103 protein-coding genes and 2 pseudogenes (2 of these 105 running past the window's edge) are annotated in these 114695 nt (G+C 59.2%); 47 read left to right on the top strand and 58 right to left on the bottom strand.

Features of this window, described 5'->3' with window-relative positions; all coding sequences use genetic code 11:
• The 16 genes from EQV90_RS03940 to EQV90_RS03865 form a co-directional block, all read right to left on the bottom strand.
• Nucleotides 1-177, bottom strand: the 5' end (the start) of a protein-coding gene (locus EQV90_RS03940; RefSeq protein ID WP_134327378.1) for a restriction endonuclease subunit S. Its footprint begins 1101 nt before the window's first position; 177 of the gene's 1278 nt are visible here — the first part of the coding sequence; its start codon is at nt 175-177; the stop codon falls past the left edge of the window.
• Nucleotides 174-1784 carry a class I SAM-dependent DNA methyltransferase gene (locus tag EQV90_RS03935; RefSeq protein ID WP_134327377.1) on the bottom strand — a complete coding sequence of 537 codons (1611 nt, stop codon included), beginning with the start codon at nt 1782-1784 and terminating at the stop codon, nt 174-176. Before EQV90_RS03935 ends, EQV90_RS03940 begins: the two co-directional genes overlap by 4 nt.
• A gap of 248 nt (nt 1785-2032) precedes the next feature.
• Nucleotides 2033-2296, bottom strand: a complete 264-nt coding sequence (locus EQV90_RS03930) for a hypothetical protein (protein ID WP_134327376.1) — start codon at nt 2294-2296, stop codon at nt 2033-2035.
• A complete protein-coding gene (locus EQV90_RS03925) occupies nt 2293-3273 on the bottom strand; it encodes an integrase domain-containing protein (protein ID WP_134327375.1) in 981 nt (326 codons plus the stop codon). Before EQV90_RS03925 ends, EQV90_RS03930 begins: the two co-directional genes overlap by 4 nt.
• Nucleotides 3251-3610, bottom strand: coding sequence for a hypothetical protein (locus EQV90_RS03920; protein ID WP_134327374.1), 360 nt, complete (start codon nt 3608-3610; stop codon nt 3251-3253). The genes EQV90_RS03925 and EQV90_RS03920 overlap by 23 nt, the downstream gene beginning before the upstream one ends.
• Nucleotides 3594-4994 (bottom strand): YfjI family protein, encoded by a 1401-nt coding sequence (locus EQV90_RS03915; RefSeq protein ID WP_134327373.1) that lies wholly within the window; start codon nt 4992-4994, stop codon nt 3594-3596. The genes EQV90_RS03920 and EQV90_RS03915 overlap by 17 nt, the downstream gene beginning before the upstream one ends.
• 1061 nt (nt 4995-6055) lie before the next feature.
• On the bottom strand, nt 6056-6592 hold the full coding sequence (locus EQV90_RS03910; protein WP_134327372.1) for a LasR-specific antiactivator QslA: 537 nt from the start codon (nt 6590-6592) through the stop codon (nt 6056-6058).
• A gap of 467 nt (nt 6593-7059) precedes the next feature.
• Nucleotides 7060-7527, bottom strand: coding sequence for a hypothetical protein (locus EQV90_RS03905; RefSeq protein ID WP_134327371.1), 468 nt, complete (start codon nt 7525-7527; stop codon nt 7060-7062).
• 155 nt (nt 7528-7682) lie between these two features.
• Nucleotides 7683-8912 carry a site-specific integrase gene (locus tag EQV90_RS03900; protein ID WP_134327370.1) on the bottom strand — a complete coding sequence of 410 codons (1230 nt, stop codon included), beginning with the start codon at nt 8910-8912 and terminating at the stop codon, nt 7683-7685.
• Between the two features lie 457 nt (nt 8913-9369).
• Nucleotides 9370-9897, bottom strand: a complete 528-nt coding sequence (ppa, locus tag EQV90_RS03895) for an inorganic diphosphatase (RefSeq protein ID WP_003444254.1) — start codon at nt 9895-9897, stop codon at nt 9370-9372.
• Between the two features lie 113 nt (nt 9898-10010).
• Nucleotides 10011-10832: a M90 family metallopeptidase gene (locus EQV90_RS03890; protein ID WP_160626694.1), complete on the bottom strand. Its 822-nt coding sequence runs from the start codon at nt 10830-10832 to the stop codon at nt 10011-10013.
• A 15-nt stretch (nt 10833-10847) separates the two neighbouring features.
• Nucleotides 10848-11495: a DedA family protein gene (locus EQV90_RS03885; protein WP_003444252.1), complete on the bottom strand. Its 648-nt coding sequence runs from the start codon at nt 11493-11495 to the stop codon at nt 10848-10850.
• Nucleotides 11496-11742: 247 nt separating this feature from the next.
• A complete protein-coding gene (gene eutC, locus EQV90_RS03880; protein WP_010655463.1) occupies nt 11743-12552 on the bottom strand; it encodes an ethanolamine ammonia-lyase subunit EutC in 810 nt (269 codons plus the stop codon).
• Between the two features lie 2 nt (nt 12553-12554).
• Nucleotides 12555-13955, bottom strand: coding sequence for an ethanolamine ammonia-lyase subunit EutB (locus tag EQV90_RS03875; RefSeq protein ID WP_240877763.1), 1401 nt, complete (start codon nt 13953-13955; stop codon nt 12555-12557).
• A 52-nt stretch (nt 13956-14007) separates the two neighbouring features.
• Nucleotides 14008-15456 carry an ethanolamine permease gene (eat, locus tag EQV90_RS03870; protein WP_003444246.1) on the bottom strand — a complete coding sequence of 483 codons (1449 nt, stop codon included), beginning with the start codon at nt 15454-15456 and terminating at the stop codon, nt 14008-14010.
• Between the two features lie 162 nt (nt 15457-15618).
• The gene (locus EQV90_RS03865; protein WP_003444244.1) at nt 15619-17139 is read right to left on the bottom strand and encodes an aldehyde dehydrogenase family protein; all 1521 of its coding nucleotides are present in this window, start codon (nt 17137-17139) and stop codon (nt 15619-15621) included.
• Nucleotides 17140-17486: 347 nt separating this feature from the next.
• Between EQV90_RS03865 and EQV90_RS03860 the strand changes: the two genes are divergently transcribed.
• The 4 genes from EQV90_RS03860 (at nt 17487) to EQV90_RS03845 (ending at nt 21741) form a co-directional block, all read left to right on the top strand.
• Nucleotides 17487-19373, top strand: coding sequence for a sigma-54-dependent Fis family transcriptional regulator (locus tag EQV90_RS03860; protein WP_160626699.1), 1887 nt, complete (start codon nt 17487-17489; stop codon nt 19371-19373).
• A 112-nt stretch (nt 19374-19485) separates the two neighbouring features.
• Nucleotides 19486-20835 (top strand): UDP-N-acetylmuramate:L-alanyl-gamma-D-glutamyl-meso-diaminopimelate ligase, encoded by a 1350-nt coding sequence (gene mpl / locus EQV90_RS03855; protein ID WP_003444238.1) that lies wholly within the window; start codon nt 19486-19488, stop codon nt 20833-20835.
• Nucleotides 20832-21461 carry a flavin prenyltransferase UbiX gene (gene ubiX, locus EQV90_RS03850; protein ID WP_003444235.1) on the top strand — a complete coding sequence of 210 codons (630 nt, stop codon included), beginning with the start codon at nt 20832-20834 and terminating at the stop codon, nt 21459-21461. Before mpl ends, ubiX begins: the two co-directional genes overlap by 4 nt.
• On the top strand, nt 21454-21741 hold the full coding sequence (locus EQV90_RS03845) for a YceK/YidQ family lipoprotein (RefSeq protein ID WP_003444232.1): 288 nt from the start codon (nt 21454-21456) through the stop codon (nt 21739-21741). The genes ubiX and EQV90_RS03845 overlap by 8 nt, the downstream gene beginning before the upstream one ends.
• A gap of 93 nt (nt 21742-21834) precedes the next feature.
• On the opposite strand, the gene EQV90_RS03840 is transcribed toward EQV90_RS03845, so the two are convergent.
• Both EQV90_RS03840 and EQV90_RS03835 read right to left on the bottom strand, forming a co-directional pair.
• Nucleotides 21835-22476, bottom strand: a complete 642-nt coding sequence (locus EQV90_RS03840) for an oxidoreductase (RefSeq protein WP_127196869.1) — start codon at nt 22474-22476, stop codon at nt 21835-21837.
• A gap of 53 nt (nt 22477-22529) precedes the next feature.
• On the bottom strand, nt 22530-24221 hold the full coding sequence (locus tag EQV90_RS03835) for a C13 family peptidase (RefSeq protein ID WP_240877762.1): 1692 nt from the start codon (nt 24219-24221) through the stop codon (nt 22530-22532).
• Nucleotides 24222-24393: 172 nt separating this feature from the next.
• Between EQV90_RS03835 and EQV90_RS03830 the strand changes: the two genes are divergently transcribed.
• From EQV90_RS03830 to EQV90_RS03820, 3 genes are read left to right on the top strand one after another with little or no spacing between them, the layout of a single operon-like run.
• Nucleotides 24394-24756, top strand: coding sequence for a CidA/LrgA family protein (locus EQV90_RS03830; RefSeq protein ID WP_003444223.1), 363 nt, complete (start codon nt 24394-24396; stop codon nt 24754-24756).
• Nucleotides 24753-25469, top strand: a complete 717-nt coding sequence (locus tag EQV90_RS03825; protein ID WP_003444217.1) for an LrgB family protein — start codon at nt 24753-24755, stop codon at nt 25467-25469. The genes EQV90_RS03830 and EQV90_RS03825 overlap by 4 nt, the downstream gene beginning before the upstream one ends.
• A gap of 10 nt (nt 25470-25479) precedes the next feature.
• Nucleotides 25480-26082 carry an LON peptidase substrate-binding domain-containing protein gene (locus EQV90_RS03820; RefSeq protein WP_003444214.1) on the top strand — a complete coding sequence of 201 codons (603 nt, stop codon included), beginning with the start codon at nt 25480-25482 and terminating at the stop codon, nt 26080-26082.
• Between the two features lie 13 nt (nt 26083-26095).
• On the opposite strand, the gene EQV90_RS03815 is transcribed toward EQV90_RS03820, so the two are convergent.
• Both EQV90_RS03815 and EQV90_RS03810 read right to left on the bottom strand, forming a co-directional pair.
• Nucleotides 26096-27412: a bifunctional DedA family/phosphatase PAP2 family protein gene (locus EQV90_RS03815; protein WP_060781719.1), complete on the bottom strand. Its 1317-nt coding sequence runs from the start codon at nt 27410-27412 to the stop codon at nt 26096-26098.
• A 78-nt stretch (nt 27413-27490) separates the two neighbouring features.
• Entirely contained in the window at nt 27491-28168 is a 678-nt protein-coding gene (locus tag EQV90_RS03810) for a DNA-3-methyladenine glycosylase (protein WP_127196873.1), read from the bottom strand.
• 176 nt (nt 28169-28344) lie between these two features.
• Here EQV90_RS03810 and EQV90_RS03805 point away from each other — a divergent pair, with 176 nt between their 5' ends.
• From EQV90_RS03805 to EQV90_RS03745, 13 genes are all read left to right on the top strand, one after another.
• A complete protein-coding gene (locus EQV90_RS03805; protein ID WP_003444207.1) occupies nt 28345-29616 on the top strand; it encodes a glutamate-5-semialdehyde dehydrogenase in 1272 nt (423 codons plus the stop codon).
• 25 nt (nt 29617-29641) lie between these two features.
• Nucleotides 29642-30307, top strand: coding sequence for a nicotinate-nucleotide adenylyltransferase (gene nadD / locus EQV90_RS03800; protein WP_165878380.1), 666 nt, complete (start codon nt 29642-29644; stop codon nt 30305-30307).
• Between the two features lie 71 nt (nt 30308-30378).
• Nucleotides 30379-30873 (top strand): ribosome silencing factor, encoded by a 495-nt coding sequence (gene rsfS, locus EQV90_RS03795; RefSeq protein WP_003444202.1) that lies wholly within the window; start codon nt 30379-30381, stop codon nt 30871-30873.
• 9 nt (nt 30874-30882) lie between these two features.
• Complete coding sequence (gene rlmH / locus EQV90_RS03790) at nt 30883-31350, top strand: 23S rRNA (pseudouridine(1915)-N(3))-methyltransferase RlmH (protein WP_003444191.1); 468 nt, start codon at nt 30883-30885, stop codon at nt 31348-31350.
• 12 nt (nt 31351-31362) lie between these two features.
• Nucleotides 31363-33255 carry a penicillin-binding protein 2 gene (gene mrdA, locus EQV90_RS03785; RefSeq protein ID WP_003444190.1) on the top strand — a complete coding sequence of 631 codons (1893 nt, stop codon included), beginning with the start codon at nt 31363-31365 and terminating at the stop codon, nt 33253-33255.
• 34 nt (nt 33256-33289) lie between these two features.
• Complete coding sequence (rodA, locus tag EQV90_RS03780) at nt 33290-34393, top strand: rod shape-determining protein RodA (protein ID WP_165439601.1); 1104 nt, start codon at nt 33290-33292, stop codon at nt 34391-34393.
• Between the two features lie 5 nt (nt 34394-34398).
• Nucleotides 34399-35421 carry a lytic murein transglycosylase B gene (gene mltB, locus EQV90_RS03775; RefSeq protein ID WP_177413000.1) on the top strand — a complete coding sequence of 341 codons (1023 nt, stop codon included), beginning with the start codon at nt 34399-34401 and terminating at the stop codon, nt 35419-35421.
• A complete protein-coding gene (locus tag EQV90_RS03770; protein WP_160626705.1) occupies nt 35421-36407 on the top strand; it encodes a septal ring lytic transglycosylase RlpA family protein in 987 nt (328 codons plus the stop codon). The genes mltB and EQV90_RS03770 overlap by 1 nt, the downstream gene beginning before the upstream one ends.
• Before the next feature lie 175 nt (nt 36408-36582).
• Nucleotides 36583-37740 (top strand): D-alanyl-D-alanine carboxypeptidase family protein, encoded by a 1158-nt coding sequence (locus EQV90_RS03765; protein WP_003444180.1) that lies wholly within the window; start codon nt 36583-36585, stop codon nt 37738-37740.
• Between the two features lie 78 nt (nt 37741-37818).
• A complete protein-coding gene (locus tag EQV90_RS03760) occupies nt 37819-38094 on the top strand; it encodes a DUF493 domain-containing protein (protein ID WP_003444178.1) in 276 nt (91 codons plus the stop codon).
• Entirely contained in the window at nt 38094-38741 is a 648-nt protein-coding gene (gene lipB, locus EQV90_RS03755) for a lipoyl(octanoyl) transferase LipB (protein ID WP_003444175.1), read from the top strand. The genes EQV90_RS03760 and lipB overlap by 1 nt, the downstream gene beginning before the upstream one ends.
• Nucleotides 38742-38790: 49 nt before the next feature.
• Nucleotides 38791-39783, top strand: coding sequence for a lipoyl synthase (lipA, locus tag EQV90_RS03750; RefSeq protein ID WP_162232807.1), 993 nt, complete (start codon nt 38791-38793; stop codon nt 39781-39783).
• 4 nt (nt 39784-39787) lie between these two features.
• A complete protein-coding gene (locus EQV90_RS03745) occupies nt 39788-40732 on the top strand; it encodes an LD-carboxypeptidase (RefSeq protein WP_010655475.1) in 945 nt (314 codons plus the stop codon).
• A gap of 17 nt (nt 40733-40749) precedes the next feature.
• On the opposite strand, the gene EQV90_RS03740 is transcribed toward EQV90_RS03745, so the two are convergent.
• From EQV90_RS03740 to leuS, 5 genes are all read right to left on the bottom strand, one after another.
• Nucleotides 40750-42060, bottom strand: coding sequence for a lytic murein transglycosylase (locus tag EQV90_RS03740; RefSeq protein ID WP_003444168.1), 1311 nt, complete (start codon nt 42058-42060; stop codon nt 40750-40752).
• A gap of 50 nt (nt 42061-42110) precedes the next feature.
• Nucleotides 42111-42260 carry an alternative ribosome rescue factor ArfA gene (gene arfA, locus EQV90_RS03735; RefSeq protein ID WP_003444166.1) on the bottom strand — a complete coding sequence of 50 codons (150 nt, stop codon included), beginning with the start codon at nt 42258-42260 and terminating at the stop codon, nt 42111-42113.
• 90 nt (nt 42261-42350) lie between these two features.
• Complete coding sequence (gene holA, locus EQV90_RS03730) at nt 42351-43388, bottom strand: DNA polymerase III subunit delta (RefSeq protein ID WP_003444164.1); 1038 nt, start codon at nt 43386-43388, stop codon at nt 42351-42353.
• A 43-nt stretch (nt 43389-43431) separates the two neighbouring features.
• Nucleotides 43432-44037, bottom strand: coding sequence for an LPS assembly lipoprotein LptE (gene lptE, locus EQV90_RS03725; protein ID WP_240877761.1), 606 nt, complete (start codon nt 44035-44037; stop codon nt 43432-43434).
• A gap of 90 nt (nt 44038-44127) precedes the next feature.
• Nucleotides 44128-46734 (bottom strand): leucine--tRNA ligase, encoded by a 2607-nt coding sequence (gene leuS / locus EQV90_RS03720; RefSeq protein WP_240877760.1) that lies wholly within the window; start codon nt 46732-46734, stop codon nt 44128-44130.
• 233 nt (nt 46735-46967) lie between these two features.
• On the opposite strand from leuS, the gene EQV90_RS03715 reads away from it, so the two are divergent.
• Together EQV90_RS03715 and EQV90_RS03710 are read left to right on the top strand one after the other, a co-directional pair.
• Nucleotides 46968-47255: a hypothetical protein gene (locus EQV90_RS03715; RefSeq protein ID WP_003444155.1), complete on the top strand. Its 288-nt coding sequence runs from the start codon at nt 46968-46970 to the stop codon at nt 47253-47255.
• Nucleotides 47256-47406: 151 nt separating this feature from the next.
• On the top strand, nt 47407-48168 hold the full coding sequence (locus EQV90_RS03710) for a YdcF family protein (RefSeq protein ID WP_240877759.1): 762 nt from the start codon (nt 47407-47409) through the stop codon (nt 48166-48168).
• Between the two features lie 128 nt (nt 48169-48296).
• Here EQV90_RS03710 and lnt read toward each other — a convergent pair whose 3' ends face one another.
• The 5 genes from lnt to miaB form a co-directional block, all read right to left on the bottom strand.
• Complete coding sequence (lnt, locus tag EQV90_RS03705) at nt 48297-49820, bottom strand: apolipoprotein N-acyltransferase (RefSeq protein ID WP_003444151.1); 1524 nt, start codon at nt 49818-49820, stop codon at nt 48297-48299.
• Nucleotides 49821-49841: 21 nt separating this feature from the next.
• Nucleotides 49842-50681 (bottom strand): HlyC/CorC family transporter, encoded by an 840-nt coding sequence (locus tag EQV90_RS03700; RefSeq protein ID WP_003444149.1) that lies wholly within the window; start codon nt 50679-50681, stop codon nt 49842-49844.
• A 38-nt stretch (nt 50682-50719) separates the two neighbouring features.
• Complete coding sequence (gene ybeY, locus EQV90_RS03695; protein ID WP_240877758.1) at nt 50720-51181, bottom strand: rRNA maturation RNase YbeY; 462 nt, start codon at nt 51179-51181, stop codon at nt 50720-50722.
• A complete protein-coding gene (locus tag EQV90_RS03690) occupies nt 51174-52193 on the bottom strand; it encodes a PhoH family protein (protein ID WP_003444145.1) in 1020 nt (339 codons plus the stop codon). Before EQV90_RS03690 ends, ybeY begins: the two co-directional genes overlap by 8 nt.
• A 164-nt stretch (nt 52194-52357) precedes the next feature.
• Nucleotides 52358-53686 carry a tRNA (N6-isopentenyl adenosine(37)-C2)-methylthiotransferase MiaB gene (gene miaB, locus EQV90_RS03685; protein ID WP_003444143.1) on the bottom strand — a complete coding sequence of 443 codons (1329 nt, stop codon included), beginning with the start codon at nt 53684-53686 and terminating at the stop codon, nt 52358-52360.
• Nucleotides 53687-53806: 120 nt separating this feature from the next.
• Between miaB and EQV90_RS03680 the strand changes: the two genes are divergently transcribed.
• Nucleotides 53807-54133 (top strand): DUF1820 family protein, encoded by a 327-nt coding sequence (locus tag EQV90_RS03680; protein ID WP_003444141.1) that lies wholly within the window; start codon nt 53807-53809, stop codon nt 54131-54133.
• A 41-nt stretch (nt 54134-54174) separates the two neighbouring features.
• Here EQV90_RS03680 and EQV90_RS03675 read toward each other — a convergent pair whose 3' ends face one another.
• The 4 genes from EQV90_RS03675 to EQV90_RS03660 all read right to left on the bottom strand — a co-directional run bounded on the left by EQV90_RS03675 (nt 54175) and on the right by EQV90_RS03660 (nt 57699).
• Nucleotides 54175-54723, bottom strand: a complete 549-nt coding sequence (locus EQV90_RS03675) for a tetratricopeptide repeat protein (protein ID WP_003444140.1) — start codon at nt 54721-54723, stop codon at nt 54175-54177.
• 223 nt (nt 54724-54946) lie between these two features.
• Nucleotides 54947-56230, bottom strand: coding sequence for a glutamate-1-semialdehyde 2,1-aminomutase (gene hemL, locus EQV90_RS03670; RefSeq protein ID WP_003444137.1), 1284 nt, complete (start codon nt 56228-56230; stop codon nt 54947-54949).
• 31 nt (nt 56231-56261) lie between these two features.
• Entirely contained in the window at nt 56262-56885 is a 624-nt protein-coding gene (gene thiE, locus EQV90_RS03665; protein ID WP_160626709.1) for a thiamine phosphate synthase, read from the bottom strand.
• A 16-nt stretch (nt 56886-56901) separates the two neighbouring features.
• On the bottom strand, nt 56902-57699 hold the full coding sequence (locus tag EQV90_RS03660) for a hydroxymethylpyrimidine/phosphomethylpyrimidine kinase (RefSeq protein ID WP_240877757.1): 798 nt from the start codon (nt 57697-57699) through the stop codon (nt 56902-56904).
• Nucleotides 57700-57983: 284 nt separating this feature from the next.
• Here EQV90_RS03660 and EQV90_RS03655 point away from each other — a divergent pair, with 284 nt between their 5' ends.
• The 4 genes from EQV90_RS03655 to EQV90_RS03640 all read left to right on the top strand — a co-directional run bounded on the left by EQV90_RS03655 (nt 57984) and on the right by EQV90_RS03640 (nt 64435).
• Complete coding sequence (locus EQV90_RS03655) at nt 57984-60356, top strand: hybrid sensor histidine kinase/response regulator (protein ID WP_240877756.1); 2373 nt, start codon at nt 57984-57986, stop codon at nt 60354-60356.
• Between the two features lie 74 nt (nt 60357-60430).
• Complete coding sequence (locus EQV90_RS03650) at nt 60431-62077, top strand: acyl-CoA dehydrogenase family protein (protein ID WP_240877755.1); 1647 nt, start codon at nt 60431-60433, stop codon at nt 62075-62077.
• A 143-nt stretch (nt 62078-62220) separates the two neighbouring features.
• Nucleotides 62221-63693, top strand: a complete 1473-nt coding sequence (gene amn, locus EQV90_RS03645) for an AMP nucleosidase (protein ID WP_165439584.1) — start codon at nt 62221-62223, stop codon at nt 63691-63693.
• Between the two features lie 175 nt (nt 63694-63868).
• The gene (locus EQV90_RS03640; protein WP_003444118.1) at nt 63869-64435 is read left to right on the top strand and encodes a pseudouridine synthase; all 567 of its coding nucleotides are present in this window, start codon (nt 63869-63871) and stop codon (nt 64433-64435) included.
• Here the strand turns inward: EQV90_RS03640 and EQV90_RS03635 are convergent.
• Nucleotides 64430-64639, bottom strand: a complete 210-nt coding sequence (locus EQV90_RS03635) for a DUF2788 domain-containing protein (protein ID WP_003444116.1) — start codon at nt 64637-64639, stop codon at nt 64430-64432. The genes EQV90_RS03640 and EQV90_RS03635 overlap by 6 nt on opposite strands.
• 128 nt (nt 64640-64767) lie before the next feature.
• On the bottom strand, nt 64768-65265 hold the full coding sequence (locus EQV90_RS03630) for an Lrp/AsnC family transcriptional regulator (RefSeq protein WP_165439585.1): 498 nt from the start codon (nt 65263-65265) through the stop codon (nt 64768-64770).
• Between the two features lie 396 nt (nt 65266-65661).
• On the opposite strand from EQV90_RS03630, the gene EQV90_RS03625 reads away from it, so the two are divergent.
• Nucleotides 65662-66690 carry a DUF6515 family protein gene (locus tag EQV90_RS03625; protein ID WP_003444113.1) on the top strand — a complete coding sequence of 343 codons (1029 nt, stop codon included), beginning with the start codon at nt 65662-65664 and terminating at the stop codon, nt 66688-66690.
• On the opposite strand, the gene EQV90_RS03620 is transcribed toward EQV90_RS03625, so the two are convergent.
• Both EQV90_RS03620 and EQV90_RS03615 read right to left on the bottom strand, forming a co-directional pair.
• Nucleotides 66684-67583 (bottom strand): cation diffusion facilitator family transporter, encoded by a 900-nt coding sequence (locus EQV90_RS03620; protein WP_003444111.1) that lies wholly within the window; start codon nt 67581-67583, stop codon nt 66684-66686. The genes EQV90_RS03625 and EQV90_RS03620 overlap by 7 nt on opposite strands.
• A 22-nt stretch (nt 67584-67605) precedes the next feature.
• The gene (locus EQV90_RS03615; protein ID WP_003444109.1) at nt 67606-68025 is read right to left on the bottom strand and encodes a hypothetical protein; all 420 of its coding nucleotides are present in this window, start codon (nt 68023-68025) and stop codon (nt 67606-67608) included.
• A 103-nt stretch (nt 68026-68128) separates the two neighbouring features.
• Here EQV90_RS03615 and hrpB point away from each other — a divergent pair, with 103 nt between their 5' ends.
• On the top strand, nt 68129-70648 hold the full coding sequence (gene hrpB / locus EQV90_RS03610; RefSeq protein ID WP_240877754.1) for an ATP-dependent helicase HrpB: 2520 nt from the start codon (nt 68129-68131) through the stop codon (nt 70646-70648).
• A gap of 76 nt (nt 70649-70724) precedes the next feature.
• Here the strand turns inward: hrpB and EQV90_RS03605 are convergent, their stop codons facing one another.
• Together EQV90_RS03605 and EQV90_RS03600 are read right to left on the bottom strand one after the other, a co-directional pair.
• Complete coding sequence (locus tag EQV90_RS03605) at nt 70725-71807, bottom strand: endonuclease/exonuclease/phosphatase family protein (RefSeq protein ID WP_003444041.1); 1083 nt, start codon at nt 71805-71807, stop codon at nt 70725-70727.
• Nucleotides 71808-71895: 88 nt separating this feature from the next.
• On the bottom strand, nt 71896-72555 hold the full coding sequence (locus tag EQV90_RS03600) for a YciC family protein (RefSeq protein ID WP_003444039.1): 660 nt from the start codon (nt 72553-72555) through the stop codon (nt 71896-71898).
• Nucleotides 72556-72759: 204 nt separating this feature from the next.
• On the opposite strand from EQV90_RS03600, the gene EQV90_RS03595 reads away from it, so the two are divergent.
• From EQV90_RS03595 to EQV90_RS03580, 4 genes are all read left to right on the top strand, one after another.
• Nucleotides 72760-73236 (top strand): NYN domain-containing protein, encoded by a 477-nt coding sequence (locus tag EQV90_RS03595; RefSeq protein WP_160626717.1) that lies wholly within the window; start codon nt 72760-72762, stop codon nt 73234-73236.
• A 28-nt stretch (nt 73237-73264) separates the two neighbouring features.
• Nucleotides 73265-73876: a 3'-5' exonuclease gene (locus EQV90_RS03590; RefSeq protein WP_003444033.1), complete on the top strand. Its 612-nt coding sequence runs from the start codon at nt 73265-73267 to the stop codon at nt 73874-73876.
• 162 nt (nt 73877-74038) lie between these two features.
• Nucleotides 74039-74929, top strand: a complete 891-nt coding sequence (yedA, locus tag EQV90_RS03585) for a drug/metabolite exporter YedA (RefSeq protein WP_003444031.1) — start codon at nt 74039-74041, stop codon at nt 74927-74929.
• Nucleotides 74930-74996: 67 nt separating this feature from the next.
• A complete protein-coding gene (locus EQV90_RS03580) occupies nt 74997-76334 on the top strand; it encodes a DEAD/DEAH box helicase (protein ID WP_240877753.1) in 1338 nt (445 codons plus the stop codon).
• Nucleotides 76335-76393: 59 nt separating this feature from the next.
• On the opposite strand, the gene EQV90_RS03575 is transcribed toward EQV90_RS03580, so the two are convergent.
• Nucleotides 76394-77629 carry a TIGR03862 family flavoprotein gene (locus EQV90_RS03575; RefSeq protein ID WP_240877752.1) on the bottom strand — a complete coding sequence of 412 codons (1236 nt, stop codon included), beginning with the start codon at nt 77627-77629 and terminating at the stop codon, nt 76394-76396.
• Nucleotides 77630-77930: 301 nt separating this feature from the next.
• Nucleotides 77931-78464: pseudogene (locus EQV90_RS03570) on the bottom strand (histone deacetylase); the annotation flags it as partial.
• Between the two features lie 132 nt (nt 78465-78596).
• Between EQV90_RS03570 and EQV90_RS03565 the strand changes: the two are divergent.
• Genes EQV90_RS03565 through EQV90_RS03550 form a run of 4 tightly spaced genes read left to right on the top strand, consistent with a single transcriptional unit; the run spans nt 78597 to nt 83880 of the window.
• Nucleotides 78597-79850, top strand: a complete 1254-nt coding sequence (locus tag EQV90_RS03565) for a site-specific integrase (RefSeq protein WP_050593414.1) — start codon at nt 78597-78599, stop codon at nt 79848-79850.
• Complete coding sequence (locus EQV90_RS03560; protein WP_143513825.1) at nt 79843-81384, top strand: site-specific integrase; 1542 nt, start codon at nt 79843-79845, stop codon at nt 81382-81384. The genes EQV90_RS03565 and EQV90_RS03560 overlap by 8 nt, the downstream gene beginning before the upstream one ends.
• Nucleotides 81374-83467 (top strand): hypothetical protein, encoded by a 2094-nt coding sequence (locus EQV90_RS03555; RefSeq protein ID WP_050593416.1) that lies wholly within the window; start codon nt 81374-81376, stop codon nt 83465-83467. Before EQV90_RS03560 ends, EQV90_RS03555 begins: the two co-directional genes overlap by 11 nt.
• On the top strand, nt 83467-83880 hold the full coding sequence (locus tag EQV90_RS03550) for a hypothetical protein (RefSeq protein WP_082422834.1): 414 nt from the start codon (nt 83467-83469) through the stop codon (nt 83878-83880). Before EQV90_RS03555 ends, EQV90_RS03550 begins: the two co-directional genes overlap by 1 nt.
• 203 nt (nt 83881-84083) lie before the next feature.
• Here the strand turns inward: EQV90_RS03550 and EQV90_RS03545 are convergent, their stop codons facing one another.
• From EQV90_RS03545 to EQV90_RS03505, 9 genes and pseudogenes are all read right to left on the bottom strand, one after another.
• Nucleotides 84084-86207 carry a TonB-dependent siderophore receptor gene (locus EQV90_RS03545; RefSeq protein WP_032861799.1) on the bottom strand — a complete coding sequence of 708 codons (2124 nt, stop codon included), beginning with the start codon at nt 86205-86207 and terminating at the stop codon, nt 84084-84086.
• Nucleotides 86208-86537: 330 nt separating this feature from the next.
• Nucleotides 86538-87722: a type III PLP-dependent enzyme gene (locus EQV90_RS03540; protein ID WP_032861800.1), complete on the bottom strand. Its 1185-nt coding sequence runs from the start codon at nt 87720-87722 to the stop codon at nt 86538-86540.
• Nucleotides 87719-89494 (bottom strand): IucA/IucC family protein, encoded by a 1776-nt coding sequence (locus tag EQV90_RS03535; RefSeq protein WP_050593417.1) that lies wholly within the window; start codon nt 89492-89494, stop codon nt 87719-87721. Before EQV90_RS03535 ends, EQV90_RS03540 begins: the two co-directional genes overlap by 4 nt.
• Complete coding sequence (locus EQV90_RS03530) at nt 89491-90633, bottom strand: MFS transporter (RefSeq protein ID WP_032861801.1); 1143 nt, start codon at nt 90631-90633, stop codon at nt 89491-89493. Before EQV90_RS03530 ends, EQV90_RS03535 begins: the two co-directional genes overlap by 4 nt.
• A complete protein-coding gene (locus EQV90_RS03525) occupies nt 90618-92399 on the bottom strand; it encodes an IucA/IucC family protein (protein ID WP_032861967.1) in 1782 nt (593 codons plus the stop codon). The genes EQV90_RS03530 and EQV90_RS03525 overlap by 16 nt, the downstream gene beginning before the upstream one ends.
• On the bottom strand, nt 92396-93595 hold the full coding sequence (locus EQV90_RS03520) for a siderophore biosynthesis protein PvsA (RefSeq protein WP_240877751.1): 1200 nt from the start codon (nt 93593-93595) through the stop codon (nt 92396-92398). Before EQV90_RS03520 ends, EQV90_RS03525 begins: the two co-directional genes overlap by 4 nt.
• A gap of 74 nt (nt 93596-93669) precedes the next feature.
• The gene (locus tag EQV90_RS03515; protein ID WP_032861803.1) at nt 93670-95778 is read right to left on the bottom strand and encodes a TonB-dependent siderophore receptor; all 2109 of its coding nucleotides are present in this window, start codon (nt 95776-95778) and stop codon (nt 93670-93672) included.
• A 21-nt stretch (nt 95779-95799) separates the two neighbouring features.
• Nucleotides 95800-96564, bottom strand: a complete 765-nt coding sequence (locus EQV90_RS03510; RefSeq protein WP_032861804.1) for an aldolase/citrate lyase family protein — start codon at nt 96562-96564, stop codon at nt 95800-95802.
• A 316-nt stretch (nt 96565-96880) separates the two neighbouring features.
• Nucleotides 96881-97279 (bottom strand): annotated as a pseudogene (locus EQV90_RS03505) (histone deacetylase); the annotation flags it as partial.
• A gap of 89 nt (nt 97280-97368) precedes the next feature.
• Between EQV90_RS03505 and EQV90_RS03500 the strand changes: the two are divergent.
• The 3 genes from EQV90_RS03500 to EQV90_RS03490 all read left to right on the top strand — a co-directional run bounded on the left by EQV90_RS03500 (nt 97369) and on the right by EQV90_RS03490 (nt 99481).
• Entirely contained in the window at nt 97369-97938 is a 570-nt protein-coding gene (locus EQV90_RS03500; protein WP_003444023.1) for a GNAT family N-acetyltransferase, read from the top strand.
• Nucleotides 97939-98024: 86 nt separating this feature from the next.
• Nucleotides 98025-98894, top strand: coding sequence for an acyl-CoA thioesterase II (gene tesB, locus EQV90_RS03495; RefSeq protein ID WP_003444021.1), 870 nt, complete (start codon nt 98025-98027; stop codon nt 98892-98894).
• Nucleotides 98891-99481, top strand: a complete 591-nt coding sequence (locus EQV90_RS03490; protein ID WP_003444020.1) for an HAD family hydrolase — start codon at nt 98891-98893, stop codon at nt 99479-99481. Before tesB ends, EQV90_RS03490 begins: the two co-directional genes overlap by 4 nt.
• A gap of 483 nt (nt 99482-99964) precedes the next feature.
• Here EQV90_RS03490 and EQV90_RS03485 read toward each other — a convergent pair whose 3' ends face one another.
• Both EQV90_RS03485 and EQV90_RS03480 read right to left on the bottom strand, forming a co-directional pair.
• Complete coding sequence (locus EQV90_RS03485; RefSeq protein ID WP_240877750.1) at nt 99965-100966, bottom strand: alpha/beta hydrolase; 1002 nt, start codon at nt 100964-100966, stop codon at nt 99965-99967.
• Complete coding sequence (locus EQV90_RS03480) at nt 100967-101857, bottom strand: neutral zinc metallopeptidase (RefSeq protein ID WP_003444013.1); 891 nt, start codon at nt 101855-101857, stop codon at nt 100967-100969.
• A gap of 253 nt (nt 101858-102110) precedes the next feature.
• Between EQV90_RS03480 and pcaQ the strand changes: the two genes are divergently transcribed.
• From pcaQ to pcaG, 3 genes are all read left to right on the top strand, one after another.
• Nucleotides 102111-103040: a pca operon transcription factor PcaQ gene (gene pcaQ / locus EQV90_RS03475; RefSeq protein ID WP_003444011.1), complete on the top strand. Its 930-nt coding sequence runs from the start codon at nt 102111-102113 to the stop codon at nt 103038-103040.
• A 146-nt stretch (nt 103041-103186) separates the two neighbouring features.
• On the top strand, nt 103187-103906 hold the full coding sequence (gene pcaH, locus EQV90_RS03470; protein ID WP_003444009.1) for a protocatechuate 3,4-dioxygenase subunit beta: 720 nt from the start codon (nt 103187-103189) through the stop codon (nt 103904-103906).
• A gap of 10 nt (nt 103907-103916) precedes the next feature.
• Complete coding sequence (gene pcaG / locus EQV90_RS03465) at nt 103917-104522, top strand: protocatechuate 3,4-dioxygenase subunit alpha (RefSeq protein ID WP_003444007.1); 606 nt, start codon at nt 103917-103919, stop codon at nt 104520-104522.
• Nucleotides 104523-104588: 66 nt separating this feature from the next.
• On the opposite strand, the gene EQV90_RS03460 is transcribed toward pcaG, so the two are convergent.
• Both EQV90_RS03460 and EQV90_RS03455 read right to left on the bottom strand, forming a co-directional pair.
• Entirely contained in the window at nt 104589-105473 is an 885-nt protein-coding gene (locus EQV90_RS03460; protein WP_240877749.1) for a DMT family transporter, read from the bottom strand.
• A gap of 45 nt (nt 105474-105518) precedes the next feature.
• On the bottom strand, nt 105519-106847 hold the full coding sequence (locus tag EQV90_RS03455) for an MFS transporter (RefSeq protein WP_003444003.1): 1329 nt from the start codon (nt 106845-106847) through the stop codon (nt 105519-105521).
• Nucleotides 106848-107076: 229 nt separating this feature from the next.
• On the opposite strand from EQV90_RS03455, the gene quiC reads away from it, so the two are divergent.
• Both quiC and EQV90_RS03445 read left to right on the top strand, forming a co-directional pair.
• Nucleotides 107077-108987, top strand: coding sequence for a 3-dehydroshikimate dehydratase QuiC (quiC, locus tag EQV90_RS03450; protein ID WP_203009265.1), 1911 nt, complete (start codon nt 107077-107079; stop codon nt 108985-108987).
• Nucleotides 108988-109058: 71 nt separating this feature from the next.
• Nucleotides 109059-109736 (top strand): TetR/AcrR family transcriptional regulator, encoded by a 678-nt coding sequence (locus EQV90_RS03445; protein WP_003443999.1) that lies wholly within the window; start codon nt 109059-109061, stop codon nt 109734-109736.
• A gap of 75 nt (nt 109737-109811) precedes the next feature.
• Here the strand turns inward: EQV90_RS03445 and trmA are convergent, their stop codons facing one another.
• Both trmA and EQV90_RS03435 read right to left on the bottom strand, forming a co-directional pair.
• Nucleotides 109812-110900, bottom strand: a complete 1089-nt coding sequence (gene trmA / locus EQV90_RS03440) for a tRNA (uridine(54)-C5)-methyltransferase TrmA (protein WP_003443997.1) — start codon at nt 110898-110900, stop codon at nt 109812-109814.
• Entirely contained in the window at nt 110897-112192 is a 1296-nt protein-coding gene (locus EQV90_RS03435; RefSeq protein WP_003443995.1) for an NCS2 family permease, read from the bottom strand. The genes trmA and EQV90_RS03435 overlap by 4 nt, the downstream gene beginning before the upstream one ends.
• Before the next feature lie 276 nt (nt 112193-112468).
• Here EQV90_RS03435 and EQV90_RS03430 point away from each other — a divergent pair, with 276 nt between their 5' ends.
• Nucleotides 112469-112906 (top strand): DUF4879 domain-containing protein, encoded by a 438-nt coding sequence (locus tag EQV90_RS03430; RefSeq protein ID WP_037001613.1) that lies wholly within the window; start codon nt 112469-112471, stop codon nt 112904-112906.
• 58 nt (nt 112907-112964) lie between these two features.
• Nucleotides 112965-113510 (top strand): DJ-1 family glyoxalase III, encoded by a 546-nt coding sequence (locus tag EQV90_RS03425; RefSeq protein WP_010655537.1) that lies wholly within the window; start codon nt 112965-112967, stop codon nt 113508-113510.
• 17 nt (nt 113511-113527) lie between these two features.
• On the opposite strand, the gene EQV90_RS03420 is transcribed toward EQV90_RS03425, so the two are convergent.
• Nucleotides 113528-114695: the 3' portion of an MFS transporter gene (locus EQV90_RS03420; protein ID WP_240877748.1), read on the bottom strand. Its footprint extends 68 nt past the window's final position; the window shows 1168 of its 1236 coding nt (coding positions 69-1236); the start codon falls outside the window, past its right edge — the gene reads right to left on this strand; its stop codon occupies nt 113528-113530.

The following is a 114695-nucleotide window of genomic DNA, read 5'->3' as shown; positions in this document are numbered from 1 at the left end:
ATACCCAGAGACACCACCTGTACCAAAGATAGGGATGCCGTGATCCAACTTTTCTATATCCGCCGGGGACTTTCCATAAACTATATCGACCAAGGTTGAAAGCTTGGTGGCCACCCAACTATTTGGAATCCAACCACATGGCGTCGATATGAATCCCGGTTTATCAGCCAAACTCATACCCCCGCCTCCAGCAACCCCAACTCCATCAGATAGCCATTCAGGCGAGCATCGATCTGTATTTCCTCTTCAGTCAGCGTTGCTAGCTGCACCAAGGTAGCGGCTAAATCTACCGTATCTTCGATCTCACCATTGTCGATATAGCGACCGATGTTGAGGTTGCCATCATTGGTGCGGATTTCGTCCAGCGTCACCACACGGCAGTAGTTTTTCACCTCAATCTGCCTGGCAAACGCCGCCTTGTGAGTGCTCAGAATGTGGGTGATATCTTGCGGCCGCAAATAGTTCTGAACTTTATCGTCACCATAATCTGCGCTAGCGTTGATGATGATGACCTTGTTCTTTAAGCCTATAGGCTTCTGCTTATTGAGGATCAGGACACATGCAGGAATGGGGGTGTTATAGAACAGCGCTGGAGGCAAGCCAACAATGGCCTCGATCAGGTCGCCAGGTTGGTTGCCGCTCGCCGCATCAGTGCCAAACAGCAATCCTTCACGAATCTTGCCTTCTTCACCACTGCGGAACAGGACACCATGAGGCAGGATGATACCCATGCGGCCATCGGCTTTGAGACTAGCCAGCATGTGCTGAGCAAAGGCGAGATCGGCATAACTCCGTGGAGGGGTGCCATATATCAATCGACCGTACGGGTCGCTAACCTGCTTATAGTTAGGTGCTTTAGGCTTCTTACCGCTGTCCTGTTCGTTCTCGTTGCTCAACTCCAGCGGCGTCCACCAAGACTTGGCTGAGAACGGCGGATTGGCGATCACCCGGTCAAATGTTTTCAGGAAATCGCCATCAAGATGCCTTGGCTCTACCAGAGTATCACCACGCTCAATGGCGGCGTGCATGTTGTGCAAATAGAGATTGAGTTTGGCGATGGCCCAAGTGCCCAGGTTCTTTTCTTGCCCATACAACAGCACATTCGGTTTACCCATCAACGTGCCATTGGGCAGCCGGGATATATGGTGTGCACTCTCCACTAACATACCGCCACTGCCGCAGGTAGGGTCATACACGCTGTGACCCGGCTGCGGATCAATCAGCTCGACCACCAGTTGTACCACGGCCTTGGGCGTATAGAACTCGCCCCCTTTTTTACCGGCATCATCAGCAAACTGCTTGATCAAGTATTCATAGGCATCACCGAGCATGTCCGCCTTGTACAGATCGGCATTTCCCAGTTTGTACTGGTTGAAGTGACGCAACAGGCGCTGCAAGGTGCCATCCGACAGCACGCGTTTGTCGCCATATTGGGTGGCTGTCAGCACATGTTGCAGCTCGGGATTGTTTGCCTCGATTGTGGCGAAGGCCTTATCCAGCGCTTCACCAATATTTTCTGTGCGCGAAATCAGCTCAAACCAGCGGGCACTGATGGGGAGCTTGCCCCATTTGTCCTCAATCTCGTCTTGAGCGTCTGCATAACTGAGCTTGTCCGTGTTCATCAGATGACGGATTCGCTCTTCGAAGACGTCGTTATAGCGCTTGAGAAAAAGCAGGCCAAAGATGTAGTTTTTGAAGTCGGAAGAGTCGATAGACCCGCGCAGGATGTTCGCCGACTCCCAGAGCCAGGACTCCAGGGTTTCGAGTGACAGCTTGTCAGCCATGAGTAAATTGGTCCTTGAGGAATACGTGAACCCTTCAGCGCTTTGCGTTTTCTGCTGCCTGGACGCTTGAGCGAACCTTAAAGGGTAGGTTGATGCAATTGTACAAGCTCGCGGTTACAGAAGGCCCGAAATCGACCTCCATCAAAAGATAAATCCCTGCGAGGGGTTCCAGGCATGTGACATTCAAAAATGTTTTCAGCTGCCCCTTGCCGGCCCCAAGATGATGCACTCGTAGCCTAAGGAAGCGCTTATGCTGGTCGTCCACGTCGCTTGGCTATTAATTGGATGGTAAGCCGATAGTAGTAGCGGGTCGCCTCTGAGTGGTTTGCCAGGTGGATGGCCATAAACCACTGAAAGTGCTTCTGCTTCCAAGTCCATGGATTGTCTCGCTGCCAACGTTTTCCAATGGCCGCTTGCATGGCTCGGGCTTGCCGGAGATGCCGTTGCCGCGTGACCTTCGAGCCGGTCAGTACGCCACTCAGGAACAGCGCCATATCGAAAGGCTTGGTCACGCTCGGCCTCCAATGTAGGCCGAAACCACATCGATCCGGTTATGTCCGAGCTCAAGGCTGATCTGTTGTCGCGCTCGCTGATCAAGGCCACGGTCAATACGATAGCAGTGGCCACCATTGATTGGGGCAGCATGGCCCGTGAGTTGCTCGTATCGCTCGCAAGCGTAGGCTGCTCGCAGTTCATGAAAGCCTTTCCACCCTTGTTCATGCAGTATTTCGCGGGTAGAGCGCACGGTTTGTTGCAAGAACGTGGCGTAGCTTTCATCTCGGGCCAGCAAATTGTGGCTGCCAGCCGGTGATGCGCTACGAGCAAACTGCAACGCCGCCTTTACCTCTTCATTTGCAGTGATCCATCTCGGCGCTGAAGCACCTGAACGGCCACCTTTAGTACCGTCCTGGATGTTTATGCGGCCTACGCATTTAGCTTCGCGTTGCAATCGTGGCAGGTCAGCGAGGATCGCTTCTCGCAGACGCATACCTGTTTCTCGGGCCAAAAGGACAATCGCGGCCACCCGGTCGTGTTGTTGTTCGCGAAGAACCTCAATCACTTGCCGCACCTGTTGGCGGTCTTGGCCATCCGGCGAGCGGGTACGTACGGTTGAGCGCTGCTGTCCTAGCGCCTGGCTCGGGCTCGGGACTTTCACATACTGATCACCGCGCAGCGCCGCCAGCGTTCGGTTGACGCTGGACAACCGGTTTTGCGCGGTGGCGATGCTGAGGTCGCCATGGTCGATTTGCTGGCGAAGGTACTGGGCATAGTTGAGTAGCGTCTGCCGATCGATCTGCCGCGCATCGTTGTAGCCAGGGCCTTGCTCGGACCGGTACCACTTAACGAACGCCAGCCAACGATCACTGTGGGCTTTGACCGTGGCGAAATGGCCGCCGCCGAACAGATCCTTAAGCGCCTGCGGACCGGCATAGCTCAGTTGGCGACCATAACCAAAGTTGCGACCGTCACGCCTGCCGACCAGAGCCATCCTGGAGTTCCTTCGCCTGTTGGCACAGGTAAGCCAATAGCTCGCGCCACTGGCCGTTCACGGGGGGGAGTTGGCCCCAGTCACTGGGACGAAAACACAGCCGGTTTTCCAGGCAGAACAACTCGGCACCTTCCTGGTGTAGGCGCTCAATCAGATCGCTGATGTGTGAGCTGCCCCCTTGGTTTTTGGCGACAGCGGCGACAGTGGCGACAAGCCCCGTGGTACCGGGCTTGGAGCGTGGCGACAAAGTGGCGACAGTGGTGGCGACAAGTTGTAAATGATGAGCGTTTTTCGCCTGGGCGCGCCGGTTGCGTAGGGCTTCATTGAGTCGAAACATGGCGCACCTCGAAGGAGTGTCCGTCTGTGCTCAGCCATTGATGAGTGATCAACTCGACCAGCAGGGCTAACGTGTGATGGCTGCTTTTGCGCGCGAAGCGCGGGCCGTTGCGCAACAGATCTCGAACCGTGAAACGGCACCACTGTTTTTCCTGTAGCCAACGCAGCAGCCGATCGGCTTCTACCCGCTGGGTGTTGATCGGTTCCTGCTCAGTAAGCCGTTGGATCTCGGTCAGGTAGTAATCCATCAGCGAGGAAGCGCGCTGGATGTGGGTGACCTCGATCAGTTCGTGGTCTTCCAGTACCGCAAAGAGGCCGGCGATCCGTAGCAGATTGTCTGCGGCCTTGGAGGCGCTGGGTCGCACGTTGGCCAGTTCGTCGAACTCGCCGAGTTGGGCTTCGATGGTGTCGTGCAGGTTGATCCAGGTTTGTCGGGCCAGGCTTCTGAGGGGCAGGGCTTTGGGTTGTAACGCGCCATCGCTGCCGATCGCCCAGGGACGTTGCAGCAGATCGGTGATTCGTTGGGTGTAGCGTTTGAGGCTGATGTCTTGGGTGAGATCCACCGGCTGATAAAAACGCTGTCCGGCCAAGCTCTGTGGCCAGGTGATCAGGCAACGGGCGAAGATGCCTTGGCCGTTGAGTAGCGGATCCTTGAGCAGTTGTCCCGCCAAATAAGGTTGCAGCATCAAATGCAGACTCAAGCGCCGGTCATAGGCGCGCAGGCTTTCTCCTGCCATGGAACGAGAGCGATCGATGGGGTTGCCGTCCCACAGCGAGGACAGAGTGGTCACGGCCTTGAGGCGGTTGTCCCTGCTCATGGTGCTGCTACCGAGGAATTGGCCGCCCTCATCGCTGAACAGCCCCATGCTGGGCAGACCCAAGCACAGGCTTTTGGTCAGGGCTTCGATGGTCGGTTCGCTGCTGATCAGTCGTGGTGCTACGGGCTCTGGCTCTATATGGATTGGCGTGTCGGTGTGGCTATCGATCGTTGCCATCTGCTTCTGAGATTGCACAAGGGTAGCGCGATAGCGATTGAGTTTTTCGCGGTAGGCCTGCCATTGCAGGCGTTCCCATTCGCGGGCTGGCTGCAAGGCCAGCTTATCCACCGCCGTCTTGCGATCCCCGGAAGCCGCAATAGTGAGTAGGTACAACGACAGCGGATAGACCCGGCCATCCAAATGCACATTGGCATGCCCCTGAGTGGCCAAGGCCGAGGTCGCGAGCACCGATTGCGCGGCCATGGCCTGCGGCACACCCATCACCTCGGCCATGCGCTCGACGGCCGGCCCCAGCAGATCACCCAGGGCGTCCACCGGATACTCCAAGGGCGTCTGGCTGGCCTCCAGCAAGGGTTGCGGCGGCAAGCTCCAGGTTGATTGCAGCATCACCTTTCTCCTGTTTTTCCAGTGTTTCCTCACGCTCCCGCCACGGATGTTGAGTGTTATCAGGGATGAAGGCCCCTGCGGCCTGTGAGGGTGTTCACTGACGCGGAACGGACGGCTCGTTACGACCAAGAGCTTGGGCAACTCCCATGAGTCTGACCTCCTAAACGTATCCGAGGATGCGGGCGGGTGGAGGTTGCACCGGCTGACGAATCCGATACCGCGAGACCATGGGAGAGTGAAGGCATTAACGTCGCGACTGGGGCATGCCTGACTGTCAGTCAGGTGCAGCCTGTCCTGGGCTGCGGCACCGTCGCTAGCGGTAATGCGAGACGTGTCGAATCGGTTTTGTCACGCCGATTGTCACGCGGTGAGTTGCCGCAGAGCCCGATCAGACGTGGGCTGCAGCAGTGTGATGAGCGCCCGTCTCTTTCCCGGAGAAAGAGACGGGCGCGGATTGGCGCAGCGAAGTGTGCTGAAAGGTGAGGTAGCTGCAGCGCAGCGAGGTAGGTCCATCGTCTGACGCAGTGGGCAGATAAGTCGAGTAGGCATCCATCACTCTTGGGGAGTGACCGTGCGAGCCGCCGGACGCTAATCGCACTTTGGGAGAACCACCACGCAAGTGGCGTAGCCTCAAAGGTTCTGGCTACCTGGGCTGGTGCTGTCAACGACAGCGATCCGTGCGCCAATTTTTATACCCACCCGAAAAGACGGTCAAGCGTCATGGCCAAAGCGTACAAAAGTGGCGACTGTCGCCACTTTTGTCGCCATGTTCCAGGCCAGGCAGGACAAGGGTTGTCGCCGCTGTCGCCGCTGTCGCCACTTCTCTAGCTATGGCCCACGACAGGTTCACTCTGACACTGGGAACTTCACTGCGCTCGATAGAGACCATGGGCAATCACTGACGGGTAAACGACGGCGTGACTCTAATCAAATTTGAAATGGAATGGTGGAACGAGGTGGCTTCAAAAAAGAGCAAGTGAACCCTCCGACCGGCGCGATCAGAGATCGCTGAATCGGAGGGTTTGGCGGGAAAAGCAAAGTCTCAAACGTCAAATACAGCCTCAAGCATCAAAGCTGGTTGATTGGGAAGTGGCGGCCTCACGCCGCATGATCAGCGTCTGCTGCAACCGCAGCAGAAAACCGGCCTCGAAAGCCTCTTGGGGATCACCTGGGCGATGACGTTTTCGGTTCTGCGCCAGTGCCCACCATAATGGTAGTGATGAGCCATCAAGCCAGGTCTCAGCACAACGAACGCCGTCCTCAATCATTGGACCGAATTCGTTGCCCCATGGTGTTCGGATCCCGGGGCAACCTTCCGCGGACGGGACTGAGTAGTACTCACCGATCTGTTGATGAACGCGTTGAGCAGGGATGCCGGTCAAGTACCGAAACGCTTTGTCGAACAACACTGCTGCATCATCCAGCAGCTCTACAGCCAGCTCAACGTCCTGCGGAAAATGAAGCAGGATGCTCTGTGCTCCATTAAGCCGAAGAGTGGCAGCCTGCCGTAGTTTAATAGCGGCATCTTCAGGGGTAAGCGATGCAGTATCGATGGTGTTGGGTTTGGGAAGGCTGATTAGAAGCGAGAGATCAAACATCGCGGAACCCTCCGAGATAGTTTGCAGCTTGAACCAAATGGCCAGGGTGGCGCACGAGCTTAAAAGGTGGGCATGCCATTTTCCTTATCTCCTTGGTTTGATTAAGGAATGCCATCCACCGTTCTGACTCGGCATAGGGTGGCAAACCGTACGGGGGTCAGAAACCGGAAACCAAGGAACCGGCCAGGCCGAAGCCTGCCCCGCACGGTTCGCCATAGAAAAGCAGCAGCTAGCACTCGAAGTGCTAACTGTGCGGAATGGAAGAAACCGCGCCTTGGTTTTGATTCGGGTTCTGACGCCCGGTCGCGGGATTGACCGCGACGAGGCAAAGCGTAAATGTGAAGCCCTGACAACACAAGCAGGCAGTGTCAATAAGATCTGCATCCGAATGAAAGCTGCCGGTCAAACGCTAACGCTCGCTGGTATCTGATGGCTACGGTGTCGCTAAAAACAGGATCGATGAGTAGTTAACGTTTGCCACTGCCATAGCTTCCCGGAAGCCGAGCCCATGAGTCGAGCATGTCTACTCGCTTTGGGGCTTTTTTTACCTTTGGTGCGGGTGGTTTGGGAGCAACCCTCTCAGGGACTCTTGTCTTGAATTTGTTCACCGCGAATTCAGCCAAGCTGACCTTGAAACTGATTTTCTCGTTTATAGGATTACCCGACTTTACGAATTTGACACCTCCGTTCTCCATCTTGGATTTCAATCCAAGGCGTTCACAAATCCAGCTTGAAACGAAAAGTTTGTAGTCACGATTCTCGAATACGTTTACTACCGGACCCAATTGGCTGTAGTCAAAATGCTGGGAACTGTGTGCTATGCAGTACGCTAAGGCCTCGCTATACAGCGTCGACATGAGCAGCTTTTTCTCATCAATCAGCGGCCGCAAAGCGTTTTTGTTGATGGATGCCACAAGTTTGTATGATTCCTTCACGTTGGCTCCTGCCCTTTCGGATCATGGTGTGCAGCCAATTAGAGACGATAAATAGGCGGGTTGGGACTGGTCTGAATCAGTTTCCTTCGAGATGCCCTGTGCGTGAGCTTTTTCATCTCGTAGATACTCCAGTCTCCTTAATCACTTTCAAGCACCTAAATATCCTGTTTGGCCCGCTTTTTCTCTGGCGTTGATGTGGCGTACTTCGCCCACGCGTTCATCAGCTCTTTTCGCTTATCAAAGAAATCTGATCGGGAATAAGCGCCTTCAGTTTCCCCGCGCTCGTCATGAGCGAGGGCAAGCTCACAGATCTCCCGTGGAAAGGCAGTAGTCTCTCCGGCCCAGTCTCGGAATGTCGAGCGGAAACCATGGCGAGTGATGTGCTCATAGCCTAATTCGTGCAGCAGACTACGAATGCCATTAGCATGCATCACGCCGCTACGACCGTTACCAGGGAAGAGATAAGGGCTGCGTACTTGAATTCGTGGCAGGTTTTTCACCAGCTCGACGACCTCAGGAGAGAGCGGGATGGCGAATGGCTCGCGTGTTTTCATCCGTTCTGCGGGTAAAGACCATCGGCCTGATTCCAGATCTAGCTCGTCCCATTGAGCAAATCTAACCATGTGGCTACGGGCGCCGGTAAGAATCAAGAATTGAGCTGCTACCGATACGGCGTTGGGAATCCTGCGTAATATCTGCATGAGCTCAGGCAGTTCCTGCCATGGGAGGGCCGGGTGATGAACACGCTTGCGAGCTTTCTTCTTTTCATGGCGGCTCAGCAGATTTTCCAGATGTCCTCGCCAGCGGGCCGGATTTTCTCCGACCCGCAGCCCTCTCGATCTGGCGGCATCTAGAACCTGTTCGATCTGCCCGCGCACTTCATCTGCCGTACGTGTTTTCGTCGACCAGATCGGTTGCAAAGTTTTGAGGACTAGCTTGGTATCGATTTTTTCTGCTGAAAGTTTCCCTAAATAGGGGAAAGCATAGAGTTCCAGCTTGCGAAGCCAGCCTTTGCGCCACTTCTCCGACCAACTGGAGCCGTGAGCATCACGATAGTCGTTGGCGAGTGTTTCGAAGGTAATCTGCTTCGCTTGTTCACGGCGTTCAGCTTCTTTCTGAGCGGCCTGCTCAGCTTGTCGCTTGGCGAGTGGGTCATCGCCTTTCAGGACCTGGATGCGATTTTCGAATGCTGCAGCACGTGCTTTTTTCAGATCGAGACTAGGATACCCGCCAAGGCCCATCTCCCTCCGTTTACCGTGGAGCTGAAACCGCAACACCCAGTTTTTCCGGCCAGTGGCGGTCACGACTAGGCGCAGTCCATCACCGTCTTCATAGGTGCCTGGCTCGGTCAGATTTTCGACTAGTTTTGCAGTCAGCTTTCCCATGATTACCGCTCTCCAATCCCCCATTTGATCCCCCACTTTTTCGTGGAAGCTGATGGATGAAAAAAGAAGTCACAAGAACAAAAGTAAGCTGAAACCCTTGATCTAGCAAGGCCATCGCGATTTTCACTAGATGGGAGTGGCTTTCAAAAAGGTATTAAAAAGCCGGCTTGTGGCCGGCTTCTCGGGGGCGGGTTTGGCTTATTTTTGGTAAGCCGTACTCGCCTTCAATTTAGACATCCAGGCCCTGAGTGTCAGGGGTGGGGCGTGGCGGCTTATTGCTGCCTTGCCTGCAATCCGGCCTGCTCGATGCAGGGCGCGGTGCTTATGTGGCGCGAATCATACTGGGATTCAATGTCGTTTCCCAGCGAAAACAGCTCAATTTTCAGGCATAAAAAAACCTCGGCGAACCGAGGTTTTGGTGTGAGCCAAGCCTGCTGCAACGCAGGCCGGGGTTCACTTAGCCTTTGTAGGCCGCTACCGACTTCATGATCTCGGTACGGGCTGCTTCTGCATCGCCCCAACCTTCGATCTTCACCCATTTGCCTTTCTCGAGATCTTTGTAGTTCTCGAAGAAGTGCTGGATTTGCTGAATCAGCAAAGGTGGCAGGTCGGTGTACTCTTTCACGTCAACGTACAGCTGGGACAGCTTGTCGTGAGGGACTGCAACGACTTTGGCATCGCCACCGCCGTCGTCGGTCATGTGCAGGATGCCAACCGGACGGGCACGGATTACCGAACCTGGCGCTACCGGATAAGGGGTAACAACCAGCACGTCGAGGGGATCACCGTCGTCAGCCAGGGTGTTAGGGATGAAACCGTAGTTGGCTGGGTAGAACATCGGGGTTGCCATGAAGCGGTCAACGAACAGGCAGTCGCTGTCTTTGTCGATTTCATATTTGATCGGCGCGTGGTTCGCCGGAATCTCGATGGCGACGTAGATGTCATTCGGCAGGTCTTTGCCAGCCGGAATCTTGCTGTAGCTCATTGGGCGGTGCCCCCGTGTATAGGCCAGTTTACTTGGCCGATTTGGCCAAAAAGTGGCGGCGATTATAGGCGTATTCCGCTAACGCCGTCACGTCTGGCCGGTTTAGTGGTGCGTCACGACCGGTTAACGGACCCTCGGTACTCGGGGTGCCCGCTTTGTAGCGTTTGCAGCCGGGTCAGCGGGTCTTGCCGGTAGAACAGGCTGAGCTGCTGGTACACCTTGGGGTAGGCGTGGGTCAGCAGGTCCGGTGCGCTGAAGAAGTATTCGCTGGTGACCGCGAAGAACTCTGCCGGGTTTTCGGCCGCATACGGATCAATGGGCGCGTGAGCCGGGTCGTGGTGATCGAGGTAGTGATTGAGATGGTCGTAGGCTTGTTGCATGGCCTCGGTCCAGTCGCCCAGGTGCATGCTGCTGTGCAAGGGCGGCATGCCATTGGCGGCACCATTGAGCATGTCGAGTTTGTGCGCCAGTTCGTGAATCACCAGGTTGTAGCCTTCCCAGCCGCCACTGGACAACACGCCAGGCCAGGCCAGCACCACCGGGCCATGTTGCCAGGCCTCACCGCTGTGGGTGCCTTGCCATTCGTGCTCGACTCCACTGGAGTCGCGATGACGCTGGGGGCTGATGAAATCATCGGGGTAGAGCACTATTTCGTGGAAACCCTGATACCAGTCCAGTTCGCCCAGGTTGAGCAGCGGCAGCTGTGCCTGGGCGGCCAGCAACAGGCGGCCTGCATCGGTGAGTTCAACCCCGGGCATGGGGGTCAGGTGTTTTTCTTGCAGAAATAACACGCTGTGCTCACGCAGCCATTTGTCCTGGGCGTCGTCCAGCCCGTCGAGAATACTCAGGTGCTGGCGCACGTCATGCCATACGTTTGCCGCGACCGGGTGTTGCGCCAGAATCCGCTGGCGCCGCCATTCACTCAGAGACCACATGCGGGCGGCCCCCTATCAGGCTTTGGATGGGCTGCGGCCCATGCGGCTGCGGATCACACCAATGATCATCGGTACCAGAGACAGCAGGATGATGCCCACTACCAGCAACGACAGATTGGACTTGATGAAGGGCACGTTGCCGAAGAAGTAGCCCAGGGTTACCAGGCCGCCGACCCAGAGGATGGTGCCGAAGACACTGAACATCAGGAAGCGCGGGTAGAACATGTGTGCCACGCCGGCAACAAAAGGCGCAAAGGTGCGGAAGATTGGCAGGAAGCGCGCCATGGTCACGGTTTTACCGCCATGACGTTCGTAAAAATCGTGGGTCTTTTCCAGGTAATCGCGGCGGAATATTTTCGAGTTCGGATTACTGAACAATCGCTCGCCGGCGGTTCGTCCTATGACGTAGTTGGTGCTGTCGCCCAGAATTGCCGCCACCATCAGCAGGCCGCCCAGCAATACCGGGTCCATGCCACCGCCCGCAGCCACTGCGCCGGCAATGAACAGCAGGGAATCACCCGGCAGGAACGGCATGACCACCAGGCCGGTTTCACAGAAGATCACCAAAAACAGGATGGCGTAGATCCACACCCCGTAATCTCTTACCAGCATGTCCAGGTACACATCGAGATGCAGGATAATGTCGATCGGGTTGAAATCCATGTAAAGCACCTGTGCTGATGACCCGGCTCTGCAGGTCCGTGCGGGAAAGGGAAGGGTATTTAACTACAAGAGATGTAGTTTTTTCGTACATCTCTTAAAAAAGCGGATTATACGGATTGGTGCAAGTCTTGTTGGTTGAGTTTGTAGCGAGGCGTGTATTGGCTCGCAGCGGCTGGCTAATCAACCCTGGGAGCGAGCGTGCCTCGCCAAGCACACCGCTCGCTCCTACAGAGTCATGGCCCAGTGTTTATTCACCCTTGAGCAGGAAATTCTCGCTGGGGGCCGCTGATTCTATGGTGTGTACCTGTGCTTCGTCCTTCAGGTTGACCCCCGACAATTGCCGACGACAGGCTTCACGCATCAAGTAAACCAGGCGATGGGCGGCCATGGCGTAGCTCAGCCCTTCGAGCCGCACGTTAGAGATGCAGTTGCGATAGGCATCGGTCAGGCCGATCTTTGGCCCGTAGGTGAAGTACAGACCGAGACTGTCTGGGGAGCTGAGGCCGGGGCGTTCGCCGATCAGCATCACCACCATTTTGGCACCCAGCAGTTCGCCGATTTCATCGGCGACGGCGACCCGTCCTTGCTCCACCAGAATCACCGGTGACTGGCTCCAGTTTTCAGTGGCCGTTTGCTCCTGCATGCGGGCCAGAAAGGGCAGGGTGTGGCGATGAACCGCCAGCGCCGATAGCCCGTCGGCTACCACTATGGCGACATCGATCGCGCCAGGATGAGCCAGGGCGTAGTCGCGCAATTGCTGCGCCGAGTCGTCGTCAAGTTTGCGCCCCAGATCCGGCCGTTGCAGATAGCTGTGGCGATCAATGGCGGCGCTGTGCAGCAGCAGCGTTTGCTGTCCGCGCTCGGCAAGCTGGCTGCTCAGCCCTGCGTGGTCAAACGGCAAATGCACCGCATCCCGGGCCTGGGCGTGGGCAAACTGAAAATCCAGCTGGGCCCCGGTGGGCATGCTGGTGCCGGTGCGGCCCAGGGCAATGCGCGCCGGGGTCAGGCGGCGCAGTTCCAGCCAGGGGTTGAGACTGTCGGTGGGGGTAGTGGCCATGTTCAGCGTCCTCCCAGATGAGCCAGTGCCTGGCGAAATGCCGGCGGCAGTTGATGGCCGAATTCGATGCGGCCATCGGTCTGGGTGAAAATCCCGATCTTGCTCAGCCATTGCTCGAACTCGGGGGCAGGTTTGAGATCCAGGGTTTTTCGCGCATACAGCGCGTCATGGAACGAGGTGGTCTGATAGTTGAGCATGATGTCGTCCGAGCCCGGAATGCCCATGATGAAGTTGATCCCGGCCACACCCAGCAGGGTCAGCAGGTTATCCATGTCGTCCTGGTCGGCTTCGGCGTGGTTGGTGTAACAGATGTCGCAACCCATCGGCACGCCCAGCAGCTTGCCGCAGAAGTGGTCCTCAAGCCCGGCGCGGATGATTTGCTTGCCGTTGTACAGGTACTCGGGGCCGATAAAACCCACCACAGTGTTGACCAGAAACGGTTTGAAATGCCGCGCTACCGCGTAGGCCCGGGTTTCGCAGGTTTGCTGGTCGACGCCGAAATGCGCGTTGGCCGACAGCGCGCTGCCCTGGCCGGTTTCGAAATACATCAGGTTGTTGCCCAGGGTGCCGCGGTTGAGGCTTAAACCGGCCTCGTAGCCTTCCTGCAATAGATTCAGATTGATCCCGAAGCTGGCGTTGGCGGCTTCTGTACCGGCAATCGACTGGAATACCAGATCCAGCGGTACGCCACGGTTGATCGCTTCAATCGAGGTGGTGACATGGGTCAGCACACAGGATTGGGTGGGGATCTCATAACGCTGGATGATGGCGTCGAGCATGTTCAGCAGGTCGCAGATCGAGGCGATGCTGTCGGTGGCCGGGTTGATACCGATCATGGCGTCGCCGTTGCCGTACAGCAGGCCATCGAGAATGCTGGCGGCAATCCCCGCCGGATCGTCCGTGGGGTGGTTGGGTTGCAGGCGGGTAGAGAGCCGCCCGCGCAGGCCCATGGTGCCGCGAAAACGGGTGACCACCCGGATCTTCTGCGCCACCAGAATCAGGTCCTGCACGCGCATGATTTTTGACACCGCAGCGGCCATTTCCGGGGTCAGGCCCGGCGCCAGGGCACGCAGGCTCTGTTCGTCGGCGGCGTCGCTGAGCAGCCAGTCACGAAAACCGCCCACTGTCAGATGGCTGACGGCGGCGAAGGCGAGCGGGTCATGGCTGTCGATGATCAGCCGGGTAACTTCATCGGATTCGTAGGGAATCAGCGCTTCCTGCAGGAACCAGGCGAGCGGGATGTCAGCCAGGGCCATTTGCGCAGCGACCCGTTCACCGTCGTTGAGCGCGGCCACTCCAGCCAGGAAATCCCCGGAGCGTGCCGGGCTGGCTTTGGCCATAAGGTCTTTGAGGCTGTCAAAACGGTAAGTCTGAGTGCCTACCGCGTGAGAAAAAGTTGCCATTCAGGATGCTCCTCAACGCCAGACGCCACGCGTCTGGCGGGTTTCTCAGCGACTAGTGCAGGGCTTGCTCGGCTTTTTGGATCGCCGCGAATTCCTCTTCAGGCGTACCGGCCACCAAGTGGTGCCGACTGTAAAAAGCGAAGTAGGCAATTAATACGCCATAGATCACGGCAGCGCCAATCACAACGCGCGGGTCCACCAGGAAACCGGCCACGACCGCGACGCAAGCCAGCACCAAAGCGATGCCTGAAGTGAAGATTCCGCCCGGAGTGCGGTATGGACGCTCCATTTTGGGGCGACGAATACGCAGGGTGATGTGTGCAGCCATCATCAGCACGTAGGAAATGGTCGCGCCAAACACCGCCACCAGAATCAGCAAGTCCCCCTGGCCGGTCAGTGACAGGCCAAAACCGATGATGCCGGGGATGATCAGCGCCAGTACCGGCGCTTTGCTTTTGTTGGTTTCGGACAATTTACGCGGCAAATAGCCGGCACGGGACAGGGCGAAGATCTGACGCGAATAGGCGTAAATGATCGAGAAGAAACTGGCGATCAAACCGGCCAGGCCCACCAGGTTGACGAAACTGCCCATCCAGGTTGAGCCGCCATAGGCCTTGCTCAGTGCTTCAACCAGCGGGTTGCCCGAGGCCATCAAGTGGTGCGCGCCCGCAGCGCCGGGGCCGATGACCAGAATCAGCAGGGCAAAGGTGACGAGTACCAGCATGGCGCCGATCAGGCCGCGAGGCAGATCGCGCTTAGGGTTTTTGGTTTCTTCGGCGGCCAGCGGCACGCCTTCGACGGCGAGGAAAAACCAGATCGCATAAGGGATTGCGGCCCACACGCCGACATAGCCGAATGGCAAGAAGGTGCTGGCGCCTTTGGCCTCGGTAACCGGAATATCCAGCAGGTTGGCGACGCTGAAGTGCGGCACCATCGATACCAGGAACACGCCCAGGGCAATCGCGGCCACGGCGGTGATGACAAACATCAGTTTAAGGGCTTCACCCACGCCGAAAATGTGAATGCCGATAAAGATGATGTAGAACGCCAGATAGATCATCCAGCCGCCAATCCCGAACAGCGACTCGCAATAAGCGCCGATGAATACGGCAATCGCCGCGGGGGCGATGGCGTATTCAATCAGGATCGCGGTGCCGGTCAGGAACCCGCCCCACGGCCCGAATGCGCTGCGGGCAAAGCCATAGCCGCCGCCAGCGGTGGGAATCATCGATGACAGTTCGGCCAGCGAAAAGCACATGCACAGGTACATGGTGGCCATCAGCAATGTGGCGATGAACATTCCGCCCCAGCCGCCCTGGGCCAGGCCGAAGTTCCAGCCGGCGTAATCGCCGGAGATGACATAGGCCACACCCAGGCCCACCAGCAGGACCCAGCCGGCAGCGCCTTTTTTCAGTTCGCGTTGTTGAAAATATTCGGAGCCGACCTTTTCAAAGTCGACCGAGGAAGCTGACGCCGGAGCGCCAATGGGTTCGCTAGGCATGTGAGTGCACCTGTTCTTTTATAGTTTGGAAAATATGACAGGGAGCAAAGCAAGAGCTGGGCCATGGGGCCTGATGTAGAGCGGCTTGCTCTGTAGGAACGAGCTTGCTCGCGAGCTTTTAACGGCTCGCGGGCAAGCTCGCGCCTACGGAGGTCAGAGAGGTTAGAAGAAGCCCAGCGGGTTGATGTCGTAGCTCACCAGCAGGTTTTTGGTCTGCTGATAGTGGTCGAGCATCATTTTGTGGGTTTCACGGCCGACCCCGGACTTTTTGTAGCCGCCGAACGCGGCGTGGGCCGGGTACAGGTGGTAGCAGTTGGTCCAGACGCGACCGGCCTTGATGGCGCGGCCCATGCGGTAGGCGCGGTTGATGTCGCGGGTCCACAGGCCGGCACCCAGGCCGAACTCGGTGTCGTTGGCAATCGCCAGGGCTTCGGCTTCGTCCTTGAAGGTGGTGATGCTGACCACCGGGCCAAAAATTTCTTCCTGGAACACACGCATTTTGTTGGTGCCCTTGAGCAGCGTCGGCTGGATGTAGTAGCCGGTTGCCAGGTCGCCTTCGAGCTTGGCTACCTGGCCGCCGGTCAGCAGCTCGGCACCTTCAGCCTTGGCGATTTCAAGGTAAGACAGAATCTTGTCGAACTGCTGCTCCGAGGCCTGGGCGCCAACCATGGTGTCGGTGTCCAGCGGGTCGCCGCGTTTAATCGACGCAACCTTCTTCATCACCACTTTCATGAAGTCGTCGTAGATCGATTCCTGAATCAGCGCGCGGGAAGGGCAGGTGCACACTTCGCCCTGGTTGAAAAATGCCAGCACCAGACCTTCGGCCGCCTTTTCAATGAAAGTCGGTTCGGCCTGCATGATGTCGGCGAAGAAGATGTTCGGCGACTTGCCGCCCAGTTCAACGGTGGAAGGGATGATGTTCTCGGCGGCACATTTCATGATGTGCGAGCCCACCGGGGTCGAGCCGGTGAAGGCGATTTTGGCGATGCGTTTACTGGTGGCCAGCGCCTCGCCAGCTTCTTTGCCGAAGCCCTGCACCACGTTCAGCACGCCCGGAGGCAGCAGATCACCGATCAGTTCCATGAACACGGTGATGCTCAGCGGGGTTTGCTCGGCCGGTTTGAGCACGATGCAGTTACCGGCAGCCAGCGCCGGAGCGAGTTTCCAGGCGGCCATCAGCAGCGGGAAGTTCCACGGAATGATCTGCCCGACCACGCCCAGCGGTTCGTGGATGTGATAGGCCACGGTGTTGCCGTCGATTTCGGCCGCGCTGCCTTCCTGGGCGCGGATGCAACCGGCGTAATAACGGAAATGGTCAGCTGCCAGGGGGACGTCGGCGTTCAGGGTCTCGCGTACCGCCTTGCCGTTGTCCCAGGTTTCGGTCACGGCCAGCAGTTCGAGATTCTGTTCGATACGATCGGCAATTTTAAGCAGCACCAGCGAACGGGCCTGAACCGAGGTCGAGCCCCAGGCGTCAGCAGCGGCATGGGCGGCATCCAGGGCTTTTTCGATGTCTTCTGCTGTTGAACGCGGGAATTCGGCGATGGGTTTGCCGTTCACAGGCGAGGTATTGGTGAAGTACTGGCCTTTGACGGGCGCCACGAATTCGCCGCCGATGTAGTTGCCGTAGCGGCTCTTGAACGAGACGACAGAGCCTTCGGTACCGGGTTGTGCGTAACGCATGGGGAGTGTCTCCTGGCTTTATTGTGCTTATGGGAGGACGCGCTGTGGCGTTGTCATATGCAAGAGCAAAGGCCGGGCCATATTGTCTGCAGGGCTCTAGGCTGGGGCTCACATGGATATAGGGGCAGTAGGGGTGGCAGTCGCTGTCACGGGCTCGATACAGTTGCCGTGACACTTTGTACCAAAACAGGTGCAGATGATGACCGACGGGTCAGTTGGCGATTGCAAAGCCCGGCCGGCAAGCAGATGCTGAGTGTTCGGTCTGGACCTGGATCCATGTTGGCGAAGAGGGTAAATGTGCCCCTGCCGGACATGAGACCGCCGATACAGCGCGGAGAATAATAAGAATGCACAGCAGTGATTTAAGCCGGCACGCCCGGCAGGTTCTCGATGTCACCCAGGGCCGCCCCCAGGGGTGCGACCCTTCTATCGTCCGTTCCTGGCAGCGCTGCCTGGAGGACTACCACCTCGATCCCGCACAAACCATTGCACCGACGGTGCTGGAGCACGGGCGCATTCTGGAAGGTCGCGAGCGTTTGCAGCAGGTGCTGCAAATCGCCGGGCACGAGATGAACAGTCTGCATCAGCAACTGTCGGGGGCCGGGCACGCGGTACTGCTGACCGATGCCCGCGGGGTCATTCTCAACTGTGTAACGGCGGCGACCGAACGCAAAGTGTTCGAGCGGGCCGGGCTGTGGCTGGGAGCTGACTGGAGCGAGGCCCGCGAGGGTACCAACGGAATTGGCACCTGTGTCGTGGAACGCCAGGCCTTGACCATTCATCAGGACGAACATTTTCGTGGCCGCCATACCGGGCTGACCTGTTCGGCAAGTCCGGTATTCGATCCCCAGGGCGAATTGCTGGCGGTGCTGGACGTGTCCTCGGCGCGGCATGACGTTTCGCGCCAGAGCCAGTTTCACACCATGGCCCTGGTCAACCTCTCGGCGCGGATCATCGAAAACAGTTATTTTCTGCGGCACTTCGAAAACCAGTGGCTGCTGCGCTTTCACCTGCAGGCCGAGTCGGTGGGGCTGTTCAGTGAAGGCATGCTGGCGTTCGATGGCGACGGCGCCATCTGCGCAGTCAATCAGAGCGCCCTGAATTTGCTGGGGCATGAGCGGGGCGGTCTGCTGGGGTTAACAGTCGACAGCCTGTTCGATTGTCCACGGGACGAACTGTTCGCCCGTGCCAGCACCCAGGCCAGCACCAACTGGCCCCTGCGCACCCGCGACGGTCGCCGCTTGTATGCGGCGGTGCGTGGTCAGCCGCGCAGCGTGCCGTGCGCGGTCAAGCCGCAGGCCGAAGCCGTGGTGCCCCGGGTGAGTAGCATTTGCCTGGGGGACCAGGCCCTGCAGACCGATTTTCGTCGTGCCTTGCGGGTGTTCGAGCGGGATGTGCCGTTATTGATCAATGGCGAAACCGGTTCGGGTAAAGAAGCCTTTGCCAAAGCGGTGCATCAGGCCAGCTTGCGTAACGGCAAAGCATTCGTCGCCCTCAATTGTGCGTCGATCCCCGAAAGCCTGATCGAAAGCGAGCTGTTCGGTTATCGCGGCGGCAGCTTTACCGGAGCGCGCAAAGAGGGGATGCAGGGCAAATTGCAGCAGGCCGATGGCGGCACCCTGTTTCTGGACGAGATTGGCGATATGCCCCTGGTGCTGCAAACACGTCTCTTGAGAGTGCTGGAAGATCGCCTGGTGGTACCGATTGGCGGTGAACCGCTGGCAGTCAATGTGCGCATCATCAGCGCCACGCACCGCAACTTGCAGGAACGCGTGGCTGACGGCAGTTTTCGCGAAGACTTGTATTACCGTCTCAATGGTCTGGAGATCGGTTTGCCGGCGTTGCGCGAGCGCAGTGACAAGTCGCAGTTGCTGGATTTTCTCCTGGCCGAAGAAGCGGCTGACCAGCACCTCGTGCTCAAGCCAGCGGCACGCCAGGCTTTGCTGGATTTTCAGTGGCCGGGCAACGTCCGCCAACTGCGCAACGTGTTGCGCACTCTGGCGGCGTTGTGTGAAAACCAGACGATCGAGTTCGATGACTTGCCCATGGCCATTCGCCAGGCCCCCGCCACGGTTGCCGTCCCCTGTGCGCAGCCGTTGGAAAACGCTGAAAAACTGGCCCTGCTCGAGGTGCTGGAACTGCACCGCTGGCATATGACCCATGCCGCCGTGCAGCTGGGGATCAGTCGCAATACGCTGTACAGAAAGCTGCGCAAGCACGGGATAGAGCGATAGCTTATTTTGCGGGAGCCGGCCGGGCGGCTCCCGCAAAAGACGGCATTTGAATCATCAGGTGCGAAAAACAACCCCCTGCGATACCCTTCGCCGATGATTTTCGAGGTCGACTATGCACATTCATATTCTTGGTATTTGCGGCACTTTCATGGGTTCGCTGGCTGTTCTGGCCAAAGAACTGGGTCATCACGTTACCGGTTCCGACGCTAACGTCTATCCGCCAATGAGTACCCAGCTGCAAGCTCAAGGCATTGAGTTGACCCAGGGCTATGATCCGGCCCAGCTCGACCCGGCACCCGATCTGGTGGTGATCGGCAACGCGCTGTCCCGTGGCAACCCGGCCGTCGAATACGTGCTGAACAAAGGCCTGCCTTACGTATCGGGCCCGCAATGGCTGGCCGATCACGTGCTGCAAGGCCGCTGGGTACTGGCTGTGGCCGGCACCCATGGCAAAACCACCACCAGCAGCATGCTGGCCTGGGTTCTGGAGCATGCGGGCATGGCCCCGGGCTTCCTGATCGGTGGTGTGCCGCAAAACTTTGCGGTGTCGGCCCGTCTGGGTGATACGCCGTTCTTCGTGGTCGAGGCCGATGAGTACGACAGCGCCTTCTTCGACAAGCGTTCAAAATTTGTGCATTACCGTCCGCGCACCGCGATCCTGAATAATCTTGAGTTCGATCACGCGGACATCTTCCCGGACTTGCCGGCCATTGAGCGCCAGTTCCATCACCTGGTGCGCACCATCCCGAGCGAAGGCCTGGTGATTCATCCCACCACCGAGCCGGCCTTGCAGCGCGTGATCGAGATGGGCTGCTGGACCCCGGTGCAAACCACAGGCGATGCCGGCCAATGGCAGGCCAAACTGCTCAGCGAAGACGGTTCGCGCTTTGAAGTGTTGTTTGAAGGCAGCGTTCAAGGCACCGTCGAGTGGGACATGACCGGCCAGCACAACGTGGCCAATGCCCTGGCGACCCTGGCGGCGGCACGCCATGTGGGTGTGGTGCCAAGCCTGGCGATTGACGGATTGAGCGCGTTTAAAAGCGTGAAACGGCGGATGGAGAAAGTCGCTGAAGTTCACGGCATCACCATCTACGACGACTTTGCCCACCACCCGACTGCCATTGCCACGACCCTTGATGGTCTGCGCAAACGCATCGGCGACGCGCCGCTGATTGCCGTCATCGAGCCGCGCTCCAACTCCATGAAACTGGGCGCCCATCGCGACGGCTTGCCGCAAAGTGTGGTGCAGGCCGATCACGTGGTCTGGTATGCCCCGGCCAATCTGGGCTGGGATCTGGCGGCGACGGTGGCCTCAAGCCCTGTGCCGACTCTGGTATGCGATTCGCTGGAGGCGATCATTGCCGAGGTCAAGCGCCATGCCAAACCCGGTACTCAGGTGGTGATCATGAGCAACGGCGGCTTTGGCGGCCTGCACGGCAAATTGGCGGAAGCCCTGCAATGAGTGGCCCGGAACGCATCACCCTGGCGGTAACCGGTGCCTCTGGCATGCAATACGCGCTGCGCCTGCTCGATTGCCTGGTGCGGGAAGACCGTGAGGTGCATTTCCTGATTTCCAAGGCCGCGCAATTGGTGATGGCCACTGAAACCGATGTCAGCCTGCCGCCCAAGCCACAGGCCATGCAGACTTTTCTGACCGAATACACAGGAGCTGCCGCCGGGCAGATTCGCGTCTACGGCAAGGAAGACTGGATGTCACCGGTGGCGTCAGGCTCCGGGGCACCGGCAGCCATGGTGGTGGTGCCCTGTTCTACGGGGACGCTGTCGGCCATTGCCACCGGCGCCTGCAACAACCTGGTTGAGCGGGCTGCGGATGTCACGCTCAAAGAGCGCCGGCAGCTGATTCTGGTGCCCCGAGAGGCGCCGTATTCCAGCATCCATCTGGAGAATATGCTCAAGCTGTCGAACATGGGGGCGGTGATACTGCCCGCCTCGCCGGGCTTCTATCACCAGCCACAAACCATCGATGACCTGGTGGACTTTGTGGTGGCGCGAATTCTCAACCTGCTCAATATCCCGCAAGACATGCTGCCACGCTGGGGCGAGCACCATGTGGGCGGCGATGAGTAAGGTTGTGCTGCTGATGCTTGCGGCTATGCATGTCTGTGGTTGCGCCAGTGTTCGCACGCTGGACGCGGCCAAACCGGGGGCGCCGATTGTCTATTCCGGCACCCGACTGGACATGTACGCGTTACAGGGCGGGTGCTGTGCGATGGACCGCTTTGGTGCCGATGCCCCGCGCTACCCGGGGCTGGACCTGCCAGCCAGCGCATTGCTCGATACGCTGCTGTTGCCCTTGTCGGTGTTGACGGTGCTGGGTGTGGGCTATCAGGCCAGCGGTGGTTTGTAGTCGCTGCCAAAGGCTGCTGGCTCTGTGCTGCGCAGGACTACGCCCCCCCGGTTTTATAAAGCTCGCAGCCTTTGGCAGCGACCACAGGGCGGATTATTTACCCAGCCTTCTCAGTTCATCGGACTCGACCACCCGCACCCCATCCTGCTCTTCCAGGGCCAGGCGCCATAGGGCACGAGCCAGCTGGCAGGCCTCGATACCGTGGTATTTGCCCGGGATCAGTCTGGACAGGGGCGCCGCCAGCTGCTCCGCCAAACGCGGTTCTGTACGCTCACCGATCAGCAGCGACGGGCGGGCAATGGTCAGCTGCGGCCAGCCCTGGGCGCGCAATGATTGCTCCATCTCGCCTTTGACCCGGTTATAGAACACCGACGATTTAGGATCGGCCCCTATCGCGCTGAGCACTATCAGGTGCCGTGCCCCCATTTCCCGTGCGCGTTTGGCAAAGGCTACGACCATGTCATGATCGACCGCACGGAAGGCTTCTTGCGAGCCCGCCTGCTTGATGGTGGTACCCAGGCAGCAAAATGCGATATCGACCTGTCCGCTCAGCTCTGGCAGAAACACCGACGGATCGCCCACCGGATTTTCCAGGTGCGGATGTTTGGCCAGTGGTCGCCGTGAGGGCGCAAGTACTCGGGTGATGGTGGGTTCGTTAAGCAACCGGTCAAGCAGATGTTCGCCGGTAAGACCGGTAGCTCCTGCAAGCAGGATGTGCTGAGGCGTCAAGTACATGCGTGGTTCTCCCTTGATACATCCAGCTTAGTCTTAGTTAGCTGACTTGCAGTTCATTCAGGTGACTGCAAGGCCTGTTTTGCCTGTTGCTGGCGCAAGCGTTGCCAGTGCGCCAGGACACCTTTTGGCGCCCATATCTGCGGCTCGGAGGGCTCGTAGCCGTCAGTCTGCTCGCGCTCGGCGATATAACCCCTGGCCAGTTTGAAAGCTTTTTCCAGGTCGTCGGTCTGATTCAGCGCCTGAGCGAACAGGGCATTGCCGAAGTAAGTGAAGTCGGCTTCTTCCGAGCAGCCAAAAGACACGCGGTCGGCCCGGGATGCGGTCATGATCAGGGTTTTGTCATCTTTGAGCGCCGGGATAAACCCGCCGGAGTAGCAGGATGAAATCACGATAATCTTGTCCCGGTTTTTCAGCGGAGCCAGGGCTGCGGCCAGTTCGTCGGCAGGCAGGTCTGCCAGCTCCAGGCGCGGTTGATCCAGCACCAGTTCATGCTCCTGGGTGCCGTGACTGGTGAGGTAGATAAACACCAGGTCTTCGGGGCCGGTACGCTCGGCCAGGGTTTTGGCTGCGCGGTGCAGGTTTTCGCGGGTGGCCATGGGCTGGTCCAGCAGATGGTCGCGATGGTTCACCAGGTTGATCTGGCCGTGGCTGCCGAAGCGGGTGGCGAGCATGTTGTTGACGTATTCGGCTTCACGCATGAACACACTTTGCTTGCCGTCGCCCGCCAGCACCAGACTGTATAGCTCTACGTCGGGGGTCGACGCAGGTACTGCATCCAGAGCGTCTTTGAGCAGCGTTCCCTGATTGAGCAGGCCCAGTTCCAGCGGGTCGGGCAGCAGGTTGCCATTGGCATCGCGTACCCGTTGTCCGTTAAGCCAGTAGCCGCTTTCGACGGTGCCATCGGCCAGGGTCAGGGTGCCATGCCCCTGATAGGTGTCCGCGGCAAATTCACCGATATAGCTGCTGCCGTCGGCCATGCTCAGGTGGCCGGGGCCATTGAACCGCCACTCATTGAACATGCCGCGATAGTGCGAGCCATCAATGCCGATCAGCTCGCCCTTGCCGGTCAGGGCGCCATCTTTGAACTCGCCGATCCAGACATCGCCGTCAGCGTTTTCATAGCGGCCTTTGCCGTTCAGTTGATTGTGTTTGAATGCGCCTTCGTACTGGTCGCCATCGGCACTGTTGAACACGCCGTTGCCTTCCAGCTCGCCATTGACGAACTGGCCGCTGAATTCATTGCCGCTGGCATCGCTGCGCTTGCCTTCGCCGTTGGGTTTGCCGTGGGCGAACTGCCCCTGGTACTGGCTGCCGTCTTCAAGTTCAAGATGGCCAACGCCGGAGAACTGATCGTCCTTGAACTCGCCGCGGTAGCTCATGCCACCTTCTTTGAGCGTGCCCTCACCCTCGCGCCGGCCCTGCTTGAAGCCGCCGACATAGGTGCTGTCATGGGTGGTCAGGCTGCCCTGGCCGCTGTACTGGCCCTGTTCGAAGCCACCGCTATAGACGTCGCCGTTGCTGGCGTGCCATTCACCCTGACCGTGCCACAGGCCATTTTTGAAATCGCCGGTATACCAACTGCCATTCGGGTAGTCGATACGGCCCTGACCTTGCAATAGCCCGTTGACCACTTCGCCTCGATAGCGGCCGCCATCAGGCAGGCGTGCGTCGGGAGGCATCAGCGATTCGCCGTCTCCGCAGGCCGTCAACAGCAGGGTCAAAGCAAGGGGGGCAAGTGGGCGCATAGCGGGATCCGGATAGTTAGGCTTGCGAGTATGCCGTAGCAAGGAGAGCCGCTCTATAGGGCTGGATGAAACATCCTGGTAATTGCGTGACCATCGCCATGGTTTGGCAATGCCGGCTTGTGAGGGGACGTGCTTATAATGCGACGCAAAAAATATTTGCTGGAGAAGTGAGATGTTGTTACGCGGCTTGACGTGGCTGGTGCTGTTTCAATTGCTCGGTACTGCCCTTAATCACTTGTTCGTCCCCGTGTTGCCCGGCCCGATTATCGGTCTGTTGCTGCTGCTGGTATTTTTGCTGCTGCGCGGCCAGGTCGGCGAACCCCTGAGCCAGGCGGCCAGCAGTTTGTTGCGCTACCTGCCGCTGCTGCTCGTCCCTCCTGCCGTCGGAGTCATGGTGTATGCCGCCGATATCGCGGCTGATTTTTGGGCCATTGCCGGTGCCCTGGTGCTGTCACTGCTGATCTCTATGGCGTTTGTCGGTGTGCTGATGCAGCGCTTGCTCAAGGGGCACAGTCACCCCGGGGAGCGGCCATGAACCTTGAGTGGCAGGGCGCCTGGGCGTCGGTAATCCATCACCCGCTGTTTGGCATCGGGATTACCCTGGGCGCTTATCAACTGGTGCTGGCGGCCTATGAAAAAACCCGCTGGATTTTCCTGCAGCCGGTGTTGGCGTCGATGTTGCTGGTGATCGGGGTCCTGGTCAGTTGCGGTCTGAGTTATGTCGAGTACCGTAAAAGCACGGAAATCCTCAGCATCCTGCTTGGCCCGGCCACTGTGGCGCTGGCGGTGCCGCTGTATCTGAATCTGCGGCGAATCCGTCAACTGTTCTGGCCCATTTTTACTACGCTGGTGATTGGCGGAGTCCTGGCCACCGGACTGGTGGTTTTGCTGGGCTGGTGGTTTGGCGCCGAGCATATGATGCTGATGACCCTGGCGCCGAAGTCGGTTACTTCGCCGATTGCGATGCTGGTCGCAGAACAGATCGGCGGTGTTGCGCCCCTGGCGGCGGTATTTGTGCTGATTACCGGAGTAATCGGCGCGATAGTCGGCCCCGGGCTGTTGCGGCTTTTGCGGGTGCATAGCCCTGAGGCCCGGGGTATGGCGCTGGGCATGACCGCACACGCGGTGGGCACCTCGGTCGCGTTGCAAGAAGGCGAGGAGTGCGGCGCTTTTGCAGCGCTGGCCATGAGTCTGATGGGCGTAGGTACGGCGGTTTTCCTGCCGTTGGCTGTAACCCTGGTTGTCTAAGGAAAAATATATGAGCTTGCCGCTGTTTCCATTGAACACCGTGCTGTTTCCGGGCTGCGTGCTGGACTTGCAGATTTTCGAGGCGCGCTATCTGGACATGATTGCCCGTTGCATGAAGCAAGGCACGGGTTTTGGTGTGGTGTGCATCCTGGAAGGCGGCGAGGTAGGAGAGGCGCCCCAGGATATCGCCCGGATTGGCTGTGAAGCGCTGATTCGCGATTTTCAGCAGCAGGACAACGGCCTGCTGGGGATACGGGTCGAGGGCGGACGGCGCTTTGAGGTGTTGAGCACCGAGCTTCAGGGCAATCAGTTATTGCTGGCCGAGGTCGACTGGCTGGACGAGCTTCCCGAACAGCCGCTGGAGCACGAAGACCAGGACCTGCTGGCATTGCTCAAAGCCCTGGCGGAACACCCGATGGTGGCTGCGTTGAACATGAGCACTGAAGTGCCGGGTCAGCAGGCACTGGCAAACCAGTTGGCCTACCTGCTGCCCTTTGCCGAACAGGACAAGCTCGAACTGCTGCAGGTCGATGACCCGCAGCAGCGTCTGGACGGGATTCAGGTGCTGCTCGACGAGATGCAGAGCGAGGCGCTGGGCGAAACCCTGATGTAGGCGTCGGGCTGCATCAATAGGTGTAGCGCAGCAACTCGCGGGACAAGTCGTGCAGCATGAAAAAGCCATACAGAGCAACGATTGCCGGCAGGATCAGCCACCAGATCTTCTGCGGTATCGGCTGCAGCGGCATGTAGCGCTGGCTCAGCGCCAGGGCAAAAGCGTTGACCAGGATGGCGAGCAGGGCGCCGGCCATGATGTCGGTTGGCCAATGGGCCCCCAGATACACCCGCGACAGCGCCACGCTGATCGCCAGCAAGCAGCCCAGCAGGACCCAGGTAATGCGCATGCGCTGGGGTTGTTCGCGCCCGGCCAGAATCGCCAGGGCGATAAAAAACGCAAATGAGCCGGAGCTATGGCCGCTGGGCATGCTGTAGGTGGTCAGCGGATCCACCAGCACTTCGGGGCGCATGCGGGCAAAGAAGTGTTTGGTGGCGGTGTTGGCCAGGGCCGTAAACAGCGTCACCCCGCCAAAAAAGATCATCGCCCGCCACTGTTTTGTGACCAGCAGCAATCCGCAGAGCAGCGCCGCGGCCACAAACTGGGTGTGGAAGTTGCCTATTTGCGTGACCAGCACGGCGCCGAGATCCATCGCGCTGCTGCGATGCTCCTGCAGCAGCGCACTGATGCCACGGTCAAAAGCGCCCATGTACGGATAGCCCGCGAACACCGCGATCAGCAGCGCCAGACCCAGGGCGCCGATCAATAACGTGGCTTTGGGTTGGCGGCGGATGCTGGCATTGATGCTCAGCCCCAGCAGTGCAGCCAGGCCCGCGGCGACGATGGCTGCTTGCGGCCAGAACCCTTCAGGCAACGGCAGGCGAATCGCGGCCCCTGTTGCCCAGCCCGGCAGCAGATAGGCCACCGACCAGCCAGCCCCGGCCAGCAGGCTGACAATGATGAAGCGCGGGACCGGCATGTCGCACATGCCTGCCACCATGGGCAGCATAGGACGCAGCGGGCCGATGAAGCGTCCGACCAGCAGGCTGGCAATCCCGTAGCGTTGAAAATAGCCTTCGGCGCGGTTTATCCATTCAGGATGGTGGCGCAGCAAGGGCAGGCGCCGGATGTTTTGGTGGAAACGTCTGCCCAGGACGTAGGACACAACGTCTCCGGTCAGACCTCCGAGCAGCCCCAGCAACAATGTTTCACCCAGTGACATCGCGCCATTGCCTGCCAGAACGGCGATCGCGAACAGCAATATGGTGCCCGGAATGATAAAGCCGATGATCGCCAGGCATTCAAAGAACGTCACTAAAAATACGGCAAGGCCCAGCCATTGCGGGTTGGCCGTTAACCAGCCGGTCATGCTATCGAGCCATGGGCCCATGCTAAAACTTCCTTTTTAATCGTTGTTTCAATCGTCTGCAGATGCGAGCTCTGCGTTGCTGTGTTGAACAGCTTGCTCCTACAGAGGGGGCGGGTTTTCCAACACTATATAGTCGCGCCCCTCAACCTGGCCGCGGCGCAGTGGGTTGCGGGTGCAGTACGCGGTGTAGTCGGCATCGACAAATCGGTACAGCAAATGCTCGTCCCGGCCATGGGGTATGCCCAGGCGGGTGGTTTGAATGATCTGCGACGGCACCTCTGAGACGTCATCGACCCGTAAACGTTCGGGATCGAAACATTTTGCATCCCAGTCAGGTACTTTCAGCCCCAGTGCTTTGCACAGCAGGGTTTGCCCCGCGCAGAGTTTCTGGTCCGGGCGTGGCCGACCCTGGGTGTCAGGGTTGTTGAGTCGCATCCGGGCCAGGCTGGCCGGGCCGGACAACGGGTCCTGCCAGGGGTAGGCCGACTTGATCAGTACCGCGTTGCCGGGGCCCTGGGCACTGAAGTTCAGCGAGTCGCCGCCCCGTGCGTAGTACATATAGATGTGGCCACCATCGAAAAACAGCGCCTTGCGCTTTTCGGTGTAGCCCAGGGACGCGTGGCTGCCCTTGTCTGCGCAGTAATAGGCTTCGGTTTCGATGATCCGCGCGCTAAGCCACAAACCGTCAACCCGGTGACGAATGACTTTTCCCAACAGTTCGCGAGCGAGCAGCTGGGCGTCGCGATTGAAAAAAGTATCGGGCAACGTGATTGGCATCTTCAGGGCGGTCAGCAGATGGCTAAAAAGTCGCCAATCATAGCAAGGGATGCTTAATCGGGGCTGAACACTGTGTATTTACGGCCGATTTCGACCATCCGCCTGTCACCGCTGTGCGTGAGACGGCGCGACAGCTATAATCGGCCGCTTTCCTCCCTGCCAAGACCCTTGAGACCATGACTGAGTCCGTTCTTGACTACATGACCCGCCTGGGTCGCGCTGCTCGCGAAGCCTCCCGCGTGATCGGTCGCGCCAGCACGGCGCAGAAAAACCGTGCCCTGCACGGCGCTGCCGACGCCCTGGATGCGGCCCGTTCGGAGCTGGTTGCGGCCAACGAACTGGACCTGGCCGCCGGCCGGGCCAATGGCCTTGAGCCAGCCATGCTGGAGCGCCTGGCGCTGACCCCTGCCCGAATCGACAGCATGATTGTCGGTTTGCGTCAGGTGGCAAGCTTGCCGGACCCCGTCGGGGCCATTCGTGACATGAGCTATCGCCCCTCGGGTATCCAGGTGGGCAAGATGCGCGTGCCGCTGGGAGTAGTCGGAATCATCTACGAGTCGCGTCCGAACGTGACCATCGATGCCGCCAGCCTGTGTCTCAAGTCGGGCAATGCCACCATTCTGCGTGGCGGCTCCGAGGCGATTCACTCCAACCGTGCGATAGCCATCTGCATCCAGCGAGGTCTGGCCGAGGCCGGACTGCCGCCGGCAGTGGTACAGGTGGTTGAAACCACCGACCGGGCTGCGGTCGGCGCGCTGATCACTATGCCCGAGTACGTGGACGTGATTGTGCCCCGTGGCGGCAAAGGCCTGATCGAACGGGTCAGCCGTGATGCCAAGGTGCCGGTCATCAAGCACCTTGACGGCATTTGCCATGTCTATGTCAGTGCCCGCGCTGATCTGGCCAAGGCCCAGCGCATCGCGTTCAACGCCAAGACCTACCGTTACGGGATCTGCGGGGCGATGGAAACCCTGCTGGTGGATCAGACCGTCGCTGCGCAGTTTTTGCCGGCAATGGCCGAACAGTTCCGCACCAAGGGCGTCGAGCTGCGCGGTTGCGAACGTACCCGGGCGTTGATCGACGTGCTGCCGGCCACCGAAGATGACTGGAGCACCGAGTATCTGGATGCGATTTTGTCGATCCTGATCGTCGACGGTCTGGACCAGGCAATTGAGCACATCAATCACTACGGCTCCCATCACACCGACTCGATCGTCACCGAACATCAGGGCGACGCCCGGCGTTTTATGGCCGAAGTCGACTCCAGTTCAGTGATGCTCAACACCCCGACCTGCTTCGCCGATGGATTTGAGTACGGATTGGGTGCGGAGATTGGCATTTCTACTGATAAGCTGCACGCCCGCGGCCCGGTGGGTCTCGAAGGTCTGACCTGCGAGAAGTACATTGTGGTCGGTGACGGTCAGCTGCGCGGCCAGGAGCCGGTCTGACTTGGTTGACCTCAGTCCGTTAGTGGTGGCCCCGGCCATCGGCCTGTTACCCCTGCGCATTGGCGTTCTGGGTGGCACCTTCGATCCGGTGCACATCGGGCATTTGCGCGGTGGCCTGGAAGTGGCCGAAATGATGCAGCTCGATGAGTTGCGTCTGACTCCCAACGCCAGGCCGCCACATCGCGATACGCCCCAGGTGTCGGCGCTCGACCGTTTGGCGATGGTTGAGTGTGCTGTCGCTGGAGTAGCTACGCTGGTAGTGGATTCCCGGGAGCTGCAACGGGACACGCCGTCCTACACCATTGATACCCTGGAACTGATGCGGGCCGAGCTGGCCGCTGATGACCAGTTGTTTTTACTGCTGGGCTGGGACGCTTTTTGCGGCCTGCCTACGTGGCACCGCTGGGAGGATTTACTCCAGCATTGCCATATCCTGGTGCTACAGCGCCCGGATGCCGACAGCGAACCGCCGGATGCCTTGCGCAACCTGCTGGCAGCGCGCTCGGTGAGCGACCCGCTGGCCCTGAAGGGGCCTGGCGGACAGATTGCATTCGTCTGGCAGACGCCGCTCGCGGTATCCGCCACCCAGATCCGTCAACTGCTGGCCAGCGGTAAGTCGGTACGTTATCTGGTGCCCGACGCGGTCCTGGCCTACATCGATGCGCACGGACTTTACCGTGCGTCGAACTGAAAAGGCGCGTTTCAAGGCACGATTCAACGTGTATTGAAACGCCCGAACACATGAGCAAAACGAGTTTTTATATGACGAACAAAGACGTAAGCAAAGTAAAGCGCACAGGCAAAGCCAAAAGCGCTCCGCTGCCAGTTGAAAAATTCACCGGTGAGCCACTCAAGGGCGAAAAACTGGTTGAAGTAGCCGTTGCCGCTCTGGAAGACGTTAAAGGTCAGGACATCCAGATCATCGACGTGCGTGACAAGCACAGCATCACCGATTTCATGATCATCGCTACCGGTACTTCGAACCGTCAGATCGGCGCGATGCTGGACAAGGTTCGTGAGGCCGTCAAAGCGCTGGGCGTGAAGCCATTGGGCGAAGAAGGCAAGGGCGACAGCGACTGGGTCCTGCTGGATATGGACGACGTGATCGTGCACATGATGACTGCCAGTGCCCGTCAGTTCTACGACCTGGAACGCCTGTGGTCTGGCGCAGAACAGAGCCGTGCCCTGAACGCTGCTCACCACAGCCCGGAAAACACCCACGAGCACTTCATCAAGCTCAACAAAGACCAGGAATAAGGGTTCGTTGTGCGCTTGCGTCTGATCGCTGTCGGTTCGCGTATGCCCAAGTGGGTGGAAGAGGGTTGGCATGAATATGCCAAGCGTCTGCCATCCGAGCTGGCGCTTGAACTGGTAGAAATACCGCTCAATACCCGCGGCAAGAATGCTGACGTGGCTCGTTTCATCCGTCAGGAAGGCGAGGCCATGCTGGCCAAGGTCGGCCCGGGGGAGCGAATCGTTACGTTGGAAGTCCACGGCAAGCCGTGGAGCACCGAGCAGCTGGCGGTTGAGCTCGACCGCTGGCGCCTGGACTCGCGCACGGTGAACTTCATGGTCGGCGGCCCCGAAGGGTTGGCGCCTGAAGTTTGCGCGCGCGCCGATCAGCGCTGGTCGTTGTCGCCCTTGACGTTGCCGCACCCGTTAGTACGGATTCTGATTGGTGAACAGTTGTATCGCGCCTGGACAGTGTTGTCCGGGCACCCTTATCACAAATAGTCAGCGTCCCGAATGTCTCAGCCGATACGCCTCAAAGACCACGAGAAAGACGCACGCCTGGTGCGCGGACGAGTCGTGGTCGGCGCAATTGCGGTGGTGGTACTGATTTGCGTCCTGCTTGCACGCCTGTATTTTCTGCAGGTGGTGCAGTACGAGTACCACTCGACCCTGTCGGAAAACAACCGGGTGCATGTGCAGCCGATTCCACCGACCCGCGGCCTGATCTTTGACCGCAATGGCGTAGTGATCGCGGACAACCGTCCCAGTTTCAGCCTGACCATGACCCGTGAGCGTTCGGGCGATTCGCAGCAGGTGCTCGACGTTATCGTTGAAGTCCTGCAGCTCACGCCGGAAGATCGTGCGTTGTTTGAAAAACGCATGAAGCAGGGGCGCCGGCCGTTTGAGCCAGTGCCCATTCTGTTTGAGCTGAACGAAGAGCAGATCGCCCGGATTGCCGTGAACCAGTTCCGCCTGCCCGGGGTTGAGGTGGTTGCGCAGCTGGTACGGCATTACCCGCAAGGCGCGCACTTTGCGCACTCGGTGGGTTACATGGGGCGGATCAACGAGAAAGAGCTTAAAACCCTCGATCCGGTCAATTACAGCGGCACCCATCACATCGGCAAAACCGGTATCGAACGCTTCTATGAAGCCGAGCTGCACGGTCAGGTGGGTTACGAAGAAGTTGAAACCAACGCCCGGGGTAGGGTATTGCGGGTGTTAAAGCGCACCGACCCGATTCCCGGCAAAGACATCGTGCTCAGCCTCGATATCAAGCTGCAAGAGGCGGCCGAAGAAGCACTGGCCGGTCGGCGCGGGGCGGTAGTTGCCCTGAATCCGATGACCGGTGAAGTGCTGGCCATGGTCAGTCAGCCAAGCTTTGACCCCAACCTGTTTGTCACCGGCATCAGCTTCAAGGCCTATGCCGAGTTGCGCGATTCGATTGACCGCCCGCTGTTCAACCGCATCTTGCGCGGCCTGTACCCGCCGGGCTCGACCATCAAGCCGGCAGTAGCGATTGCCGGTCTGGACAGTGGCGTGATCAATGCTTCGACCCGGGTCTACGATCCGGGCTATTACCAGTTGCCCAATTACGATCACAAGTACCGTAACTGGAACCGCACCGGTGATGGCTATGTCGACCTGGACACCGCGATCATGCGGTCCAACGACACCTATTTCTATGATCTGGCCCACAAGCTGGGCATCGATCGTCTGTCGACCTACATGAACCAGTTCGGTATCGGCCAAAAAGTCTCCCTCGACATGTTCGAAGAGTCGGCTGGCCTGATGCCGTCCCGGGAGTGGAAGCGCGCGACCCGGCGTCAGGCCTGGTTCCCGGGCGAGACCCTGATTCTGGGGATTGGTCAGGGTTATATGCAGTCCACGCCTCTACAGCTGGCGCAGGCGACTGCGCTGATTGCCAGCAAGGGCAAGTGGATTCGCCCGCACCTGGCCAAAACCATTGAGGGCGTGGCGCCGGTCGATCCTAACCCGATGCCCGATATCATTCTTCGCGACCCTTCCAGCTGGGCCAAGGTCAGTCACGGCATGCAGCAAGTGGTGCACGGTGCCCGCGGCACTGCGCGGGTAGCAGGCGTCGGGGCGCAATACCTGATTGCCGGCAAGAGTGGTACGGCGCAGGTCGTGGCGATCAAGCAGGGTGAGAAGTACGACCGCTCCAAGGTTCAGGAACGTCACCGTGACCACGCCTTGTTTGTCGGCTTTGCCCCGGCCAACAACCCGCAAATTACCGTCTCGGTCATGATTGAAAACGGTGAGGCGGGCAGTCGGGTTGCCTCGCCGGTGGTGCGTAAGGTCATGGATGCCTGGTTGCTGGATGCTGACGGCAAGCTCAAACCCGAATACGCCAGCCCTTTAAAGGCAGAGGTTACGGCCAATGATTAGTAATTTTGACCGCATCCTCTCCAGTGAGGACGTGATGCGTCGACGTGCCACGCTGCTGCAGCGTTTGCATATCGATGGTCCGCTGCTGATTCTGCTCCTGACCCTGGCTGCGGGCAGTCTGTTTGTACTCTATTCGGCCAGCGGTAAAAGCTGGGACTTGCTGAGCAAACAGGCAACATCCTTCGGCATCGGCCTGGTGTCGATGTTTATCATCGCCCAGCTCGAACCCCGCTTCATGGCGCGCTGGGTGCCGGTGGGCTACCTGGTCGGGGTGATGCTGCTGGTGGTGGTGGATGTCATGGGCCACAACGCCATGGGCGCTACGCGCTGGATCAACATACCGGGGGTCATTCGCTTCCAGCCCTCGGAGTTCATGAAGATTCTGATGCCGGCGACCATCGCCTGGTATCTGTCCAAACGCACGCTACCGCCACAACTCAAACACGTGGCAGTCAGTTTGCTGCTGATCGGCATTCCCTTTGGTCTGATCGTGCGTCAGCCCGACCTCGGCACCGCGCTGCTGGTTCTGGCGGGCGGCGCGTTCGTGCTGTTTATGGGTGGCTTGCGCTGGCGTTGGATTATCAGCGTGTTGGCGGCGGCCGTGCCGGTGGCAATTGCCATGTGGTTTTTCATCATGCATGACTACCAGAAGCAGCGAATCCTGACCTTTCTCGATCCTGAGAGCGATCCGCTGGGCACGGGCTGGAACATTATCCAGTCCAAGGCTGCCATCGGTTCGGGCGGGGTCTTCGGCAAGGGCTGGCTGCTGGGAACCCAGTCGCACCTGGATTTTCTGCCTGAGAGTCACACCGACTTCATCATTGCGGTGATGGGGGAGGAGTTCGGTCTGGTGGGTATCTGTGCACTGTTGTTGATCTACCTGTTGTTGATTGGTCGGGGCCTGGTGATTACCGCCCAGGCGCAGACGCTGTTCGGCAAATTGCTGGCGGGCAGCCTGACCATGACGTTTTTTGTTTATGTTTTCGTCAACATCGGTATGGTCAGTGGCCTGTTACCGGTGGTGGGCGTGCCATTGCCGTTCATTAGTTACGGCGGAACTTCGCTCGTGACGCTGCTGTCAGCGTTTGGGGTTTTGATGTCGATCCACACTCATCGCAAGTGGATCGCACAAGTTTGATTAAGGTGAAGAATTCAATGCAAGTAATGCGTGGCTGGGCCGCTCGATACGCGTCCTGGATGGGCCTGCTGGGTCTGTTCGGGGCAGCGCAGGGCGCGGTGGCCGGCGACTATGAAGGCTCGCCCCAGGTGGCTGAGTTTGTCGGTGAAATGACTCGCGATTACGGGTTTGCCGGCGAGCAGCTGATGGCCGTGTTCCGTGATGCCGAGCGCAAGCAAAGCATCCTCGATGCGATCTCGCGTCCGGCCGAGCGGGTCAAACAGTGGAAGGAATACCGCCCGATCTTTATCTCTGACGCCCGTGTGGCACGGGGTGTGGATTTCTGGCGCGAGCACGAAGCCGTGCTGGCCCGTGCCGAAAAGGAGTATGGGGTTCCGGCCCAGGTCATTGTGTCGATTATCGGTGTCGAAACCTTTTACGGGCGCAACACCGGTAGCTATCGGGTGATTGATGCGCTGTCGACCCTGGGTTTTGACTACCCGCCGCGCGCCGAGTTTTTCCGCAAGGAGTTGCGTGAATTTCTGCTGCTGACCCGCGAAGAACAAGTCGATCCGCTGAGCCTTAAGGGCTCTTATGCCGGGGCCATGGGGTTGCCGCAGTTCATGCCGAGCAGCTTTCGTGCCTACGCAGTGGACTTCGACGGCGATGGCCACATTAATATCTGGAGCAATCCGGACGACGCCATCGGCAGTGTTGCCAGTTACTTCAAGCGTCACGGCTGGGTGGCCGGTGAACCGGTGGTGGTGCGTGCCGACGTACAGGGCGACAGGGCAGATGAAGGCTTGACCCAGGGCATCGAACCGGTCAAAACCGTCGGGGAGTTGCGAGCGCTGGGCTGGTCGGGTCATGATGCGCTGCCGGACGACCTGCCGGTCACGGCGTTCCGTCTTGAAGGCGTCAATGGCCCTGAATACTGGATGGGCCTGAAGAATTTTTATGCGATCACGCGCTATAACCGCAGCGTGATGTACGCCATGGCAGTGCATCAACTGTCCGACTTGCTGGTTCAAGCACGGGGCAACAAGTAATGCCGTTTCTAGCAATCCGCACACCTCTTAAACTCGCAACCTGCGCCGCTATTGCGCTGCTGGTGGTGAGCTGCACCAGCAGTCGTCCGAACAGCCCGCAAAAGCCGACGGCCGTTGTTTCCAAACCGGGGCTGGACATCAACCGTGCCCACAAGGACGGTGCGCCGTGGTGGGACGTCGATGTTTCGCGCATCCCGGACGCGACGCCGACCCTGCACTCCGGTCCTTACAAGGCCGCGCCGTACTCGGTGCTGGGCAAGACCTACTTCCCGATGCAAGAGTCCAAGACCTACGTGGCCTCGGGCACGGCGTCCTGGTACGGCACCAAGTTCCATGGCCAGAACACCGCCAATGGCGAGGTTTATGACCTGTACGGCATGAGCGCGGCGCACAAGACCCTGCCACTGCCCAGCTATGTCAAGGTAACCAACCTGGATAACGGCAAGGCCGTGGTATTGCGGGTCAACGACCGTGGCCCGTTTTATTCGGACCGCATCATCGACCTGTCCTACGCAGCCGCCAAGAAACTGGGCTATGCCGAAACCGGCACCGCACGGGTCAAGGTTGAAGGCATTGACCCGCAAGCCTGGTGGGCGCAACGTGGGCGCCCGGCGCCATTGATGCTCAATGAGCCGAAAGTGGCCCAGAACACCGCCCCGACAGTGACGACCGGCAAGGTCGAGCAATGGACGCCGCCAGCCCAGCAGCATGCCGCCGATGTCGTGCCGGTCAATCCGATGGTCAAAGGCCAGGGCACGTATTTGCAGGTTGGCGCTTTTGCCAATCCGGATGCCGCCGAGTTGCTTCGTTCCAAACTCAGTGGCATGGTCAGCGCTCCCGTGTTCATCAGCTCGGTTGTGCGTAATCAACAAACCTTGCACCGCGTTCGCATGGGGCCGATTGCCTCGGTAAATGAAGTGCAGCAGACACAAAACAGCGTGCGACTGGCCAATTTGGGCCAGCCGAGCGTTGTGACCGATCAGTAACACCGGTTAAAGCGTTGTGCCTCCAGGCCTGGGGGCGCAAACGCAGTTGCAAGGGCCAAGAACAAAAGCCCTTCGAGGGGCAGGTTTGCAACTGAATACGCGACAGCCAGTCAAACGGCTGTCAGAACAGTTTTGCCCGCGAGGGTAAGTTTCCATTAACAATTTCGAGAGACGGATGAACATCACCACCTTTGCCAAACGCCTGTGCCTGCTTGTCCCGCTGATCATCACCCCGGCTGCCTGGGCAGTCGAGATGATGCCGTCGCCGCCACAACTGGCTGCCAAGGCCTATGTCCTGATGGATGCCAACAGCGGTAACGTGCTGGTTGAAAACAACGGCGACCAGCGTCTGCCGCCGGCCAGCCTGACCAAGCTGATGACCGCTTACATCGCGACCCTGGAAATCCGTCGCGGCCAGATCGGCGAGAACGATCCGGTAACTGTCAGCGAGAACGCCTGGCGCACCGGTGGTTCGCGGATGTTCATCAAGGTAGGTACCCAGGTTTCGGTCAGCGACCTGCTGCACGGGATCATCATCCAGTCGGGTAACGATGCCAGCGTAGCCCTGGCCGAGCACATTGCCGGCAGCGAAGATGCGTTCGCCGACATGATGAACAAGACCGCCGGTGAGTTGGGCATGACCAACAGCCACTTCATGAACCCGACCGGCCTGCCGAACCCGGATCACTATTCGTCTGCCCACGACATGTCGTTGCTGGCACGCGCGATCATCCACGAAGATCCGACTCACTACGCGATCTACTCGCAGAAAGAGTTCTTCTGGAACGGTATCAAGCAGCCTAACCGCAACCTGTTGCTGTGGCGCGACAAGACCGTTGATGGTCTGAAAACCGGTCACACCGACGAAGCCGGCTACTGCATGGTGTCTTCGGCTGTTCGCGATGGCATGCGTCTGATTGCTGTGGTATTCGGTACCAACAGCGAAGCGGCACGTGCTGCTGAAACCCAGAAGCTGCTGACCTACGGTTTCCGTTTCTTCGAAACCCAGACCTTCTACCAGAAGGGTGTTGAACTGGCTCAGGCTCCTGTCTGGAAAGGCACCACCAATCAGGTCAAAGCCGGTCTGGCTGAAGATTTGACCCTGACCCTGCCTAAAGGCCAATTGAAAAAGCTGGCTGCAAGCATGACCATGAATCCTCAGCTGATGGCGCCTATTGCCAAAGGCGACGTGATCGGCAAGGTTGAAGTCAAACTTGACGACAAGGTCGTGCACAGCGCTGACCTGATTGCACTTGAGCCTGTCGAGGAAGGTGGTATTTTCCGACGCGTATGGGACAGCATCCGTCTATTCTTTTACGGCTTGTTCAACTGATTGCACTCACCTGTATGACCCCGCGCTTACCCTGCGCGGGGCACGTATGTAGTTCTGGGCTTACGAGGCCGATACGCCATGACCGATACCGAAGTAAAGGCGCCAAAGATCGAATTTCCGAACGTTGATTATCCGGTTAAGGTGATCAGCGACACGGGTGTGGGCAATAAGGACAAGATCATCGATATCGTGAAAAAGCACGCGACGGTAAACGATGATCGTGTTGACGAGCGCCAGAGCACCAATGGCAAGTACACCACGATCCAGTTGCACATCGTTGCGACCGATCAGGACCAGCTGTACAACATCAACAGCGAACTGCGAGCCACCGGCTTCGTGCACATGGTGCTTTGATGTCGCAGGTGCTGGGTATTCGCGAGCTGGGTGTGGCCGACTATGAGTCCACCTGGCTGGCGATGAAGCACTTTACCGACGGTCGCGACAAGCACACGGCGGACGAAGTCTGGCTGGTGCAGCATCCGCCGGTATTTACCCAGGGGCAGGCAGGCAAGGCCGAACATCTGCTGCTGCCGGGGGATATCCCGGTGGTCAAGTCCGACCGCGGTGGCCAGGTGACCTACCACGGTCCCGGGCAGCTGGTCGCATACCTGATGCTCGACGTACGGCGCCTCGGTTTTGGCGTACGTGATCTGGTTACCCGGATCGAGCATTGCCTGATCGACCTGCTCGCCAGCTACGGCGTGACCGCCGCAGCCAAACCTGATGCGCCAGGGGTGTATGTTGAGGGGGCTAAAATCGCCTCCCTGGGCCTGCGAATTCGCAATGGCTGCTCTTTCCACGGCCTGGCACTGAATGTGGACATGGACCTGGAACCGTTTCGACGGATTAACCCCTGTGGCTATGCGGGGCTGGCGATGACCCAGTTGCGTGACCATGCAGGGCCGATTGAATTTGCCGAGGTAGGTGCCCGGCTGCGTACGCAGCTCGTCAAACACCTCGACTATGCTGAGCAGACGACCCTTACGGGCGGAATTGATTGATATGACTACTGCGCAAGACGCTGTTCAAACCCTGATCCCTACGCTGGATATCTCAGAACGTGTGGCCCGTGCGAACGAGGCCCGTTCCAAGGTCGAGACCGGCGTTAAATTGCGCGGTGCCGAGAAGGTTGCGCGTATCCCGGTAAAAATCATTCCGACCACCGAGCTGCCGAAGAAACCGGACTGGATTCGCGTGCGCATCCCGGTCTCGCCGGAGGTCGACCGCATCAAGGCGCTGCTGCGCAAGCACAAGCTGCACAGCGTGTGCGAAGAAGCATCCTGCCCGAACCTGGGCGAATGCTTCTCGGGTGGTACCGCGACCTTCATGATCATGGGTGACATCTGCACCCGTCGCTGCCCGTTCTGCGACGTTGGCCACGGCCGGCCGAAGCCGCTGGACGTGAATGAACCGCAAAGCCTGGCGATTGCCATCGCTGACCTGGGCTTGAAGTACGTGGTGATCACCTCGGTAGACCGTGACGACCTGCGTGATGGCGGTGCCCAGCACTTTGCCGACTGCATCCGCGAAATCCGCAAGTTGTCGCCAAACGTGCTGCTCGAGACCCTGGTGCCCGATTACCGTGGCCGAATGGATGTGGCACTGGAAATCACTGCTGCCGAGCCGCCTGATGTGTTCAACCATAACCTCGAAACCGTGCCGCGCCTGTACAAGGCTGCACGTCCGGGTTCTGACTATCAGTGGTCGCTGACCTTGCTGCAGCGCTTCAAGCAAATGATGCCGCACATCCCGACCAAATCCGGCCTGATGCTGGGTCTGGGCGAGACGGACGAAGAAGTCATTGAAGTGATGAAGCGCATGCGCGAACACGACATCGACATGCTGACCCTGGGCCAGTACCTGCAACCGTCGCGCAGCCACTTGCCGGTACAGCGTTTCGTGCACCCGGACGTATTCGCCTGGTTTGCCGAAGAAGGCTACAAAATGGGCTTCAAAAACGTGGCGTCGGGCCCTCTGGTACGTTCGTCGTACCACGCCGACGAACAGGCCAAGCTGGTCAAGACCATGTTGGTAGGCGCCTGACTCCATGAATAGCCGGCTCACCGCGCAGGTGTCTTACAAGGCCCACAGCGCGGTGCCCGCGCTTCCCGCTGGCGGGGTGATCGCCCTGATCGCCCCGGCAGGTCCCGCCGAACTGGATCTCGAACTCGCCACCCAATGGATGGCCGCACGCGGCTATCAGCTTCGGGTATTGCCGGGGGTGTGGGAAAAGGATGGCTATCTTGCAGGTTCAGACGCTGTTCGCTTGCGTGATTTGCACGATGCGTTTGCGGATGAAAGTGTTGATGCCATTTTCTGTTTGCGCGGTGGCTATGGCAGCCCGCGCCTGCTGGCAGGTATCGATTTTGCGTTGCTGCGCCGCAACCCCAAGCCTTTTGTGGGGTACAGCGACATCACCGCGCTGCATCTGGCGATCACCCGTTATGCAGGCTTCGTGACCTTTCACGGGGCAATGCTGAACGCCGATTTGCTGGGTAACAAGCTGGAGCCGACCGAGTCCGGTTTATGGCAGATGTTGAGCGGGCAGCAATCGCCCGTCCTGGAGCATCCGCCAGCCTTTGCCCTGACCACCCTGGCCCCGGGCAGTGCCAGCGGCCGCTTGCTGGGCGGCAACCTGTCGATGATCTGCGCCACCATCGGTTCAGCGTTTGAGCTGGACGATGAAGGCATCATTCTGTTTATCGAAGACGTCAACGAGCCTCTGTACCGGGTCGATCGCCTGCTTACGCACTTGCGTCTGGCAGGTAAGCTGAATCGGCTGCGTGGTGTTCTGGTGGGGGATTTCGCCGGGGTTGATAGCGTGGCGCTGCACCGGCTGCTCCAGCAGGAGCTGGGGCCTTTGGGCATACCGGTACTGGCTGGCTGGCGCAGCGGGCATTGCAATCCAAACCTGACATTGCCACTGGGGGCTCAGGTCAGGCTGGATGCGGACCAACAGCAGTTGGTGCTCGAACAGCCAGTTGTAACCTGACCCTTACCCCTTCGCACCTACTGGCGCAAACTCTCCAGCAACTTGTGACTCGGGTAGCCGTCTGCCGGCCAGCCCAGGGCTTGCTGTGCGCTGCGGATTGCTTTGCGGGTGTTGGCACCAATGATGCCATCGGCATTGCCGGCATCGTAGTTGCGCTGGCTGAGCAGGGTTTGCAGCTCGACACGCTCGGAACGGCTCAGCGGTCGCTCATCTTTTGGCCACTCGCCCAAAATAACCCCGCCGCCGTTGAAGCGCTCGGACAACAGGCCCACGGCCAGTGCATAGGACGATGAATTGTTGTAGCGCAGAATGGCGCGGAAGTTATCCAGCACCAGGAAGGCCGGGCCCCGGTAACCGGCAGGCAGTAGCAGGGTGGCACTCAGCTGTTCGGAGCCGGCAGGCAAGGTGGCGCTGCCTGTCAGTGAAACGCCCAGTTTCTGCCATTCGCCGACGCTTTTTCTGATCGCGCCATCAGCCAGTGCATAGTCGAAACCGGCGGGCAGTCTGACTTCAAAACCCCAGGGCTGGCCTTGCTTCCAGCCGGAGCTCTGCAAATAGTGGGCAGTCGATGCCAGGGCATCCGCCGAGCTGTTCCAGATATCCCGACGGCCGTCACCATCGAAATCCACTGCGTGGGTTTCATAGGTGGTCGGAATGAACTGGGTCTGGCCCATGGCGCCGGCCCAGGAGCCGAGCATCTTGTCGGGGGTTACATCGCCTTCCTGGATGATCTTCAGTGCGGCGATCAGTTGGCTCTGCGCAAATTCCGGACGGCGACCTTCGTAGGCCAGGGTGGCCAGTGAGCGAATCACTGACTTATTGCCCTGGAACGTACCGAAGTTGCTTTCCATGCCCCATACCGACACCAGGGCCTGGCGATCAACGCCATAACGCTGCTCGATCTGGCTCAGCAGTTCGGCGTTTTGTTCCAGCAGGCGCTGGCCATTACGCACGCGCAACGGCGATAGCGCGCCATCGAGGTATTCCCACACCGGACGGCTGAACTCGGGCTGGCTGCGGTCGGCCTTGATCACGCTCATGTCGGGGGTGAGGCCGCTAAAGGCGTTATCGAACACCTCGGGGCGGATCCCGGCCTTGAGTGCCTGCTCGCGGAAGTTGGCTTGCCACTCGCTGAAGCTTTGGGCGGGGGCAATGACGGGCATGTCGGCGATGGCCACACCAGGGGTCGCCACGGGAGCGGCGGGTGTGACAGGCAGAGGCTGAGCATCGGCTGCGGTGGGCTTTTCTGCGCAGGCGACTAGAAGAATGACGCTGGAAGCAGCGATCAGTTGGCGCATCGGCCAACCACGTTTATGACTTAGGGGCATGCGCAGGTCCAGGTAATGCAAAACAGATGCAGACCTTATCATCCCCGCCGTCAGGCAGCCAGAAAGTAAAAAGCCTCCCGGTCTCTCGACTGGAAGGCTTCGCGGCGGTAGCTGCCTTTGCCTTTGGCGGGGCGTTCCTGGCGGCTGCGGAACAAGGGTTGGGCGACGATGGATTTGGCCTTGTTGGGGCGCTTGCTCATGGCATTTGCTCTCGCTTGGTTTGAACAGACGCAAATCATCGGCCAGATTTTTTGCGTTGTCCAGTACCGTCAAAGCCAGCTCCCGCAGGATTATTCCGCAGGTAGATTCAGTCGTTGCCCACACATCAGCAGTGTTAATCGACTCAGGCTGCTCCAGGCGGACCCGCCTGCCTGCCCCTTGATTTGTGCATCGATGCGTTGCGCGTCCATCAGCAGTTGTGCCCAGCGTTGCGCTGAATAGCGTTGCAGGGCTTTGCTCATCAACGGTTTGCGCTTGTCCCAGACGGGCGGTCGGGCCTGGCTGAAGGCTTTGTCCAGCGGGATGCCCTGGCTGTATTGCAGCGCAATATTGGCCAGCACCCGGAGTTCGCGGGCCAGTGCCCACAAGATGACCGGCGGCTCAACACCCTCACCGCGCAGGCCTTCGAGCATGCGCAGGGCGTGGGCTGCCTCGCCATTGAGTACGGCATCGACCAGGCCAAACACATCAAACCGCGCGCTGTCAGCCACTGCAGCCTGTACGGTTTCGACGGTGATCTGGCCTTCTTCAGCCATCAGCTTGAGCTTTTCGACTTCTTGCGCGGCTGCCAGCAGGTTGCCTTCGACCCGTGCCGCAATCAGTTCGACTGCGTCCTGGCTGGCGGACAGGCCCGCCTGAGACAAGCGCTGGCGAATCCATTGCGGCAACTGACTGGCATCCACTGGCCAGATCTGTACGAACTGGGTTTGTGGGCCCTCGATCAGTGCTTTGCCCCATTTGGTCTTCTGTGCGCTGCCATCGAGCTTGGGCAGGCTGACGAGCAATAAAGTGTCTTCGGCAGGGCGCGAGCAGTATTCGATCAGGGCAGCTGCGCCTTTGTCTCCGGGCTTGCCCGAAGGCAGGCGCAGTTCCAGCAGACGCTTTTCGGCAAACAGCGACATGCTGGCGCCCGCTTGCAACAACGAACCCCAGTCAAAACTGGCGTCGGCGCTGAAAACCTGGCGCTCATCGAAACCTTGCTGGCGTGCAGCGCTGCGAATGGCATCGGCCGCTTCCTGGCACAGCAGCGGGTCATCGCCGCTGACGATGTAGACCGGGGCAAGGCTGCCTTGCAGGTGTTTGGCGAGTTGGGCGGGGGCGAGTTTCATAGGGGCTTGATAGATAGCGGGGCGCCTGAGCGCCCCGTATGCCTTACTGGTTTTGCAGTTCGAGTGGCGACTGTTGAGGGGTTGCCTCTTGAGCCTTGCGTGCAGCGTCGAGGGCTGCGGCCTCGGCCCGGGCCTTCTGGTCAGCGACCTTTTGCAGATCGGCCAGGCGTTCTGGTGTCAGTTGCTCAAGACGCAGGACCATTTGTTGCACGAGATCGCGGCGCATTTCCTTGCGAGCCATTGCTGCTTCCTGGGCGGAACCGGTGATGTTGCTCGGGTCCTGCAGGTAAATCTTGTGCACTTCTAGCTTGTTGTTGAGCAATGCCAGATTGTTATTACCCTGAATCTCGTAGTTAAGTACGTTCGTCAGTTCATATTCGACCGAGTTACCGGTACCGGCGTAGCTGGCTGCTCGCTGGGATTCTTGTTCGTTGGTCAGTATCAGTTTGTAAGGTGCGCTGGCGGTGATTTTAACGCCGCTGTTTTCCAGCGTCTGGCGCAGCTCGCGCACAGTATCGCCGTAAGCGTTACGCGCGGTGAGATCAAGCTCGGTGATTGTCAGCTGATTGGTGCCGGTACCGCGCAGCTGGAAGCCGCAGGCACTCAACAGAACAGCGAGACCCATCACCAGCAAATTGCGTTTGATCATGTGTAGCTCCCCTTGAAACCAGATAGGCCGACTGAGCGGCCCTGAAGGTTTTATTGGGCGCCCGCACTGGGGGCGGGCGCCTGTTCCAATTTAGCTGGCGACGATATTGACCAGTTTGCCTGGCACAACGATCACTTTGCGGATCGTCAGGCCTTCGGTAAAGCGCAGCACGTTTTCGTTGGTGCGGGCAGCCGCCTCAACGTCTTCACGGCTGGCGCCGGCCGGCATCTCGATATGACCGCGCAATTTGCCATTGACCTGGATAACCAGCTGCAAGGTGTCTTGAACCAGTGCATTTTCGTCCAGCGTCGGCCATGGCGCGTCGATGACTGCACCGGCGTGGCCCAGTTGGTTCCACAGCTCATGGCTGATGTGCGGCGTGATGGGGGCCAGTACCAATGCAACTGTCTCAAGGCCTTCCTGCAGCAAGGCGCGATCCTGTTCGGTGGCTTGTGGTGCTTTTTCGAGCACGTTCATCACGGTCATCACCTGGGCGACGGCAGTGTTGAATTTGTGATGCTGACCGACATCCAGGCTGGCTTGCTTGATGGCCTGGTGGATAGCGCGACGGATTACTTTTTGCCCGTCGTTCAGGGTAGCGATGTCCAGTGCTTGCGGCAGGCCCTGGCCAACGTGGGCGTGAGCCAGGCGCCATACGCGCTTGAGGAAACGGTGTGAACCTTCAACACCCGAATCCGACCACTCCAGGCTGGCGTCAGGCGGCGATGCAAACATCATGAACAGGCGGCAGGTATCGGCGCCGTATTGTTCGATCATGGATTGCGGGTCAACGCCGTTGTTCAGCGACTTGGACATTTTCTGCGTGCCGCCGATTTCCACCGGCAGGCCGTCGCTCTTCAGCGTGGCGCCGATGATCTTGGCCTTGGCGTCACGTTCGATGACAACGTCGTCAGGGTTGAAGAAGTCCTTGCCGCCGTTGTCCAGCGTACGGAAGTAAGTGTCGGCGATCACCATGCCCTGGGTCAGCAGGTTCTTGAACGGCTCGTTGGAGCTCACCAGGCCTTCGTCGCGCATCAGCTTGTGGAAGAAGCGTGCATAAAGCAGGTGCAGGATGGCGTGTTCGATACCGCCAATGTACTGATCAACCGGTAGCCAGTGGTCAGCCGCCGACTTTTCAACCAGGCCGCCTTCATAGTGGGGCGAGGCGTAGCGGGCGTAGTACCACGACGACTCGACGAAGGTGTCCATCGTGTCGGTTTCGCGTTTGGCCGGTGCGCCGCATTTAGGGCAGCTGCACTCGTAGAACTCAGGCATGCGCGCCAATGGAGAGCCGGCGCCATCGGGCACGACGTCTTCCGGCAGCACGACAGGCAACTGGTCTTGTGGTACCGGAACGTCACCGCAGGTATCGCAGTGCACGATCGGGATCGGGCAGCCCCAGTAACGTTGGCGGCTGATGCCCCAGTCGCGCAGGCGGAACTGGGTGCGGGATTGACCCAGGCCTTTGGCGGTCAGGGCCGCTTCCATGGCGTCGAATGCAGCCTGGAAGTCCAGACCGTCGAATTCGCCGGAATTGATCAGGAGGCCGTGTTCGTTATAAGCCGCTTGCCACGGAGCCGGTGTCTCGTCGCCAGCGCTGGTGCGAACAACCGGCTTGATCGGCAAGTTGTACTTGGTGGCGAATTCGAAATCGCGCTCGTCATGTGCCGGAACAGCCATGACTGCGCCATCGCCGTAATGCATCAATACATAGTTGGCGACCCATACCGGGAGCTTTTCACCGGTCAGCGGGTGCTTGACGAACAGCGGGGTTGGCAGGCCCTTTTTCTCCTGGGTCGCCATGTCGGCTTCGGCAACACTGCCGCCCTTGCATTCAGCGATGAACGCTTGCAGCTCGGGATTGCCTTGTGCAGCCTGGGTCGCCAGCGGGTGCTCGGCAGCCACGGCCACGTAAGTCGCGCCCATCAGGGTGTCTGGACGGGTGGTGAAAACTTTGAGCGTACCCGCTTCGCCGATGGAGTCGACGTCGTAGGGGAGCTGCACTTCCATGCCGCGGGATTTGCCAATCCAGTTGCGCTGCATGGTTTTGACCTGCTCCGGCCAGCCGGGCATGTCATCGAGGCCTTCAAGCAGTTCATCTGCGTAGGCAGTGATCTTGAAGTAGTACATCGGGATTTCGCGCTTCTCGATCACCGCGCCGGAACGCCAGCCGCGGCCGTCGATCACTTGCTCGTTGGCCAGAACGGTCTGGTCAACCGGGTCCCAGTTCACGGTGCCGTTTTTACGATAGATCACGCCTTTTTCGAACAGGCGAGTGAACAGCCATTGTTCCCAGCGGTAGTAATCGGGCTTGCAGGTAGTGATTTCCCGGGACCAGTCCACAGCCAGGCCGAGACTGCGCAGCTGGGTTTTCATGTAGGCAATGTTTTCGTAGGTCCACTTGGCCGGCGCGACGTTGTTCTTCATCGCGGCGTTTTCGGCAGGCATGCCGAAGGCGTCCCAGCCCATGGGCTGCAGGACGTTTTTGCCAAGCATGCGCTGGTAACGGGAGATCACGTCACCGATGGTGTAGTTACGCACATGCCCCATGTGTAGCTTGCCGCTTGGGTACGGGAACATCGATAGGCAGTAGTAGGTTTCCTTGCCTAGATCTTCGCTGACTTCGAAGGACTTTTGGTTGTCCCAGAATGATTGGGCGGCGGCTTCTATTTCACGGGGCTGATATTGTTCGTGCATGGCTACTTGTACTAATAAAGGGTGGCCTAATCCTCTTCAACTTATACCGGCTATTGTGTTGCCCGGTCAGGTTGGAGCAGGGGTTACAGGAAGTCCCGTAGCATACATGACCCCACTCTATCGAGGGAAACCCTGATTGCCTCATCACTCCGTTGGTCGCAGCAGCACGCTGGTTTTTGAAGCGCAGCTAAACTCTGCGAGGGGAAGAACTATTTCCTTAATGAGGTGAACGGATGGCAGAGACGCAACGCAAAGCTATAAAAACGCAGGTGTATGAGCGGCTGATTGATCGTTTGAGTGTGGCTCTTGATTCAGCAAACACGGCAGTTCGATTACGAGACGAACGTCCTGTCGAGCTGGAACTGCGTGGTTTGAGTCGTGCCGAGTTGGAGTTGATCAACGTCTATTTGAACCGGATCGGGCGTGAGGCTGATGGACGCTCGCAAGGCAGCATGAACGAACGGGATACCCGCCCCAAGGCCAAGGTCATCTGGCTGAAGGACAGGGTACAGGGAGTATAGGGGCACTCGGCGTTTCGGCCGGCCCATGATGCAAGCTGTGTCACGACACAGGTACCCTCGGTATGACGTAACAGGTGTTTGAGTTTTTGACCTGCCCTGTTGATGCGTCGCTTTAACCCCCTTAGGCTTCGGGCATCTGTGGAGATGCCCGATGCCTATTCGATATTTCGTTAAACAACTTCTTTTACCCCCCGGAATTCTCTTGCTGTTGCTGGTGCTCGCCTGGTGGCTACGTAGCACCCGTCCGCGGCTGGCCGGCGTGCTGTTTGCATTGGGGGTAGGCGGTTTGTGGCTGATGAGTTTGCCGGTGGTCGTGCAATGGGGCGCCCGCGCGATCGAGCGTGAGCCGGCATTGGCCGCCAGCGAATGGTCGACCCTGGCCGGGCGTGCGGATGCCATTGTGGTGCTCGGCTCCGGACGCGAGCGGGGTGACCCTGCATGGGGCAGCGACCAGCCCACGGCAATGGGCCTGGAGCGCCAGCGTTATGCCGCCCGGCTGGCCAAGGCTTCGGGTTTGCCGGTATTGACCACGGGTGGCCTGCATTACGGCACACCGCCCAGTGAGGCGCAGATGATGGCGGACTCGTTGCGCGATGATTTCGGGGTGCAAGTACGCTGGAAGGAAGAGCAAAGCCGGACCACGTGGGAAAACGCACAGATGACGGCCGACATCCTTCTGGCGCAAGGCATCAAGCGGGTAGTGGTGGTCACCCAAGCCTGGCATATGCCGCGTTCGGTGTGGAGTTTTCAACAGGCAGGGTTTGAGGTAGTGCCGGCCCCGGTCGGTTTCTTCAGCGCTGATAGCGAGAGACCGCTGGGTGGCTGGATGCCAGAGTACAAATCGTTCTGGCAGTCCGGGCTGTTGCTTAATGAAGCGGTGGGGCAGATTGCCTACCCCTGGTTGTATCGCTGACTGCACAGTGTTTTTTTGCGGGAGCTGGCTTGGCAGCGTACAGGAAATTCGATTTACCCTGCCGGCTGTGGCGACTCCATCGCTGACAAGCCGGCTCCCACAATATTCCTTTTAGCTGTGCTTGCGCATCACACCGTCTTGGCAATCCGGCTGGTGATCAGTGCCCAGCCTAACAGCAGGCCGCACAAAATGATCAGTGGCCATGAGCGCCATTGCAGATAAGGCGTGAGGTTGTGCATCGGCACCACTTCGCCGTACATGATGCCGCGCTCGAATTGCGGAATTTGTGTGGTGATTTGCCCGTTCGGGTCAATCAGTGCAGTGACACCATTGTTGGTTGCCCGAATCATCCAGCGCCCGGCCTCAAGCGCGCGCATTTGCGCCATCTGCAGATGTTGCAGCGGACCAATCGAGGTGCCGAACCAGGTGTCGTTGCTGATGGTCAACAAAATATCGCTCTGGGCGGCAAGGCCGGCCACGAATTCCGGGTACACCACTTCATAGCAAATCAGCGGCGCGATCTGATAGCCCTTGGCTTGCAGCATGGCCTGGTCGGCCGGGCCGCGAGCAAAGTCGGACATCGGCAGATCAAAGAACGCAATGACCCCGCGCAGCACGTCCTGAAGCGGAACGTATTCGCCAAACGGCACCAGCTTCTGCTTCAGATAGCTGCCATCCCCCTCGCCAACGGCGGTGATACCATTGAAATAGCGCGATTCATGGCGCACTTCCTGGCGAATCGGCACGCCGGTAATCAGCGCTGAATTCCGCTCGGCAGCAAAGCGGCTCATCATGCTCAGGAAGCCTTCGGCGTTCTCCTTGAGCACCGGGACCGCTGTTTCTGGCCAGATAATCAGGTCGGCCCGTTTAGAGCTGAATGTCATGTCGCGGTACAGCGCCAGCTGTGCATCAAGCTGTGCCGGGTCCCATTTCATGCTTTGTTCGATGTTGCCCTGAATCGCCGCAACACTCAGCGGGTCACCCGAGGGGCTGGTCCAGGCGTGATGCTTGAGCGCCATGCCGATGCCCCACGGACCGATCAGCAGCGCGGCGCCGGCAACCACAAAGGCTTTGTTTTTGGCCTTGATCAGGCGTGGCAGGTTGCACAACAAGGCTGCGGTCAGTGCCAGAGTGAAGGAAATCAGCCACATGCCTCCCAGCGGGGCAAGCCCGGCCAGAGGTCCGTCAAGTTGGCTGTAACCCGAATAGAGCCAGGGGAAACCGGTGAGGAACCAGCCGCGAAAGGCTTCCTGGACCACCCACAGCGCCGCAAACGCCAGCGTGTCTGCCAGTGGAGCTTCATTGCGCCGGATCCAGCGTGCCCAGATCCAGGCTGGCAGGGCGAAGAACCAGGCAATTGCCGCCGTAAAGGCCAGCATCAACAGTCCCGCCAGCAGCACGGATGCGCCACCAAAGTGGTGAATGCTGTAGTAAATCCAGCTGGTGCCGGCGCCGAAGAGGCCAAAGCCATAACACCAGCCACGGCCCAGCGCCTGTTTTGGCGACAGGTCGCGCAGACCGAGATAGAACAGGGCCAGGGCTACCAGTGCCAGTGGCCAGATATCGAAGGGGGCCAACGCCAGGGTTGTCAGTGCGCCGGCCACCACGGCCAGCAAGTTACCGGGCCAGCCGGGGGGTGTTATCCAGCGCATTTCAATCCTTAGGGTTTGGGTTTAGCGGGCAATAGGCGTCAGACGAATCAAATGAATCCGGCGGCTGTCAGCATTCAGGATGCGGAAGCGGTAAGGACCTATTTCAGTGATTTCGTTGCGTTTTGGCAAGTGCCCGAATGCACTCATGACCAGGCCGCCCACGGTATCGAATTCATCGTCGGAGAATTCGCTGTCGAAGAACTCGTTGAAGTTCTCGATGGGGGTCAGGGCCTTGATCAGGAAGTCGCCGCTGGGCAGCGGTTTGATATAGCTGTCTTCTTCAACATCGTGCTCGTCTTCGATATCGCCGACGATTTGCTCCAGCACGTCTTCAATCGTCACCAGACCGGCCACACCGCCGTATTCGTCAATCACGATGGCCATGTGGTTATGGTTGGCGCGGAACTCGCGCAACAGTACGTTAAGGCGCTTGGACTCAGGGACAAAGGTCGCCGGACGCAGCAAATCCTTGATGTTGTACTTGTCGCCGTTCTCTTGAAGGATCAGCGGCAGCAGGTCTTTGGCCAGGAGGACGCCCAGGACGTCGTCGTGACTTTCGCCGATCACCGGGTAGCGCGAGTGCGCCGCATCGATGATCGCCGGGAGAAACTCGCGGGGTGTCTGGGTCGCCTTGATGCTGATCATCTGCGAGCGCGGAACCATGATGTCCCGTACCTGCAGGTCAGCCACCTGGATGGCGCCTTCGACGATGGCCAGTGCTTCACTGTCCAGCAGTTTGTTCTGGTGTGCTTCGCGCAGCAGCTCAAGCAGCTCCTGGCGGTTTTTCGGCTCATGGGCAAAGGCCTGGGTCAGTTTACCTAACCATGACTTTTGCCCGTTGCTCGATCGGTCTTCGCTCATAGCGATTTACTCGTATCCCTTGGTAGTTTTAGTGGGTGTTAATCAGCTTCGTCGTCTGCATAGGGGTCAGGGTGACCCAGCTCTGCAAGCAACGTTCGTTCCAGCGCTTCCATCTCTTCGGCTTCTTCATCTTCTATATGGTCGTAACCCAGAAGATGCAAGCAGCCGTGAATCACCAGGTGAGCCCAGTGGGCGTCCAGCGCCTTGCCTTGCTCTGCCGCTTCGCGCTCAACCACCGCAACACAAATCACCAGATCACCGAGTAACGGAATATCCAGGAATTCGTCTGGCACGTCGGCCGGGAAGGACAGAACGTTGGTTGTGTAGTCTTTCTGGCGCCAGGTGCGATTGAGTTCACGGCCTTCGGCTTCGTCGACCAGGCGAATGGTCATTTCCGAGTCGGCAGTACGTTGGCGCAAAGCCAGTTCGCACCATTGGCGGAACCGGGCTTCGTCGGGGGCAGGCGCATCAGTGGCCCGTTGCAGGTCAAGCTCAAGCATCGCGGCGGTAATCCTTTGCAGCGGGCAGTGCGGCCAGCTTGTCTGCAGCTTCCTGTTCATAGCGCCCGTAGGCTTCTACGATGCGCTGCACCAGAGGATGGCGCACGACATCTTTGGACTGGAAGTGGGTGAAACTGATGCCCGGTACATCCTTGAGCACTTCGATGACATGGTTGAGCCCGGACTTGGTGCCTTTTGGCAGGTCAATCTGGGTAATGTCACCGGTGATCACGGCGGTAGAGCCGAAGCCGATACGGGTCAGGAACATTTTCATTTGCTCGACGGTGGTGTTCTGGCTTTCGTCGAGAATGATGAAGCTGTTGTTCAGCGTGCGACCGCGCATATAGGCCAGGGGCGCCACTTCAATGACCTGGCGTTCGATCAGCTTGGCCACATATTCAAAGCCCAGCATCTCGTACAGCGCGTCATACAGCGGGCGCAGATACGGGTCGATTTTTTGCGACAGGTCGCCGGGCAGGAAGCCGAGCTTTTCGCCCGCTTCGACCGCCGGGCGCACCAGCAGGATGCGGCGGATTTGCTCGCGCTCCAGAGCATCCACGGCACAGGCCACGGCCAGGTAGGTCTTGCCGGTACCGGCCGGGCCAATGCCGAAGTTGATGTCGTTGCCCAGGATTTCTTTGACGTAGCGCTGCTGGTTGATGCCGCGAGGGCGAATCATGCCCTTTTTGGTGCGCAAAGCGATGCTGGCTTCAGCCACCGGGTTGCTGTCCAGGTCTTCTACTGCTGATTCTTGCAGGAACAGATGCACCATGTCCGGCGAAAGCTCGGAAGCCTTGGTTTCGCGGTACAGGCGGCGCAGCAGGTTTTCTGCGGAGGAGGTCAGTTTGGGGTCGCCGATCAATTCGAATTGATTGCCGCGATTGCGGATTTCGATCGTGAGACGTTGTTCGATCAAGCGCAAATGCTCGTCGAATTGTCCGCACAGATTGGCGAAGCGGCGAGCCTCAAAAGGCTCAAGGAGAAAACGATGTGGTTCGATGGGTGCGTTCAAGGTCGTATTTAGCCGCCCTTAGGCAATTGAGATGAGTTGAAGGATAACGCTAGCAGACCTCGTACGAAAGGACTTCGCTAAATGTTTGACCTTCATTGCAGGAGCGAGCTTGCTTGCGAGCTTTTGAAAGCCAGCAGCTCGCTCCTGCATTATGGAAGGGTTGCTTAATTCAGCAGCGAGCCCCGCAGCGAGTGAGGCTGGGCGGCATCGATGTGTACGTCGGCAAATTGCCCGATCAGTTGCGGGTTGTCGCAGCGGAAGTTGACGATACGGTTGTTCTCGGTTCGGCCTTGCAGTTCACCGGGGTCTTTCTTCGAGTAGTCGGTGACCAGGATCCGCTGGGTTGAACCCACCATCTGTCGGCTGATCTCGAAACCCTGCTGATTCAGGCGATGTTGCAGCGCGTTCAGACGCTCTTTTTTACGCTCCTCCGGCGTCTCGTCAGCCAGGTCAGCCGCCGGAGTACCGGGGCGCTGGCTATAGACAAAGGAGTAAGAGAAGTCGAAGCCGACGTCTTCGATCAGCTTCATGGTCTGTTCGAAATCTTTTTCGGTTTCGCCGGGGAAGCCGACAATAAAGTCTGAGCTGATGCAGATGCCCGGTACCGCAGCGCGTAACTTGCGCAGCTTGGACTTGTACTCCAGCGCCGTATGGTTGCGCTTCATCGCAGAGAGAATGCGGTCCGATCCCGACTGCACCGGCAAGTGCAGGTGTTTCACCAGTTCCGGCACCTCGGCGTGGGCCTGGATCAGGCTGTCGGAGAACTCCAGCGGGTGCGAGGTGGTGTAACGAATGCGCTCGATGCCGTCGATCGCCGCCACTACGCGAATCAGTTCGGCAAGGTCCGCCAGGCGGCCGCCTTCGGTCAGGCCGCGATAGCCATTAACGTTCTGACCCAGCAGGGTCACTTCACGTACGCCGTTTTCAGCCAGGTGCAGGACTTCAGCCAGCACGTCGTCGAACGGGCGGCTGACTTCTTCGCCGCGGGTGTAGGGCACCACACAGAACGTGCAGTACTTGCTGCAGCCTTCCATCACCGAGACGTAGGCGCTCGGGCCGTCGATGCGGGGCTCCGGCAGGTGGTCAAACTTTTCTATTTCCGGGAACGAAACATCGACCTGCGGCAGCTTGGTGAGGCGTGCGGCGTCGATCATTTCAGGCAGGCGGTGCAAGGTCTGCGGGCCGAAAACCACGTCGACATAGGGGGCGCGATCACGGATCGCCGCGCCTTCCTGGCTGGCGACACAACCGCCCACGGCAATCACCATGTCGGGATTGGCCAGTTTCAACTCGCGCCAGCGGCCCAGCTGCGAATACACGCGGTCCTGGGCCCGTTCCCGGATCGAGCAGGTGTTAAGCAGGATGACATCAGCGTCTTCAGCGCGCGCTGTGACTTCCAGGGCCTGATGTTCACCCAGCAGGTCGACCATGCGCGAGCTGTCGTACTCATTCATCTGGCAACCGTGGGTTTCGATGTAAAGCTTCTTGGCCATGGGTGTTCATCAAGTGATTCAAAGAACCGCACATTATAGGGGGCATGGCCGCTGCTTCCTAGGGTGGCTATGCTATAGTTTGCGCCCTCTTTTTTATCCTTAGATGTTTACCCGCCCACCATGACCAAACGTGAAGCTCCAATCTACAAGGTGATTTTCCTCAACCAGGGCCAGGTGTTCGAAATGTACGCCAAGCAGATCTATCAAAGTGATCTGTGGGGTTTCCTGGAAGTAGAGGAATTCGTCTTCGGGGAGCGTACGCAAATGGTCGTCGATCCGAGCGAAGAAAAGCTCAAGGCTCAGTTTGAAGGTGTTGTGCGCAGCTTTGTGCCAATGCACTCGATTGTGCGCATCGACGAGGTTGAGCGCCTGGGTACGCCTAAGATCAGCGAAGCACGTGGCATGAGCAACGTGATGCCGTTTCCGTTTCCGATGCCGGAGAAGTAGGGCTCAGGAACCTGTGCCGGCCCTGGAGTGTTGCGGGCAGGTCAGGGTAGCGGTGAGAACGGCGAGCGTCCGTCGGCCGATTGCAGTTCCAGCAAGTACTTGCGGAAAATCTGTCCCAGCACCTGGGTCGCGGTTTCGAGTTGGTCGCGGGGCATTTGCTCCGCCACCAGGTCGGCAGTGTCCAGTGCATCTTCGGCGCCATTGACGGCCGCCATTTTCAGCACGATATACGCCTGAATGTTATTGGCCGGTACGCCTTCGCCCTTGTAGAACATGGTGCCGAGCTGGAACTGGGCCATGGCGTGGCCTTGCAGCGACGCTTGCTCGAAGTAGCTCAGAGCCTTGTTGAGGTCGCGCGGGGTGTTTTTACCGTCGTAATAGAACTCGCCTAACTCGTATTCGGCTTCTGCATCCCCGTCTTTTGCCGCAGCTTCGCATGCAGCCAATGCCTCAGCCAGGTCTTCTGGTTGAGTATTCAGGGTGCAGCGACCCATTGCTGGGATCAACAACGAGTTACCGCCTGCCTGGACAAGCAGCGGCTGTAGGAGCAACAGGCAGCCCAGAGCAAGGGCGCGGCCGGTGCGGTTCATGGGAATCGACGTACCTCTGAAAGGCGGGCAAGCCCGGCCATGGGATGTATAGGCGCGCATTATGAAATAAGCGGAGGCAACCTTACAAAGTCTTTACTCGTTTTTCTGCTGCCTGAGCGCGATATCCATTGATTTAAGACGATTTTGGACAGGCGGCATAAACGAATGAGCCATAACCGGGATAAAAAACCGGCAAGGGGCTAAACCCTGCCGGTTTTGCGGGTTACTTCAGCGCGGCAAATGCGCGTTCCGCAGCATCCAGTGTCAGTTGCAACTCGGCATCGCCATGGGCGATCGAGGTGAAACCTGCTTCAAAGGCACTCGGCGCCAGGTACACGCCCCCTTCGAGCATCAGGTGGAAGAAGCGTTTGAACAGGTCGGCATCGCTGGCCATGACGTCTTCGAAGGTGACGATGTCATCGGCGCTGCTGAAGTACAGGCCAAACATGCCTCCTGCCTGGGTTGTAACAAATGGAATGCCGGCGGCATCGGCACGTTGCTGCAAGCCGTCGAGCAGGCGGGTGGTGTAGTCGCTCAGCTCGGCGTGGAAGCCCGGACGGCTGATCAGGCGCAGCGTGGTCAGGCCCGCAGCCATGGCCAGCGGGTTTCCGGACAGGGTGCCGGCCTGGTACACCGGGCCCAGTGGCGCGATGTGCTGCATGATTTCGCGCTTGCCGCCGAAGCAGCCTACTGGCATGCCGCCACCAATGATTTTGCCAAAGGTGCTCAGGTCCGGGGTTACGCCGTAATGGGCTTGGGCACCGCCCAGGGCGACGCGGAAACCGGTCATCACTTCGTCAAAAATCAATACCACGCCGTGTTTGTCACACAGGCTGCGCAAACCTTGCAGGAAGCCCGGAGCAGGTGGCACGCAGTTCATGTTGCCGGCCACCGGCTCGACAATGATGCAGGCCACGGTGTCGCCGACTTCGCTCAGCAGCTGTTCAACCGCGTCGATATCGTTGAAGGCAGTGGTCAGGGTGTGTTTGGCGAAGTCTGCAGGAACCCCGGCCGAACTCGGTACGCCTTGGGTCAGTGCGCCGGAACCGGCCTTGACCAGCAAGCTGTCCGAGTGCCCGTGATAGCAGCCTTCAAACTTGAGAATGTTGTCTCGACCGGTAAAACCGCGGGCCAGACGAATGGCGCTCATGGTGGCTTCGGTGCCGGAGCTGACCATGCGCACCATTTCCATCGACGGCACAATCGAGCACACCAGATCGGCCATTTCGGTTTCCATGGCCGTCGGAGCGCCGTAGGACAAACCGTGCTCAAGTTGCGCCCGTACCGCATCCAGCACGTCCGGGTGGCTGTGGCCCAGAATCATCGGGCCCCACGAGCCGACGTAATCCACGTAGCGCTTGTTGTCTTCGTCGGTGACGTAGGCGCCTTCGGCGTGCTTGAAGAACAATGGAGTGCCGCCCACGCTTTTGAATGCACGGACAGGCGAGTTAACGCCGCCCGGAATGTGTTTTTGGGCGTTGGCAAACAGGGTTTCGGAACGAGACATGATGGGCTCTCTCTGAATCAGGATTCGGTATTTAAATGCGTAGCAAAGTGTTGAAGGCGCGAGCGCGGCGGGTCACTTCCCGGGTGCTGTCAGCACCAAACAGGCCGTGTACCACTGCCAGCAAATCGGCGCCGTGCTCCACCAGTGGCGCTGCGTTTTCCAGGGTGATGCCGCCAATCACACAAATCGGCAGGGCCAGTCGCGAGCGTGCCTGATCAAGCACGTCCAGGGTCGCGGTGGGAGCCCCGGGTTTGGTGCTGGAATTGAAGAAGCGGCCGAAGGCGACATAACTCGCGCCTTCCCCGGCGGCCTGCTCGGCCAGTTCAACCTGACTGTGGCAAGTGGCGCCAATGATCGCCTGTCGGCCCAGCAGGGCACGGGCGGGTGTCAGCGGGCCATCGGTCTGTCCGAGGTGCACGCCGACGCCAAGGCGCGCCGCCAGCTCGGCATCATCATTGATGACCAGGTGCGCCTTGTAGCGCTCACATAAAGTGCGCAAGGCCTCGGCTTCGCGAAGGCGGCGGGCGTCGTCGCTGCTTTTGTCGCGATATTGCAACAGCGTCAGCCCGCCATCGAGGGCCGCCTCGACAAAAGGCAGCAGCTTGCCAGCCAGCAGCTGGCTGTCAGTGATTGCATACAGGCCGCGCAGGGTCATAGGTCGAGCCTCATGGTTACGAACAGAAGTCCAGCGGCAAGCGACGCGGGACAAACTGTCCCTGCCCCAGCTGCTCGGCATCACGCAACGTGCGCCACGTGTAATTGAGTGCGGTTTCAACTGCGCTGACCAGATTTTCGCCGATGGCCAGGCGCCCGGCCAGGGTGCTGGCCAGGGTGCAGCCCGAGCCGTGATAGCTGCCAGGTAAACGATGGCAGGTAAAGGTGTGACGGCTGCCGTCGCGGCTGTAGAGGCGGTTATGGACTTCGTGTTCATCGCCGTGTCCGCCGGTGATGAGCAGGTGCTGGCAAAAGGGCAGCAGCTTTTCGGCGCATTCATCGGCGCTGCCGTCGGGCAGTTCGGCGAGGATGCGGGCTTCGGGGAGGTTCGGCGTGGCGATGGTGGCCAATGGCAGCAGACGCTCGCGCATGGCATAGCCCACTTCGTCCTTGCCCAGTCGTCCGCCACCGCCGGCCCGCAGCACCGGGTCACAGACCATCGGCAAGTGCGGGTTGGCCTGAAGCAGTTCGACCACGGTGTCGACCATTTCCAGTGAGCCGAGCATGCCCAGCTTGACGGCCGCAACCGTGGAGTCGCTGAGCACGGCATTGGCCTGGGCCAGTACCCACTCGCGATCCAGCACGCGGAAATCGCTGACATTGACGGTATTCTGCACAGTCAGGGCGGTGACCACGGGAGCGGCATGACAACCTTGAACCAGCAGGGCTTCGATATCTGCCTGCAAGCCGGCACCCCCACTGGGGTCATGGCCGGAGAGACAGAGGACAACGGGGCGAGAACTGTAGATATTCATGGTGCGCGAGCTTACCACCAAACGCTTTTTTGGGGCGGCTTGCTCCGCGTCGGTCATCTGGCAGCCAGCAGATTTCATTTGCCGGAAAAAACATCCGGATAAACCGCGCCATGTCCTCTGTAATGGCCGTAATAGAGACTTCGCTCATATTTTCACGGTGATGTGCATCTGCCACTAATGGCTATGCTAGAGTGACGTCAAATTAATAACAGGTCGTCGGGTCGACGTGCTCTCCAAGGGAACAGGAGCTTGCGCACGTCACCGGGGGCTACCGCTGGGGCTGTATGCGCTATTTGTTCGTGATGTTATTGGGCTGGCTACCGATGCTGGTCAGCGCAGTGGACTTCGATGAAACCACCCAGAGCCTGCCCTTGGGCCGGGTAATGCAAGTATTCGAAGACGTTGACGGTCAGGCGACGCTGGCAGATGTTATCGCCCGGGACGGTCTGTTCCGCAACCATGAGAAAGACTCGTTGAATGCGGGCTACTCGCACTCGGCTTTCTGGCTCAAGGTGGACTTGAGCTACCTGCCGCAGAACCCGAACATCCATCGCACCTGGCTGCTGGAACTGGCCTACCCGCCAATGGATCACATTGATCTGTATCTGGCCGACGCTTCAGGCAACTATCGCCTGGCCGAGCGCACCGGCGATGCACTGCCTTTCGACAGCCGCCAGATAAAAGAAAACAATTACCTCTTTGAGCTCAACTTCAGCCCGGGGCAAAGCCAGACCGTGTATTTGCGTCTGGCCAGCCAGGGCTCGGTCCAGGCGCCGCTGACGCTGTGGTCGGCGCAGGCATACCTCGAGCAGCAGCCGGTACGGATTTATATCCTGGGCCTGATTTACGGCGTATTGCTGGGGATGCTGGTCTACAACCTGTTTATCTTCCTCAGTGTGCGGGACACCAGCTACCTCTATTACATTTTCTATATCGCCTCGTTCGGTTTGTACCAACTGTCCGTCAACGGCGCGGCGGTGCAGTACTTCTGGCCGAACAACCCGTGGTGGGCCAATGCCGCCACGCCATTTTTGATTGGCTCGGCGGCATTTTTCGGTTGCCAGTTCGCCCGCACCTTTTTACACACCGCCTCCCACAGCCGCTGGCTGGACCGTGCCCTGATGTTGCTGATGGCCGTGGGCGTGCTGGTCATGGTGCTGGCCCTGACCACCAGCTATGCCGTGTCGTTGCGCCTGGCAACCGGCCTGGCCCTGGCATTCATCGTCACGATCTTTACCTCCGGCGTCGTGGCCTGGGTGCGCGGCTTGCGGGTGGCGCGCTACTTTGTGATCGCCTGGTCGGCCTTTTTGCTCGGCGGTCTGGTCAATACCCTGATGGTGCTGGGCTATCTGCCCAATGTATTCCTGACCATGTATGCCAGCCAGATCGGCTCGGCCATCGAGGTCGGCCTGTTGTCGCTGGCGCTCGCGGACCGGATCAATGCCATGCGTGACTTGCAGGCGCGGACGTTGCAAGAGTCCGGGCAGAAACTGGCCGCAATGAACCAGCAACTGGCCCACACCAACCAGCTTAAAGATGAGTTTCTGGCAACCGTCACCCATGAATTGCGCACGCCAATGAACGGTGTGATCGGCTCTCTGGAGTTGATCAAAACCCTGGACATGGGCCCTGAGCTTGAACTCTACACCCAGACTGCCGAGGGCTCGGCGCGAGAAATGATGCATATGGTCAATGGCATCCTGGCCCTCACAGAGCTGCAGGCCGGCCGGCTTGGCATGCGCGCGCAGTCCTTTGCTTTGAGCGAGCTGGTGCAGAGCCTGAGCGATCAGTACGGGCCGACTGCACGCAACAAGGGGCTGCAATTTTCCTATGAGATAGCGCGCAACCTGCCCGATCAATGGGTCGGCGATGTCGACAAGATTCGTCAGTGTCTGGAGTGCTTGCTGGATAACGCCATCAAGTTCACTCGCGTCGGCGGGGTGATTCTACGGGTCACCGGCAAAACCGCAGGGCCGGGACGCTGGGCGCTGGCCTTGAATGTAATCGACAGCGGAATCGGCTTTGTCCACATTGAAGAGGCCGAGCTGTACCAGAACTTCTTCCAGGTCGATGGCTCCATGACCCGCAGCTACGGTGGTCTGGGTATCGGTCTGGCGATCTGTCGGCGTTTGGTGGAACTGCTGGGCGGGCGCCTGACCCATCACTCGCAGCCGGGCCAGGGTTCGCAGTTCCAGCTGTTGCTGGAGCTTGAATCGCCGCTTGAGAGCACGCAGCAGGCTGAGGGCCTGAGCCGAACCCCGAACGAGTGTGTGGTCTTGCTGGTGGAGGACAGCAGCCCCGGCCAGGTAGTACTGCGCGGCATGCTGCTCAAGCTGGGTTATCGGGTGCTGAGTGTCGACAGTGGCGGGGAGGCAATCGATGTTCTGCGTCGCGAACGGGTAGATGCCGTGGTGCTGGGATGCCCGTTGAACCTGGTCTCGGGGACGTCGATGGGCGGCCAGCTGCTGACCCTGGCGGCCTGTGCGAAGCTGCCGGTACTGGCGCTGTTTGAATCTGAAACCGAGGCCCGGCAAGCGCTGCAGCAGGTCGATGGCATCACTGACTACCTGATCAAGCCCGTGCGTTATGAAGACGTGCAGCACCTGATGTCAGAGCGGTTGCTGCAGGGGCCTGAGGGCAAAAGCGCCGGACTTTAGACGCTTATACCCCTTGTGATGATGGTCATGCGTGCTTCACTGGGTCCACCAGATTGATTCTTGGAGCCCGCACCATGAACCTGCATCAGTACGCCGAAACTCACCAGGTCACCAATCAGCCGCCCTCCCTGGACGGCGTCAACCTGTACCGCATCGACCTGCCGCTCCAGCACTGGGGCCGGCACTTCGGTGCGGGCTGGGCGCAATCGCGGATCGATGACTACGGCGCACTGGCAGGTGGCCCCTTGATGGCCGCGGGTTTTCTGGCCAATGAAAACAAACCGGTATTTGTCAGCCATGACCGTTTTGGCCATCGCATTGATCTGGTGGAGTTTCACCCGGCCTATCACGAGTTGATGCGAACCGCGATCGAGCACGGTTTGCCATCGTTGCCCTGGACCGACCCACAGCCCGGCGCCCATGTGGCACGGGCCTGCATGACCTACCTGCACAGCCAGGCCGAAGCCGGCAGCGGCTGCCCCCTGACCATGACCTTTGCCAGCGTTCCGGCCTTGCGCCTGCAGCCGGACATTGCGCAAATCTGGTTGCCGAAAATTCTCGCGACCCATTACGACCCGCGCAATGTCGATATCAGCCACAAAGCCGGTGTGACCATCGGTATGGCCATGACCGAGAAGCAGGGCGGGACCGACGTTCGCGCCAACACCACTCGCGCCTACCCCGTGGGCGCGGCCGGGCCGGGGGAGGCTTATGAACTGCTGGGGCACAAATGGTTTTGCTCGGCGCCAATGTGTGATGGTTTCTTGACCCTGGCGCAAACCGACAAGGGCCTGACCTGTTTCTTGTTGCCGCGCCATCGCCCGGACGGCAGCCGCAACGAGTTCTATATCCAGCGTCTGAAAAACAAACTGGGCAATAGCTCCAATGCCTCCAGCGAAGTCGAGTTTCGCGGCGCGCTGGCGTGGATGGTTGGCGAAGAAGGGCGCGGCGTACCGACGATTATTGAAATGGTTGCCATGACCCGTTTCGACTGCATGGTGGGCTCCAGTGCCTTGATGCGTCAGGCGCTGACCCAGGCCAGCCATCACTGTGCCCACCGGCTGGTGGGTGGCCGGGTGCTGGCCGAACAACCCTTGATGCAAAACGTCCTTGCGGACCTGGCCCTGGAAAGCGAGGCCGCCCTGGCCTTGAGCATGCGCATGGGCCGCGCGCTGGATCACCTGGATGATGGGCAAGAAGCCAGATTCTCGCGTTTGGTAACGGCGGTGGGCAAATACTGGATCTGCAAGCGGGCCCCGGCCATGATCAACGAGGCCGCCGAATGTATGGGCGGTGCGGGGTATGTCGAAGACAGCATCCTGCCGCGTCTGTATCGCGAGGCACCGGTCAACTCAACCTGGGAGGGATCGGGCAACGTGCAGTGTCTGGACGTGCTGCGGGCCCTGTCCAAAGAGCCGGGGGTGCTGGATGCGCTGTTTGCCGAACTGGGGGACGGGCATGGCAGCGTGCATCTGGCGCAGCACATCGGGCAGTTGAAAAAAGCCTTCACGGACACCGATGACATTCAATACCGGGCGCGGCAACTGACAGAAGATATCGCCTTGGGCCTGCAGACCAAATTACTGCTGGAGGCGGGTGACAGTGACGTCAGCGACGCATTTATCGCCAGTCGCCTGCAAGGCAGCGGCCGGGCCTACGGAACTATGCCCCGGGGCCTGAACGTCGCCGCGATTGTCGCCCGCTCAACTGCGCAGCTGTGACGCGCACCAATCTGGTAGTCGCTGCCGCAGGCTGCGATGGGCTGCGTAGTGGCCCTTAGCGCAGCCTGCACCCGCGACGACAAGGCCCTGTGCTTTGATCTGCGATGCAGGCAAGATAAAGGCCTGCCAGTTCAGAAGACAGGATGCTTATTGTGACCGAAGCTTTTATTGTCGTTTCAACCGCTGAAGAGGCCGTAGACCGGCTAGCGGCCCTGCACGAACGCGCAACCGTTGCGTTGAGCCAGGCACTCAAGCGTTACCTCAAGGATCGAGTCGAACCCAGCGCCGAAGAACGTGCCCTGTTCCGCTACCCGGAGCTGCGCCTGACCAACACCATCCATGGCGAAATCCCGACCATTACCCGGGCATACGCCAAGGTTCAACTGCCAGGCACTTACAGCATCACCGTGACCCATCCCGGGGCGTTCCGAAACTACTTGCTCGAGCAACTGGTGCCCTTGATGCGCGACTTCACGGTCGAAGTCGAAGTCGGGGTCAGCCAGCAAAATATTCCTTACCCGTATGTGGTCGAACAGGGCGATGAACTCGCCGGTTCCGGGGTGACTGCCGCCGCACTGGCGCGGGTATTCCCCAGTACCGACCTGTCTGCCGCGACCGATGCGATTGCCGACGGCCTGTACGACTGGGAAAACACCGATCCGCTGCCGCTGGCCCTGTTTGACGCCGCCCGAGTCGACTTCTCGCTGCGTCGCCTGGTGCACTACACCGGCAGTGACTGGCGCCACGTCCAGCCGTGGATCCTGCTGACCAACTACCATCGCTACGTTGACCAGTTCATCCTGCATGGCCTTGAGCAACTGCGCGACGACCCGCGGTTTGTGCGCATGGTGATGCCGGGCAACGTGATCATCGAAAAATCCATGGACTACGGCGAAGCCCAGGCCATTGCGGCAGGCGTGGTCTGGCATCGCTATCAAATGCCGGCATACCACCTGCAGGCCAATGACGGGCATGGCGTGACCCTGGTCAATATCGGCGTGGGCCCGTCCAACGCGAAAAACATCACCGATCACCTTGCGGTACTGCGACCGCATTGCTGGCTGATGATTGGTCACTGTGGCGGTCTGCGTCAGTCGCAAACCATTGGTGACTACGTGCTGGCACACGCCTATATGCGCCGCGACGGAATCCTTGACCGGGTGGTACCGCCCAATATTCCGATTCCGGCCCTGGCGGAAGTACAGCTGGCGCTGCAGGAAGCTGCGGCCCAGGTCACTGGCGAGCGCGGCGATGAACTGAAAAAACGTCTGCGTACCGGGACTGTCCTGACCTACGACGACCGTAACTGGGAACTGCGCTGGGCCCAGGAGCGTCCGCTGATCAACCTGTCCCGGGCCGTGGCGGTGGACATGGAAAGCGGCACCATTGCCGCCCAGGGTTATCGTTTGCGTGTGCCTTACGGCACCTTGCTCTGCGTCTCGGACAAGCCGCTGCACAGTGAAATCAAGTTGCCGGGCTCGGCCAATGCGTTCTATGAACGGGCTGTGAGCCAGCACTTGAAAATCGGTATCGCTGCCGTGGACTTGATGCGCTGTCAGCTCAACTCGCTGCACTCGCGCAAACTGCGCAGCTTCGACGAGCCGCCGTTCCGCTAGTGGCGGCGGGTCATTTAGCGATCAGGGGCCAGGGCTGTTGCACTGAAGCGCCAACAGCCCCTAGCATTGTCTGCCCTGATCGCCAGATGTCCTGTTTGCCATGTCCCGTCCTGTTCGCCCCGCCCCACGCCGCCCGGCACAAAAAGGTTGTGCCCCTCAAGCTGCCAGTCGTCGTGTGGCCAAAGCGCCGCCGGCTGATCCCAAGCTGTATCTGTTCAACAAGCCGTTCGACGTGCTCACCCAGTTCAGTGATGAAGGCGGGCGGGCGACGCTCAAGGACTTTATCCCCATTCCCGGCATTTACCCGGCAGGGCGACTGGACCGGGACAGTGAAGGCCTGCTGCTGCTGACCAACGACGGCCAGTTGCAGGCGCGAATTGCCGACCCCAAACACAAACTGCCGAAAACCTACTGGGTGCAAGTGGAGGGCGAGGCCACGCCCGAACAGCTGCAACAGCTGCGTGACGGCGTGCAACTCAATGACGGCAAGACCTTGCCCGCCGAAGCACGGGCCCTTGAGGAACCGCAGCTATGGCCGCGCAACCCGCCCGTGCGGTTTCGCAAAAGCGTGCCGACTTCATGGCTGGAGCTGGTGATTCGCGAGGGTCGCAATCGTCAGGTGCGGCGCATGACGGCGGCAGTGGGTTTGCCGACCTTGCGCCTGGTGCGCGTGCGCATTGGTGACTGGACGATTGAAGGGCTGGACCAGGGGCAATACAAGGAAGTGCCGGCGCGGCTATAGCGCGCCCGACTCGATCAAACCGATAACCACGCTCTTGATGATGAACGCAGCAACGCCCAGGCCCAGCACGAAAAACAGGATAAATGAGCCGAAGCGCCCGGCTTTGGATTTCTTCGCCAGATCCCAGACGATAAAGGCCATGAAAATGATCAGGATGCTGACCAGAATCGTCATCATCCACTCTTCAAGCAGGGCAGGGTCCATCAGTGTTCTCCAGCGTCATCGGGGATAAAAACCGGGAACAGTATACGCCAAGGCATTGCAGCGGATATTGATCCAGGTGCAGACACTTGATCTGCTCCGGGAGCCGGCATGCCAGCTCCCGCAGGCTTTCAGGTGCGCAGGTGGGTCAACGGCAACTCAGTGCTGTTGAGCACTTGATTGAGCACAAAGCTCGAGCGCACGCTGGTCACGCCATCAATGCGGGTCAGGTGGCCCAGCAGCAGTTTTTGATAGTGGTCCATATCGGGCACCACCACTTTCAATTGATAGTCCGCGTCCATCCCGGTTACCAGGCTGCATTCCAGTACCTGGGGCAGGCTGCGGATCGACGCTTCAAAGTTCTCGAAACGCTCTGGCGTGTGCCGGTCCATGCCGATCAGCACGTAGGCAGTCAGGCTTAACCCGAGCTTTTTTCGATCCAGCAACGCGACCTGACGCGCGATATAGCCGTCATCCTCCAGTTGCTTGACCCGCCGCGAGCAGGGAGAGGGAGACAGGCCGATTCGCTCGGCCAACTCCTGGTTCGAGATGCGCGCATCGCGCTGTAATTCCGCCAAAATACTCAGATCGTACCGGTCGAGTTTGCTCACGAAGACACCCTTTCTCATAACTATTGCGTGAAAGTATCCGCTGTAAGTTAAAAATTGCGCAAGTCATGTTTTATTGAGCAATATTAGCAATCCTTTGCTGCGGTCGCGGGCCTATTCTTAACACCAGAATCACTGCCCGGACATACAGTCCACTGCGGCCCGCCGAATCAGGCCAGCCGCGGCCGCCAGCCCCACAGGGGTGTACCGGCCCCCGGGCTACGCACTGTCCAGAAGACGGCGCGAGGTGAGCCAACATCACGAGTGTTGAGCCAGGACAGAAAAATTCAAAGGGCGACCGACGGGTCGCCCTTTTTTATTGTCCGAAAAAAAGGCGCGCAACTGATAGTCTTTCGCAGAACCGGTTCGCGGTTTTCCAGTCTTATCTATACGCCCTATCCCTCCGCGAGAAACAGCATGAAACCGCACATCTGGCGATTGGCTACAGTTGGCTTGCTTTGCGTGAGTATCAGCGGCCAGGTGTTGGCCGAAGAACAGCGAGGCGATGAAGGTTCTCAGCACGCCCGCCCCGGTAACGGGCAGCAACACGGACAGCCACACGGGCAACAGGGACAGGGCGGCAATAATCAGCCGCGCCCGGAACACAATCAGGGGCGACCCCAGGGCAACCCGGGCAATCAGCCGCGCCCCGAGCACAACCAGCCCCAGGGCGGGCAGTGGCAAAGCCGTCCGCATCAAGAGCCCAACGGTCCCGGCCGACCGGGCCAGCCCGGCCACAACCTGCCGATCCAGCCCCGGCCCGATGCCGTACACCAGAGCCAGGCGCCGAACCGTGGTGGCAATCAGAACTGGCAAGGCGGCGGGCATGGCTCACGGCCGGGTAACAATTTTGGCCCCGGCAACAATCATCCCAACGATCAACGCTGGGCAGGTCGGCCCAGCGGCCATGGCAATGGCTGGGGCGCCGGGCCGCAATACCGGCCGGGTTATATCGTCGACCGATTCCCGGGCCAGCACTGGCAGGTACCTTATCGCGGTCAGAACTACTTCTTTTCCGGTGGTTACTGGTATCGCCCACAAGGCCCGCGTTACATCGTGGTGCAACCGCCTTACGGGATTCGCGTAGGGTATTTGCCCGACTATGCGCGGGAACTATGGATCGGCAGCACCTTGATGTTCCTGGCGGCGGGGGCCTATTACCAGTATCAGCCTGCAACCCAGGACTACATCGTGGTTCAGCCGCCCGTGACACAGCCGCAACCGCAGCCGGTAAGCAATGGTTATGACGTGGTGGCCTACCCGGCGAACGGCCAGAGCCCTGCGCAAATCAACCAGGATCGCTACGACTGTTACCGTTGGGCTGTGCAACAAAGCGGCTTTGACCCGGCCCAGGTCACCTATGCGCCTTCACCGGCAGTGGTTCAAACCTACCGGCAGGCGCAAGGCAACTGTCTGAGCAGTCGCGGCTACCAGGTCAACTACTGAGGGGTTGCCCTGGGCTTGACCACTTCCTGGGGGTCGGCGTGCACCAGCACTTCGGCCCGCGGGTAGGCTTTTTCGATTGCCGCTGCCGCTCTGTCACTGATGGCGTGAGCCTCTGACAGGCTCAACTCTCCCGGCAATTCCAGGTGCAGCTGCACAAACCAGATACTGCCGGAAATTCGCGTGCGCAGATCGTGGGCGCCCAGTACCCCGGGCACGCTGCAGGCCAGCTTCAGCATGTTATCGCTGACGTCGGTCGGTAACTCCTGGTCCATAAGCACCGCAAAACTCTCACGGGCGATCTGGATAGCGCTCCAGAGGATGTACACCGCAATCCCCAGACCAAACCAGGCATCAAGCTGCGGGAAACCGACGCTGGCCAGCACCAGTGCCACTAAAATACTGCCATTGAGCATCAGGTCGGAGCGGTAGTGCAGCGAGTCCGCCCGCACTGCATTGGAGCCCGTGGCCTTGATCACGCGGTGTTGCAGGATCAGCAGGGCCACGGTCATCACCAGGGAAAATATAATCACGCCAATCCCGATCCACGGCGCGCCCAACGGCTCCGGATTTTTCAGGCGCTCGAAGGCCTGAAAAGCGATCAGCACCGCACTCACCCCGATAAACAATGCCTGGGCCATGCCCGCCAGCGATTCGGCTTTGCCGTGGCCATAGCGGTGATCGTCGTCAGCCGGGCGCAACGCGTAATGCACGGCGAGCAGGTTGAGAAACGAGGTCACGCCATCGAGGAGTGAGTCGGTCAACCCGGCGAGCATGCTGATCGAGCCACTGAGCCACCAGGCGATGGCCTTGGTCACGATCAGAAGACTCGCCACCGCCACCGAAGCGCGGGTGGCCAGGCGTAACAGGCGAGCGTGTTCCGGGCTACTGGTCATGGGCCATCCTTATCTACGGGTTTCAGGCTGCGGGGATCAAACCGTACATGGCCAACTGTTGCACGCTGCCTTTGTGCTGGATCAGGCGCGGGTCGTCCAGCGGGAAGCTGCGGCCCAGTTCACTTTCGAGAATGGCCTGGAGCTTGCTGTTGTCCACTTTGCCATCTGCGCCTATGGCTTCGCGCAGTTTTTCCGGGGCAATTTGCGCGGTTTTACCCGGCGGGAAATAAATCGCTCCGGTGGCGAAGTCGACCCCGAAAGCGATCAGGCCCGGAATCACATAAAACAGCAGGCCCACGGCATCGAGCACGGCAATCATGGGATCGATCTTGCCGTCGATCTGGCCGCGTCTGTCAGGGAAGAAAATACTGCCGCAAGCAGTTAATTGGCTGAGCAGGGCTGCAACCACCACGCCGCCAATCACACGGGAAGACATACGCATACAAAAGACCTCGAAGAAGCTTGAAGAGTCGAAACCGGGATTAAGACCGTGCTTAATGCCGAACTGTTCGCCGTTATACTCGTCGCTCTGTTCTGGAGCCACCATGATTTCTCTGCCGATTGATGAAGTTTTACCCGCGCTGCGCCAGGCCTTGCGTGAACGCCACGAAGCGGTGCTCGAAGCACCCCCCGGCGCCGGTAAAACCACCCGTGTTCCGCTGGCCCTGTTAAACGAGCCCTGGCTCGCCGGGCAGAAGATTCTGATGCTCGAACCCCGACGTCTCGCGGCCCGTGCGGCAGCTGAGCGTCTGGCCAGCGAACTGGGGGAAAAGGTCGGCGAAACCGTCGGATACCGGATCAGGTTAGACAGCAAGGTGGGGCCCGCCACCCGCATCGAAGTTGTCACCGAAGGCATCCTCACCCGCCGCTTGCAGCACGACCCGGCGCTGGAAGGCGTGGGCTTGCTGATCTTTGACGAGTTCCATGAGCGTAGTCTGGATGCCGACCTGGCCCTGGCTTTGAGCCTCAACGGCCGCGAGCTGTTTCGCGATGAACAGCCGCTGAAGATCCTGCTGATGTCCGCCACCCTTGACGGCGAGCGGCTGGCCAGTTTGCTGGACGACGCGCCGGTGCTGCGCAGCGAAGGGCGGATGTACCCGGTGGCCATGCGTTGGGGGCGGCCGTTTGTGCCCGGTGAGTTTATCGAGCCGCGGGTGGTGCAAACGGTGCTCGATGCAATCAATGATGACAGCGGCAGCCTGCTGGTGTTTTTGCCCGGTCAGGCCGAAATTCGTCGGGTCCATCAACAATTGGCTGAGGCGCTGGCTTCGCGCAGCGACATCCTGCTCTGCCCGCTGCACGGTGAACTGGACCTGAACGCGCAACGTGCGGCGATCGAGCCCGCTCCCGGGGGCATGCGCAAAGTGGTGCTGGCGACCAACATTGCCGAGACCAGCCTGACCATCGATGGCGTGCGGGTCGTGATTGATGCCGGGCTGGCGCGGGTGCCGCGCTTTGATCCCGGCAGCGGCATGACCCGTCTCGACACCCAGCGCATCTCGCGGGCCAGCGCCACCCAGCGCGCCGGCCGGGCCGGGCGTCTGGAGCCCGGCGTCTGTTATCGCCTGTGGTCCGAAGACCAGCATGCACAATTGGCCGCCTATGGCAGTGCCGAAATTCTCCAGGCCGATCTGGCCGGGCTGGCGCTGCAACTGGCGCGCTGGGGGGTAACCCCGGAGCAACTGATCTGGCTTGATGGGCCACCCGCGGCAAGTTATGCACAGGCCCGGCAATTGCTGGAACGCCTGGGCGCCTTGCGCGACGGGAAACTCACGCCCCACGGCGAAGCCATGGCCGAGCTGCCTGCGCATCCGCGCATTGCTCATTTGTTACTGCGCGGGCAAGACCTGGGGCTGGCCGACATGGCCTGCGATGTAGCGGCGCTGCTGGGCGAACGCGATATTTTGCGCGGCGCCGGGGCCGATGTGCACAGCCGGCTGACCTTGCTCTGGGGCGAAAGCCGCGCCGCGCGGGGCGGGCAGGGCGGTGTGCAGCGGGCCAAACAACTGGCCCGGCAGTATCGGGGCTACTTGCGCGGCAAAGCCACGCAACCGGTCGCAGATCCCGATCACCCACGCTGGCTGGGGGCCTTGCTGGCGCTGGCCTATCCCGACCGCGTCGCGCAACAACGCAAACCCGGGGGGGCGGAGTATCGGCTGGCCAATGGTCGGGCTGCGTTGTTCAGCGAGGTCGACGGCCTTATGAAGCAGCCCTGGCTGGTGATCGCCGACCTGGGCAGCCGTCAGGGGCAACGTGAAGAACGGATCTACCTGGCGGCCGAGTTTGATCCCGGGTTGCTGGACAACGTGCTCAGCGAGCAGGTCAGCGTTGTCGACCAGCTCGACTGGGACGAGCGTGAAGGGGTGTTGCGTGCCGAACGCCAGCGCAAGGTCGGTGAGCTGGTGCTCAGCCGTGAGCCGTTAACCGGGCTGGACGCAACTGCGCGCACCCGGGCGCTGGTCAATCTGGTCCGGCGCAAGGGGCTGGAGTTGTTGCCCTGGAACCCTGAGCTGCGCCAGTGGCAGGCGCGGGTAATGCTGCTGCGCCAGCTGGATCTGAGCGCCCAAGGGCAAAGCGAATGGCCGGATGTGAGTGATGCAGCGCTGCTGGCTTCCCTTGAGGAATGGCTGGCGCCGTATCTGGAGCGCGTCTCGCGTCTGAGTCATTTCGCCAGCCTCGACCTGTCCAACATAGTGCATAACTTGCTCAAATGGCCCTTGCCCCAGCGGCTGGATGAGCTGGCGCCGCATCACATCAAAGTGCCGTCGGGGTCGTCGGTACGGCTGGACTACAGCGAACACCCGCCGATTCTGGCCGTGCGCCTGCAAGAACTGTTCGGCCTGGCAGATACTCCGCGCATTGCCGGTGGCCGGCAGGTAGTCAAGCTGCACCTGCTGTCGCCGGCGAGGCGTCCGGTGCAAGTGACTCAGGATCTGGCCAACTTCTGGCGCAGCACCTACATCGAAGTAAAAAAAGATTTGAAGGGGCGCTATCCGAAACACTACTGGCCCGACGATCCGTTGGTGGCCGAACCGACAGCCCGGATCAAACCGCGTAAACCTTGAAGCTCGACCCCTGACCCCATAGACGCGAGCTGTTGTCTTTAAAAGCTCGCTCCTACAGATGCAGATATAGGGGCGCTCAATCAATCGGTAACAGAAGCCGTCCCAGCACCGGCAGGTGGTCGGAAATGGTCAGGGTATCTTCCTGGCGCACATAGCCTTCGATGCGTTGCAGTTTCGGGCTGTAGAACAGGTAGTCCAGGGTGCGGTCAGGGGCTTCGGCACGCGGGTCGTTGGGGAAATGGGTCAGCCACAGTTCACGGTCGATGCCGGTGGCTTCAGGGTTGCTGGGGATCATCGGGTACTTTTCCCACAGCAAGTGCAATTCACTGTCCGGCGAATAACCCGCTCGCAGTTCGGCGGGCAGGCGCAAAAACTGGCCAATCGGCAACAGGTTGAAATCACCGCCAATCAGCCAGGGCGTGCCCTGGCTTTCGAATTTGTCGAGCAACACACCGGTGGCCTGCATTTGAAGGAGCAGGTTGCTGTTGTCCAGGGTCGGGGCATCGAACTGGGTGTTGATGGCAACAATTTGCCCGCCGTCGTTAAGCGGCAGGTAGTTAACCAGCAGCGCAGGTTTTGGCTGGAACTGACGGCTGATGATATTGGCTTCGGCCACGGGCAGTTGCAGGCGCTCGGCGTGTTCGATCTGGTAACGGCTGAGGGTGACCAGTTTGCGCCCGACACTCCCCAGAATATGCCAGTCGGGGACGAAGTCAGCCTTCCAGGTAAAGGCCTGGGTGCTGCAGGGGTATAGATCGACCAGGCGCTCCTGCAGCAGCGCGAGCTGGTCTTGATAGTCACTGGCCTTGGCGTTTTCATCGAGCTCTTGCAGCAGTACCAGATCGGGCTGCTCATCGCGTATCACCCGCGACACTTCATCCAGGCTGAAAGCCATGTCTTCACGGGTCGGGCGCAGGTCCGGACCGCTGCCATCAACCAGGTTGTACCAGAACACATAACGTTTGCCTGCCAGGTACTGGACATTCCAGGTCATAACCTTGAGCGCCTGGCCCGGTACCAGCACCGGGGCTGTGGCCGGGCAGACGAGTGCCAGCACCTCTTTGGCATCGGGTCGCCACGTAACGCTGTAAATCAGACTCGCCAGCGCGGCTGCAAGCAGCAGCAAACCTGACAGGATGGGGCGTAATAAACGTGGCATGGGCTCGGCTTAAGACGTAGCGGGAATTGCCGAGGATACCGGACAGCAGTCCGGCACCCAAGGAGAGGTATATAGCGAATCGTCCCTCTTACTTGTCGGATGGTTCGCCGATGAGCATAAACAAGCGATACAGCACGACAGACAAAAACAGCTGCAAAAAGCTGTTGGCACTTTCCAGGGCCAGAGCGAGCAACGGGTTATCGTCCTTTTGGAACAGCGAGAAGCTCAGCTCCTTGAGCATCATCAACGGCCCGAGTACCGCCAGCAAGCAGACAAAAATCCGCCAGAAGTGCCCGCGGCTCATGGCGAAGCTCGATTTCAGGGCGGCCAGTGGTGGATCTCCGCGCAATACCAGGCGGTATTCGGCAAACGCAAACACCACGGTCAGAAAAATCCCGGGAACGAAAAACATCGATAGCCCGAGCACGATCAGCAATGTGCTGATGGCCGCGAGCAGGGCGAATCTGGGCCACAGCGTCAGTGCCTGGGCCAGCAGCTCACGATTGCGCGGGCTTTCGCCACGGCTGCGGGCGTCGAGAAACAGAATCAGCGCGCCGGTGTACAGCGGATACAGAAGCAAACCCACGAGCAGGCCATAGCCGGGCGATGGGTCGGGGCCCACGGCGTTATCCACCATGAGCTGCAGCACGGCCTCAAGGATCACCAGCGGCAAGCACAGCGTCACGATTTGCCCCAGATTGCGCTGGAAGAAGTACAGGGAGTCGCGAATAACAGTCAGCGGATTCATTGTCAGGTATCAGCAGTCAAAAGCGGTGCGTTACTTTAACCGATGCCAGGCGATGGAGAGCAAATGTAAACGTTCTTGTTACGACCCGCCCGGTGTTTGTGAGCACGCCGGGCGGTTTATCCGCGCAAGTCCTCGACAGGCTGGCATACTGCGGCCTTGTTTTTCAGCAGCTGCCCGATTGCCTGGGCACCATGGGGTTTGCCGGTGAAAAGAATTGCGGTCTTCGCAGATGTGCAGAACCTCTATTACACAGTTCGCCAGGCTTATGGCTGCCACTTCAATTACGCGGCGTTGTGGGCTGACATCAGTCAGCGCGGTGAAATCGTCGAGGCCTATGCCTATGCGATCGACCGGGGTGACAGCAAACAGCAGCAGTTTCAGCAGATCCTGCGCAACCTCGGTTTCACGGTAAAACTCAAACCCTACATCCAGCGCAGCGATGGCTCGGCCAAGGGCGACTGGGACGTGGGTATCACCATCGACATCATGGATGTTGCGGCCAATGTCGATGAGGTGGTGCTGGCTTCGGGTGACGGTGATTTCGATCTGCTGCTCGAACGCATTGCCAGCAAGCACGGGGTTGATACCGTGGCTTATGGGGTGCCTGGCCTTACCGCCAATTCATTGATTCGTGCTGCTGGCCGTTATGTACCGATAGAAGGCAGCTTGCTGCTCAAGTAATTTCCATTTTTTACAGGATTGACCCGGTTTGGAACGCATCGCCGTAATTGACTTTGAAACCACAGGTATCTCCCCGAGCAGCAGCTGCCGGGCGACCGAAATTGCGGTGGTGATTCTTGAACAGGGGCGCATTGTCGAGCGTTACCAGAGCCTGATGAACGCGGGTGTGCGGGTGCCGGGCTTCATCGAGCAACTGACCGGCATCAGCAACGCCATGTTGCGCACGGCGCCATCTGCGCAGCAGGTGATGAACGAGGTCAACGAGTTCGTCGGCACCACGCCTTTGCTGGCCCACAACGCCGCGTTCGACCAAAAATTCTGGGACTTCGAGATGGGGCTCATCAAGCGCACCCGCTTGCAGAACTTTGCCTGCTCGTTGCTGCTGGCCCGGCGTTTGATGCCGGCGGCGCCCAATCACAAGCTGGGCACCCTCACCACCTTCGCCCAGTTGCCCCATACCGGCCAGGCTCACCGGGCCATGGCCGATGCCGAAATGGCAGCCAACCTCACGACCCATCTGGCTGAGCAACTGCGTCAAAAGCACGGCCTGCGAGAGTTGAGCCACGATCTGTTGCGCAGCCTGCAAAAAATTCCTGCCGCCAAAATCAACGAACACCTCAAGCGCTGTCGCGGGTTCTGAAGACCAGAGCCTGTGTAGGCGCGAGCTTGCTCGCGAGCCTTTAGCAGCGGCCCTGTCGCGGCCAAAAGTGTACGGCCACTTTTGGCCGGTTCTGTAACTTAATATTGCCCCCGGCTTTGGCTAAACTCCTCCATCCCCTGCCTTTGCCTTCGAGCTGCCTCCATGCCTGCCGCACGTCGTTTCCCGCTACAACTGATCGGTGCCTTTTTTGCGTTGTATGTGATTTGGGGTTCGACCTATCTGGTCATCCGTATCGGCATCGAGTCCTGGCCGCCGCTGATGATGGCCGGGGTCCGCTTTCTGGTGGCAGGCAGCTTGATGTACGGTTTCATGCGCTGGCGCGGGGCGCCCGCACCGACCTTCGTGCAGTGGCGCGCAGCCGGCATGATCGGTTTTCTGTTACTGGCGTGCGGCAACGGCGGGGTGACGCTGGCGGAACACTCCGGGGTCGCTTCGGGCGTCGCGGCGCTGGCCGTGGCCACCGTGCCGTTGTTTACTTTGCTGTTCGGCTATTTCTGGGGCGCCCGCAATACCCGTCTGGAATGGGCCGGGATTGCCCTGGGACTGATCGGTATCGGCATGCTCAACCTGGGTTCCAACCTGCAGGCCAGCCCGATAGGCGCCGCGATGATTTTGTTTGCCGCCGCCGCCTGGGCATTCGGTTCGGTGTGGAGCCGGCACTTGCCGCTGCCGGCCGGGCCCATGGCCAGTGCCGCCGAAATGCTGGTGGCGGGCGCCGTGCTCTTGATTGGCAGCCTGTTGAGTGGCGAGCGCATGACCCAGATGCCCACTGCCGCAGGCTGGGGCGCATTGCTCTATCTGGTGTTCTTCGGTTCGATCATTGCCTTCAGTGCCTACATGTACCTGCTGAAAAACGTACGCCCGGCGGCGGCCACCAGTTACGCCTACGTCAACCCGGCCGTGGCGGTGATGCTGGGCATCGCATTCGCCGGCGAGACCATAGGTTTCGAGGAGTGCCTGGCGATGGCGGTCATCATCAGCGCCGTGGTGTTGATCGGTTTGCCGCAGTGGCGCAAGCAGAAACCGGTCTGAATTAGGGTAAACTGCGCGCCATTGCAACTTATGCACCCCTGCGCTGACCTTTTTCGACGGTATCCCCATGACATTCGCCACCCTTGGCCTGATCGAACCCTTGCTGCGCGCTCTTGAGACGCTCGGCTACAAGACCCCAACCCCGGTTCAGGCCCAAGCGATCCCCGCAGTGCTGGCTGGCCGCGACCTGATGGCCGCCGCCCAGACCGGCACCGGCAAAACGGGCGGTTTCGCCCTGCCGCTGCTGCAGTCGCTGACCATGGAAGGTCCGAAAGTTGCCAGTAACATGGTGCGCGCCCTGGTATTGGTGCCAACCCGCGAACTGGCCGAACAGGTTCACGAGAGCATCCGCCAGTACGCCGAGCATTTGCCGTTGAGCACCTATGCGGTCTACGGCGGCGTCAGCATCAACCCGCAAATGATGAAAATGCGCAAAGGGGTTGATGTCCTGGTGGCTACTCCGGGTCGTCTGCTCGATCTCTATCGGCAGAAGGCGATCAAGTTCACCCAGCTGCAAACCCTGATCCTCGATGAAGCGGATCGCATGCTCGACCTGGGCTTCTCCGAAGAGCTGCGGGATATCTACCGCGTATTGCCGAAAAAACGCCAGACCCTGCTGTTTTCGGCGACCTTTTCTGATGCCATCCGCCTGTTGGCCGAGCAGATGCTCGACAACCCGCTGAGCATCGAAGTCAGCCCGCGCAACGTAGCGGCCAGCAGCGTCAAGCAATGGATCATTCCGGTCGACAAAAAGCGCAAGCCGGAGCTGTTCCTGCATTTGCTGCGCACCCAGCAATGGAAGCAAGTGCTGGTGTTTGCCAAGACCCGTAACGGTGTCGATGAACTGGTGGGCAAGCTGCAAGGCCTGGGCATCAACGCCGACGGCATTCATGGCGACAAGCCGCAGGCCACGCGTCAGCGTGCGCTGGACCGGTTCAAGGCCAGCGAAGTGCAAATCCTGGTCGCAACCGATGTTGCCGCCCGTGGTCTGGATATTGAAGACCTGCCGCTGGTGATCAACTTCGACATGCCGATCGTGGCCGAAGACTACATCCACCGCATTGGCCGCACTGGCCGTGCCGGTCAGAAGGGCGAAGCGATTTCGTTTGTCTGCGCCGATGAAGTGAACATGTTGTCGGCGATCGAGATGCTGACCCGTCAGACCTTGCCGCGCCATGAACAACAGGACTTCGAGCCGGAGCACCGCGTCCCCGAGACTGATGCAACCGGTCAGGTGATCAAAAAGCCGAAGAAGCCGAAAAAACCGAAAACCTCAGGCGGTGGCGGCAAGCGCAACCTGGGTAAATGGGTCTACAGCGGCGAAGCTGCACCGGTTGAACCTTCGGTCAAACCCGTGCGTAAAGTCCCTGTGTTCAATACCGGCCCGCGCAAGCGCAAGCCGTAAGCCAAACCTGCTTGTCCGCGACGTCATCGCGGGCAAGCTCGCTCTCGCTCTCGCAAGCGTCAGGCTTTGAGCCAGCTCAAAAGCCCCAACCCTGCGGCCCTGCCACTGGCAAAACAGCCTGTTAGCAAATAGCCGCCGGTGGGGGCTTCCCAATCGAGCATTTCCCCCGCGCAGAACACCCCCGGGATGGCTTTAAGCATCAGGTTTTCATCCATCGCTTCAAACCGCACGCCTCCCGCGCTGCTGATGGCTTCGTCCAATGGACGGGTTTTTATCAGGTTCAGCGCCAACCCCTTGATTGCCTGAGCCAGCCTCTGCGGGTCGGCAAAGCACTCGGCCGGCGCCAATTCGCGCAGCAGCGCGGCTTTCACCCCGTCTATCCCCAGTTGACTGTGCAGATGCTTGCTCATGGAGCGCGAGCCGCGAGGTTTGGCCAGTGCTGCGGCAATTTTATCCACAGGCTTGCCCGGCAGCAGATCGATCAGGATGGTGGCCCCCCCCTGTTGATTGATCGCCTCACGAATCGGCGCCGACCAGGCGTAAATCAGGCTGCCTTCAATGCCGCTGGCGGTAATCACGCACTCACCCAGACGCGGGGTGCTGTTTTGCAGGGCAATCGCGATGTTCTTCAGGGGGGCTCCGGCAAACTTGCTGCGCAGCACTTCACTCCAGCCCGCCACATCAAACCCGCAGTTGCTCGGCTGCAGCGGCGCCAGTTCCACCCCGCGCCCGGCCAGAAGCGGCATCCACGCCCCGTCCGAGCCCAGGCGAGCCCAGCTGCCGCCGCCCAGCGCCAGTAACACCGCATCAGGCTTGAGTTGCTGCTCACCTGTCGGGCTGTCGATCCGTAACTGGCCATCGGCATGCCAGCCCAGCCAGCGATGGCGGGTGTGGATAACTACCCCGGACTCGCGCAGACGCTTGAGCCAGGCGCGCAGCAATGGCGCGGCTTTCATATCGGTGGGAAATACCCGGCCTGAACTGCCGACAAAGGTTTCGATGCCCAGGTCGTGAATCCACTGGCACAAGGCCGTAGCATCGAAGGCCCGCAGCAGCGGAGCCATTTGCGGGGCGCGCTCGGCGTAACGTGACAGGAATGCCGGGTAGGCCTCGGAATGGGTGATGTTCATGCCGCCGACACCGGCCAGCAGGAATTTGCGTCCGACCGAGGGCATGGCGTCATACAGATCGACCCGCACCCCGGCCTGGCTCAGCACTTCAGCGGCCATCAGGCCTGCGGGCCCACCGCCGATAATGGCGACGTGGCGGGAAGGGGAGGTGGTGGGCTCTGTCATGGCGGGGCTGCAAATCGGCGAAATAAGTCGCGCATTCTACCTGACTAATGTCCATATGCCCTGCAAGACCGCTGCCCCTGCAGGGGTTGGGTTGGCCTTGTGGGCGCTGGCTTGCCAGCGATGGCATCGATGCCGGGATAGAGCCAATTGCGTCGCCTGCATGGCTGGCAAGCCGGCGCCCACAGAAGATGGATGTTGTCTGTATGAAAAACATACAGCTCTCTGCAGCCCATAGACTACGTGGCCTGCAAGAGCTTTCACTCAGGTTATCCACAGGCAGTTCCACAGGCATTGTGGGTAATTAGTAGCAGCCGGAAGACAGCCAGACCTTTTGTGCACTGTGGTGCAGGATCCCGTGGCGTCGGGCCAGGGCTTTGCGATCTTTGCTGTAACCGCCGCCTATAACACCGACGACTGGAATATCCCGTCCCAGGCAGTGGCGCATCACGCTCTCATCGCGGGCGGCGACGCCGGCATCGGTCAGCTTCAAATAGCCCAGGGCATCGTCCTTGTGCACATCGACACCGGCGTCGTACAGCACCAGATCGGGCTGATACAGCGCCAGCAGGTAATTGAGCGCGTCATCCACCACTTGCAGATATTCGGCATCCCCCATGCCCATGGGCAGGCCAATGTCCCAGTCGCTTTGTGCCTTGCGTGCCGGAAAATTCTTTTCGCAGTGCAGGGAAACGGTAATTGCATCCGGCGTATGTTCAAGAATCCGCGCCGTGCCATCGCCCTGGTGTACATCGCAATCGAAGATCAATACCCGGTTTACCCGGCCGCTTTCCAGTAGATAGCGGCTGATGACTGCCAGATCATTGAAGATGCAGTAGCGCCGACTTCTATTAAAACGTAAATATTTAGGAGGGAAATATAATAAAAACAGAGGATTAGCGTACTTTTTTGCGAAAAGTAGGATTGTAGTCTAGGGTTTATTATAGTTTACCTTAGGAGTGTGTAAACAATGAACCCTTACAGAATCAAACTCGTGCGGTTCGACGGTGGTGAGCGCTTTCCAGTGCTTTGCCTTCAGCAAGACGGCATGCCCGTGCACAGCGCTAACCTTTGGGTACTGACAGAGTTACGAACGGCGAATTTGTCGACGAGCACACTCCAACAGGCGCTTCGGTCGTTGATGGTGCTGTTCATTGTTTTTGATGAACTAAAGATAGATTTGTCCGCCCGTTTGCGCGACGGCCAGTTTTTAACGGTTGGAGACATAGAAGCTATCGTTGGGGCGTGTAAATTACCAATTACAGCGGGCGACAGAAAAAAAATTGGAAATGGAAAGTTTGTATCGCCATGGTCTACCAGTGGCTTTAGTACGCCAAAAATTCATCCTGGTACTATTGCTATACGGCTTTTATACATTGCCCGTTACCTTGACTGGATTGCGACCGACCACTTACTAAAAACAGGCGCAGGAAACCCACATTTTTCAGGGGTGGAAAAACTCCGTGAACTGGTTTCTACAGCCATAAAGGCTCGCATTCCTTCAGTGCAGCGCTTATCCAATGTTACGCCTCGTGAGGGCCTAACTGAACAAATGGTATCGCTACTGCAACAGGTGGTTGCTCCAGAGTTTGAGCATAATCCGTGGTCTCATGAATTTGTTCGGCAGCGAAACTACTTAATGATTCGCTGGCTATTGTCCTTGGGAGTCAGGAGAGGTGAGTTGCTTGGTGTCAAAATCTCGGATATTAACTTTCAGACCAATGAAGTTTTAATTGCCAGGAGGGCAGACGATCCGGCGGATCCACGGTTGAGACAGCCGAATGCCAAAACAAGCGGTCGATTATTAGCGCTCGACGCAGAGTTGGTAGCGCTCACGCGAGCGTATGTAATGTCCATTCGTCGAAATGTTACAGGCTCGCGTAAGCATGAATATCTTTGGGTAGCCGGTGGCTCAGGAAAACCACTGAGTCTTGCGGCGCTAAATAAAGTATTTATCACTTTACGGCAACACTGTCCGGAACTACCAGAAAACATCTGCCCTCATCTCCTTCGCCATACCTGGAACGATATTTTTTCGGAAGCGATTGATAGAAGTGATGTGTCGCCGACCATGGAGCAAAAACTGCGGTCACGATTGATGGGGTGGTCCGAAACATCCGGAATGGCGATTGTGTATAACCAGCGTCATATCAAGAAAAAAGCCACCGCTGTGTCCTTGCAAATGCAAAAACAATTGCGTGTGGAGGCTCCTTCCGATGATTAAAAAACCAGGGGAAAACTACGTAATCGATGGAATTGATTTCTGTCCTTCACTTCCGTCGGTAATTCGTAGCAAAAGCGGTATCGCGTTTGATCCTAACCGGCCTGCTTGGTCGTACCGGGACGGTGTGTATTCGGTTTACATGGATTTTTCTGGGCTACATTTTTCTGCTGTGCTCATGGCTTCATTCCATCTTACGTTGATTTGGTTCGTTGAAAATAGGGCGCCAAGTACTGTGATGGGTCGCTTTGCGGCTTTAAAAGCATTTGCCTTGCGATTGCAAGAGGGGCGCGTTGAACCGTTGGAAACTATCTGCGGAAATGACGTATTGATACATTGCGATGCCAATGACTTTCAAACACGCGATCTCTTTGCGTTTTTACGCCGATGGCATGCCATGAGCTTGCCGGGTATTCAGGATGATGTGGTGTACGTCCTGGACAGGAAAAAGCTCCGGAAGCGAGAAACCGGAATCGCTGTATTGACGTGGGATCCCGAGTTGGGTCCATTTACTCCAATTGAGCAAGTGGGTATTCAAGATGCCCTGAATGAAGCTTACGGCGCAGGGCGTTTGAGTGAGGACATATACCTGCTGGCATGGTTGTTTATTGCGTTGGGTTCCCGCCCTGTTCAGTTGGCAGCCTTAAAGGTTTGTGATGTTGTGCGCTCGGTGGCTGCGGATGGAACAGAGTCTTTTCTTTTGCTTGTTCCGCGTGCGAAGCAACAAAACGCATTGCTCCGCCAGGAACTCAAGCCGCGAGCGCTGGTGAATCAAATTGGTCGACCGTTGTTTGATTATGCCCGACGCGTCAGTGAGCGCTTTATTGGAGCGTTTCCAGACCCCCAGCAGGCGCCCCTGTTTCCTTTACCCCGGCAGTCACAGTATTTGGCGGACGGGCCAGGATGGGCCAGATACCACCGTACCAGCGAGAATTTACGGAAATTGTTGGTGACCGCGTTGGACAAGCTATCCGTCCGCTCTGAGCGCACGGGGGAAATAGTTAACATCTGTGCCTTGCGCTTTCGGCGTACGTTAGGGACGAATCTTGCGCGTGAAGGGCACGGGGTTTTGGTCATTGCGGACTTGCTTGATCATTCGCGAACTGACTCTGCGGCTGTCTATGTAGCTGCGACACCAGAGCTTGCGATGCGGATTGAAAAGGCGACTGCGCTGTACATGGCGCCTCTGGCTCAAGCTTTTAAAGGTCAACTGATAGCTCATGAGGACAATGCCGTTCGTGGAGCAGACCGCTCCAGCCGAATTATCGATTTGCGTATCGATCAAAGCGCACGGCCAATGGGGTCATGTGGCAGCTTCAGTTTCTGCGGATTATTTGCCCCCGTGGCCTGTTACACCTGTCAGTGTTTTCAACCTTGGTTGGACGGGCCGCATGAGGCGGTCCTGGATTTCTTGCTAGCGGATGCTAAACGCTATCCGGACGGTCGTATCGCGGCGATCAACGATCGAACGCTGCTCGCAGTGGCAGAAGTGGTCCAATTATGTCGCAGCAGAAAGGAGCAGGCTCATGGACGATAGGGTAATCCTGTTTAAGCCCCGAGCAGAGCAGGCGGCTGAGGACAATCTCAGGGACTTCGTTACCCTCGCCAGAGAGTCTCTGACGGCTTTTGGCAGTGAGTTGGTCTTTGAGGCGGACAGTTGGGATGTCACCAATTTTGTTCGATTGAAACGACGTAATTCTTGTTCAAGCATGCGATTTCATGGATTCCCCAGTGGACGAGGGCAAAAGGATTCCTGTTGCTTGCCTCAGCCTTACAAAGACTTTGCCAAAGCCTACTGCCGTTATGATTATTCGTTGTGCGCGTATACAACCGTCAGTTCACGATTGGCCGCGCTCCGCTCCCTCGCTGTAGCTCTGGAAGAAACGGAGAGTTGTGTCACACCTATTAAGGCAAGTCTGGGGCATTTTAATCGTGCGTGCGCGATACTAAACGAACGCTACCAAGCCTCTGCCGCATTTTTTGCCGGGGCAGAACTCAAACGCATTTCGCAGTTCCTGGTGGAGCATCAACTCTGTACGCTGCCTCTTCAATGGCAAAATCCACTTCGGGCACCAGCGAACTTTGTGCGCAGTGTTGGCCCAGAGTTTGATGCGTCGCGCCGGGCCCGTCTGCCCTCGTCAGCTTCGTTAGAAGCGATTGCCGAAATTTTCAGAACCGCCGAGAAGCCAGGCGATATTTTTACCTCCAGTGTCTGTGCGTTGCTTGCGTCGGCGCCGAGCCGCATTAATGAGGTGATGTCCATTTCAAACCAGTGTGAAGTCGAGGAGTTCGATCCAAAAGCAAATCAACAACTGTATGGATTGCGCTGGCGGCCTTCAAAGGGTGGTAAGGCACAAGTCAAATGGGTGGTGCAATCCATGGCCAGTGTTGCCCGCGAGGCGGTGAGTAAGCTCAGGACCATTTCCACGCCAGCGCGGGAAGTGGCACGGTGGTATGAGCAGCACCCTGATGCGATGTATTTGCCAACGGAGCTGGAGGCGTTACGGGGGCGGTCGTTAATTAGTTCAGAACAGGTGGGCGCGATTGTTTTTCTCGCCCCACCCCCCAATGGCAATCAAACCGCGCAAGGGGCGGGGTGGTGCAGAAAGCAGGGGATTTTTGAACATATTCCATATGACCCACAGCAGAGACATGCTCCGAGGTTTTTGTTCGCGGACGTTGAGCGAGTAATCCTTTCGATGCTGCCAGCTAACTTCCCGCTGGCAGATCAGAAGAACAACCTGAAGTACAGTGAAGCGCTTTGCTTGACACGGCTGAATGAGCTAACCGAGTTGTGGGGAACGTACCGTGGGGTAATCGTCTTGCCAGACACCGCTTATACTCAGAAGCAACTAGGTAGTACTCGAACTTTTCTCAATATTTTCGAACGGTTCGGTTATCGTGAGTTAGATGGCAGTCCAATGAGTATCACGACGCATCAATTTCGCCATTTTTTAAATACCGTGGCACAGATGGGCGGATTATCGCAACTCGACATCGCCAAATGGAGCGGTCGCGCCAAACTCGGACAAAACAAGTGCTATGACCATCAGTCCGATAGGGATGTGTTGGCGCTCGCGAGGTCCGCTTTGGGTGACCCGGAAAAGTCGGCAGGTCATGTGGCAGGTATCCCTCCAAGTAGTTTGATCTCGCGGGATCAGTTTGCGACGCTGAAGATCATGACCGCCCATACAACGGATTTGGGGTATTGCCTGCACGATTTTTCCATGTTGCCTTGCCAACTCCATCGAGATTGCCCCAATTGTGATGAGCATGTATGCATCAAAGGTGATGTGGTCCGAGAGCAGGCTATACGCCAGTATCGTCAGGAAACCCAGGCCCTCCTCGCAAAAGCGTTAGAAGCGCTGGGCGAGGAGGAGTTTGGTGCCAACCGTTGGGTCGAGCACCAGACACTGACCCTTAAACGACTGGATGAACTGTGTGCCATTTTTGAGGACTCTTCCGTTGCCGCAAATGCAATTATCCAGCCGCGTGGGATCGTCCCAGCGTCAAGGCTGGAACAGTTGCTGACCCACCATAAAATATTGAACAAGCGTAATTTGCCGGGACCAGACACTGAAGATCCAGATGTGCCATGCATAGAGGCTGAGGACCTGTAATGTCTCGTTCGAGAAATCTAACCCCAGATGCTATAGAGCAGATCGTGTCGATCCTGGATGGTTGGTCTGGAAAACTGACGTGGGACCTGCTGATCTTAAGCGTCGCTCGCCGTTTACGAGGAACCTACACGCGCCAGACTCTGCATAAACATGAGCGGATTCGGCGTGCGTTCATACTGCGTAAGCAAACACTCTCAACCACAGTAGGAGTGAAGAAGGCCAGCAGTCCTGAATTACAAGTTGCAAACGAGCGAATTGCTCGTTTGGAAGCGGAGAATCAACGTCTGCGGATGGAGAATGATCGATTGCTCGAGCAGTTTGTACGCTGGGCTTATAACGCTTACATTCGGGGCTTGGATGAACAGTTTCTTTCCCGCCCTCTGCCCATCATCAATCGACAGCAGACACCCTAGGGTCTGTTGCCGTTTCATCTCAAGCCATTGATCTATAAGAGCAAACTCGTATCGTTAAAGCTCTCACACGACAGATTCTCACTCAAACCCGCGCATTGAAGATTAGTTGGGCTTTTGAAAGCTGCCACTGCACGGCTGGGAGTACAGGCCCAGCCGTGAGGAAACGCTCGACAATGCCGGGCGTTTGTTCTTCAGGTCCGTACTCAGAAGCGGTAGTTGGTGCTCAGCTCCAGCGTCCGTGGTGCGCCGGGTGTGATCAGATCCACCGAGCCATGCGCCGAAGCGTAATAGTCCTTGTCGAAGACATTGCGCAGACGCAGGGCCATGTCCCATTTCGGCTGGTTGTAGAGCAACGCTGCGTCCACGGTGGTGTAGGCCGGCATGACCACTTGGTTATCCAAGGCGGTGTAACGGTCATCGACATAGTTCGCCCCCATGCCTACACGCCACTCCTGTGTCAAAGAACGTACCAACCACAAATTGGCACTGTGGCGCGGGGTCAAGGTCGGAGTCTGGCCTTCGTTGGCGATACCGTTGGTACGGCTGTTGGACTTGGTGATCTCGGCATCCAGATAGGCGTAACCGGCATATACCTGCCATTTTTCGCTCAACTGCCCACTGGCGGTCAGTTCGAGACCATCAGTACGCTGCTCTCCCGCAAGCACCAGTTTGGTCGGGTTCGCCGGATCGGTGGTTTTCATGTTGGTGCGTTCCAGCCGGAACAGCGCCGCCGTCAACGCCAGGCGATTGTCGAGCAGGTCCCATTTGCCGCCGATCTCGAAGTTGGTGGTTTCCTCCGGCTCAAGGTCCTGGTTCGTCGTGCTCAGAGCGAACATTTCGGCAGAGGGCTGGTAGGAACGGCTCACCGAGACGTAATAGGACTGCACATGATCAGGCTGGTAGACCAGACCGACTCGCGGACTCCAGGTAGTGTCGGTGCGGGAGAGTTCCTTGTTCGTCAGGTCATCGGCGTATTCCTGGTCAAACACGTCATAACGCACTCCCAGCAGAGCTTTCCACTGCGGCGCCAGTTCGATCAGGTCCTGCACGTAGAACCCGGCAGTGTCCTGAGTATTGGTGCCCTTGGCGGTTTGCCGGTTGGCCTGGAACGGCACGTCGACCAAAGCATCGCGGTACACCGGCACCCTTGCCACGTTGGGTTGGCTGAACACGGACTGGTCCTTCACCTGGCGCCCCAGCTCCACACCATAGAGCAGGTTATGGTTCATCCCGGCGAGCACGGCGCGCTGCTTGAGTTCGGTCTGGTTGAACCAACCGTCTTCCTTGCGCTGCACGTTGCCGCGGTTGAGTTTTACCAGCAATTCGCCGTTGGCGGCGGTAACGAAACGCGTTGGACTGGAGTCCGCGAGCGTATTGTTGCGATCCAGGTCGTAGTGGTAGTAGCGGCTGGTGTTGCTCAGGGTGAAGTCGTCATTGATGCTGTAATCGACGCCGGCCGTGAACGAGAACACTTCGCTGCGGGTGTAATCGTCATCTGGATCAGCGGAACCGAAACGCTTATCGCGGTCCACATCGACTGGACGGTCGCCTCGTGCTGGGATACCGAAGTCGATCAGGCGCTTGTCATACAGATAGGTAGCGCCCAGGTTCAGTTCCAGATCGTCGGAGAGCTTGAAGTAGGCCGAAGGCGCGATGGCCTTGCGGTCGATGTAGCCGTCATCCCGGAAGGTGTCGCTGTTCTCCAGCGCCCCTGTCACACGAAAGGCTTTATCGCCCTGTTGCTGATCGGCCCAACCGGCATCGAACTGAGTGCGCTTTTTGCCCTCGCTGTCGACACTGACACCGACCTCCTGCTTGGGCGTGAAGTTGGGCTTCTTGCTGATGCTGTTGATCAGACCGCCCGAAGAGCCTCGGCCATAGAGCACTGCGGCCGGCCCCTTGATCACTTCCACCCGCTCGACGTTGGACAGATCACGGAAGTACAGCGCATCGTCACGAATGCCGTCGACGTACATGTCGCCAATGGCGCTGAAACCACGGATGGTGACTTGATCGCGCTGGCCATCGCCATTGGACAGGCCGATACCGGGGACATTCTTCAGCACGTCTTCCATCGACTGAGCCCCCTGATCCTTGATAACGCTCTGGGGAATTACGTTGACGGTTTGCGGGATATCTCGTAGAGGGGCATCGATCTTCAGCGCGCTCCTGCTCTCGGTCGACATGTAGCTCTGCTCGCTGTACTCACTGTTCACAGCGGTTGCCGGTAGGGTTAGAGCAGACTCCGTTTCTGCCTGTAAATCAGGTACAACCAGAACGCCCAGCAACGACAGAGAGACTGGGTAAATGCGCGATCGAGCCACCATGAACACCTTTTGTATGAATTATCGCGCAGATGATAACAGTTATCTTTTGTAAGTAAATACATATCATTCTGATTCAAGCCATTGGCACGACTCGGAACGACCGTCTCAACTTAATAGGTGGCCGACAGGAGCGCTCCCTCCAACTTGCTTGGTTGAAGGACTGCAATCATCCCATCTGGACGAGCCCTCTGAAAGACAGGACACCGTTTCCCCCCCCCCCTTAACATAAGGGATAGGCAAACTGTAGTGGTCCGAAGAGTTTGAAGGACACATCGGACAAGCAGCCACAGATACGGGAAGGGCAGCACAGAGGCTGACAATAGCGTGGAATCAGCCCTCGATAAAAACCTTCAACGGCGGTTCGTGCATCAGGAAGTTCTGGTGCGAGATGTTCCAGGCATAGGCGCCCGCGAGAGTGAATACTAGCAGGTCACCAATCGTTAGCTGCGCCACTGGTTGTTGTCTGGCAAGGACGTCTTTTGGTGTACACAACTGGCCCACCAGCGTCACGGACTGATCACTGATTTGTGCCGGCTGCGAGCCTCGTAGTACCGTGAACGGATGATTGTGGCCTTGAGCCGCAGGCGTGCGAAAGTGATGGGTACCGCCACGTCCGATGGCAAAAAACTCGCCGTGACTGCTTTTGATGTCCAGCACCTGCATGACGTAGTAACCACAGGCAGCGCTGATGAAGCGGCCGATCTCGAAACGTATGCGGGTCGCGCCCATGTCGTATTCATTGATCAACCCCTGCAGGCCCTGACAAAACCGTGGCCAGTCGAATGACCTGGCCGCGTCCTGATAGTTGATGCCCATCCCTCCGCCGACATTCAGTAGCGGCAGTTGCAGGTCGTGGTCGGCGCACAGCTGGCGGAAGGTCAGGAAGTAGCTGCGAATCAATTCAAGGTGCGCGTCGACATCCAGCTGGTGCGACAACAGATGAAAATGCAGTCCCTTGAGCTCTAGGGACGGCTCTTCGCGCAGCAATTGCAGGGCGCTTGCAAGGCCTTCTTCATCCAGACCGAACGGCGTGGGTTTGCCACCCATGACCAATCGGCTCTGCGGTGTCTGGGCCAGCTTCAGATTCAGCCGCAGCATCACCGGAGCCCGCACACCGCGTTCGCGGGCGATGCGCGCCAGACTGCGCAGTTCGGTCACGCTCTCCACGTGAAACGCCGAAATCCGGTACTGCAGGGCGATATCCAGTTCGCGATCGAGTTTGCCAGGGCCACCAAAGATCAGCGGCTGGTCGGGGCACTGTTCATGCAGCCACGTCAGCTCGCCGCCGGAGGCCGCCTCGAATCCGTCTACCCACGGCGCCAGGGTTTTCAGCACCAGGGCTTCCGGGTTGGCCTTGGCGGCGTAGAACAATTCGCAGTTTTCGGGCAGTACCTGACGCATTGCCTTTACGTGCCGTTCAAGGGCAGGCAGGTCGTAGACGTAGGCGCACAATGGCGCGTCGTGTTCAGTCTTGAGCTGCTCGATGCGTTGGGTGACGGAGGCAGGAAGGCTCATGCGTGTTTCCTCTTTTCAGTCATCGTCAGCGGGCTGGGCAGTAACGTGTAATCGGCCTCGCGGTCGGCGCGCATCATCAGGCGCGTCATGAAATTTTCCTTGCTTGGGAAGGGCGCGCCGGCGCACAACTCACGCAGTTCTGTCGGATGGCCCAGACGCGTGGATTGCGCGTGCAGCAGGTCGCCGATTCGGTCCCACAATTGTTGTTCCAGCATGCCGCTGCCGTTGGCCAGATGGAAGATCGCTTCGCCGAGATTGTTCACCAGTGCGCAGTAGCCCACTCGTTGCCAGGCCTTTTGCGCGCTGTAGTACACCGAGCTGCGGGTGCGTTCATCCAGCGCACTCAGGCGTTCAGCGGGCCAGATTTCAGGGACCAGCTTGGTACCTTCCAGATCGCGAATCCAGACCTGACTGGGCAGGCCGTTTTCAGCGAAGCCGATGACCGTGTTCTGCAAATGCGGCTCCAGCGCCACGCCCTGACGGAATAGGCAATACAGCACACCGCCGAGCATCTGACCGGCATAGGCATCGAGCCAGTTCAACGTGGCTTGCTCAATGGTCAAGCCGGTGTTGTCGGCGTAGCGCTGTACCTGTGGGCGGCAGACACTGCGACCTTGTTGATCCCAGGTAAACAGCGCCATTGCCACTTGCGGCTGATAACGCTCGCGTTCGGCGACGGAAAGGTTTTCCCGGTAAACGATACCGAAACATTCGGTGACTTCGCGGGCCTCCTCCAGCGTACCCAGGGCGCTGAGGTCCAGGCTGGTGGCGCAGGGTTCGGGCATCAACATGAAGCCCGGTTGTTGCGTCGCCAACTCGCTCATGATGGGGCCGAGCAGGTGAGTGAGGGCGACGGCGCTGTCGAGTTCATACCAAGCGTTCTTGCGCACGCAGTTGGTCAGGCGCACGTGCATCGAGAACTTCATGAAGTAGGCCATCTGCGGATGGTAGAGCGTGCGCACAGACGACGTCGGGTACATGGCCTGACCCAGGGGGCCGAGGTAGGTGATCAAACCCTGTTGTTGCGCCCGTTGCACCAGCGGGTCAGCAAGCACGCGGGCGACTTCCCAAGGGTGGCACGGATAGGCGCCCTCACGCCCCGACAGTTGGCGTAGCGTGCTGCGCGGATCCTCGCCCTGATGACGAATCAGCGTCGGATCAACCTTGAACCAGTGCAACTGAAAGCGCGCCCCAACTTCCGGCGAGCAGGTCAGCAAATCGTCATGGGAGATGCCCTCGCGACTTTTCGGTGTCGGATGCAGGGCATGGCCCCACAGCTGATGTTGCTCGGACGCCAGCAGGCTGTCGGCTGCTTGGTTGGCCGGGCGTGAATGCCGCAGAAAGGTACGGGTGATCTGCAGGCTGTTACCGATCTGTTGCAGCATCTCGCCGACGCGGTCGGCTCCACTCAGCGGGGTACAGAGCAGGCGCGCCAGTTCGTGGGCGTCCAACGGTCGCCAGCTCTGGTTATTGCCTTTGAAGTAGGGGGCGCTGATGTAGTGGCAGCGGCCCAGAAGACTGGCGCGGTCGATGCGTACGATCAACCGGCCACTGGGCAGGCGAATGCTGATGCAACGACTGTTGGCTTGGCGCAGGCTCATCGGCAAATCCTGTGCTTGATCGTTCAGGTTCACTTCGTTGCGGGGCAATGCGTATTCGCGCAAATAGCAATTGAGCAGGCACTCGATGGCATGTCGTTGGGCTTCGCCATCGAGGGCATGGTCATGCTGGGATACGGTGTTCAGCGATGCGGTATTCAGAGCGAAAGTCATGCCGGAATCTCCCGGGAAGTCATCAATAGAGGGCGGGCGAGCACCATGGCCGCTATGGCCGCCAGGCACGCAACGAGAAAGGGGGACGCGATGCCGCAGGTCTGACTGACCAGAGCGGCAGTGACCCCGGCAGCAGTGCCGGCCCATTTGCCACTGGAGTCGAACCAGCCAAACAGGCGGCCGGCGCTGCCTTGGCGGCTGCGCTGGCTCAGACAGCGGTGCAGCCCGACAAAACTCAGCAACATGCCGGCCCCGCTGAGTAGACGCAGAGCGAACAGCGGCTCGGCCTGCACGCTCCAGAATTGCAACGCGTTACTGATTGCCAGCAGCGCCAGCCCCGGCAACAGCAGGTTGCCCTGATGCTTCTGAGCCCAGGGTAGGGCCAGCAGGTAAACCAGATGCGGCAGGCTGTAGAGCACGCCGATCAAGGCATCGTTGCCAATTTTCAGTTGTTCGCCGAAGGGCACGAAATAGGGAAAGGTGACGACCATCGCGAAGCTGAACAGAAACTGCACCGCCATCAGCCGCGGCATGTCTTCAGGCAGTTCGCCCAAGGCCACGGCTTTCTTGCTGCTCAAGGCATGTTTGGGGGCGTCCTTGGGCAGCGGCAGGACGAGCACAAACGCCAGCAGCGGTAACCAGGCCAGATAGCGATACAGGCTTAATCCCAAACCCTGTGAGGTCAGCAGCCCCAACAGGATTGGGCCACTGATCATCGCCAGACGTGCTGAATACTGCGTCCAGTTCAGGGCGCGGGACAGATCGCCTTCCTTGAACTGAGTCGACAGGTAGGCGTTGGACGCCGCCATCGCGCCGCCGAAGGTGCCCTGGATGATCAATGCCAGGACGAACACCGGCAGATTGGGGCTGAAGCCTGCCAGCAGGAAGCCCGCGAACAGTCCGGCATGCGCACGCAGCAACGACAAGCGACAACCGTTGCGATCGGCCCAGCGTCCCCAGATCGGCGCCGCCAGTGCGGTGCAGAGTGTCGGCAGTACGAACAGCACCCCGATGGCCCAGCCTGGTGTGTCAGGTGCGAGGTCGGCGAGGATGCGCGGCAAGTACAACGGAATACCCAGCGCCGTGAAAGCCGACAGGTAATGCCCCAGCAGAACGCTGGTGATCAGACTCCGTTGCATGGAGCATCCTCCAGCAGGAAGTTCGCCGCGCTGTAGCCATAGAACTTGTTGATGTCGCTGGCACCGGAATGCGCCTTGCTGAACAGGCTGCCGGCGCTGAGCAGGTATTTCACCGGCAGTTTCGGGCTGTCGAGCAGCCATTGACGCGCGTCGTCACAGTCGATGCCTTCTGCTTCGAGATGTTGCAGACAGGTCATGAGACGCTGACGCAGCGTGCCGTACAGACCGGATCGAGAGGCCAGGCCTGCGGTCGCTATCGCTTCCAGGATCGCAACAATATTCAGCTGCAAGGTGATGGTGCAGAACATCTCGGCCAACGGTTGGCTGCTGTCGACGCGAATGCGCTCGTCCTGCAAGACTGCCGGCAGATCAGCGAGATCCGGGCACGCATGGGTGAAGCGCTGAGGCCACAGGCGAGCGGCGTCGTTGTCCTTCATCAGCAGGCGCAATGGCTGACCTTGTTCGAACATCAAGACGGCGTTCTGCTGGTTGGCCTCCAGCGCGATGCCGTAATGCAGCCACAACCGCAGATGGACCTGCAGCAGCAGATCGAGATAATCGTCCAGCCAGTGTTGCAACGAACCTGCGTAGAAGCGCTCGGCCAACTGTTCGAGGAAAAGGCGTCCATCGGCAAGCGGACTGGCCAACGCGGCGACAGGTACGAGTGTGGTGTTCTCAAGACCCGTCGGGTAACGGCGCACGATATAGGCTAGGTGACGACTTTCGTCGGCATGACCACCGTGTTTTTCGTCAACGTGCAGATAACGTGACGCCAGTGCCGGATCGCGCTCGGTCAAGGCCTGCAGGGTGGTCTGGAACCAGTGACCGTCGTATAGGGTGCTGGGCTTGATCAGGCGCAAATTGCGCGCACCGAGCGTGCTGACTAACAACGGTAGTTTGATGTGCCACTGAGGTTGATTGATGCAGACCACCGTGCGCACGGACAGCGTAGGTTCGACCTGCATGGCCGAACGTGGAGCCTTGAGCGTTCCTTCAGGCAGGCCGTATTGCTCCAGTTCGCCCCATGTCAGCGGGTGTACTGGCAGTAATGAATGGCTGTTTTGCAAGGTCGGTGACAAGCCGACGTCCTCGAAGTCCGGCCAGTGCAGCGGCTGTGGGCTGGTCAGGGTCAGGGCGTTGTTGGGAATCGCCAGCCAGTTGAGTTCGAAGCGCGGCGCAAACTCCGGCGCGTAGCCTTTGAGCGCGGCGGCATCGAAGCCGCTTTTGGCCCGCGCCGTTGGATAAAACGGGTGATCCAGGTAGCTCGCCAGTTGATCGATCTTCAGCAGCCTCTGCGACCAGTCTTTCAGGGCAGTCACGTCGCTCAGCGCAGGGCCATGCTGGCGATACGCCTGATTGCACAGGGTCCGGTGTTCGGTCGCGCAATCCGCTTCTTTCAGGTACGCCGCGAACAGCGTCAGACTTTCTTCGTCCAGACCGTGGCTCAGGTGGCCCAGCCAGAGCCCGTAGCCGTGTTGAACCTCGCCGTGGCTTTGCGGCGACACTTTGATCCAGGCGTCGCCTGTACCGATCCAGTCCTGCAACGGATACGCCTTGACCACCGGCAGCCATAGTTCGTCGGCGCCCAGATGGGCGATTCGCAGCCAGCTTGCGTCGGGCTGATGCTGCAAGTGTTGACTCAGTTCTTCCGGCAGCCGACAAATCTGTCCTGTGCTGACGATCCCTCGGATGTCCTCGCGCAGGCAGCAATCGATGATGCGTCGAGTAATGAACGCCTGATCCGCGGCGTCCGGATACAGGCTCATGCCATCACCCATTTCAGGTCGTTCAGAGTCGAATTCAGTTGCGCTTCGAGGCTCACCTCATCCGGCGCGATCAGTCTCAGTACGCCGACGTAGTCCTTGTTGGAATGGCTGATGGTCACGGTGTCGCCGGTGTTGTGAAGTGCGCGGTAATCGCACCAATGGCCCTCACGTTCGACGTTGAAGCTGGCGCTGGCCTGATCCAGACGCCCCGAGCGGTCGACCACAAGGTAATGAACGGTTGCTTCGGCTTGCGCCGGTTGCGCGTCGATCAGGCTGTCTCTCAAATACAAAGCGACGATGCGGTCGAACCAACCCTGTGGCAGCAGCCGATCAAGCAGGAACTCGCGACCATCGCCGATGCTGCGATAGTTGATCTCAACCAGTACCGGGCCTTGGGCGGTCAGAATGAACTCGCTGTGGCAAACCCCGAAATTGACCCCGAACGCGGCCACTTGAGCCAGCGCGCCGGCGCGCTGCGCGCGGCTGAGTTGTCCATTCCAGCGTGCGGCGAGTTCTACGAAATGCGGCGGTGCTGAAAGGGTGACGTCGAAGCCACCGATGGCTTGCAGGTTGCGCCCGTCGCCCAGTGTCTCGAGGGTGAATAAAGGACCTTCCATGTACGCCTCCAGCAACAACGCCCGGTCCGGTTGCTGCTGCCAGAACTGTTTGCAGTAAACGGCCAGATCGGCGGCGTTGTGACACAGTCTGACGTCCAGGCTGGCGACGCCTTCACGAGGCTTGGCGACCACCGGCCATGGCGCATCGGTCGGCAGTTTGGAATTCGATGTAATCACCTGGAACCATGGGCCGGGCAAGCCGAGACGTTGCATGCGCTCGCGCATGGCCGCCTTGTTCTTTGCCGCATAGCACAGTCGCCAGTCCTTGCCGGGGCATTCGAATATCTCGGCCACCATTGCTGTCGCGGTCTGCAGGTGATCGCTGTTGGAGAACACTGCGGCGGGGCGCAAACCCTGGCTGTTGAGTGTCTCGACGACCGCTAGCGGATTGAACACATCACATTCGATAACGTGCAGCTCATCCGGCGAAATGTGCGAGGTGGCGAGCAGGCGCCGGTGTTCCTGAGCGTGGTCGGTGATCACCACGATCGGCAACCCGCGTTTGTGCGCGGCAGGCAGGAAACCCTCAAGAATGGCAGGGTGGGCGACGTGGGCAAGAATGACGAATGGGCGTTGCATGGCAGTTTCCTGGGGGCAGCAGTTGCCCGTCCCGGAGGATCGGGCACTGGTTTACAAGTGCGCAAGTGCGCGGTTTAGAAGCGGTAGTTGACGCCTAGGGTGAGCGAGCGCTCTGGCGCGGGTTGACGACCCCACGGGCTGGTGTCGATACCGCGGAAGTAGTATTCGCGGTTGAACAGGTTGCTGATGCCCGCGGACGCGGTCAGGACGCTTTTGTCTGCCAGCTCGAACTCACGCTCAATGGCGGTGTTCCAGACCCAGTAAGCTGGCAGTTTGCCCACACTGGCTGTGGCATCTTCATCGCTGGAGTTGGCGGCATCGGTGTAAGCGCTGCTGACATACAGGCCGTCAAGGTTGTAGGTCCAGTGCTCGGCAAAACGGTAACGACCGTCAACCGTGAACTGATTGCGCGAGGAGTACGGCACTTCGTTGCCCTTGAATGTGCCGTTGCGTTGCTTGGCATCGAGGTACGCATAGCTGGCGTGCAGGTCCAGATCAGGTAGAGCTTGCGGCGTCCAGAAAATCTCGCTCTCGAAACCTTGGTGACGTGTGCTGCCAAGGTTATTGAAGCGGTCAGTCGTGGCGTTGTAGCTGATTTGGTCGTCGAAATCGATGCGGTACAAGTTGAAGTCGACGCGCATGCCGTCCCATGGCGTATAGCGCACGCCGGTGTCGTAGTTCCACGCCAGTTCGGCGCCGACATCGCCTTCCTTGACGATCTGCGTGACTTGCGGTGGACGCAGGGACTTCTGGGCGTTGGCGTAGACAAACCAGGCGTCGGTCGCCTGGTAACCCACCGTCAGGCCCGGCAGCCATTCTTCGGATTTGTTCTCGCGCGAGAACCCGGTGATGCCGTCTGCGTAATCCATGCGGGCGTTTTCGTAGCGCACGCCGGGGGTGATGGTCAGGCGATGATCGAGCAGACTGATGGCGTTGCTGAGGTAGAACGCGCGGGCGTCGTCATCGAACTTCCAGTCCCGGAACGGCGTCGTCACGCCGGTAGCGACGCGCTGGCGGTTGACCTTGTAGTCGATGTCTTCGCTGACATAACGGGCGCCCAGCAACCAGGTCTGGCCAACCGTGTCGCCATCGATGGTGGCACTGATGCGCGGCTCCGTGCCCCAGACTTTAAAGTCGCGTGGGCCGTCCTGTTTGGTCACCGCCGTACCGTCCGGAGTGAACGGCAGGCCGACTACGAAGTTGCGGTAGCTGTCGTGGGCGAAGTTGGTCCAGCTGTATTCTACTGAGTCGAACGGCCCCATGGCGCCCAGGCGCTGGGTGTAGGTGCCCCACACGCGATTGGTGTCGCCCTCGAAGCGGTCCAGCGGACGCGTCGATTGCCGTGGATCATCCTTGTAATCCTGCACGCTGAGTGCTCCGGCCAGGTCCATATCGGCCTTGTAGTGCTGGATACCGAAGCTCAGATCGCGATCGTCGTCGATGTTCCACTGGCCGCGCAGACGGTAGTTCTGCACATCGGTCTCGGAGTGCTCGCGCCCGTATTCGCCACCCAGGGTATTGAGGTCCAGTTGCAGGCCGAAGTTGTCGGTCAGGTAGCCGCCGGTGCCCACATAGTTGTCCCACAACTGGCGCCCGCCAGCATTGAACGTCAACTTCTCCTGCAGAGTGGTTTCCCACTCGCGCGGAATCGGCTTGCTGATGAAGTTGATCACCCCGCCAACGTTGTTCGGACCGTATTGCACCGCTGCGCCCCCACGCACGACATCAATACGGTCTACAGTGGCCATGGTCACTGGAAACAGCGACAGACCCGTCTGGCCGTACGGCGCCAGTGCTAGTGGAATGCCATCCGACAACGCTTGAATCCGGCCGCTACGACTCTCGTACAGCCCGCGTACCGATATCTGTGGCAAGGCGCCGGTGCCGGTTTCGTCAAAGATCTTGATGCCCGGTACCCGTTGCAGCGCGTCGTCCACACCGCGGACGCTGGCTTTTTTCAGTTCGCTGGAGTCGACAACGCTGCGACTGCCGGCATAGGTACGCACCTCCTGATCGCTGGCCGTCCCGAGAACGTCACCCTGAATCATCATGGGTGCCAGTTCCATGTTACTGGCAGGTCTGGTGGACAAATCGACGGGTTGATCGGCGGCCACGGCACCGTGACAGATGCCCAAAGTGATAAGACTGAGTGAAAAATGTAGGGAGTTTGTTGTTGTTTTCATGTGGACTACGTTGGCTTATTTTTACTGTTGGAGAGAATGCAGGCGGGCTTTCAATGCGTTATGCAGCAAGCCTCGGTCTTCACCGGCCAGAAAACTTCGGATCCCGCGAGCGCGCCACAGCGTGTTCTGTTCGGCCGTGCGGGGATTTGCGCAGAAAGGTATTGCGGCGCTGAGGCAGGCATCGGCCATGTTTTGCAGCGTTTGCCAGACTTGAGGATTGAGCGGGTCGGGGCCCAGATCGAGATCGAGCGACAGATCCAGAGCGCCTTCCATGATCATGCCGACCCCCGGCAGTTGCAGAATCTCGCCGAGAGCGTCGACCCCGGCGCGGCTTTCGATCATGGGAATAATAGGGGTCTGACGATTGGCCAGATCGATGTATTCGGGTAATGGCAGGCGACCGAAACCGGTAATGCGTCCGCCGGTTATTCCGCGTTTCCCCAAGGGGGGAAAGAACGCCGCTTCGATGGCGCGCTGAACTTGCGCAGCACTTTCGGTGCGTGAAAGGACAATGGCTTCGATGCCGGCATCCAGTGCCCGACCGATCAGTTTTTCGTCCACTTGAGGTATGCGCAGCCAAGGCGAAATGCCAGCGGCCTCACACGCGCGGACACAATGCATGATGTCTTCTTCGGAGCGCAGTAAGTGCTCAAGATCGAGAATCACGAAGTCGTAGCCCGCAAACGCGAGCATTTCGCAGAGCATCGGTGAAGGTAGAGAATTGAGCAAGCCGTAGACGTTGTTCCCTGCTTGTAACCGGGAAAACACCGGAGAGGTTCGTATCACTGACGCATATCCTTCAGGGTGGATGCGCGCTAATAATAATCATTCACAATCATAAGTAAACATTTTTAGTCGCCGATTCGTGATATTCGTGATGGTCCTCATAAAAATCCCGTTCTTGGTGTAATGCTGTTCACTGATTCACCCCGGATTCCCGCCACGATTCACCCGATGGCATATGAGGGGGCTGGGGCGATTTCTGAGTTTTGTAAACACCTCGTCGAATCTCGGGTATTAATTTCCACTTTTTAGAAACCTTGACTCTCCAAGGGCCTTATTTTCGCGGTCTAACAAGATTTGTTTACATAATTTGGTCGGCATAAAGCCCGAAGCCCGCCGGGTGGTCGTAGTGGGCGTGATGAGTGCCGCCTGCCAGATGACAGGCCAGCCCGTGCTCAAGGGCCTGCTCGGCGGCCAGCAACGAGCCGCCGACCGCGCGGATGGTGCGGCGTGCCAGCGCTTCACTCCAGGGCAGACCCAGGCGTCGCTGGTCCTCGCGGGCCAGTTCACCGGCCATGTAACGCTCGATGTAGGCGCGGTCATGGGCGAGGGCGAGGATATCCACAGGGCACAGTTCGGGGCGCAGCAAATCGGCGTCGCGGGTCAGCCCGGACTGGACTAGGTGATCGCGCAGCAGGCGGAACTTGTCCATCGGGAAGCGATGTTCCGCCGGGAACTCAGGGCTGTAGTCATCGTGGTAAATCAGAGGTAAAGGCATGGGATTTCGCACCGAACGAGCGTTTGATATTAACAGCGCTGTACACTGCGAGGTATTCGAAAAGCCCGGTAACAAATCGGAGATAACAGATGGAGCAGATTAAAGAGCTCGAAAGTGCCCGTTTGCGGTTACGCCCGTGGCGTGACACAGATTTGCCCGAGTTCGCTGCGATGTCTGCCGACCCTCAGGTGATGCGCTATTTTCCTGCGCCCTTGAGCCGTCTGGAAAGTGCCGCGCTGATAGGCCGGATTCGTGGTCACTTTGCCGAATACGGCTACGGATTGTGGGCGCTGGAGCGCAAGGATACCGGGGCCTTCATCGGTTTCACCGGGTTGTCCAATGTCAATTTTGCCGCACCTTTCACGCCGGCCGTGGAAATTGGCTGGCGCCTGGCCCCGGAACACTGGGGCCTGGGCTATGCCAGCGAGGCGGCCTGGGCGGCGCTGCGCTGCGCCTTTGACCGATTGGCACTGGATCAGGTGGTGTCATTTACCAGCCAGTTGAACCTGCCGTCGCAAAAGGTCATGCAGGCGATCGGCATGCAGCACGATCCGGACGGTGACTTTGAACATCCCCGGCTGCCTGAAGGGCATCCGCTAAGGTCACATGTGCTGTATCGCATTACGCGGGCACAGTGGCTGGAAACCCTGCACGGCTAGGCAGGCCGAGAGCGGCGAAAGCCAGAATTTTGTTGTCCGGCGTAGCCAAGGCTACCCCGGTATTGCTCTGTGTGAGGAGAATCCGAATGAGCCAAGTGTTGGAAGATCTGGTCAATTTACTGACCCTGGAACCGATCGAAGAGAACCTCTTTCGCGGTAGCAGTCAGGACTTGGGCTTTCGCCAGTTGTTCGGCGGTCAAGTGCTCGGACAATCGTTGTCGGCCATGAGCCAGACAGTCGAAGATGCGCGGCACGTGCACTCGATGCACGGCTACTTTTTGCGCCCGGGGGATGCCGGGTTGCCGGTGGTCTATCAGGTGGACCGGGTGCGCGATGGCGGCAGTTTCAGCACGCGCCGGGTGACCGCGATCCAGAAGGGTCAGCCGATTTTCACCTGTAGCGCTTCATTCCAGTACGACGAAGGCGGCTTTGAGCACCAGACTCCGATGCCCGATGTGGTGGGCCCGGAAAACCTGCCTTCGGAACTCGAAATGATTCGTCAGCGTGCGCATCTGATCCCCGAATCGATGCGTGAAAAGTTGCTGTGCGCCAAACCCATCGAATTTCGTCCGGTGGTGGGCGAAGACCCGTTCAACCCCAAGATCACCGATCCGATCAAGTACGTCTGGTTTCGTGCCGATGGCGCACTGGCTGACTCGCCGGCGCTGCACAAATACCTGCTGGCCTATGCCTCGGACTTCGGTTTGCTGACCACCTCGCTGCTGCCCCATGGCAAAGGCGTGTGGCAAAAGGACATGCAGGTAGCCAGCCTTGATCACGCGCTGTGGTTCCACCAGGACCTGCGGGCCGACGACTGGTTGCTGTACGCCATGGACAGCCCGTGGGCGGGAAATTCACGCGGGTTTTCCCGGGGTAGCGTCTTTAACCGAGCCGGCCAGCTGGTTGCGTCTGTCACACAGGAAGGTTTGATTCGTCATCGTAAGGACTGGGCATGACACTCAAGGAAGTAAAACACTGGGTTTTTGATATGGACGGTACTTTGACCGTCGCGGTGCATGACTTTGACGCGATTCGTCGGGCGCTGGACATCCCTGTGCAAGTGGATATTTTGACCCACCTCAACGGCTTGCCTGCCCACGAGGCGCAAGCCAAGCACGCCTGGTTGCTGGAGCACGAGCGTGAACTGGCACTGGCCTCAACCCCGGCACCCGGGGCGGTAGAGTTGGTGCGCGAGCTGGCGGCCCGCGGTTGTCGCCTGGGAGTGCTGACCCGCAATGCCCGGGAGCTGGCGCATATCACCCTGGAGGCCATTGGTCTGGCCCCGCTTTTTGCGCCAGAGGATGTTCTGGGTCGCGACAATGCTGCGCACAAACCCGACCCCGACGGCCTGTTGCAACTGGCCCGGGCATGGGAGGTGGATCCGTCACAGATGGTGATGGTGGGGGATTATCGTTTTGACCTGGATTGTGGTCGTGCGGCGGGCAGTAAAACGGTACTGGTCAACGTGCCCGAAAATCCGTGGCCGGAACTGACAGACTGGCATGCGCGGGACTGTTTCGAACTGCGCAAGCTTATCGCCTGACCCTGTAGAAGCGAGCTCTTCGCGGTCGCGTTGAAAAGCTCGCGAGACAAGCTCGCTCCTACAGGTGCAATTGCAGCCATCTGCATGGGGTGCTTTCCGGTCTGGAGGGTGAGGGCTGGGATCTGCCGCATGTTTGCACTGCACAACCCTTGTCTCGCGAGCTCTTCGCGGCCGCGTTGAAAAGCTCGCGAGACAAGCTCGCTCCTACAGATGCAATTGCAGCCATCTGCATGTGGCGCTTTCCGGTCTGGAGGGTGAGGGCTGGGATCTGTCGCATGTTTGCACTGCACAACCCCCCCTGTAGGAGCGAGCTTGCTCGCGAGCTCTTTGCGGCTTGAAAAGCTCGCGAGACAAGCTCGCTCCTACAGGTGCAATTGCAGCCATCTGCATGGGGTGCTTTCCGGTCTGGAGGGTGAGGGCTGGGATCTGCCGCATGTTTGCACTGCGCAACCCTTGTCTCGCGAGCTCTTTGCGGTTACAGGTTTATGGGGAGGAAGGTTGCTCGCCGAACAACACCTTTTGCCCCTCGGGGGAGGTGAACATCCGGTCGCCGTTGTGCCCGACCCCGGGCACTTCTATCAGTCGCTGATTGAGCCCCTGTGGATGGCGCTGGGTCAGATACTCGAAGTAATTCTTGCCCCGCACCAGCCTGAACGCGCCCTGGGCCTCGGCCTCGCAACCCTTGTCGAGGGCCGGGTGGTTGGGGTCGATGTCTTTGGCTCCGAGCAAGTAGGTAATGTCACGTCCGACATAGGCCTGTTCCAGTTGCTCGGGGCTTTCTCCCCGGGCGTAGGCTGGCAGGTACTGGAGCCCGTATTTCCAGCTATTGAAACCCGGGCAACTGGCCGGATCGAAGGTGGGGATCGGTCGCTGCGCATTGAAATAGGCGTAGGACGAAGGGTTGGCAATCACATAGCGCAGCTTGATCCCCTGCTCCTGCAGCGCTTTGCCAGCCCGGGTTGTCAGTGCGTAGCGCTGCACCACTTGCGCGCCTCCCGAGTGTCCGGCGACCACTATCTCGCGCAGGGCCGGATAGCGTTTACCATCAGCAAGACGCTCCAGGATCTGATCCAGCGCCGCATAAGAACTGAGGGGCGCAGGACTTGTGGCGGGTGCGCCGGCCATCCAGTCATTGGCGTGCCAGCGCAATATATCGGCGGGCAGGCTATGGCGGGCAGCGTCGCTTTCATTCAAAAACTGCGGGGCGATGATCAGGGTTGTGGATAACTGTCCGGCCCGGGTCGCCGCCTGTTCAACGCTGTGCAGGTAGGTCTGGGCATTGCGCAAACGGCCATGGATCACAATCAGGGCCCGCTGCACCTGGGGGAGCGGCTGTTGCCAGTCCTGGCTCAAGCCCAGCGCCAGTTGTGCGGTGCCGATTTGCAGATGCTCGGGGCTCAGTTCCCTGACCCCCTGTTCTGCAGCCCGTGCCGCCGTGCAGACCAGCAGCAGTCCGAGCATCGAAACCATCAGGCGCGAGCCCATTTACAGCCTTGCTGCCGAAAAGGTGTCGCACTGGTTGATATCACCTTGGGCGAAACCGGTCTTGAACCACTTCACCCGTTGCGCCGACGTGCCGTGGGTAAAGGAGTCCGGCACTACACGGCCCTGGCTTTGTTGCTGCAGGCGATCGTCGCCGATGGCATTGGCGGCGTTCAGGGCTTGCTCGACATCCCCCGGCTCCAGCCAGTTCAGGCGCTTTTGCGCATGGTTGGCCCAAACCCCCGCCAGGCAGTCGGCTTGCAGTTCCTGGCGCACCAGCAATCCACCTGCACCCTCCATGCGCTGGCCTTGTTGACGGGCCATTTGCATTTTTGACGAGATACCCAGCAGGGTCTGCACGTGATGGCCTACCTCGTGGGCGATCACATAGGCCTGGGCGAAGTCGCCACCGGCCTTGAAGCGCTGGGACATTTCCTGGAAGAAACTCATGTCCAGGTAAACCTTTTGGTCCGCCGGGCAGTAAAACGGCCCGGTGGCTGCCGAAGCAAAACCGCAGGCTGAATTCACCTGGCCGCGAAACAGCACGAGGGTCGGGTCTTTATAGGTACGGCCGGCCTGTTGAAAAATCTGACGCCAGGTGTCCTCGGTATCGCCCAGCACCGCGCGCACGAAGTCGGCCTGTTGATCATTGGCCGGCGGCGCATGTCCGGCTTGCTGGGTGACCTGGGGCGAGGATTGCTCGCTGAGCTGGCCACTGAGTTGCCCGAGGATTTGCATCGGGTCCTGGCCGGTCAACAAGCCGAACCCGACAATCACCACCACCGCCATCAGGCTCAGGCCTTTGCCGCCGCCAATGCGCATCCCGCCGCCCCCGGTGCTTTGATCGCGCACGTCTTCCACGTTGTCGCTGCGTCGGCCTTTTTTCCAAAGCATGGGGCAATCCTCTGATAAATCCTGTTGATAGTGTTGTTGCTGAGCCGGGGCTTCGCCAGACCGGTTGTCAGACGCCTTTCAAGAGCGCAAGGAGTATGGCAGTTACCGCGCCAGGCAAGGTAAAAGCAGGTGTCGGCACGGGTGACAGATTAGCCCGGCCCGGCAAAAAGACCGCCAGTGCCTGAATAGAGTTCCGGGCCCCGCGCTGAAGTGGTTGAATACCGCCTGTCCTCGCCCCGGAGTTGTCAGCCCTGTGAACATTGATACCCGCATCAAATACCGGCACCTGGTGTGCTTTCTGGAGATGGCACGTCAGGGCAGTCTGGCGCGGGCGGCGGATGTGCTGGCGGTGAGTCAGCCGGCCATGTCAAAAACCCTCAAGGAGCTGGAACAGCTACTGACGGTCAGCTTGTTTGTGCGCAGCAAAACCGGGGTCAGCCTGACCGAAGCCGGTGTGGCCTTCCTGCGCTATGCGACGCCCTCGGTGCAGGCCCTGCGCGAAGGGGTGAATGCCTTGCGCGGGGGCGAATATGCGGGCGGGACGGTACGCCTTGGCGTGTTGTCGACCGTTGAAAGCCTGCTGATACCCGAACTGGTGAGCCGCCTGCATGCGCGGCACTCGTCGCTGGTGGTGAGTGTGGTGACGGGGCCGAGTGCCTACCTGTTATCGCAATTGCGGGTGGGAGATGTCGATCTGGTGGTGGGGCGAATGACAGATAGTCCGGAAATTCAGGGGATGAATTTTGAACACCTTTACAGCGAATCCATGACCCTGGTGGTGCGCGCCGGCCATCCGCTGACGCAATTGCCGCTGGATCGCAGTCGGCTGGAACACTATCCGCTGGTACTGCCGCTGGCCAATACCACCATCCGCGCCTTTGCCGACAGCCTGTTCGTACAGTGCGGTATCAGCCAGTCCCGTCAGCGTCTGGAAACCCTGTCGATTACCCTGAGCCGGCGTTATGTGCTGCACAACGATGCGGTCTGGATAGCGCCGCTGGACGCTGTGCGCCTGGATCTGGCGAGTGGTGAACTGCAAGAAGTCGACCTCGGCCAGCGCGAACCCGGGGGCTCGATCGGTATTTGCAGCAACGCCCATGTACCAATGTCGGTGGCGGCGCAGGGATGTGTCGAGGTGCTGCGGGAGCTGGGGCAGGCCTACTGCGAGGGTATTTATCCATAACCGTATGGTTATGGGTTGAGTCTGGCTTTTCAGTAGTCCTTGCCTGCCTGTTGTTTGAAAATGACCACTATCTGCCTGCCCCCCGCCCTGGCTTTTGTCGGAGCGAGGGAGGGGCCTGGCCTTTATAAAAACAACAGGAGATCGACATGTCTGATGCAGACAGCCGGCGTTTTGTCATCCGTGACCGCAACTGGCACCCCAAAGCCCTGACCCCCGATTACAAAACCTCCATTGCCCGTTCGCCGCGGCAGGCGCTGGTGAGCATCCCGCAATCGGTCAGTGAAACCAGTGGCCCTGACTTTTCCCACCTGCAACTGGGCAAGTTCGACAATGACCTGCTGTTGAACTTCAACAACGGCGGTTTGCCGGTGGGCGAGCGGATTCTGCTGGCGGGTCGGGTATGCGACCAGTATGGCAAGCCGATTCCCCACACGCTGGTCGAGCTCTGGCAAGCCAACGCCGGTGGCCGTTATCGCCACAAGAATGACCGTTACCTGGCACCCCTTGACCCCAATTTTGGTGGCGTGGGTCGTACCCTCACCGACAGTCAGGGCTACTACAGCTTCCGCACCGTAAAACCGGGGCCCTATCCTTGGCGTAACGGCCCCAATGACTGGCGTCCGGCGCATATCCACGTTTCCATCAGTGGCCCTTCCATAGCTACGCGCCTGATTACCCAGCTGTATTTCGAGGGTGATCCGTTGATCCCGATGTGCCCGATCGTCAAGTCGATTGCCAATCCTGACGCCGTGCAAAGCCTGATTGCGCGGCTGGACATGGGCGCGGCCAATCCAATGGATTGCCTGGCGTATCGCTTTGATATCGTGCTGCGCGGTCAGCGCAAGACTCACTTCGAAAACTGCTGAGGAGCCCGTCATGCCTATCGAACTGCTGCAGGAAACCCCATCGCAAACGGCTGGCCCTTATGTGCATATCGGTCTGGCACTGGCTGCGGCCGGCAACCCGGCACGGCCCGTGGAAATCTGGAGCGAAATGGCCAAGCCCGGCGCCCCAGGCGAGCACATCTTGCTGCTGGGCAACGTGCACGATGGTAATGGCCATCTGGTGCGCGACTCTTTTCTGGAGCTGTGGCAAGCCAACCATGAAGGGGTGTACGACGAAGACTTTGACTCGGAAAAGGCCTTCAACAGTTTCGGTCGTACCGCCACCACCTTTGATGCCGGTGAGTGGACGCTCAACACCATCAAGCCGGGGGTGGTGAACAACGCAGCCGGCGTGCCCATGGCGCCGCACATCAACGTGTCGTTGTTTGCCCGGGGCATCAACATCCACCTGCAAACCCGCCTGTACTTCAGCGACGAGCCAGAAGCCAATGGCAAATGCCCGGTGCTCAACCTGATTGAGCAACCGCAACGTCGCGAAACCCTGATCGCCCGGCGCTGCGAAGTGGACGGCAAACCGGCCTACCGGTTTGATATCTACTTGCAGGGGCCAAACGAAACGGTGTTTTTCGACTTCTAAGGCCCGGTAAACAACACACTCCCTGCAGGAGCGAGCTCTTTAAAGCCCGCTCCTGCACAAGAGTGTTCAGGCCCGTGTGCGACGTTGCTGCAAGGCAGCTGCCAGACCGCTGATGCAGATAATGGCGATGCCGATACGGGTGGTGAAGTCTGGCGTGTGATCAAAAAGCAACCAGCCCAATATTCCGGAAAACACGATCTGGCAATAGCTGAATGGCGCCAGCAGTGCCGGGGCGGCGACTCGAAAAGACTGGGTCAACAGCAAGTGCGCGGTCATGCCGAACGCGCCCAGGGCAAGCATTTGCTGGCCGTGGGCCAGAGTCGGGGTATGCCAGAAGAACGGCACCAGCGCACTCATCACCAGCACATTGAATAACCCGGCAAAGAAATTACTGGTGGTGGGGCTGTCGTACAGGCTGAGTTTGCGGGTGAGAATCTGATAGCAGCTGAAGCACAGCGCTGCCGCCATCGGTAATAACACCGCGGGGGTGAACAGCTCACCGCCCGGATGAATAATGATCACCACCCCGATAAATCCGCAAACCACGGCCAGCCATTGGCCGAGTGAAACTTTCTCCCCCAGCAGGGGCCCGGACAATGCTGCCACCAGCAGCGGCGCCAGAAAGTTGACCGCGGTGTTTTCGGCCAGTGGGATATACAGCAGGCCGTAGGTGAAAAACAGCCCTGAACCCAGCAGGCATATCGCCCTTAGAACCTGAAGCAAAGGGCGCTTGCTGCGTAAGACCCGCAGCCCCGACTGCGGCAGGAAAATCCCCGCCATCAGCAGGGTGTGCACCAGATAACGGGCCCACACCACCATCACTACCGGGTAAAAGCCACTGAGGTATTTGGACAGTGCATCGTGACTGGAGAACAGGGCCGTGGCCGCCACGATCAGCAAGATGCCTTTCAAAGGCTGGTTAACCCCTGAAAGGGGGGTGGGCATTGTCATCGAATACCTCAAGGTGGTGCTGGGTGTGGAGGTCTGGCCCGCTTTTTATACTTGTGGGATTTTTCGCGGAGCCATGAAGTACATCCACACTAACGCAATGAAGTACATCGCCGGAATCATAGTGAACAACAATGTGTAATTGTTGTTGGTGACGGTCAGTACATAGCCGACGAACTGGGTCATGAACATGCCGCCGATGGCGGCACACATCCCGCCAAAGCCGAACACTGTGCCCATCATGTGTTTCGGCGTGTAGTCCATCACCATGCTCCACACGTTGGCCGTCCAGGCCTGGTGTGCGCCGAGTGCCAGGGCAATCGCGCCGACAGCCACCCACAGCTGGCTGGAGCCTGCGGCCATCACCACGCCAATGATGGCGATCGCACATAACAGCATCGACACCAGGCGCGCCTTGACCGCCGCCATGCCGCGCTTGATCAGCACCGAAGACAGAATCCCGCCACCGACGCTGCCGAAGTCAGCAGTGATGTAAATGATGATCAGCGGGATACCCATCTGCGTGACGCTGATCCCCAGGTTGTATTGCTGGTTCAGGAAGGGCGGCAGCCAGTACAGGTAGAACCAGAACACCGGGGCCGTCATGGCGTAGGACAGGGCGAATGCCCAGGTGCCACGCATCTTGAGGATGGTGGCAAAAGAAACGGTGGTCTGTTCAGGCTCTTTTTCTTGCTGGATGTAGTTCAGTTCCTCTTTGGACACAGTCGGATGATCTTCAGGGTTGTAGTACTTCAACCCCCAGAAGATCAGCCAGATGCCACCCAGTGCGGCCATGCACAAAAAGGCGGCTTGCCAGCCCCATACATGCAATACCAGTGGCAGCATCATCGGGGTGAACATGGCGCCGACGTTGGTCCCGGCATTGAAAATGCCGCTGGCCACCGCCCGCTCGCTGGCCGGAAACCACAGGCGCGTGGTCTTGACGCAGGCCGGATAGTTGGCCGCTTCGGTCAAGCCGAGAATAAAGCGGCAGATCATGAAGCCGGCAGCCGAGGTGGCCAGGCCATGGGCGCCAGTGGCCAGGCTCCAGAGCAGCACTGCGCAGAAGAACACCCGCTTTACGCCCACCCGGTCAATCAGCCGGCCTTGCAGGACGAAGCCGATGGCGTAGCCCACCTGAAACCAGAAGTTGATGTTGGCGTAGTCCATCGCCGTCCAGCTCATTTCTTTGGCCAGAATCGGTTGCATCACACCCAGGGCGGCGCGGTCGATGAAGTTCAGGGTGGTGGCGAAAAACACCAGCGCGAGCATGCCCCAGCGGGTCTTGCCGATCGCCATGGTGCCGCGGATCTTGTCGCCGATACCCGCGTGTGGACCTTGGGCAGGCTTGGTACGTGCAGTCTGAGAAGGGACCATGGTTGTTTATCCGTTTCTTGGAATTGTTATGTGGTGAAGCTGGAGCAGCAGATTGATGGTGGCGACTGGACAAAAAGTCGTCAATTCGAGATAGGCCATAGTGTTCGATAATCGCCCGCAAAACTAACCGTTTAGTACACAGTGATTGCTCAATAATAGGGCGCCCTTAATAATCAGGCTATTAAGAAATGCTGTCGTTTGCAGGCTGTGCCAATTCAGGGAGTAAAAAATGAAGCGTTCGATTGCCACCGTTTCTTTGAGCGGCACCTTGCCGGAGAAACTGGACGCCATTGCGGCGGCAGGTTTTGACGGGGTCGAGATCTTTGAAAACGACCTGCTTTATTATGACGGCAGTCCGCGCGAGGTGCGCCAAATATGTGCCGACCTGGGCCTGGCCATCAGCCTGTTTCAACCCTTTCGTGACTTTGAAGGCTGCCGCCGCGATCGTCTGGCCCGCAACCTTGACCGCGCCGAACGCAAATTCGATTTGATGCAGGAACTGGGCACGGACCTGGTGCTGGTCTGCAGCAATGCCGCTGCTGACGCCCTGGGTGAGCCGCAGATTCTGCTGGATGACCTGAGCCTGCTCGCCGAACGTGCCGGCGCGCGCAATTTACGCATCGGCTACGAGGCCCTGGCCTGGGGCCGTCACGTCAATACCTGGCAACAGGTCTGGGACCTGGTACGGCAGATTGATCATCCGAACCTGGGGGTGCTGCTCGACAGCTTCCACACCCTGTCGCTCAAGGGCGATCCGAGTGCCATCGCGCAGATCCCGGGAGACAAGATCTTCTTCGTGCAGATGGCCGATGCGCCGGTGCTGGCGATGGACGTGCTGGAGTGGAGCCGGCATTTCCGCTGCTTCCCGGGGCAGGGCGAATTCGACCTGCCAGGCTTTTTGGCGCCGATCATTGAGAGTGGCTACACAGGTCCCTTGTCGCTGGAAATCTTCAACGACGGTTTTCGTGCCGCGCCTACCCGGGCCAATGCCGCCGACGGCTTTCGCTCGCTGCTGTATCTCGAAGAAAAAACCCGTGAGCGTCTGGCTCGCCAGGCCGAACCGGCAACTCTGCTGGAGCCGTTATTCGCGCCGCCAAAGGCGAGCGACTACGACGGCATCGAGTTTCTCGAATTTGCCGTGGATGACAGTCAGGGCGCCCAGTTGACGCAATGGCTTGAGCGTCTGGGGTTCTCCAGGGCCGGTCAGCACCGTTCGAAAAATGTGAGCTTGTTGCGCCAGGGTGATATCAATCTGATTCTCAACGCTGAGCCTTACTCCTTTGCCCACAACTTCTTCGAGGCCCACGGGCCGTCGTTGTGCGCCACGGCGATACGGGTACAGGACAGCACCAGCGCGCTGGCCCGGGCCGTGGCCTACAAAGGTCAGCCCTATCGCGGCCTGGTCGGCCCCAATGAGCTGGAGCTGGCGGCCGTACGGGCGCCGGATGGAAGCCTGATTTATCTGGTGGACCAGGACGCCGCCGGCAACCCCTTGTACCAGTCGGACTTCAACCTCACGCCTGCCCGGGCCGCGTCGGGCGGACTTAAACGCATTGACCACATGGCAATGGCGTTGCCTGCAGACAGCCTCGACAGCTGGGTGCTGTTCTATAAAAGCCTGCTGGACTTCGAAGCCGATGACGAAGTGGTACTGCCTGACCCCTATGGCCTGGTAAAAAGCCGGGCCTTGCGCAGCCGCTGCAGCTCCATTCGCTTGCCGCTGAATATTTCCGAGAACAGAAACACCGCTATCTCACATGCCTTGTCGAGCTATCGCGGTTCCGGCGTACATCACATTGCATTCGAGTGTGACGACCTGTTTGCCGAAGTCAGTCGTGCGAAAGACGCAGGGGTACCGCTGCTGGATATCCCGCTCAACTACTATGACGACCTGGCGGCGCGCTTTGATTTTGATGATGAGTTCTTGAGCGAACTGGCCTACTTCAACGTGCTGTACGACCGTGACGCCCAGGGCGGTGAGTTGTTCCACGTGTACACCGAGCCTTTTGCCGGGCGCTTTTTCTTTGAGCTGTTGCAACGTAAAAACGGCTATGCCGGTTATGGCGCAGCCAACGTTGCAGTTCGCCTGGCAGCGATGGCCAAATCCCGCAGTGGCGCGGCACGTCAGGCCAAGTTATAGGCCGGGCGACTTCCTTCGACGAACGGGGCAGCCCATAATCGCGGGCATTCCCTGATGGCCGTGAGCCTTTAATGACCCAGATTCCAGAAGTCGACAGCGGTGCCACGGCCCCGGCTGTCGAGCCGCGTAAAAGCCGTAAAAACAACCCGGAGAAGACCCGCGAGAATATTCTGCACGAAGCCCTTGCCGAGTTCGTGGAGCAGGGGTTGGCGGGGGCCCGGGTGGACGCGATCGCGGAGCGTACCAACACCTCCAAGCGCATGATCTATTACTACTTCAGCAGCAAGGAGCAGCTCTATGTCGAAGTGCTGGAGAAGCTCTACGGTGAGATCCGGCACATTGAGGGCCAGTTGCATCTCGAAGAGCTGGCGCCGGTGCCGGCGATTCGCAAACTGGTGGAATTTACCTTCGATCACCACGACCTGAACGCGGACTTTGTACGCATGGTCAGCGTCGAAAATATTCACAAGGGCGAGTACATCAAGCGCTCGTCAGGTATCAAGGCCTTGAACGACACAATCGTGCATGCGCTGGAGGATATCTTGCAGCGCGGGGTTGAGCAGAAAGTGTTCCGTGCGGGGCTCAATGCGCTCGACGTGCATTTGCTGGTGAGTTCTTTCTGTTTTTATCGGGTGTCGAATCGCTACACGCTGGGTGAGATTTTTCAGATCGATTTGTCTGACAGCCAGATAAAACAGCGCCAACGCGAAATGATTACTGACTCGATTTTGCGCTATCTGCAGGCGTGATCGCCGGGCATGCCCGGTAGACTATTGGTAGCCACTGCCGGGGGGGCAGGGGCTACCAATGAGTGATGCAGGCGGTTACCGGCGAACCAGCAATACGCCCGATTCCATGTGGTGGGTCCAGGGGAACTGGTCGAAAACGGCGCAACGTTCGATACGGTGGGTATCGTGCAGCTGGGCGATGTTTTCCGCCAGGGTGGCCGGGTTGCAGGAGATGTACAGGATGTTGTCGAAGCGTCGGGTCAGCTCGCAGGTGTCCGGGTCCATGCCCGCACGTGGCGGGTCGACGAAGACGCTGCCGAACTCGTAGCTTTTCAGGTCGATGCCCTGCAAGCGGCGGAACGGACGTACTTCGTTCAGGGCCTCGGTCAGCTCTTCGGCGGACAGACGCACCAGTGTCACGTTATCCACAGCGTTGTCGCGCAGATTGTTCAGCGCGGCATAGACCGAGGTCTTGCTGATTTCGGTAGCCAGCACCTTGCGCACGCGGGTGGCCAGCGGCAGGGTGAAGTTGCCGTTGCCGCAATACAGCTCCAGCAGATCATCCTGACGTTCACCCAACGCGTCGTATGCCCAGTTGAGCATCTTCTGGTTGACCGTGCCGTTTGGCTGGGTGAACGCACCTTCGGGCTGTTGATAAGTGAAGGTACGGCCTGCCACTTCCAGCTGCTCGACCACGTGATCACGGCCGATCACCGCGCGTTTACCTTTGGAGCGGCCAATCACGCTGATATCCAGGTCTTTGGCCAACTGCTCGGCAGCGGTTTGCCAGTGCTCGTCCAGCGGGCGGTGATAGCACAATGTGACCATCGCATCGCCGGACAGAGTGGTCTGGAACTCTACCTGGAACAGCTTGTGGCTCAAGGCCGAGCTGGCTTTCCAGGCGGCCTTGAGCTGCGGCATCAGTTGATTGATGCGCAGGCTGGCAATCGGGAAGTCTTCGATCAGGATCGGCGTGCGCTTGTCATCCGGCGCAAACATGGCGTAGTGACGTTCGCCCCCTTCGCGCCACAGGCGGAATTCGGCCCTCAGGCGAAAGTGCTTGAGGGGCGAGTCGAACACCTGGGGTTCAGGTGCATCGAAGGGCGCCAGCAGCTCGCGCAGGCGATTGGCCTTGGCTTCGAGCTCAATGGCGTAGGTAGCAGAATCGAACGGCAAAGCACTCATGCGTTAAACCAACCCAGCTTGATCACAAACAGAATCGACAGAATGATCAGCGGTGCATTGAGCTCGCGCGCGCGGCCCGACAGCAGCTTGATCACGGTCCAGGAAATAAAGCCGAAGGCGATGCCGTTGGCGATGGAGTAGGTGAACGGCATCGCCAGCGCGGTGATCACCACCGGAGCGGCAACGGTGATGTCGTCCCAATCGATTTCGGCCAGGCCGCTCATCATCAATACGGCGACGAACATCAGCGCAGGGGCGGTAGCGAATGCCGGAACGCTGGCGGCCAGTGGCGAGAAGAACAGCGCCAGCAGGAACATGATGCCGACCACGATGGCGGTCAGACCGGTACGGCCGCCGGCGCTCACGCCTGCTGCCGATTCGATGTAGCTGGTGGTGGTCGAGGTACCCAGCAACGAACCGGCCATGGCCGCGGTGCTGTCGGCGATCAGGGCGCGGCCCATTTTCGGCATGTGCCCGTCTTTGCCCATCAGGCCGGCGCGCTTGGCAACGCCGATCAGGGTGCCGGAGTTGTCGAACAGATCAACGAACAGGAAGGCGAAGATCACGCTGATCAGACCGATGTCCAGTGCGCCTTTGATGTCCAGTTGCAGGAAGGTCGGGGCCAGGGATGGCGGCATCGACACCACGCCACCAAATTCGGTGACACCCAGTGCAATCGAAGCAATGGTCACGGCCAGAATGCCGATCAGTACCGCACCGCGCATTTTCAGGGCTTCAAGGCCTACGATCAGGGCAAAGCCCAGAGAGGCGAGAATCACTTTGGGCTGGCTCAGGTCGCCCATGCCCACCAGGGTGGCTTTGTTGGCGACGACGATACCGGCGTTACCCAGCGCAATCAGCGCCAGGAACAGGCCGATGCCGGCGGCAATGGCCGAGCGCAGCGGCAGCGGGATGCTGTTGATGATCCATTCGCGGATACGGAAGATCGACAACAGGAAGAATAGCACCGCCGAAATGAATACCGCCCCCAGCGCCACTTGCCAGGTGTGGCCCATGTGCAGGACCACGGTATAGGTGAAGAAGGCGTTCAGGCCCATGCCCGGTGCCAGGGCAATCGGGTAGTTGGCGATGATGCCCATGGTGGCCGAGCCGATGGCGGCTGCCAGACAGGTGGCGACAAATAACGCGCCTTTGTCCATTCCCGTTTCGCCGAGGATGCTCGGGTTCACGAAGAGAATGTAGGCCATCGCCAGGAAGGTGGTGATACCCGCAAGAATCTCGGTACGCACATTGGTGTCGTGTGCTTTGAGTTGAAACAGCCTTTCCAGCATGCCAGTCCCCGTGGCGCCAAATGCGCCGTGATTAAATCGTTTTCAACAGCAAAGCACAGATTAGGGATCTGTTGATCCTTGGCTGTCGTCCCCTCGGGGCGCGTGTCATGACCAAGCGTCAACAGACCCTGATAGCCTGAGAATTTCTGTCTGTCGGAAAAAGCCGCGCATCATACCAGCAGCTCGGACGTCTGGCTGCTTTGGATGCCCTGCGGCGTCATGTTTTGTTACCTCAAGTGCACAGGCATACTGCGTGCCAGTTATCGGGGGCAAGCCATGAAGTGCACGATCAAACCTGTTTTTGTCTGTTTTAGCCTGTTGCTCAGTGCGGCGTTGAACGCCGCACCGGCGATGCCCTTGAGCCGCGTCGAAATACTCAAGGTGGTATCCGCTTCCTGCGCCGTAGAGGATGTGTCCGATGGTCGCGAACAGACCAAATGCGATCATCAGGCTCCCGGCATCAAGGTGTACGTGCTTGAACGCGGCTATGGCGGCCAGCCCAATGTGAGCCTGGACGGCCAGGAAGTGGATGGCGTTCGCACCCCGGTGTGCAATCAGGGTGAAGGGCTGGTGACCTGTAATGGTGCCGGTACTACGGTGGGCTACCTGTACAGCTTCGATCTGGGTAACCGGCAGGGCGGCTGGTTCCAGTTCAGCAACACCTCCCTGACGCCCCCGCACAATCGGCTTGGCGCCAGGCTGTATATAAAGTAGCCAGACCCATGGCGGCGAAGCTGACCTAAGCTGATAGCTCCTCTGTGCGAGAAAGCCTATGACCTATAGAGCCCTGATTCCTGTCGCTGAAGGTGTCGACGACCTGCAAACCGTGACTTTGATCGATGTTCTGCGCCGTGCCGAGGTCGAGGTGGTGGTGGCCAGTATCGAGGGCCGGCGCATGTTGACCTGTGCCCGAGGCACGCGCCTGACAGCCGACGGCATGCTGGTTGACCTGCTGGCCCAGGCTTTCGACCTGATTGTGTTGCCCGGTGGTGCGGTGGGCTGCGAGCACCTGGCGGCCCACCAGCCTTTAATGCAAATGCTGGCCGATCAGGCCCGGGCCGGCGGTTTTTACGCCGCCATTGCCGAGGCGCCTGCCCTGGTGCTGCAGCCTGCCGGGGTACTCAAGCAGCGGCGCATGACATGCCTACCATCGGTCAGTGACCGGCTTTCGGGGTGCAACTTTATTGACCAGCCAGTGGTGGTGGATGGCAACTGCATAACCGCCCAGGGTTGCGGGGCGGCTTTGGCATTTGCTCTCGCGCTGGTCGAGCAGCTCTGCGGCAAGGCGCGATGCAATGCGCTGGCGGCCCGGATATAGGGGTGGCGCCCCAGGTATCAGGGCTGAGCAGGTGGTTTGTCTTCCACCATCCGGTCGCGGTTGGCCAGGCCGGGGAACAGTTTTATCCACAGCCCCGTGACGACCAGGGTGCCGACCCCGCCCAGCACCACCGCCGGCACGGTGCCCAGCCAGTGCGCTGTAGCCCCTGATTCAAATTCGCCCAACTGGTTGGACGCGCCAATAAACAAGCCATTGACGGCACTGACGCGCCCGCGCATTTCATCCGGGGTTTCCAGCTGCACGAACGAGGCACGGATCACCATGCTGATCATGTCGGCCGCGCCCAGTACCACCAGCACCAGCATCGAAAACCAGAACGAGGTCGACAGCCCGAACGCGATGGTGGCGACGCCGAATACCCCCACGGCAGTAAACATGATGCGCCCCACCTTGCGCTCGACCGGGAACCTGGCCAACCACAGTGACATCAGCAAGGCCCCGACCGCAGGCGCCGAACGCAACATGCCCAGGCCCCATGGGCCGGTGAGCAGGATGTCTTTGGCAAACACCGGCAGCAAGGCGGTGGCGCCGCCCAGCAACACCGCGAACAGGTCGAGGGAGATGGCGCCGAGGATGTCCGGGCGGCTGCGAATAAAACGAATGCCGGCCAACAGTGAGTCCAGGGTGGCCTTGCCTTTGTTCAGTGCAGTCTGGCGCGCGGGCAGGTTGCTCATCAACAGCGCGGCTATGAGGTACAGCACCACCGTGGGACCGTAGACCCAGACGCTGCCAAACGCATAGAGCAATCCGCCCAGCGCCGGTGCGACGATGGTGGCCGACTGCTGGGCTGCTTGAGCGGCCGCCACGGCCCTGGGGAACAGGGCGATAGGCACGATTGAGGGCAGCAATGCCTGGGTGGTGGGCATTTCAAATGAGCGGGCGCCCCCCAGTAGAAAGGCCAGGATAAAGATCAGCTCGCGGCTGATATGGTCGGTTGCACTGCTGATGGCCAGGGTCAGGGCAATCATGGCTTGCAGCGTCTGGCACAGGGCTGCCACCCGGCGCCGATCATAGCGATCGGCTACATGCCCGGTGTGCAGCATGAACATCACCCGCGGTGCGAACTCGATCAGCCCGACCCAGCCCAGATCCATCACATTGCCGGTGAGTTGGTAGACATTCCAGCCAATGGCCACGGTCAGCATTTGAAAGGCGCTGGCGGTG

The sequence above is a fragment of the Pseudomonas sp. TMW22089 genome (genome assembly GCF_022496645.1).
Classification (GTDB): domain Bacteria; phylum Pseudomonadota; class Gammaproteobacteria; order Pseudomonadales; family Pseudomonadaceae; genus Aquipseudomonas; species Aquipseudomonas paraversuta.
The sequence above is the reverse complement of the archived record's forward strand: the minus strand, read 5'-3'. Positions and strand labels throughout refer to the sequence as shown.

What these genes read in the sequence shown, in the direction of transcription:
- EQV90_RS03935 (WP_134327377.1), bottom strand. Translation starts at nt 1,784, where the DNA reads ATGGCTGACAAGCTGTCACTCGAAACCCTGGAGTCCTGGCTCTGGGAG.
- EQV90_RS03925 (WP_134327375.1), bottom strand. Translation starts at nt 3,273, where the DNA reads ATGGCTCTGGTCGGCAGGCGTGACGGTCGCAACTTTGGTTATGGTCGC.
- EQV90_RS03920 (WP_134327374.1), bottom strand. Translation starts at nt 3,610, where the DNA reads ATGTTTCGACTCAATGAAGCCCTACGCAACCGGCGCGCCCAGGCGAAA.
- EQV90_RS03915 (WP_134327373.1), bottom strand. Translation starts at nt 4,994, where the DNA reads ATGCTGCAATCAACCTGGAGCTTGCCGCCGCAACCCTTGCTGGAGGCC.
- EQV90_RS03910 (WP_134327372.1), bottom strand. Translation starts at nt 6,592, where the DNA reads ATGTTTGATCTCTCGCTTCTAATCAGCCTTCCCAAACCCAACACCATC.
- EQV90_RS03900 (WP_134327370.1), bottom strand. Translation starts at nt 8,912, where the DNA reads ATGGGAAAGCTGACTGCAAAACTAGTCGAAAATCTGACCGAGCCAGGC.
- ppa (WP_003444254.1), bottom strand. Translation starts at nt 9,897, where the DNA reads ATGAGCTACAGCAAGATTCCGGCTGGCAAAGACCTGCCGAATGACATC.
- EQV90_RS03890 (WP_160626694.1), bottom strand. Translation starts at nt 10,832, where the DNA reads ATGTGGTCTCTGAGTGAATGGCGGCGCCAGCGGATTCTGGCGCAACAC.
- EQV90_RS03885 (WP_003444252.1), bottom strand. Translation starts at nt 11,495, where the DNA reads ATGGATTTCAACCCGATCGACATTATCCTGCATCTCGATGTGTACCTG.
- eutC (WP_010655463.1), bottom strand. Translation starts at nt 12,552, where the DNA reads ATGGCCACTACCCCCACCGACAGTCTCAACCCCTGGCTGGAACTGCGC.
- EQV90_RS03875 (WP_240877763.1), bottom strand. Translation starts at nt 13,955, where the DNA reads ATGGCAACTTTTTCTCACGCGGTAGGCACTCAGACTTACCGTTTTGAC.
- eat (WP_003444246.1), bottom strand. Translation starts at nt 15,456, where the DNA reads ATGCCTAGCGAACCCATTGGCGCTCCGGCGTCAGCTTCCTCGGTCGAC.
- EQV90_RS03865 (WP_003444244.1), bottom strand. Translation starts at nt 17,139, where the DNA reads ATGCGTTACGCACAACCCGGTACCGAAGGCTCTGTCGTCTCGTTCAAG.
- EQV90_RS03860 (WP_160626699.1), top strand. Translation starts at nt 17,487, where the DNA reads ATGCACAGCAGTGATTTAAGCCGGCACGCCCGGCAGGTTCTCGATGTC.
- mpl (WP_003444238.1), top strand. Translation starts at nt 19,486, where the DNA reads ATGCACATTCATATTCTTGGTATTTGCGGCACTTTCATGGGTTCGCTG.
- ubiX (WP_003444235.1), top strand. Translation starts at nt 20,832, where the DNA reads ATGAGTGGCCCGGAACGCATCACCCTGGCGGTAACCGGTGCCTCTGGC.
- EQV90_RS03845 (WP_003444232.1), top strand. Translation starts at nt 21,454, where the DNA reads ATGAGTAAGGTTGTGCTGCTGATGCTTGCGGCTATGCATGTCTGTGGT.
- EQV90_RS03840 (WP_127196869.1), bottom strand. Translation starts at nt 22,476, where the DNA reads ATGTACTTGACGCCTCAGCACATCCTGCTTGCAGGAGCTACCGGTCTT.
- EQV90_RS03835 (WP_240877762.1), bottom strand. Translation starts at nt 24,221, where the DNA reads ATGCGCCCACTTGCCCCCCTTGCTTTGACCCTGCTGTTGACGGCCTGC.
- EQV90_RS03830 (WP_003444223.1), top strand. Translation starts at nt 24,394, where the DNA reads ATGTTGTTACGCGGCTTGACGTGGCTGGTGCTGTTTCAATTGCTCGGT.
- EQV90_RS03825 (WP_003444217.1), top strand. Translation starts at nt 24,753, where the DNA reads ATGAACCTTGAGTGGCAGGGCGCCTGGGCGTCGGTAATCCATCACCCG.
- EQV90_RS03820 (WP_003444214.1), top strand. Translation starts at nt 25,480, where the DNA reads ATGAGCTTGCCGCTGTTTCCATTGAACACCGTGCTGTTTCCGGGCTGC.
- EQV90_RS03815 (WP_060781719.1), bottom strand. Translation starts at nt 27,412, where the DNA reads ATGGGCCCATGGCTCGATAGCATGACCGGCTGGTTAACGGCCAACCCG.
- EQV90_RS03810 (WP_127196873.1), bottom strand. Translation starts at nt 28,168, where the DNA reads ATGCCAATCACGTTGCCCGATACTTTTTTCAATCGCGACGCCCAGCTG.
- EQV90_RS03805 (WP_003444207.1), top strand. Translation starts at nt 28,345, where the DNA reads ATGACTGAGTCCGTTCTTGACTACATGACCCGCCTGGGTCGCGCTGCT.
- rsfS (WP_003444202.1), top strand. Translation starts at nt 30,379, where the DNA reads ATGACGAACAAAGACGTAAGCAAAGTAAAGCGCACAGGCAAAGCCAAA.
- mrdA (WP_003444190.1), top strand. Translation starts at nt 31,363, where the DNA reads ATGTCTCAGCCGATACGCCTCAAAGACCACGAGAAAGACGCACGCCTG.
- rodA (WP_165439601.1), top strand. Translation starts at nt 33,290, where the DNA reads ATGCGTCGACGTGCCACGCTGCTGCAGCGTTTGCATATCGATGGTCCG.
- EQV90_RS03770 (WP_160626705.1), top strand. Translation starts at nt 35,421, where the DNA reads ATGCCGTTTCTAGCAATCCGCACACCTCTTAAACTCGCAACCTGCGCC.
- EQV90_RS03765 (WP_003444180.1), top strand. Translation starts at nt 36,583, where the DNA reads ATGAACATCACCACCTTTGCCAAACGCCTGTGCCTGCTTGTCCCGCTG.
- EQV90_RS03760 (WP_003444178.1), top strand. Translation starts at nt 37,819, where the DNA reads ATGACCGATACCGAAGTAAAGGCGCCAAAGATCGAATTTCCGAACGTT.
- lipB (WP_003444175.1), top strand. Translation starts at nt 38,094, where the DNA reads ATGTCGCAGGTGCTGGGTATTCGCGAGCTGGGTGTGGCCGACTATGAG.
- EQV90_RS03745 (WP_010655475.1), top strand. Translation starts at nt 39,788, where the DNA reads ATGAATAGCCGGCTCACCGCGCAGGTGTCTTACAAGGCCCACAGCGCG.
- EQV90_RS03740 (WP_003444168.1), bottom strand. Translation starts at nt 42,060, where the DNA reads ATGCCCCTAAGTCATAAACGTGGTTGGCCGATGCGCCAACTGATCGCT.
- arfA (WP_003444166.1), bottom strand. Translation starts at nt 42,260, where the DNA reads ATGAGCAAGCGCCCCAACAAGGCCAAATCCATCGTCGCCCAACCCTTG.
- holA (WP_003444164.1), bottom strand. Translation starts at nt 43,388, where the DNA reads ATGAAACTCGCCCCCGCCCAACTCGCCAAACACCTGCAAGGCAGCCTT.
- lptE (WP_240877761.1), bottom strand. Translation starts at nt 44,037, where the DNA reads ATGATCAAACGCAATTTGCTGGTGATGGGTCTCGCTGTTCTGTTGAGT.
- leuS (WP_240877760.1), bottom strand. Translation starts at nt 46,734, where the DNA reads ATGCACGAACAATATCAGCCCCGTGAAATAGAAGCCGCCGCCCAATCA.
- EQV90_RS03715 (WP_003444155.1), top strand. Translation starts at nt 46,968, where the DNA reads ATGGCAGAGACGCAACGCAAAGCTATAAAAACGCAGGTGTATGAGCGG.
- EQV90_RS03710 (WP_240877759.1), top strand. Translation starts at nt 47,407, where the DNA reads ATGCCTATTCGATATTTCGTTAAACAACTTCTTTTACCCCCCGGAATT.
- lnt (WP_003444151.1), bottom strand. Translation starts at nt 49,820, where the DNA reads ATGCGCTGGATAACACCCCCCGGCTGGCCCGGTAACTTGCTGGCCGTG.
- EQV90_RS03700 (WP_003444149.1), bottom strand. Translation starts at nt 50,681, where the DNA reads ATGAGCGAAGACCGATCGAGCAACGGGCAAAAGTCATGGTTAGGTAAA.
- ybeY (WP_240877758.1), bottom strand. Translation starts at nt 51,181, where the DNA reads ATGCTTGAGCTTGACCTGCAACGGGCCACTGATGCGCCTGCCCCCGAC.
- miaB (WP_003444143.1), bottom strand. Translation starts at nt 53,686, where the DNA reads ATGGCCAAGAAGCTTTACATCGAAACCCACGGTTGCCAGATGAATGAG.
- EQV90_RS03680 (WP_003444141.1), top strand. Translation starts at nt 53,807, where the DNA reads ATGACCAAACGTGAAGCTCCAATCTACAAGGTGATTTTCCTCAACCAG.
- EQV90_RS03675 (WP_003444140.1), bottom strand. Translation starts at nt 54,723, where the DNA reads ATGAACCGCACCGGCCGCGCCCTTGCTCTGGGCTGCCTGTTGCTCCTA.
- hemL (WP_003444137.1), bottom strand. Translation starts at nt 56,230, where the DNA reads ATGTCTCGTTCCGAAACCCTGTTTGCCAACGCCCAAAAACACATTCCG.
- thiE (WP_160626709.1), bottom strand. Translation starts at nt 56,885, where the DNA reads ATGACCCTGCGCGGCCTGTATGCAATCACTGACAGCCAGCTGCTGGCT.
- EQV90_RS03660 (WP_240877757.1), bottom strand. Translation starts at nt 57,699, where the DNA reads ATGAATATCTACAGTTCTCGCCCCGTTGTCCTCTGTCTCTCCGGCCAT.
- EQV90_RS03655 (WP_240877756.1), top strand. Translation starts at nt 57,984, where the DNA reads ATGCGCTATTTGTTCGTGATGTTATTGGGCTGGCTACCGATGCTGGTC.
- EQV90_RS03650 (WP_240877755.1), top strand. Translation starts at nt 60,431, where the DNA reads ATGAACCTGCATCAGTACGCCGAAACTCACCAGGTCACCAATCAGCCG.
- amn (WP_165439584.1), top strand. Translation starts at nt 62,221, where the DNA reads ATGCTTATTGTGACCGAAGCTTTTATTGTCGTTTCAACCGCTGAAGAG.
- EQV90_RS03635 (WP_003444116.1), bottom strand. Translation starts at nt 64,639, where the DNA reads ATGGACCCTGCCCTGCTTGAAGAGTGGATGATGACGATTCTGGTCAGC.
- EQV90_RS03630 (WP_165439585.1), bottom strand. Translation starts at nt 65,265, where the DNA reads ATGAGAAAGGGTGTCTTCGTGAGCAAACTCGACCGGTACGATCTGAGT.
- EQV90_RS03625 (WP_003444113.1), top strand. Translation starts at nt 65,662, where the DNA reads ATGAAACCGCACATCTGGCGATTGGCTACAGTTGGCTTGCTTTGCGTG.
- EQV90_RS03620 (WP_003444111.1), bottom strand. Translation starts at nt 67,583, where the DNA reads ATGACCAGTAGCCCGGAACACGCTCGCCTGTTACGCCTGGCCACCCGC.
- EQV90_RS03615 (WP_003444109.1), bottom strand. Translation starts at nt 68,025, where the DNA reads ATGCGTATGTCTTCCCGTGTGATTGGCGGCGTGGTGGTTGCAGCCCTG.
- hrpB (WP_240877754.1), top strand. Translation starts at nt 68,129, where the DNA reads ATGATTTCTCTGCCGATTGATGAAGTTTTACCCGCGCTGCGCCAGGCC.
- EQV90_RS03605 (WP_003444041.1), bottom strand. Translation starts at nt 71,807, where the DNA reads ATGCCACGTTTATTACGCCCCATCCTGTCAGGTTTGCTGCTGCTTGCA.
- EQV90_RS03600 (WP_003444039.1), bottom strand. Translation starts at nt 72,555, where the DNA reads ATGAATCCGCTGACTGTTATTCGCGACTCCCTGTACTTCTTCCAGCGC.
- yedA (WP_003444031.1), top strand. Translation starts at nt 74,039, where the DNA reads ATGCCTGCCGCACGTCGTTTCCCGCTACAACTGATCGGTGCCTTTTTT.
- EQV90_RS03580 (WP_240877753.1), top strand. Translation starts at nt 74,997, where the DNA reads ATGACATTCGCCACCCTTGGCCTGATCGAACCCTTGCTGCGCGCTCTT.
- EQV90_RS03575 (WP_240877752.1), bottom strand. Translation starts at nt 77,629, where the DNA reads ATGACAGAGCCCACCACCTCCCCTTCCCGCCACGTCGCCATTATCGGC.
- EQV90_RS03565 (WP_050593414.1), top strand. Translation starts at nt 78,597, where the DNA reads ATGAACCCTTACAGAATCAAACTCGTGCGGTTCGACGGTGGTGAGCGC.
- EQV90_RS03560 (WP_143513825.1), top strand. Translation starts at nt 79,843, where the DNA reads ATGATTAAAAAACCAGGGGAAAACTACGTAATCGATGGAATTGATTTC.
- EQV90_RS03555 (WP_050593416.1), top strand. Translation starts at nt 81,374, where the DNA reads ATGGACGATAGGGTAATCCTGTTTAAGCCCCGAGCAGAGCAGGCGGCT.
- EQV90_RS03550 (WP_082422834.1), top strand. Translation starts at nt 83,467, where the DNA reads ATGTCTCGTTCGAGAAATCTAACCCCAGATGCTATAGAGCAGATCGTG.
- EQV90_RS03545 (WP_032861799.1), bottom strand. Translation starts at nt 86,207, where the DNA reads ATGGTGGCTCGATCGCGCATTTACCCAGTCTCTCTGTCGTTGCTGGGC.
- EQV90_RS03540 (WP_032861800.1), bottom strand. Translation starts at nt 87,722, where the DNA reads ATGAGCCTTCCTGCCTCCGTCACCCAACGCATCGAGCAGCTCAAGACT.
- EQV90_RS03535 (WP_050593417.1), bottom strand. Translation starts at nt 89,494, where the DNA reads ATGACTTTCGCTCTGAATACCGCATCGCTGAACACCGTATCCCAGCAT.
- EQV90_RS03530 (WP_032861801.1), bottom strand. Translation starts at nt 90,633, where the DNA reads ATGCAACGGAGTCTGATCACCAGCGTTCTGCTGGGGCATTACCTGTCG.
- EQV90_RS03525 (WP_032861967.1), bottom strand. Translation starts at nt 92,399, where the DNA reads ATGAGCCTGTATCCGGACGCCGCGGATCAGGCGTTCATTACTCGACGC.
- EQV90_RS03520 (WP_240877751.1), bottom strand. Translation starts at nt 93,595, where the DNA reads ATGCAACGCCCATTCGTCATTCTTGCCCACGTCGCCCACCCTGCCATT.
- EQV90_RS03515 (WP_032861803.1), bottom strand. Translation starts at nt 95,778, where the DNA reads ATGAAAACAACAACAAACTCCCTACATTTTTCACTCAGTCTTATCACT.
- EQV90_RS03500 (WP_003444023.1), top strand. Translation starts at nt 97,369, where the DNA reads ATGGAGCAGATTAAAGAGCTCGAAAGTGCCCGTTTGCGGTTACGCCCG.
- tesB (WP_003444021.1), top strand. Translation starts at nt 98,025, where the DNA reads ATGAGCCAAGTGTTGGAAGATCTGGTCAATTTACTGACCCTGGAACCG.
- EQV90_RS03490 (WP_003444020.1), top strand. Translation starts at nt 98,891, where the DNA reads ATGACACTCAAGGAAGTAAAACACTGGGTTTTTGATATGGACGGTACT.
- EQV90_RS03485 (WP_240877750.1), bottom strand. Translation starts at nt 100,966, where the DNA reads ATGGGCTCGCGCCTGATGGTTTCGATGCTCGGACTGCTGCTGGTCTGC.
- EQV90_RS03480 (WP_003444013.1), bottom strand. Translation starts at nt 101,857, where the DNA reads ATGCTTTGGAAAAAAGGCCGACGCAGCGACAACGTGGAAGACGTGCGC.
- pcaH (WP_003444009.1), top strand. Translation starts at nt 103,187, where the DNA reads ATGTCTGATGCAGACAGCCGGCGTTTTGTCATCCGTGACCGCAACTGG.
- pcaG (WP_003444007.1), top strand. Translation starts at nt 103,917, where the DNA reads ATGCCTATCGAACTGCTGCAGGAAACCCCATCGCAAACGGCTGGCCCT.
- EQV90_RS03460 (WP_240877749.1), bottom strand. Translation starts at nt 105,473, where the DNA reads ATGACAATGCCCACCCCCCTTTCAGGGGTTAACCAGCCTTTGAAAGGC.
- EQV90_RS03455 (WP_003444003.1), bottom strand. Translation starts at nt 106,847, where the DNA reads ATGGTCCCTTCTCAGACTGCACGTACCAAGCCTGCCCAAGGTCCACAC.
- quiC (WP_203009265.1), top strand. Translation starts at nt 107,077, where the DNA reads ATGAAGCGTTCGATTGCCACCGTTTCTTTGAGCGGCACCTTGCCGGAG.
- EQV90_RS03445 (WP_003443999.1), top strand. Translation starts at nt 109,059, where the DNA reads ATGACCCAGATTCCAGAAGTCGACAGCGGTGCCACGGCCCCGGCTGTC.
- trmA (WP_003443997.1), bottom strand. Translation starts at nt 110,900, where the DNA reads ATGAGTGCTTTGCCGTTCGATTCTGCTACCTACGCCATTGAGCTCGAA.
- EQV90_RS03435 (WP_003443995.1), bottom strand. Translation starts at nt 112,192, where the DNA reads ATGCTGGAAAGGCTGTTTCAACTCAAAGCACACGACACCAATGTGCGT.
- EQV90_RS03430 (WP_037001613.1), top strand. Translation starts at nt 112,469, where the DNA reads ATGAAGTGCACGATCAAACCTGTTTTTGTCTGTTTTAGCCTGTTGCTC.
- EQV90_RS03425 (WP_010655537.1), top strand. Translation starts at nt 112,965, where the DNA reads ATGACCTATAGAGCCCTGATTCCTGTCGCTGAAGGTGTCGACGACCTG.